Source organism: Priestia sp. YIM B13552, from assembly GCF_042787775.1.
Lineage (GTDB): Bacteria > Bacillota > Bacilli > Bacillales > Bacillaceae_H > Priestia > Priestia megaterium_E.
This window is the reverse complement of record NZ_JBHZOU010000006.1, coordinates 57,672-173,014: the sequence shown is the minus strand read 5'-3', so window position 1 is coordinate 173,014 and position 115,343 is coordinate 57,672. Positions and strand designations below refer to the sequence as shown.

Sequence of the window (115,343 nt, the reverse complement as noted above, 5' to 3'; positions counted from 1 at the left end):
TGTTATTTTTGATGCTATTTTATCACCAGGCGGTAACGGGAACATCTTCATGAATACAACTTCTCGTTTAGTTTATGCTTGGTCTCGTAATGGAACATTATTTAAACGTTTCTCAAAAGTAGATAAGAAAACAGGAATTCCACGTGCGTCACTATGGCTATCATTTGGAATGTCCGTATTCTGGACACTGCCATTTCCTTCTTGGGAAGCGCTAGTAAACGTATGTTCAGTGGCACTTATTCTGTCTTATGCGATTGCGCCAATTTCAGCTGCTGCATTCAGAGTAAATGCAAAAGACCTTAAAAAACCTTTTAAATTAAAAGGCATGAGCGTTATTGCTCCTGTTTCATTTATTTTCTGTTCATACATCGTATATTGGTCAGGGTGGACGACAATTTCTTGGCTGCTAGGATCACAGCTTCTAATGGTTGTTATCTACGTAGCGTTTAAGAAATACGTACCAACTGACGTTGTAAAATTTGCACAGCAGCTTAAATCTGCTTGGTGGCTAGTTGCTTATTATATTATTATGCTTGTTATCTCTTATCTAGGTTCATTTGGTGGAGGACAAGGTGTGCTAAGCAACCCGCTTGACTTAATTTTAATTGCTCTTGTTTCACTCGGTATTTTCTACTGGGCGAAATACACAGGTTTACCAAAAGCAGTTATCGATACAGATGATTAATAAAAAACACGGCATGAATTCATGCCGTGTTTTTTATTTGTAGAGTACTTACTCTATTTATTTATCAAACAGCCATGTTTTTAAAATAGCAGCATACTCACGAAAGTAGGCTTGAAGTTTAATTGAATTTGGTGTTTTTGCACCTAAAGGATAAACGTCAAAGCCTTGACGTTTGGCAATAATAGAGGCGCGAAATAAATGAAAATCACTGCTAACAAGCACGACTTTTTTGTGTTGAATATCAACTTTCTGTTTAGTAAAAGTGAAATTCTCAAAAGTAGAAGTTGACTGATCTTCTTTTATAATTCGATTCTTTTTAATTCCTTCTTTTCGCAGAAAACGATAGGCTGCTTCTGCTTCAGAAATTTCTTCATCAGATCCTTTTCCGCCCGTTACGATAACTTTTGTCTGTTGATTTGCTTGTAAATAAGATAAAGCCGTCTTTACTCGTTCTTTTAAACTAGGAGACATTTGATCACCATCTACTTTAGAACCTAAAACGAGCACATAATCCGCGTTTTGTGGAACAGACTTGTGAGCAGTTTGATACATACAAAAAGATATGATTGCTATATAAAGAACAAACACGCTGATAAAGACATAAATGATTTTTTTCTTCAACTGTGAGCACCTTCCTAGCTATTCCATAAGATGTTTGGAAAATAATCGTTATTATAGCATACGAGACCCAAATAAGTATAAACACAGTAATATATAATAATAGAAGAAAATCGTTATTGTGAATGGTTATAAAATTCGTTACAATAAAGAATAAATGATTTTAAAAGTGCCTCTAAGGAGGATAATAGGGAAATCGGTGTAAATCCGGTGCAGCCCCCGCTACTGTAAATGTGGATGAACCTGCAAAGACCCACTAGTCAAACTAGGAAGGGTGCAGAAGTAAAATGAAGCATAAGCCAGGAGACCTGCTTTTAAAAACCCCTTATTTTTCGGTGGGAGAAATAAGTCAAGACAATGTGTTAATGAGCGCATGACCAAACCTTGACTTTTACAGTTAAGGTTTTTTTATGTGGTAGGGAGTGGAAAAAGTGAAAAAAGGAAAACCGCTTATGATTCAAGGAACGCACTCAGACGCTGGAAAAAGCATGATTGCTACAGCATTTTGCCGTATTTTTAAAGAAGACGGCTATCAAACTGCACCGTTTAAATCGCAAAATATGGCGCTTAATTCATACATTACAATGGATGGAAAAGAAATTGGCAGAGCGCAAGGAATTCAAGCAGAAGCGGCTGGAGTAGAAGCAACAACCAATATGAATCCTATTTTAATTAAACCAACTCGTGATCATGAATCTCAAATTGTTGTTCACGGAAAACCGCTACGTAATATGTTTGCTTTTCAGTATCGGCAAGAATTTTTTAATGAAGGTTTGAACGTTATCACGGAAGCTTATAAAGAGCTTGCCAATCATTATGATCGAATTGTGATTGAAGGCGCTGGAAGTCCTGCCGAAGTCAATTTGAACGATCGGGAACTCGTAAATATGCGTGTTGCAAAAATAGCAGAAGCGCCCGTTGTGTTAGTAGGAGATATTGATAAAGGAGGAGTTTTCGCGAGCCTAGTGGGTACTCTTCAATTGCTTCCAGATGAACACAAGTCTAGAGTTATCGGGGTGTTAATTAATAAATTCCGAGGAGATTTAGAACTTTTAAAACCAGGGTTGAAGTGGTTTGAAGAATACACGGGTGTTCCGGTGCTAGGAGTTATTCCTTATATGAACAACGTGGAAATTGATGCGGAAGATTCGTTATCACTTAGAAATTACTCAACGCTTGTGAATCCGTTAAAAGAAATTGATATTGCGGTCATCTCGTACCCGCGCATCTCAAATTTTACAGACATCGATCCTTTAAGCTTAGAAGAAGACTGTCACGTGAGGCTTGTAACCAAGCCGTCGCAATTAGGTACGCCTGATTTAATTGTTTTGCCAGGAAGCAAAAATACGATTGAAGATGCTCAGTTTTTACAAGAAAGCGGCCTGGCTCTAGCCATTAATCAAGTCTTGAACACAACGAACGTTCACGTCATTGGCATCTGCGGAGGATATCAAATGCTAGGGGAGACAATTACAGACCCTGATGCAGTAGAATCTCGGATTGAATCCATTAAAGGGCTGGGCTTGCTTCCAGTGGAAACCGTTATGACAACCAGCAAAAAAACAGAAAGAGTTTCTGGGTATGTCCAGTTAGAAAATGAAAGAGTTTTGATTGAAGGCTACGAAATTCATATGGGAAAGACAGTTTCTAAGAGCACCACGAAAGCTTTTGCAGTGGTAGAGCATGAAAAAGAAGGAACGGTTAAAGACAACGTTATTGGCACGTATGTTCATGATGTGTTTCATAACGATTCTTTGCGCAGAGCTTTGCTTAATCAAATTCGCAAACATAAAAAATTGCCGCCTATTACGGACACATTCAACAGTCGCCTGCAAAAAGAGGAGTCTTTTTCAAAAGCAGCAGCATATGTGAGAGAAGCCGTAGATATGGAAAAGCTATATGAGTTAATAGACAACTATAAAAGCCCGGAGCAAACACAAAAAGTATAGCTTGTAGAGGCTTTCGCTTGTTTTTTTACCGAGAACTTTAGTACGCTATTCTACGTTGCCTAAGTTCAACAGTCTAGCACTCGTAACAAAGAAAAGATGATTGTTTCCAACTTAATGCATGGTGGAAGCATGGTTTATGGACAGGAAAATGAATGGTTAATGTAATGTAAAACATCACGCCTCGTTTCCTAGAGGAGCTGAACGTATTGATTTTTAAACGTATTTTTTTAAACAAAGCATCTATTTTATACATAGTCAGTTTATTTATTGTATGTACTTCGGTAATTATGGCCGTATTTATTGGTACAGTTTCGTTAACCGTAGGAGATACAATCAAAATTATTCTTGGTCACCTTACCGGGCTATCCTTATATCACGGTCCGGAAAACATGGATTTAATCATTTGGCAAATTCGTTTTCCAAGAGTACTGGTGGCATTTTTAGTAGGAGCTTCGCTTTCAATAGCAGGGGCTGCCTTTCAAGGGCTATTAAGAAACTCGCTTGCTGATCCTTATACGATCGGGGTTTCCTCAGGTGCAACCCTTGGCTCTGTCATGGCAATTTATTTTCATTGGAGTATTTTTGGTTTGTCTATCTTCACGCTGCCTGTAGTCGGCATTGTATCTGGTTTTATTACTCTTCTTTTAGTTTTTGGTATTACGAAACTCGCAAGCGGCAATTTGGCCAATGAAACCATCATCTTAGCGGGGATTATTTTATCATCCTTTATGAGCGCACTTATTTCATTAATTGTGGCTCTTTCTCCCGAAGAAGATGTAAGGCAGGTTTTATATTGGCTAATGGGAAGCGTATCAATGAGAGGATGGTCTCATATTCAAATTTTAGGGCCGTTCTTTTTGATCGGTACAATTATGCTGTTGTTACATGTAAAAGAGCTGAACGGCTTAGCATTTGGCGATCAATCCGCTCAGTTTATGGGAATAGACGTAAAGAAGAAAAAAAGAATGATTTTAATAGGTGCATCCGTATTAACAGGAGCTGCGGTATCAGTATCTGGGGCAATTGGATTTGTTGGCTTAGTTATCCCCCACGTAGTGCGTCTCGTAACGGGAGCTAATCATAAGCATGTACTGCCGCTTTCTATTTTAATTGGAGGAAGTTATTTGGTTTTAGCAGATTTATTGGCACGAACGATATTAGAACCTCGTGAACTGCCTATTGGAGTCGTAACCGCCTTAATTGGTTCGCCGATTTTTACCCTGCTCCTTGTAAAAGAACGTATGCGGAAGAGAGGAATATCATGATTGAACTATATAATGTGACAGGAGGATACGATAAGCAGCAGCCGACCGTTCGTGACATCACGTTCACCGTAGACAAAGGTTCTTTTGTCGCTTTACTAGGACCAAATGGAAGCGGGAAAACAACGCTTATTCGCTTAATTATGAATGTATTAACCATTCAATCAGGAGAAGTGAAGGTGGAAGGAAAGTCAGTGAAGGCTTATTCACCAAAACAACTGGCGCAAAAAGTTGCAGTCATGACGCAAGAAAATCAAATTGGGCTAGAATTTACGGTTCAAGAAATTGTTTCACTTGGACGTTACCCTTATCAGGCAAAAGGATTGTTTAGCACTGTATCAGCACAGGATGAAGAAGTGGTGGAAAGTGTGATGGAATTAACAAACGTCTGGCACTATAGAAATCATACTTTTCAATCGTTAAGCGGTGGAGAAAAACAGCGGGTTTTACTGGCTAAAGCACTAGCGCAAGAACCTGACTACTTACTTCTTGATGAACCAACGAATCACTTAGATGTAAAACATACAATGGAACTGCTTCAGCTGTTAAAAACTTTACAGCAGGAAATGAGCTTAACGGTCCTGGCCATCTTGCATGATCTCAACATCGCCTCGCTGTTTGCAGATAATGCCGTGTTACTGAAAGATGGAAGAGTAGAAGAAACCGGGATGGATGCCATTTTTCAGGATGCAGCTACGTTAAAAAGAGTATATGGCGTTGATTTGCACGTATTTCACCATCCCGCTGTGAATAAGCAACAAATTGCTTTTGTGCCGCCGTATCAATATCCAGAGACGGACTTCGATGAGTTGTATCAGTTGCAAAAGGAACCGGGCAAGCTATGTTTATCCTTTATTCGTCCTTTGAGAACTCTTTCACTGGGTTCCAATGAAACAGGTCTAGACTGGTGTCAAGAAATTGTTCAACAGCAAAGCAGCGCTAACGCGGCGTGGAAATCTGCGTCTTTATCTAGTCATGAAGTTCGCTTAAAAGACGATAAAGGTTACTCGTGGCTGGCTGTGCTGACACATGGACAAAAAGAAAACGAAGTAAATATTGTTCTGCTAACAAATGCGCCGCTTTCGGACGGGAACTTACTTCATGCTGCGATGAAGGTAATTGAGTACCGGGCTTTCTTAGGAAAAACAGGACGTATTGTTGTAGCATCATCTCATCATAAAGAAGAAAATCAAGAAGAAATTTCAGAGTTCTTGATGGGCCGCCTCCAGAAAGAATTACAACTATTTATGGAAACAAAAATGACCGACAATTGCTTTAAATAAGCAGTAGCGGTCATTTTTTATTCCTCGGAGTGATCAGGCTTTTCTGTTTCACCTCCTGAACTCATCGTTGTCTCAGTTGTATGTTCATCAATCTTTTTTTCTTTTAGCTTAACAGAAAACAAGTCTTTGACTTCTTCATCCACTTGATCAGAGTCAGCGCTGTAAGTGGTACCGATGTTTAGGTGACCGGTCAGATCTTTAATACCTAGCTGCCCAAAATTATTACTAAGGTCAATTTTGTCTAACAATACTTTTTCGACCATGATTTTTTCAACAACAATGGACTGCTTTGGCTGAGTTACTTCATCAATCTTTTTGTCAAGAGTTTTCACCATCTCATATAAGGCTGTATTGGACGATTCTTCCTTTAACGCAGAGAGCTGATTTTGAATAGCTTCGAAATTAGGAGCTGACTGCATAGCCGAGAGTAAATGAGCTGTTTGCTCGTGCAGTTGAGACAGTGATTGAATAAGGTGAGCTGATTCATTTAATTGCTGATGCAGCTCTTCTATTTTAGCGATCGCGTCGGTTAAACGCGTCACTTGATCAATAATTCCCTGCAGGTTCAGCGCTGAATCTGACGAAAGAGCAGGTTTTGTGAATTCAGCTTCATCAGAGGTCTTAGGCTCCATATGGCTAGGCAACTTCTTTGGCTGTTGAGGGGGTTTTTTTAGACTGGACTGTTTTTTAGCTTTCATCTTTTCGGGTAATTCTTTTCGCTTTTGATTAGAACGTTGGTCTATGGGACTTGCTTTTTTTTGAGTTGGAAGGGAAGACGGATTTATTTTACGGACTGTTTCAATTTTAGGCGATTGTTTAAACCACTTAGAAAACATGAAATTCCCTGCCTTTCATGCTACGTATAGTTCTGCACAATAAATTACAAATCAAATTTCACATGCAAAAGACCATCTTTAAATGATGCGTGACACGGCGCTTCCCCTACACCAGGCGGAAGGATGATTGATCGTTGAAACGTTCCTTCACGTCTTTCTTTGTGAAGAACATTTGCATCTTTCACGGTTAAAAGAGATGAACCGGATATGTGTAAAGTATTTTCGTGCATGGTCAATTCGACATCTGTTCGTTTAGCACCAGGTATTTCAATTACAACTAACAGCTGATTTGCCCATTCATATACATCAATTAAAGGATAATCTCGATACTCATTTACAATTTGAGGAGAAGCATCTGCTTCCGTATCATTCTTTTCTTCATGATCATCGTCAAAAATCTTTTCCCAAAATTTCGTATGGTTTTCTTCTTGTAACGTTTCTGCCCACTTTTTAAATTTTCCGTGATTCATATTTGTCACCTTCTTAAAAAAAAATAAAACAAGGCCTTTTGCAGCTTTCTATTTTATATGTATGCATGAAAATAGAAAAAAACGTCCACTTTAATCTAAATCGTGGACGTCTATTTGAGACATAGGAATATTAACATGTTTAGGCATCCGGATTTCCAACACTCCGGAACGATAGATGGCGCGTGTGCCTTTTTTACGAACCGAACAAGGAAGCTGAATTTCTTCTTTGAAGGATTCTTCTCCATCTACTCCTTCGATCGTACACACATATGGCGTATGATAGACTTTAATGCTTGATACAATATCGCGGTTAGGGATTTTTAGCTGCACAATGCATTCATCTAATGTATTGATGACGTTTGAATCAAATCTTCTTGGCTTTTGTCCATGACCTTCAGTTCCCATATCCTGCTGTTCTTTCATCATGTCTTGGGCTTGCTTAAAGAATTCATTTCCTTGCATAAAATCCGGAAAAGAATGGGACATCGTAGAAGAAATCATTTGCTGAATATACTTATTCATGTCTTTAGATGCCATTCCTTTTGGGATATTTTCCATCATTCCTTTAAAAGGAGACTTTCCAAATGGAAACATATTTACACACCTCCTTGTAATGTGCCAAGTAAAATAACAAAATTGTTAAAGCTAAATTTGATTTCCAATTGGAGCTGAAGGGTTCGCAATTTGATCTTGATCGCTTACATCAGGATCTAACACGCCCGTATTCATTTGAGAGCAAGTAGGAGAGAAGTTACCTAAAGAGAAATTTGCGCCGTTAAACTTTGAGTTCGCCGTGTGACTGTTTTGAATGGTGGAACCAAAATCAATATTTGCGTTTTGCGTGACACCGTTTGTTACGATATTAAAAACGTTAATTTGAAGAGGCATAAAGAGACTCCTTACTGTTTTTATTCATTCTACTCCAACGGTCTATTGCGTTCAGAGAGAATGTATTCACCGTTTGTCGTCATGCTGTTGACAAGCATTGCCCTATATCACTGCTGATAACCATTGACATGATCAACGTTTGCAATATCTGTTTGGTCATTTGTATCAGGATCGATATAAATGTTTCGCATTTTCGAGGAAGCAGGTGAGACATCGCCATAAGAAGAGTTCGTACCAGTGGATTTTGAATGAGCCGTGTGACTGTTATGGAGTGCTTCGCCAATGTTGACAGAACCGTTGCTTGAGATACTGTTGATCTTTAAATTATAAATGTTAATAACACTTGGCATACGCTCTCACCCTTTTCTATGGTTGATTAATGTATCCTATGATGATAAGTGCCTAAACGTTCACAATTCCTCATAACTAAAATCGCCTTTTCCGATTGAAGGAAAAAGCGATTGAGAGAGGATTACTTAATGATATGATGGGCTTATGAAATGGGTGCAATACGATAATTCTTTTTTTCTAAAATGTAAGAGATGCTTTGTTGGACAGTGGAAAATGTTCGCCAATTAAACTGAGAATCTACAAGCGAGAGAGCCATTTTTGAAGAAAGACCAACAATAAGGCAAGTGGTACCAATCAAACGCAAAGCATCGTGAAGCGTGTTAATATAATAACCGTGTTCTTCATCTAACGAATGAAGGGAAGATAAATCAATAAGCAAATAGCGCGCCTGTTCTTTTACAACTGCCTCCAATACCGTTTCAGTTAGCTTCTTTCCACGTTCTATATCCATCTTACCGGTAATGGGCACAGCTAAAACCTCGTCCCATATCTTTAATAAAGGCGTGGACAAATCCTCAATTAACCGTTCTTTTTCAAGCTCTGCTTCGGCTTGATCTGTAAAGTCTAATAGCATAAGCAAGTATCCATAACGCTCGCCGTCTTTTGTATCAATAGGGTGAATCACAGCTTCTGCTACGTATTGACTGCCAATCGTTATACGCGTTCTGTAAGTTGTATGAAGAGAGGTGAGTAATTTTTCCGCTTCTTCAGAATTGGAATGAAAGAAGTCCATATGCTTTCCAATTAACTCTTCGATATGAGATAACTGGTAGATTGGGAGTACTGGCTGGAGTGTTTCAATTGCTCTTGCATTCATCCACTGCACACGATAGTCTTTATCTGCAATGATCATGGTTTCTTGAATATTTTCTAAAATCAAATGGCCATTAAGCTTTTGTGGAAGTCGTCCAATTCCATTCATTCTCCATCTCTCCTTATGTGTGTATTAAGTTTATGTACATCTACTTTATATTTTACAGTGAAAAGAATAAAGAAGGCTATAAGAAATTTATTAACGTGTATAGGGATTATGGTATGTAAAAAAACGTTGGAGTAAGCACTCGCTTCAATTAAAAAACTCCCCTGTGCAAAAGGGGAGGCCACCTTACTCATATGATTTAATAAAATCAACGTTGTGTTTTTCAACGCTTGATAAGTAGGAATCTCTAAATGATGAATCAGGCGTATACCATGACTTTTCATAAAAATAGGCTTGAAGATCTTTCGATTTAAATACATACCCATGCCGCGCATAGATTTCATTTCGAGCTAGCCTTAGTTCACTCGAGCTCAAACTGCTAATATCACTATAGCTTAATTTGTAAGAATCCGAACCAGGAAGAATATAAGAGCTTGAAGTAGCATAAGAGCGCGGCCCAGGCACGATCACTTCTCGTTCTTTTATGACGGTTTTTTCCTTTTCGACGGGCGGCGTTTGTATATTTAACATAATATTTTCTTCACTTTGAATAGTGTAGGGACTGCTTTTGAACGTTGTGCCGTCTTTTTGCACTTCTGCATGAACAGTGACGCTTCCATCCGTGGCAACAGGCCCTATTTGTGATGAGCTATTCACCTGCAGTCCCGTGCTTTTTCCATTTACGAATAAAATAGCGTCATCTCTATTCGATGAGATTGTAACGTAAGCCCCTTTAAATACCACAGATATATTCTCTTCTTTTTGTCGGTGAAAATTTACAGTGGTTTGGTCTGTAAGTTTTCCATAAGAGCTTTCATAAGAAGCCGTAAGCGGGTAATTTCCAATCATAAAAGGCCCTATTTTTTGCGTTTGATTCTTGGATATCGATTGTTTTGTATCATTTACTGTAACCGTTGCATCCTCTGGCATGGTGAGGGAGATATAATATGATGACGGCACAACCACGTACTGTTTTTTGGAAAGTAGTGAATGTTTCTGTTCTTTTATTGTAAAGTAGATACTCGATTTATTTTTTAAATCATTTTCGACGTCTCGTAAAATAGAACCATCGGAAGTTGCGTCTAACAGAGCTTGAATAGATGTGTCATTAATAACTATAGTAGACTGCGAAGAGTCTAATAACTCTCTTAACACAGCTGTATCTTTCGATTCTAATGCCTCAATAAAGCGGTCAGCCGTCTTTTCTTCTGAGCCAGAGAAAAAGAAATAAAATACAAAAGTTAAAAGAAGTATAAGCGCAATACCCCCGCCAATATACCAGCTCTTTTTATGCTTGGCTGCAGCTGGCGACACGGTGAAAGAAAAGCCGCAGTTATTGCAAAATAATTGGTCTGTGCTTGCACTGGCCCCGCATTTTGGACATTGATTCATTCACACCATTCCTTTCTTTTTATTCCATTAAATGTATGGAATGTGTAGGTAAAACAGACCATTAAATTGGAAAAAGAATAGATTCAACAAGAAAGATAAACACACCAAACATGCACAGAAAAGGTGAGGTATGCTATGATAAGAACTATATATTAATCCGATAGGGACACTCTGTCATATAAAAAGGAGATGAAGCAAATGAGTGTTTCATTTGTAAATAAAAATCAAGAGTCTACGTATGAAAAATTGCTGCCTCTAGTCGAAAAATTTAAGAAACGAGCTTTTAAAATAGATGAAGAAGGTACGTTTCCCTTTGAAAATATTCAAGAGTTAAAAGAAGCGGGCTATACACGTCTTTCTCTCGAAAGCAAATATGGCGGACATGAATTACGCCTTTATGATTTTTTATTATTTCAAGAATTAATTGCTCAAGGAGATGCTTCTACGGCTCTTAGTATTGGATGGCATATGGGGATTACAATGGACTTGCGTGAAAAACAGCCTTGGAATCAGCAAATGCTCGATTTTATTTTTAAAGAAATAGAAAAAGGTGCACTTATTAACACCGCTGCTACTGAACCGAAGACAGGAAGTCCTACTCGAGGAGGAAAACCGGAAACGATAGCCGTAAAAACAAAAGAAGGCTGGCGAATCAATGGCCGAAAAACATTCACGACGATGTCTCCAGTGTTAAATTACTTTTTGGTAAAAGCAAGCATTGAAGGTGAAGAAGAGATCGGCTTATTTTTAATTCCTCGTGAAACAAGCGGACTTTCAATAGAAGAAACATGGGATATGATTGCAATGCGCGGAACAGGAAGTCACGACCTTGTGCTAGAAAACGTCGATATTAAACACGACTTTCTTGTTGAACGCCTCGGTGGTTTTAAAAAGAATGAGCCAAGCGGCTGGCTGCTTCATATACCAGCTTGCTACATGGGTACAGCCATCGCAGCAAGAGATTATGCTGTCGCATTTGCTACAGAATATTCGCCTAATAGTATTGAAGGAACGATTAGCGAGTTGCCAAATGTGCAGCGTTTAGTAGGAGAGATGGAACTTGAACTTATGCAGGCGCGTCACTTTATGTACAGCGTGGCAAGTAAATGGGATGAAACCAGCGACCGAGCAGCATTAGCGGGAGAGTTAGCAGCTGTCAAACACGTAGTGACCAATAGTGCCTGTACGGTTGTCGACAAAGCCATGCGCATAGTAGGAGCACGTAGCTTGCAGCGCAGTAATCCGCTGCAGCGCTATTATAGAGACGTGCGTGCTGGCCTTCACAACCCTCCAATGGATGATATGACAATTGTTAATTTAGCGAAGCAGGCGTTTACTAGATAAAACTTAATAACATGTTAAATGATGAAAAACTGCTTATTATAGGCTATTCTATAATAAGCAGTTTTTTCGTTGCAAGAGGAGGAATTGAAGATGAAGTCCATGAGAGAAATTCAGCTGACACCCTATAATATCGCGTGGGAAAAGGAATTTTCAAAAGAAGCTGCCACCTTAACAACTATAATGTCAGCTCAAGTTTTAGATGTTCATCATATCGGAAGCACTGCTGTTCCCGGCTTAAGCGCAAAACCGATTATTGATTTACTTATTGAAGTGAAAGATATAAAAAAAGTAGATACGTATAATCAGAGAATGGAACAGCTTGGTTACGAAGCGAAAGGTGAAAACGGCTTAAAAGGAAGACGATACTTCCAAAAAGGCGGGAATGAAAGAACGCATCATGTTCATATTTATGAAAAAGGCCACCCAGAAATTAATCGGCATATATGGTTTCGAGATTATCTGCGTACTCACCCTGATGCAGCAAAAGAATACGAAACGTTGAAAATAGAACTAGCGCATCGCTATCGCTTTGAACCAGAAAAATATGTAGAAAATAAAAAGAATTTTATTCATAAAATAGATGGGCTAGCTTTAAAATGGAGAAAGGGAAGCAGCAATAAGAATAGGAAAGATGATCTTAGATAAAAAGGAGGAACGAGCTTGACTCCAGTTCTAAATCGACAGACAACTACAGGAAAAAAGAAAAAAACAATATGGATCAGCCTGATATCCTTTGTTATTCTTTGTTTTGTACTTTGTACGGCAATTTCTCTTTATGTAGGCATAAGCCTGACAAAACTAGATAAAAATCCTGCTGTGAAAAATCCTAGCGATTACGGCATGCACTATAGCAATCAAGTATTTTTGAGCAAAGACGGGATAACCCATTTAAAAGGATGGATGATTGAACCAACGGAACAGCCAAGAGCGACCATTATTATGTCACATGGATACGGAAATAACCGTGAAGCACAAGGAGCTGGCTTTTTGCCGCTGAGTAAAGAATTTGTAAAAGCGGGATATCGAGTAGTCATGTTTGACTTTAGAGATTCAGGAGACTCAGAAGGAAATCAAACGACGATTGGTGTAAAAGAACAGCTCGATTTATTAGGCGTTATTCAGAAAATGAAAGAAACAACAAAAGAGCCAATTGTGCTCTACGGCATTTCAATGGGAGCAGCCACTTCTTTATTAGCAGCCTCTCAAGATGACGACGTAAAAGCAGTGGTAGCCGATAGTCCTTTTAGTGATTTAAGCTCTTATTTAAAAGAAAATCTATCTGTATGGTCTCATTTACCAAACTTTCCGTTTACATCGCTAACAATTGCTATTCTTCCTGTTATTGCAGATGTAAATCCTGCTGAAGCTAGTCCTATTAAAGCAGTCGAGCATATTTACCCTCGACCAATTTTATTTATACACAGCACAGGAGATACAAAAATTCCTTACACTGAAAGTGAAAAAATGGCTAAAACGCATCCAGATGCTTTTCACTTCTGGAAAACTAAGAAAGCAGAACACGTTCAAAATTATCACGTATACAAAAAAGAATATGTAAAGCGCGTATTATCTTTTATTGAGCAATCGCTGTAAAAGAAGAGGCTGGGACAAAAATATTTTAGACGAAATGAAAAACGAACCATTGATCAAGACTTTTGATTAGTGGTTCGTTTTTTTTGTTAGGACAAACGTAGATTTCATTTGTGTAAATCTTTAGATGGAATTCATTTCGTTATGTCTCAACCCCTTTTAGCCGTTGATTTTACTTTGTTCTATAAGCTCAGCATATAAATTACGAAGAATATAGGTTTTGTAACTTTCTAGCTTTCTTCCATCGATTTTAGAGATATTGGCCGCTTTTAACTGTTGAACAAACCAGCCCTTGGAATAGATATAAGCCATCGTTAACCACTCCTTTAAAAAAGATGCACGCTAAATAATTAACTATATTCATAAAAGGAACTTAAAAGAAGTAAACAAAGCAAATGAATTGACGTTCATTTTTTACAGCGTTATACTGCTCTACAGCTACTTATAAAGGAGGAAATGAACAATGAGTAAACAGTATATAAACGTAAATGGGGTTAATTTGCACTACATAAGCAAGGGACAAGGAGATCTTATGCTATTTCTTCATGGGTTTCCTGACTTTTCGCATATTTGGCGACACCAGATAGATGAATTTTCTAATAATTTCCACACAGTTGCTTTGGATTTAAGAGGATATAATCTATCTGAAAAGCCAAGCGGACTAGAATCATACGAAATTGATGTATTAGTAGAAGATATCCGCCAAGTGATTGAAGGTTTAGGATATAGCTCCTGCACGCTAGTTGTACACGATTGGGGAGCAGGAATCGGCTGGACATTCGCTTATCGCTACCCGGAATATGTACAAAAATTAATTGCTTTTAACGGTCCGCACCCTTATACATTTATGCGTGAGCTTAGAACAAATAAAAATCAGCAAAAAGCAAGTGAGTATATGAAATGGTTTCAAAAACAAGAAGCACAGGACTATATGGAACGAGACAACTTCTCAGGTTTGCGTAAGCTTGTGATCGACCCAGGTGTAAAAAAAGGATACCTAACAGCTGATGATGTTCAAGCATACATGAACTCTTGGGAAAATGGCTCTGTGCTGTCTATGCTAAGTTATTACCGCAATTTAAAGATTTTTACAGAAGAAGACCTTCAAAGAAAATCTTTGTTTCCGTTAGAAGAAAAAGTGTTAAACATCCCGGTACAAATGATTTGGGGAAATCAAGATCCTACTTTTATGCCTGAAAACTTAGATGGTATTGAAGAATATGTGCCAAACATATCTGTTCACCGATTAGCTGAAGCATCTCATGCCCCTCAGCATGAAAAGCCTCAAGAAGTAAACGATGTGATGTGGAATTTTTTAAATAAGTAAAGATAAAAAAAGGCTCAGACAAAAGTAGTTTAGTTAAAAGAAGATCCGAACGATGAATTGAGATTCTTAATGGAGAATCCAACTCGTTTGGATTTTTTTATTGCGCAGGTTTCATATATATAGTGGTTTCTAGCCGTTGATGGCGAAGACTCCTGCGAGAAAGACCCTGCAGGGCGCAAACGACGAGAAGGCTTAGCGGCTGCCTGCAGAAAGCGAAGTCTTGAAAGGAAATCAACAGCGGTGTTAAAAGTGATTCATACTAACTCATTTATCCCATTTGTTCGTCTTTAAATTGAATTTATCTTGTTATGTCTCAATTTCTTTTTCTGTTAAATTTAAAATATTTATTCAAAAAGTGATCCAAATGAATAAGGTGTTCGTTAGGTAAGTAGAAAAGGAAGTACTTCTTAAGAAAAGGCGGTTAAAAACTTTTTTAAAAAAAGTGATCTAACTGAAGAAGGCGTTCGTTAGATAAGTAGAGAGGGAAGGAATTCTTCACGAAGATGACATTTAAAAAAATTTTAAAAAAGAGTGATCCAACATCACTCAGCAATCGTTTAGTAAATAGAAAGAGAATACTTCCTAAAAAGGATCATTAAATGTGAGGGAACATGAAAGGTTAATATATAGAATATTCAAAATGTTCAATCTATTTAATGGTTTAAGATGTAGTAAGAATGAAAAAAGTGGCGTACATCAACTAAAAATGAGGAGAGTGGAAAATGATGAAATTAAGTAAAAAATTAATGATCCCTGTACTAGGAGCTTCACTATTGATGCCGACTATTGCAAATGCAGAGGAAGCAAAACCAACGGCAGTAACAAAAGCTTCAGATCTACGAGCGAACTTAGACTACCTATTATCTGAACACTTTACGCTTGCCGTTGCTGCTATGACAACAGCCTATGACGGTTCTAAAGATGCTGACGCTGCGTTCAAAGCATTGGATCAAAATGCCGTCGACATGGAGCCAGCTATTGCTTCTATCTATGGTGATAAAGGAGCAGCTGAATTTGAACGAATTTTCAGAGAACACAACAATTACACAGATGATTTTGTAAAAGCAACAAAAGAAAACGACAAAGAAGCCATGGCGGAAGTAGATAAAGAAGTAGATCAATTCGTGAATGAATTTGCTAAGTTCTTAAGCACTGCTACGGAAGGTAAACTACCTGAAGATGCAGCAAAAGAAGCGCTTCGCGTGCACGAAGATCAAGTAAAAGAAACGTTTGAAGATTATGTAGAAGGTGACTATGAAGCGGCCGCTAAAACATACCGCGAAGGATATCAGCAAATGTTCGCAATTAGTAAAGCGTTATCAAATGCAATCGTAACGCAAATGCCCGATAAATTCGACAATACCAAAGTAGATACACCAGCAGCAGATTTACGTTCTTCATTAAACAGCTTAGCAGCAGAACATTTTGCTTTAGCAACAATGGGAATGGAAAAAGGGTTTAACGGTTCAAAAGATTACGACTATGTTAGCTGGTTAGAAAATGCTAACACAGCAGATTTTAAAGCTGCAATCGGTTCAGTATATGGCGATGAAGGGGCTGCGCAATTCGAAAAAATTTGGCAAGGAGATCACATCAATGCCCAAGCTGAACTAGTAAGTGCACAAGTAAAAGGCGATGAAGCAGGAGAAAAAGCTGCTAAAGACAAGCTCCGTAAATTCGCGCAAGAATTTGGTACATTCTTAGGAACAGCAACAGATGGAAACCTTCCAACTGCAGACGCACAGGCAGCTATAAAAGCACATGAAGATACGGTTATTAAAACATTTGAGCAATATGCATCCGGCGACTACGCTGGAAGTTATGATACGTACCGTGAAGGGTATAAATTAATGTTTGGTGTCGGTCAAGCTTTAGGTGAAGCGATTGTAAAACAAAATCCCGATAAATTTGCTGAGACAGCTATGCCAACAGATATGCCGAAAACAGGTATGGGCGGGGCGTCTGAATCAACGATGAACCCACTAACAGCGATCTATATTGCACTAGGTTCGTTAGCTGTATTAACAGCTGGAGTTATTTTACGCAAGAAACCAGTAAGCAAATAATATTTTTTCTCCTTTTCCTTATGAATTACAAGTCAAGAGTCCTAAAAAAAGAAGAGAGGTTGTTCTCTCTTCTTTTTTATAAACAGCTGTGAAACGAGGTGACGATGTGAAAAAAGCGATTGTTCTCGCCTACTGTATATTAAGTTTAGTCCTGCTTGTTAGCGGCGGACTATATTTTAAAGAACAAATGGTAGAAGCAAAAGAAATGAAGCAACAGAATGCAGCTAAGCAAAAAGAAAAAGAAACACAATCAAAGGATTTAAAAAGCCGGGTAACGCTTGAAGAAGAATTTGCTGTATTAAAAAAGCATAAAACAGAAGCCAAACAGTTAAACAAAGAATTCAAAGGAATCCTTCCTGCAAAAGTGTCCATTCCAGCTATTCATGTGGAGACTTCAATTGAACAAGTAGGGTTATTAGACAGCGGTGAAATGGCAGCGCCATCTACAGAAAATGGAGTTGCTTGGTTTGAACCAGGAGCAAAACCTGGCGTAAAAGGAAATGCTGTATTAGCAGGACACGTAGACAGTAAAACTGGTCCTGCCGTCTTTTACAATCTCAAAAACTTAAAAAAAGACGATGAAATTACCATAAGAGATGCACAGGGGACCACGCTTACCTTTGTTGTTAAACGTACAAAAAGCTATCCGCGAGATAAGGCACCTTTAAACGAAATTTTTGGGTACAGCAACAAACGTAATTTAAATTTAATTACGTGTACAGGCACGTTTGACCGTGCGGAAGGAACCCATCAAGAGAGGTTAGTTGTCTATACAGAACTAAAAGCTGACCAAGCAAAAGAATTGGAGCGTGAAGCAACTGCACCAAAACCTCCTACACATGTAAAAATGAGCGGTAATTTGCTTACGTGGTACGCGGTACGAGAAGGCAATATTATCGGTTACCGAATTTACAAAAAGAATCCAGGCGGAACATTTGTCCATATTGGCAGCGTTTCGGAATTTGAGCGAAAAAGCTTTGCCGACTCCGACGCATCTCAGTCTCGTTATTATGTAACAGCTGTTAACGAGTCAGGAAAAGAGTCTGCTCCATCTAGTATAGCGAAATAACAAAAAGCTCTCTTCACACGGAGAGCTTTTTGTTATTTTTGATGGTCGATTAAAAAGATATCTTCTGGCTTTCTATTTATCTAAATGCTATTAGTTTTAATAGATAAATAAAAATTCCTTAAAAATAATACTTGAATAATATAAATATTCAGATTATTATGTACTAATAGTCTTTTTGGTAATTAAAAGAAAAAAAACCAAAAAGAATCTAAAAGAAAAAGGAGAGAAAGTATGGCACAACCTAATTTGCAAACAGAGCAAAAATCACATCCAACAACCTTTCTAAACAAACTATTAGGAAGAGTAGAAGCATTCGGAAACAAACTACCTGATCCTTTTATTTTGTTTGTATGCTTAGCGGTTATTATCGTATTAGCGTCTGTTGCTATTAATAGTATGGGAGTAACGGTGGTCCATCCTGGTACTAATAAGACTCTTCCAATTAAAAGTTTGTTGTCGCATGAAGGCATTCAGTATATCTTAACATCGATGCTGACCAATTTCACTGAATTTAAGCCCCTAGGACTTGTACTTGCTATGATGCTTGGAGTCGGACTTGCAGAAAAAGTAGGTCTGCTTGAAGTGGCCATAAAGAAAACGATTTTAAATGCTCCAAAAGCTCTTATTACATACGCCATCATTTTTACAGGAATTATGGCCAACTTAGCCGCAGATGCTGCTTTTGTCATCGTGCCTCCGCTTGCCGCAATGATATTTTATACAGTAGGAAGACACCCGCTTGCTGGATTAGCAGCAGGGTTTGCTGGGGTGGGATCAGGCTTTACAGCGAATCTTATTATATCCGGAACCGACGGATTGTTATCAGGCATTTCTACTGAAGCTGCTAAAACAATTGACCCAAGCGCTGCTGTCAGTCCTGCAGCGAACTGGTACTTCATGGCGGCTTCTGTATTTGTTTTGACCGTTATAGGGGCGATCGTTACCGAAAAGATTGTAGAACCTAGGCTGGGCAATTATAAAGGAAAAAAACGCAATGATTTTGGTGAAATTAGTGAGGCAGAAGCAAGAGGATTAAAAAATAGTATCGTTGCTACATGTATTTATGTCGCTGTACTAGCTGTTTTCTTATTTTGGCCCAACTCTCCTCTACGAAATGAAGACGGTGGAATTGTTCCCTCTCCTTTTTTAGATGGTATCATTCCAATCACGCTGCTGTTTTTTGTGGTAGTTGGCTCTGTTTACGGAATAACAGTAGGGAAAATCAAAAGTTCTAGAGATGTACCTGCTTATATGACTGATTCGATGAAAGATATGGCTAGTTATATTGTCCTTATTTTTGCGGCTGCTCAATTTATCGCTTACTTTAATTGGACTAATATTGGAACGTGGATTGCAGTAGAAGGAGCGGATGCATTAAAAGCACTAAATCTAACTGGACTTCCAGTTGTGGTTGGTTTTGTATTTTTAACTGTTGTTCTAAGCCTTCTTATTTTTAGTGGCTCCGCTCAATGGGCACTAGAAGCACCTATTTTTATTCCATTGTTCATGCTGTTAGGATACAACCCTGGATTTATTCAAGCAGCATACCGAATAGCAGATTCTTCCACGAATGTAATCACTCCTTTAAATCCATACATGATTGTTATTTTAGCCTTTATGAAAGAATACGAGCCCAAGGCAGGACTTGGCACAATTATTTCACTTATGCTTCCTTATACTCTAGCTTTTTTAGGGATTTGGATTGTTATGTTGCTTATTTTTGCAGTATTCGGTATTCCTCTAGGGCCTGGTGTATATATGTATTTGTAAAGAAAAATCCTCTTCTACTCCAAGAAGAGGATTTTTTATGTCAGAAACTCTAACACGAACAAAAAATAGTTCAGCTTATGTGTACATAGGAGAATACATAAGAAAAAGAAAACAGGATAAAAAAACAAAAGTTTTCTGAATAAATTTGCAAAAAGTAGTTGCTAAATACATATAAATCAAATATGATAGTAAACATAACAATAGATGTTATATAATCTAACATTAAATTTAGGGGTTATTTATTCGTACTTAAGGGGGAAATCATCATGCAAATGGGCGATTCAGTATTTATGTTTTTTTCAGCATTATTGGTTTGGATTATGACACCAGCTATTGCATTGTTTTACGGGGGCATGGTTCGAAGTAAAAACATGTTAAGTACCGCGATGTATAGCGTAGGTTCCTTAGCTGTTATATCCGTTCTTTGGATAGTAGCAGGCTATTCGTTAGCTTTTTCGACCGGTGGCAATGCTTTTATTGGTAACTTGGACTGGGTAGGATTAAAAGGAGTCGGATTCACTCCAAACGGGGACTACAGTGCTACGATCCCGCATAATATGTTTATGATGTTTCAGCTGACATTTGCTGTACTAACAGTAGCTATTATCTCTGGGGCTTTTGCAGAGCGCATGAAGTTTTCAGCATTTATCTTATTTGCTATCCTATGGTCATTATTTGTATATGCACCAGTTGCACACTGGGTTTGGGGAGTTGGCGGATGGCTTCGTGAACTAGGAGCTATTGACTTTGCCGGAGGAAACGTCGTTCACATTTCGTCAGGTGTAGCAGGATTAATTCTAGCTCTTGTTGTTGGAAAACGAAAAAATGCCGATGCCGCAGCACCTCACAATTTACCGTTAACTCTTTTAGGCGGAATGCTGATTTGGTTCGGGTGGTTTGGTTTTAACGTTGGAAGTTCTTTAACTATTAACAGCGTTGCAATGACGGCTTTTATTAACACGAATACAGCGGCAGCAACAGGAATTATCGGCTGGCTTGTAGTAGAGTGGATTATCAATAAAAAACCTACGCTGCTTGGAGCCGTTTCGGGAGCGATTGCTGGACTTGTAGCTATTACACCAGCTTGTGGATTCGTTACACCGTTTGCCTCTATTGTAATAGGTTTTATCGGCGGTGCAGTTTGTTTCTGGGGTATCTTCTCACTTAAAAAGAAAATCGGTTACGACGATGCGTTAGATGCATTTGGTCTTCACGGTATTGGGGGGACGTGGGGAGGTATTGCAACAGGTTTATTTGCCACAACTTCTGTAAATGACGCTGGTGCGAATGGTTTATTCTACGGAGATCCAAGTCTACTTTGGAAACAGCTGGTTGCTATCGTAGCAACATACCTATTTGTCGGTATTGCTACCTTCATTATCGTTAAAGTGGTTGGATTAATCGTATCTCTGCGTGCGACACAAGAAGAAGAAACGCTTGGGCTTGATATTACGCTGCACGGTGAAAGAGCGTATCACGAATCGAATATGTAAAAGGGGTGGGCACAGTGAGTGATGTTTTAACAAAAATTGAAATTATTACACGCCCTTCAAAGTTTGAAGAGCTTAAGCAAGAACTGGCGAAAATCGGCGTTAGCGGTATTACAGTTACGGATGCACTGGGGTGCGGGTTGCAAAAAGGCATTACGGAGCTTTATAGAGGCGTTAAAAAACAAGACAATATGCACGCACGAATTAAAGTAGAAATTGTAGTGTGCGAAGTTCCGGTAGCTGACGTTGTTGATAAAGCAAGAAAAGTACTAAATACAGGTCAGCCTGGAGATGGGAAAATATTTATCTATGAATTAAAAAATGCGATTAAGATCCGAACGGGGGAAGAGGGATCACAGGCATTACGAAATAATAGTTAAACTTAGGGAGAAAGAGAAAACAAAGGGTCATATAAAAGGTGCATACTCTGCACCTTTTTTTAGATTGAATAGTTACACGGCATGTTTCCTTACGGTGACATGCTTTTTTGTTATATATATAGCCAAAAAGTATATCGCAAAAAATAAGTGAATATAATTAAAATTATTTTTATAAAATTAAGAAAATTATAAAAATATGTGTCATTATTACTGACAAGTTTGGTGAAATACTGCTGTTTATCCTTTTATAATAGTAAAAAATAACTATATTTTTACTATTTTTAGTTTCTCTTTATATATGAGAGCGAATCTATTATGAAAGGATGTGAAAAAAGATGTACATAAACAGCAAGCTGTTTCACCGTTTTCAGAAATGACATTTGTTGCAAAGATAAAAAGCGTTCTAGACGCGAACAAAGGGAGGGAAAATCGTTATAAAAGACTAGCCGCTATTAAGCGTTTTATAACGATTACTACATGCTAAGTAAAAAAATGTTATCTATTTTAGCAACAATGGTCTTATCGGTAGGGTTTGTAGCTGGCTGTGAGAGCAACAGTACATCGGGAGAAGATAAAGGCAGCAATGTTATTAAAATTGCTACGCAAAGCCCTTTGTCAGGAGGTAGTGCGACATTAGGTGAAGCAATCAAACTGGGAGCTCAGTTAGCTCTTGATGAAGAAAAAGACACGTTTAAAAAATTAGGATATAAACTTCAGCTTGTACCTTATGACGACCAAGGCGACCCGAAAAAAGGCGTAGCGAACGCTCAGTTAATCGGATCCGATAAAGCCGTCTATGGAGTGATAGGACATTTAAACTCAGGGGTTACCATTCCTTCATCTGAAACGTATGAGAAATATTCAATTCCAATGATTTCTCCTGCAAGTACAGCAACGGACGTAACAGACCGAAAGTTAAAAACGGTTAACCGCATTGTAGCGCGCGATGACTTCCAAGGGCCTGCAGGAGCTGAATATGCTGTTAAAGAGTTGAAAGCAAAAAATATTTTTGTCATTCAAGATAAAACAGCTTACGGACAGGGGCTTGCAGGCGCTTTTAAAACAGCAGCTGAAAAAGAAGGAGCAAAAATTGTTGGATTTGAAGGAATTACGGTTGGAGAAAAAGATTTTAACGGTGTGTTAAATCAAGTCTCTAAAGAAAAGCCGGATCTCGTTTATTTTGGTGGTCTTTATGCAGAAGGCGGACTTTTAATTAAACAAGCTCGTGACAAAGGAATTACCGCTAAGTTTATGGGAGGGGATGGCTTAGACTCATCAACTTTAGTTGATATTGCCGGAGATGCTGTAAAAGATACGTATCTTACGTCAGTAGCAGGCGATGCTTCCAAGACGCAATTCGCTAAAGATTATGAGAAGAAATTCAATAAAAAAGTAGAGTCATATTCTGTATACGGGTATGATTCCATGAAAGTTATGCTTCAAGGTATTCAAAAAGCAATTGAAGACAATGATAAAAAGCTTCCTTCTCATGAAGCAGTACGTGACGCCGTACGCGGTATTACAGAATATAAAGGAGAACTTACGCAGGTAGGATTTGATGAGAAAGGAGACAATAAATACGCTAAAATCTTTATCTATAAGTTTGACGCTCCTTCATACCCAGCTAAATTAGAAGGAGAAATCTCACAGTAAACCTTAGAAAAGAAAGGTATGGATGTTCCGTACCTTTCTTTTCTTAAAATCGATTTTATAGGACGAAAGGGACGAGGTTATATGTTTGCTCATATTATACAAACGCTGCCGCAAGTGTTAATTGACGGACTAACATTAGGAGCTGTATATGCAATTATTGCCCTAGGTTATACGATGGTATATGGCATTTTAGAACTCATCAATTTTGCACACGGCGAAATTTTTATGTCAGGTGCCTTTATCGGAACCGCTATTTTAATAGGGTTAACAGGCGTAGGTTGGATTGCAGCTTTTCCGGCTGTTGTGACGTTAATTTTAGTTCTTCTTATTACGAGTGTTGCAACTGGGTTTCTTGGTATGGGAATTGAAAGAGTGGCTTACCGCCCTCTGCGCAAGTCTTCTAAACTGATCACACTTATTACAGCTATCGGAATGTCATTTCTATTACAGGACTTTGTGCGCTTCATTACGGAACTTAAGAATGGTAACTATATTGTTAATACCCCAGCTTTATTTTCAGGCAAAGTATCGGTTAGCGCCTCTTCTCTTTCATCATCATTTGATGATGCTACATTTAAAGTAACGTTTATCGTAGTGTTAATTGTTGCTCTTTGCTTAATGATCGGACTTGAAATTTTTGTCAATCGGACCAAATGGGGAATGGCAATGAGGGCTGTAGCCCAAGATCCCGATACAGCTTCACTCATGTCCATTAATGTAAACAAAGTTATTTCTCTTACTTTCTTTATTGGTTCGGCTCTAGGAGGCGCAACCGGTGTGTTATTTGCGCTTCATTACGGAACAATCGATCCTTACATTGGGTTCATATTAGGATTAAAGGCTTTTACAGCAGCTGTTTTAGGGGGAATAGGCAATATACGAGGCGCAATGTTTGGAGGGCTAATGCTTGGCATCCTTGAAATGTTTGCAGCTGCGAATTTATCAACAATCACCGGCAATATTTTAGGAGCAGAGTATAAAGATGTATTTGCATTTGCCATTTTGATTTTGGTGTTAATTTTTAAACCAGAAGGCTTATTTGGAAAAGCCGTTACAGAAAAAGTGTAGGTGATGAAGATGAAAAAATTAATGAGTAGGCTTGAAGGAAACAAAAAGGCGCAAATTATTCTATTTTTTATATATGTAATTGCAACAAGCGGTAGTTTAATGCTAGCCCAGAAGTCCGTTGTCGCATTTTTACTTCTTTTATTTTCATTATTACTTCTGTATTTTATGTCTCTTTCTACTAAATTAAAATGGCTAATAGCAGGGGTCATTTTAATTGTGCTGCTTCCTTTTTCAGCTAGCCAAGGCCCTGCTTATGAATCCTATATGGAAGTATCTACACTAGTAGGCATCTATATTGCTATGGCACTTGGGTTGAACATCGTAGTGGGATTAGCCGGATTATTGGATTTGGGATTTGTTGCTTTCTTTGCAGTTGGGGCTTACACGTATGGAATTTTCGCGACCAATCAAGCTGCTAATTTTATGCCTTTTGGTACGTATCCATTATCAGGAGAAAGCTTTTGGTTTTTTATTATTGCGGGATGCCTAATAGCCGCTTTATTTGGAGTTCTGCTTGGTATACCTGTGCTGCGCGTAAAAGGAGACTACCTTGCTATCGTTACGCTTGGATTTGGGGAAATTATTCGAATTGTATTTAACAATTTGGATAAACCAATCAATATTACAAACGGGGCAATGGGGCTGTCCTCCGTGACGCCGCCTTCTATTTTTGGGATTAACTTAGTATATCCAAGTCAGTTCTATTATGTAGTATTAGTCATCTTAGCTGCAGTTATTTTTATTGTACGGCGATTTGAATATTCTAAAGTAGGACGATCGTGGAAAGCGGTTCGTGAAAATGAAATTGCAGCTCAGGCGATGGGAATTCACCTTGTCAGAACAAAGCTGCTTGCGTTTGCTATCGGTGCCTCTTTTTCAGGCATGATGGGAGTGGTCTTTGCCGCTAAGCAAACCTTTGTTGATCCAACCAGCTTTACGCTGTTAGAATCTATCACGATTTTAGTTATGGTTATTTTAGGAGGAATGGGGAGCGTTCCAGGCGTCATACTTGGAGCGGCGGTTGTAACCATTCTTAATCTTCAAGTATTAACGGAGCTCACCGATTGGTTTAATCAACTGAGTTTAAACGGGGTTATCTCTATACCGGATGCACTTTCGCCAGCTAAAATGCAGCGATTTATTTTTGGCGGACTTCTTATTCTATTTGCTCTATACAGGTCTCAGGGGTTGCTTCCTGCTAAACAGCCTACGTTCGATTTGAAAGAGCTGAAAGAAGAAGCTGAAAAAGAAGAAATACAGTCCGTGATTTCAACGGCTGAGAAAAACGTCAATCTATAGAGGTGAAAGAAATTGTCTATTTTAGAAGTGAAAAATGTAACCAAGACCTTTGGCGGTTTAGTTGCCAATCAAGACGTAACAATGGATATTCAAAAAAATTCAATAACGGCTGTAATAGGACCAAACGGCGCTGGGAAGACTACATTTTTTAATATGGTGACAGGTGTTTATCAGCCAACCTCAGGTGATATTATGTTAAATGGTCAATCTATAACAGGGCTAAAACCTCACAGCGTATCAAAACAAGGGATTTCTCGGACATTTCAAAACATCAGGTTATTTAGTAATATAACGGTGTTAGAAAATGTGTTAGTTGGGATGCACAACCATTTGAAAGCAACCACTTTTGAAACGCTGTTGAATTTACCTCGAGCAAAAAGAGCGGAAAAAGCAGCTAAAAAAGAAGCGTATAAGCTGTTAGAATACGTTGGGCTAGAAGCTTTATATAACGAAGTAGCCACTAACTTATCATATGGAGCGCAGCGCCGACTCGAAATTGCCAGAGCGTTAGCTACTAGACCCTCACTGTTATTATTAGACGAACCGGCTGCTGGTATGAATCCGCGTGAAACAAAAGAGCTGACGGATCTTATTCACACGATACGAAAAGACCGGGAAATAACCATTTTATTAATTGAGCATGACATGAAGCTCGTCATGGAAATTTCTGATCATATTATTGTATTAGATCATGGAATAAAAATTGCAGAAGGAAACGCTGAACATATTCGTACACACCCGAAAGTGATCGAAGCCTATTTAGGAAAAGGAGCGGCAGAGGAGATAGAAAGAAAGGAGAAAAGCACATGACTCTATTAAAGTTAACTGAAATTGATACCTTTTATGGAGGAATTCAAGCACTTAAAGGAATAACGATTGATGTAGAAGAAGGAGAAATTGTGACTCTTATCGGAAGCAATGGAGCCGGAAAATCTACCACATTAAAGTCCATTAGCGGTCAAGCTCCTGTCAAAGCAGGTAGTATCATGTATAAAGGCACCCACATCACGAAATTCCCTCCTCACCAAACGGCCCGTTTAGGAATAGCTCATGTACCAGAGGGAAGAAAGATCTTTCCTAAGATGACGGTAAAAGAAAATTTAACTATCGGAGCATTTTCACTTTCTAATAAAAAAGTAATAGAAGAAAACATGACTAGAGTACTCACCTATTTTCCAAGATTAAAAGAAAGATTGACTCAAAAAGGAGGAACGATGAGTGGCGGTGAACAGCAAATGCTAGCTATCGGGCGGGCACTTATGATGAACCCTTCTATGCTTATGCTAGATGAACCTTCTATGGGGCTTGCTCCTATCATTGTAGAACAAATATTTGAAATCATTATGGAATTAAATAAAAGCGGAATGACCATTTTACTCGTTGAACAAAACGCTTATCAAGCGCTGCAAATCGCGCACCGAGGCTATGTGATTCAAACGGGCGAAATTATTCTGCAAGGGAAAGGGACGGAATTAATTCATAATGAAAAAATAAAAGAAGCTTATTTAGCTTAAAAAACAAACCGCATCGCGTTTTAACGCTGCGGTTTGTTTTTGTTCACAACGGATGATTTGGATAAAGCAGGTAAGCATTGCTATTATCTGGTTTAGTTTCTTAATTAAGTAGGGAACGTTTAAAATAAGATTATTGAATAAGTGAATAATTAGGCAACTCCCTAGATGAAAGAAATGATTCAATTTAAAGCTTTTTTATAAAAAACAAAAAAAGTTGAAACTTTTTTCATTAAAAAACGTTTATAAAGTAATAGAAAAAAATGGGTACGGTTATTTACACTCAAAAAGGAAGTGAGAGCGTGGCGACGCTGAAAACTAATTATTTGACTGACTTATGCTTAATCTATAGAGAAAGTCAATTTTATGTACTGCAAATACCTAGTTTCTACAAAAAAATGGCTAGCAAATACTTTCAGTTTCAGCCTCAAGAAAAAATTATCGCGTATTTACACAGCTCTTTTATAGCAGGCCTAGATAAAAGGGGAATTTGCTTTACAAATAAGGGGATTTACTGGAAAAGCAGAGGGATGAAAAAAGGAAAAATATTATGGGAAGAGTTCGCTAACATTCAATCCATTACCATTCGAAAAGAAGAAATGATTTGTTTTAATGACGTGGAGAAATTTCAAGTCAATCAAAACGATTACTCAGCTAGAAAGCTAGTATCTCTATTAAAAAAAATCAAGAAATTTATTCGCACTCATTCCCATGAATATATGTGTCAAGACTATATATATCCGTGTGTATCCTCAAAAGAATTAACTTCTATTTGTTCATCTTTTCAAATTCATCAAACCCCTGATCCAAAAGATGTGTTGTCGGTAGAAGGACAGCTATGTGAAGAAGTTGAAAAAGAGATGCGAAACAGGCTCTATTTACCTGCTAAAGAAAAAATTGTAGCTCATTTAAATACATATCCTCTTCAAAAAACCGAGGGGATTACCGTTTGTTCTAAAGGAATTTATTTCTCAAAATCTTTTAAAACAGTTTACTACCCTTGGCACTTATTTCGCCACGTGAGTATTTCAGTGGAAACCGAGGAATTAAAAATTGCTAAAAAACATTCGTTATCTCTCAACTCAGCTGCCGTATCAAGCGGGGAAGTAATGCTGTTTCTCAAACAAATTAAACAGCATGTGCAGGCTTTGCATGAAAAAGAAGTCGATATTAAACAAGATAATAAGTTTGCATGGAAAATGTTAATTTAAAAAACAGGTTACGCGTAATCTGTTTTTTTATTTTGTAGTTCTTTAGAATTATTTATTTGGAATATTGAAAGACATCATACAAGTAAACAAGACTAGAATATTGGAAGTTAAGAAATTTTTTCCATGACTATAAGGTTAATTTTACCAAAATCTCTTTTCTGTTTGGATAATTATGCTAAAATAGAGCTCGAGTTTATTTTAAGGAGCTGACAACAAGATGGAACGTAATTATTCAATTGATTTTATTAAGTTTTTTGCTACAGTGTTTGTGGTTTGTATTCATGTTAATCCATCACATGACGATTTCTTTTTAGGGAACCAGGAAAATGTGCTAGATGTCATTGTTGACACATTTGCACGATTCGCGGTTCCTTTTTTCTTTATTGTATCAGGTTATTTGTTTATGAATAAAATTCAAAAGCATCCAAAGCCTTCTGCATACTTAAAAAAATACACGTGGAATATTTCCAAGCTTTATGCATGTTGGTTCATCTTTTATTTATTGTTTGGTGTAGTTCTGCGCTTATTTCAAAACCACGGAACATTAGCAGAACGAAAAGGTGCAGTAGCTGATTATTTAACATCATCCATCACATTCAAAGATATTTTTTATTATGGAAGTGACACAAGCGGATTTCAGCTTTGGTACTTGATTGCATTAATTTGGGCTGTTGTCATCGTTTTCTTATTTCAACGATGGAAAAAGATTGGCTTATTAATGTTTATCAGCACCGTATTATATGTAACTGGGTTATTTGGGCAGTCTTATTCTTTATTTTTTCCACTTTCTTTTCAAACGAGAGATGCCCTGTTCTTTGGTTTGTTCTATACAGTATTAGGAGCTATGTTTGCCCTTTATGGCAAGCAAATTCTGTCAGTATTAAACGTAAGGCCAATGATTTATTTAGCCAGCTTTTTTGTGTTTTCAGCGTTAGAGATCGTCGAGCGCTACTGGTTGGTTAATATCCAGCACAGCAAGCCCGGAGACTATTTTATTTCCACAATTTTTTTATCGGCATCATTGTTTTTATTCGTATTGAGCAGTCCAAGTCTTGGCAAAAACTCATTCTTTTCAAAGGTTGGGAAAAATTCAGTTGGCATTTATGTAGTGCATATATGTATATTAAATGAGACCTATCGATTGCTTCGTTCTATAGATTCTTCTTTCTTTACAAATAGTGTCGTTGCCTACGTACTTATCGTTCCAGTAGTTTTTTGGTGCTCGTACTATTTATATAGAGGGATTCAATGGACAAAGGGAAAATTACATGTGAAGCCGCACAAACATTCATTTACAAAGCTACAGCATAAATAAAAAGAGCTGGCTAACTAAGCCGGCTCTTTTTATGATGCAATAGCGTACAAAAGCTGCTTTTGCAGTTGAGGGGATAAAGAAATATTTTGATACAATTCGTAAATATGATGTTCGTTCCGGTGATAACAAATCCAATCCTTGTATGTTCCTTTTAAGAAGATGCGAAAAAACACGATTCGCTTATTCGTGCCGCCTGTTTTTAATTCAATTTTCAAATCATCTGTTTCTAATGTATACTGTACTGTAGAAGAGGAAAGAGCAAGTTTAGTTGTTTTTTTACTTGTTTTAATGAATTCGGCAAGTTCAATGATCTTCATTTTTTTACCTCACTCTATTGTAAATTAGGGGTATCTTATACGTATGATGTGTACAAGGAAAATAGAATCGTTTTTTTATAGCTTAGAAGAATGATCTTCAGCCCCTTCGTTAAGGGATTTGCATAAAAGGTTGACGTTTTCTTTGAATACAAATAAAATGCATATTAAGAAGTATTTCCCTCATTGTAACTACAGAAAAAGAAGAATTAAGGGGGCTCAATATGTTGACTGACTTAGTTGTAAGTCAAAAAGTAGTCAAGGTAAATGAATTTACTGTTGTAGGAGTGCCTATTCGAACAGATGAACCTGTGGAAGAAACGGGCACAGGTCTTATTCCTGAGCACTGGCAGACTTTTTATAAACAACAGTTAGCTAATAAAATCGCCAATAAAGTAAATGGCAATACATTTGCTCTTTATACAGAATTTGAATACAATCAAAAAATGGATTTTACATTTGCTCTCGGATATGAAGTTTTACCCGGCGGCGAACTGAAAGATGATATGAGAGAGTTCATCATCCCAGAAGGTGAATACATGGTGTTTACAACAGCTGTTGGGCCAGCTAGACAGGTAGTCGTAGAGGCTTGGGCTTATATTCGCGAGTGGGCTAAAAAAAATCATCGTGCCTATAAAATAGATTTTGAATTATATGATGAACGCTGTATTGATCCTGAATACAGTCAAGTCGATATTTATGTTTCAATTTAATAGCTAGTTTTGCTAAGTAGTTAAGATGCAGAGAAGCGTTTTTTGCTGCGTTCTTACTTTTGACGATAGGAATACAAAAGGGGTTTAGCGAGAGTGATCAGCAACGATTTATTACAAGCTTTAAAAGACGGATATAAACAGAGAATTAAATGGGTACTTATAAGTCAAATGGCACTGTTCATCACCGTAGCAGTCATACTTGTATCAAATTTTGTCACTAAATTTTCGTTTAACCAATTAAGCTTTATTTTTGTTATGGTTAGTATAAGTTCGCTGTTATCAGGGGTAGAGCACGTATTGTTAAAACGTGAGAAGTGGCAATGGATTTTTGATTTTATTTTAGCTGCTTTTTTTATTGGTTTATCTATTTTTTTACACCGTTAAAGCGCCTGATTCAGCGCTTTTTTATTTTGGGCAGCTCCGCACGCAATGTTCGGACCTTTCTAGTATAAACAAAACAAAAATACGTATTTATGACGAAAATAGTCAGAAAATTTAGTAAAAAAGTCTTGTATCTTGTCTTTATTTCGATTATGATAAGTTTACACCCTTCGTATTCACTTCTTTGGATGTCAGTACCTCTATTTTTACACTACAGAAAAGAGGTGAAGCCATTTCTTCAGTTTTCCTGCTAGCCTGCATACTAACCCTTTTAGCTATTTTATTTAGTAGCAACTACCCTCAAAATTAAAGGAGAGATCCGCGCTTATGTCAAAAGCTCCTGTAAAAAACGATATTGAACTTCAACTATCTGAAACGCATTTTTTCCAACTGCTTGATTTAATTTATTTAGGTAACTGGATGGTCACAGCATGTTCTGGAGTGGAAGATGAGCATGCACAAGAATATACGGATGTAGAAAAACAAATGTTTTCTCATGCAGAGCCTTTCCTTGAAAAAGGACCTTTTCACACGCTAAATAATGAGGTTATGTTTACAGAAGAACATGAAGATTCTCTTCAAGATATTATTGGAGAATACGATAACGAAGTGTTTTGGGAAGCGCTAGCCTATCGCATGGCTAAACGAGATGTGATAGAACAAATAGGACCCATTAAAGAAATAAAAAATGAAGTTTTTATGCAAATTTTTCATCGAGAAATGGAGTATATACGAGAGTTTGAGACAAATGGAATTAAACGAATAACCATACCGCCTTTGCAGTAAAGGAGACAAATCGGCTTTCAAACTTGAAGGCCGATTTGCTGTTAAGCTGAAGCTTTTCTATTCCGTCTGAGAGGCGGGAAAGATCGATATGTAAAGCTCCGCCATAACCATTCACACGGACCGTAATAGAAATAATAAAGCCACCACTTGTTACAAAAAAGCTGGAGTGTATATATAATGAGACAAATAATCGTGCTTTCTGTTAAGGTAAGAGTTCCGTATAAACCAAAGGATCGAACCATCCACAGGCAAATTAAAGTTTGGCTAAGGTAAGTTGTTAATGCCATTGTTCCACTATACTTAAAAAGACCCAGCATCGAAGCGTAAGGAGAAAATTGCAGGAATAACAGTAAGGTGGTAAGATAAAAAAAACATAGAAAAATGCCGCTCAAACTTGTAAAAAGGTGAATGGCCGCCTGCTGATAGAGTCCATATTTTAAAATTTCTAGTTTTAAGATAGCAAGAATCATAGTTAAAGTAAAACCCGCTGCGCCTGTTATTGACTGAATTTTCTTAACAAAAGAACGGTTTTGTTCGATATTATGTACTAATCCTTTTTTAGCGGTATATAAGCCAAATAAAAACATAGAAAATACGGGAAAGATAGAAAACGGTAGATTTAATAGCATAGGTACCACTTCAACCTTCAAACGATAAAACATCCAAGATAAATAGTCTGCTTGTCTGTAGGTGGATAAATATTGGACTAAGGCATGTTCATGTAAAACTTTATACTCCCGCTGAGCCTCCTGCAGGACGTGGGCTGGAGTGAAAAACTGGATGCAAGCCAAAAGATAAAAAAAGCATAGCAAGCCTATCGCCCACAGCAAAATTGTTTTGGTTTTTCGATTATAAAAAAACAACATTAAAAAACCGCCAATAGCATACACATGCAAAATGTCTCCATACCAGAAAAAGACAAGATGAAAAAGCCCGATTAATAACAAAGAAGCCATTCTTCTGGACCATAAAGCAGCGGCAAAGTAATGCTTTTCTTCAGCTCTATGCAAAAAGATTCCGCATCCAAGTCCAAATAAAAAAGAAAAAATCGTAAAAAACTTTCCTTGAACAAACAGCAGCAGGAATAAATCAATATAAGCATCGATTCCTTTATATTCATAAGGAATATCGTACAGCTGAAAAATAAATATCGGCGAAGCAAAAGCAGGGATATTTACTAAGAAAATGCCTAGCAAAGCAATGCCCCGAATAATATCAAGAACAACAAGGCGTTCGTTAAGGGGAAGTGGAAAAGGCTTCATCACTGGCGCTCCTTTTTGTTAGATATGTACATCTTAACACGACAGTGGCGAAAAAATAGGTGGGAATATAAAAAAATAAGCGGAAAGATTCATAGCTTTATGAACAAAAAAGTTGGATAATAATGGTATGGTTATCCATATCAAATACGAAAGGTGGAGAAAAGGATGAAAACAGCACTTGTGTTAGGTGGAACTCGTTTTTTTGGAAAAAATTTAGTCCAGACATTGCTCTCTAAAGGAGTTAAGGTTACGTTAGCAACGCGGGGTAAAACACCAGATGATTTCGGGAACCGAGTTGAACGGATTCTTCTTGATCGTGTAGAAAAAGATTCTGTAATCGAAACAACACGAGGAAGAAAATGGGATGTTATCTTCGATCAAATATGCTATTCTTCACACGGCGCAGCTGTGGCTGTTGAAGCTTTTCGTCATAGTACGAGTCACTATGTACTCACCTCGACTCTTTCAGTATACGGTTCTTTAGAAAAAACGTGTTATGAAGAAGATTTTGATCCATACAAGTATCCTATTTCATATACACGTCGTGAAAATATTTCCTACCAAGAAGGAAAACGCCAAGCTGAAGCGGTATTTTTTCAAAAAGCACCGTTTTCGGTAACGGCTGTCCGTTTTCCAATTGTAATGGGAAAAGATGATTATACGGATCGCTTACGTTTTCACGTAGAAAAAATTATGCATGAAGAAGAAATTGGTGTACCGGCTATTGAAGCAGAAATGAACTTCATTTCACAGGAAGAAGCCGGTGAATTTTTAGTCTGGTGTGCAGAACAGAAGCTAAAAGGACCGATTAACGCTTGTTCAAATGGTACTATTTCACTCAAAAATTTATTTTCATATATTGAACAAGCAGCGAATAAAACCGCAAAAACAACCTCTCGTTTAACAGATGAAAATAGTTCTCCTTACGGAGTAGATCATTCTTGGACGATGAGCAATGAAAAGGCTAGCTTTTGGGGATATTCATTTACAAACCTGCAGGACTGGCTGCCATCATTAATCAAAGCTTTCGTTGAAAGCGAAAAGAAAGTACCTTTAAGTTAAGAAAAAACAAAGACTGCGCCGTTTAGCAGTCTTTTTGCTGTGACAAGCAGAACATTTTTATTTTATACATAAAAAGGGTACGCTAGGTACACATCATTATATAGAAGAAAGAAGGATAAACTATGGCAAAACATCACTTTCATTTGCAAGCAAATTGGCCAGGAGGCCGAAATGAAGTAGGTACAATTGAATCAGGACAATTAAAAACAAACATTTCTATTCCACCAGAAATGGACGGGCCAGGGGTGGGAACAAATCCAGATGAAATGCTGCTAGGGGCAGCAGCCACTTGCTACATCATCACGCTTGCAGCGATGTTCGAAAGAAGTGGAATTCGTCAGGAGGGTTTAACGATGGAATCAGAAGCTATTGTGGACGTGACGAATGGTGTATTCACATACGAAAAAATTATTCATAAACCTCATGTTATCATCACATCTGAATTTGCGGCTCAAGAAGAAAAAATCAATCGACTTATAAAAAAAGCAGAAACATCCTGTATGATTTCAAGAGCCATTCAAGGAAATGTTGAGATTGAATTAGAGCCTCAGCTCACAGTAAAAGCGTAATGGACCCATTACGCTTTTCTTATGTTTATTTCTACAAAAAGCACATTTAAGATTGTAAAATACTCAAATTTGAATATAATAATTTAAGTAGCTATCATTTTTGTTCATCAAAAAGATGACGCGAAAGGAGGAACTGAAATGGTTTCATCAGAAAAAAATATTCGTTTTATCGTAGCAGGATTGCTGCTCGGTATTTTTATGTCAGCCATGGATAATACCATCGTAGCGACTGCTATGGGAAAAATCATTTCTGATCTAGGCGGGTTAGATAAGTTTGTTTGGGTGACGTCTGCCTATATGGTTGCCGTGATGGCGGGTATGCCGATATTTGGTAAACTATCCGATATGTACGGCCGTAAACGGTTTTTTATTTTTGGATTGACGGTATTTTTACTTGGCTCTGCATTGTGTGGCCTAGCGCAAAGCATTGTGCAGCTAAGTATTTACCGGGCGATTCAAGGAATTGGAGGAGGAGCGCTTCTTCCGATTGCTTTTACCATTGTATTTGATATTTTCCCTCCCGAGAAACGCGGGAAAATGACAGGATTATTAGGTGCCGTTTTTGGCTCAGCAAGCGTTTTTGGTCCGCTTCTTGGTGCATACATTACGGAATACATCAGCTGGCACTGGGTATTTTATGTAAACGTGCCGATTGGACTTTTATCGTTATTTTTTATTGTGCGCTTTTATAAAGAATCAAAAAGTCATAAAAAACAAAAAATTGACTGGGCTGGTGCAGCCACTCTTGTAATTTCAGTAGTTAGTTTAATGTTTGCTCTTGAACTTGGAGGGAAAGAGTACGATTGGTCTTCTCCGCAAATTTTATCTCTTTTTGCTATCTTTGCTGTGGCGCTATCACTCTTCTTTTTTGTGGAAAAACGCGCGCAAGAGCCGATTATTTCATTTTGGATGTTCAAGCGCCGTTTATTTGCAACATCACAAATTCTCGCTTTCTTATACGGAGCAACATTTATTATTTTAACGGTATTTATTCCTATTTTCGTTCAAGCTGTCTATGGAGGTTCTGCTACAAATGCAGGTTTAATTTTAACTCCGATGATGTTAGGCTCGGTAGCAGGAAGTGCTATCGGCGGGATTTTTCTAACAAAAACAAGCTTTCGAAACTTAATGATTATGTCCGTTTTTTCATTTGCAGTGGGAATGTTTTTATTAGGAACAATGGAACCTGATACACCTCGTTGGATGCTGACGGTATTCATGATTTTGACTGGGTTTGGCGTAGGATTTAGCTTTTCTCTTTTACCAACTTCGTCAACGCATAAGCTGGATCCACAGTTTAGAGGTTCTGCCAACTCAACGAACTCATTTGCGCGTTCTTTAGGAATGACGCTGGGAGTTACGATTTTTGGAACGATTCAAAGCAATACATTTACAAATGAGCTGCAGAGCAATTTTCAAGGTATGGGGAATGGATCACAAGGAGCATTTTCTCAAATAGGAGATCCGAGTGCAGTTTTTCAATCAAGTGCCCGAAACAGCATTCCGCCTCAAATATTAGATAAGATTGTTGATGCTATGTCTACATCGATCACGTATGCATTTATGCTTGCTCTTATTCCAATTGCAGTAGCTATCATTACTGTCTTTTTAATGGGAAATGAACGAGTGGAAGTTCCCCCTAAAAAGCGGGTAGAAGCAAAGGAACCTGCAGCTCAAAAATAGAAAAAGCGCGAAGATGTTCGTGCTTTTTTTACTAAATAAGATGCATGTCAAGAGGTGAAAGATGTTATGAGTGTTAAATTAGTCATACTGGGCTTATTAATGGAAGGAAATAAGCACCCTTATGAAATTCAGCAAACCATTAATGAAAGACAAATGAAGCACTATATTAAACTTGCAAGCGGTTCTTTATATTACGCTTTTGATACGCTCGAAAAAGATAAGTTGGTGAAAGTAGTCGATGTGATTCGAGAGACGAACAGACCTGAAAAGACCGTTTATTCTATCACGGATGCAGGAAAAGAAGAATTCGAGCGCCTTTATTTTGAACAGCTGTTAAAAAAAGAGCATATGCATAGACCAGTTTATGCTGCGCTTTCATTTACTTCTTACGTCGATCAAGAAAAAGTGGCTTCTGCTCTAGAAAAAAAGATTGAGGAAACGGCAGCTTATTTAGAAAAAATGCAAAATTTGTACCAAGTTAAAAAGGTGGATCATTCCATTGCAAATCTGTCGATCATTATGCGCACGATTATGCATTTGAAAGTAGAACTAACTTGGTTCACTCATTTACTCGAAGCGGCGAAAAGCAGCAAGCTTACAGAAGTAGATGATGGTTATTTTGAAGACGTTGAAAAAATCGTAGATGAGTTTTAAAAAAGAAGCAAAACGCTGCTTCTTTTTTTTAATAGTCATAAAATATATTTCAAGCAATTTAATTTTGCCAAAAGCTAGGTCAATAACAATTAATTAACACTTGATTCGACCTTTAATCAGCTTTACTTATAAAACGCTTTCAAAAAGTAGTAAGACTATTAAAAAAGTAAAAAAAATTAAAGAAATATAGCGATTTCATTTTGATTGACGAGTAAAAGAGTGGTAAAATATAAGCAGATATCAGATACACACGCAGTGAGATTTATCACTCGTTGTAAAGATGTCAGACGATAAGGTAATCGACATTCAAAATGGAAAGATTGTTGAGTACGACAATTATTATAACTCGTTGGGGGTTTTATCATGGGTAACGAAACGTCGAATAGAGGGGAGCCTTGGCAAGGATTTTTGGGTCCGAACTATGGCTATGTATTAGAACAGTATGAGTTATATGAAGAGCAGTCAGATCTAGTAGATCCAGAGTTAAAAGAATTATTTGATTATTGGGGTGCTCCTCCATTAAACGAAAGTGAGCAGGTTCAGCAAGCTGAATACGCACAGGCTGCACCTTCAGCTAACACATCTAAAATTGCATCGGCTATTAAGCTAGCGGAAAATATCCGTGCTTATGGTCATCTATACGCATCAATTAAGCCTCTTGAAAGCGAGAAGAAAGATCCTGTCTTGCTTCACTTGGAAGATTACAATTTAACGCAAGAAGATTTAAAATCAATTCCGGTTGATATTTTATGTACGAATGCGCCATCACACGTCAAAAATGGTTTAGATGCAATTAACTATTTAACAGATGTCTACACAAAAACCATTGCGTTTGAATTCCATCACGTACATAACATGGAAGAGAATAAGTGGCTGACTGATATGGTCGAGTCAGGTGCTATTTTCCAACCTCTTTCAAATGAGAAAAGAACTTCTGTATTAAAGCGTTTAACAGAAGTAGAAGGCTTTGAACAATTTTTACACCGTACATTTGTCGGACAAAAACGCTTTTCTATTGAAGGCGTAGATATGTTAATTCCACTTGTAGATGAACTGATTGCACGCTCAGTGGAAACAAGCCCAAAAACGGTTAATATCGGTATGGCTCACCGTGGACGCTTAAATGTATTAGCACACGTATTAGGCAAGCCTTATGAAATGATTTTTGCAGAATTCCAGCATGCACCTAACAAGGAATTAGTTCCTTCAGAAGGTTCAATCGGTATCAACTACGGCTGGACGGGAGACGTAAAATATCACCTGGGTGCCGACAAACAAATTAAAGCAGAGAACACAGTTCGAGCTCGTTTGACATTGGCTAGCAACCCTAGTCACTTGGAGTTTGTTAATCCGGTTGTGGAAGGGTTTACAAGAGCAGCTCAAGATGAGCGTGATGTGAATGGATACCCAACACAAGATGTAAAAAAATCGTTCGCGATTTTAATTCACGGAGATGCTGCGTTCCCTGGTGAAGGTATAGTACAAGAAACGCTGAACTTAAATCAATTGACTGGTTATCAAACAGGTGGAACAATCCACATTATTGCTAACAACATGATTGGATTTACAACAGAAAGCGTCGATTCTCGTTCAACGAAATATGCAAGTGATTTAGCAAAAGGATTTGAAATTCCAATTGTTCACGTAAATGCGGATGATCCGGAAGCCTGTCTAGCTGCTGCTTACTTTGCTTATGAGTATCGCAGACGTTTTAACAAAGATTTCTTGATTGATTTAATTGGATACCGTCGATTTGGCCACAATGAAATGGATGAACCGTCTGTAACGCAGCCGAAGATGTATGAAATTGTGACAAAACGTCCAACAGTTCGTGCTATGTATGCAAAGCAGCTTGAAGAACAAAACGTGATTCAAAGCGGCCAAGCAGATCAAATTAATGAAGAGTTACAAGCGAAGTTAAAAGCAGCTTATGAGAAAGTACCGCCAAAAGCTGAAAAGCAACATAGAATTATGGAAATGCCACAAGCAGTCTTCAAAGGAATTTCAGATATTGATACATCTGTTACAAAAGAAGAGCTGTTTGAAGTGAATCAAGAGCTAGTGAAATACCCTGAAGGATTTAACGTATTTCCAAAACTTGATCGCATCTTATCTAAACGTGCCAAAGCGTTTGAAGAAAATGAAAGCGTAGATTGGTCATTGGGTGAGGCATTTGCATTCGCTACGATTTTAAGAGACGGCACGCCAATTCGTATTACAGGCCAGGATTCTGAACGTGGTACGTTTGCACATAGACATCTTGTTCTTCATGATCATAAGACAGGGGATGTTTACTCACCACTACACGCAATGAAGAACGTAAGCGCTTCCTTTGATATTCGTAACAGTCCATTATCAGAAGGATCCGTTCTTGGATTTGAATACGGCTATAATGTATTTGCTCCTGAAACGCTTGTTCTTTGGGAAGCACAGTTCGGTGATTTTGCCAATGCAGGTCAAGTTATTATTGACCAGTTTATTGCCGCAGGCCGTGCTAAGTGGGGACAAAAATCTGGAATGGTCTTATTGCTGCCACACGGCCATGAAGGTCAAGGACCAGAACACTCAAGCGCTCGTCTAGAACGTTATTTACAGCTAGCTGGTGAAAACAACTGGACAATCGCAAACGTAACAAGCGCTGCACAATACTTCCACTTACTTCGACGACAAGCTGCCATTTTACAGCGCGAAGAAGTAAGACCGCTAGTAGTTATGACACCAAAAAGTTTGCTTCGTAATGCTTTTAGTGTGTCAAACCTTGAAGAGTTTACAAAAGGCTCTTTCCGCTTAGTAGTAGAACAGCCTGGATTAGGTAAAAAAGAAGATGCAGTTGAACGAATCGTTCTGTGCAGCGGAAAAATCAGCAGTGAATTAACGGAACGCTTAAACAAAGCAGAAGATGATAAAGATTGGCTACACGTCCTTCGTCTAGAACAAATTTATCCGTTCCCAAGACGCGTAATTGCTGAAATCTTTGCTCGCTATAAAAATTTAAAAGAGATTGTCTGGTTACAAGAAGAGCCGGAAAACATGGGCGCATGGAACTATGTAGAAGATCGACTGCGTGAAGTAGCACCAGAAGGAGCTACGGTTGACTACATCGGCCGCACAAGACGCTCAAGTCCAGCTGAAGGAGATCCAACAGTTCACAGACAAGAACAAGAACGTATTTTACAAGATGCATTAACTAAAAATGAAATTGCTAACGACGTTGTTACACGATAAGGAAGGGGAATGAACCATGGGAGAGATTAAAGTACCGGAATTAGCAGAATCAATTTCTGAAGGAACAGTTGCACAGTGGCTAAAACAAGTAGGAGATTTCGTTGAAAAAGGCGATTATATCGTTGAACTTGAAACAGATAAAGTTAACGTTGAAATTACAGCTGAAGACTCTGGTGTACTAACGGAACTTCTTGCTGGCGAAGGTGATACAGTGCAAGTTGGTGAAACAATTGCACGTCTTGAAGCGAAAGAAGGAGCTTCAGCACCAGCAGCACCAAAAGCTGAAGAAAAACCAGCAGAGGAAGCACCAAAGCAAGAAGCGGCTCCAGCTCAGCAAAAAACTGTTGAAGAAGTAGCGCCAGCAGCTGAAGCGCCTCAGCAAGGAAATCAAAAACAATGGCTAATTGCTTCTCCTGCAGCTCGCAAAGCAGCAAGAGAACGCGGAATTAAGCTAGATCAAGTGCCAACTACTGATCCTCTTGGCCGTGTGCGCAAACATGATATTGATTCGTATGCAGACCAAAAATCAAATGAGCAAAAGCAGCAGGCACAAGCAAGTAAGCCAGCTAACCCGGTATCTCCGTCTCCAGCGGCAAGTGAAAATAGCGATAAACCTGTTGAACGCGAACGTATGTCACGTCGTCGTCAAACAATTGCCAAACGTCTTGTTGAAGTTCAGCAAACAGCGGCTATGCTAACAACGTTTAACGAAGTAGACATGACTGCTGTTATGGCTCTTCGCAAACGACGCAAAGACAAATTCTTTGAACAGCACGACGTAAGACTTGGCTTTATGTCGTTCTTTACAAAAGCAGTAGTAGCAGCACTTAAAAAGTATCCATTATTAAATGCTGAAATTCAAGGAAACGAGTTATTAATTAAAAAATTCTATGATATCGGTATTGCTGTGTCAGCTCCAGACGGTCTTGTTGTTCCAGTTGTACGTGATGCTGACCGCAAAACATTCGCTGGTATCGAAGGATCTATCGTTGATTTAGCGAAAAAAGCGCGCGACAACAAATTAGCATTAAAAGATTTACAAGGTGGAACGTTCACAATTACAAACGGCGGCGTATTCGGTTCATTAATGTCTACACCAATTTTAAACGGGCCTCAAGTTGGTATTTTAGGAATGCATAAAGTTCAGCTTCGTCCGGTAGCAATTGATGAAGAGCGTATCGAAAATCGTCCGATGATGTACATTGCACTTTCTTACGATCACCGTATCGTTGACGGCAAAGAAGCCGTAAGCTTCCTAGCTACTGTTAAAGAACTATTAGAAGATCCAGAATCTTTATTACTAGAAGGTTGATAAAAAGAACCTGCTATTCTCTCGGAGAATAGCAGGTTCTTTTATGTTCGCTTAATGCCTGCGACATAAGCAGGACCCAAAAACGTCATGCTAGAGAGTGTCAGGGCCATTTCTCGCGGTGATTGCTTCATACCTTGTTCTAACCAGTGCTGAATAACTCCAAGATGTGCTGACGTTACGTAAGACATTAAATGTTCAAGTGGAACAAGCGGAGGCGTTTTATTATCAATGAGCTCTAATTTTTCCAGCATATTGGTTTTCATAACTTCTTTAATTTTAAGATGAAAGCCAGGGTTGCCTTTTGGACCAAGCATAACCTGCATAAAACGTGCATTTTCTTGAATATATTCAAAAAGTGTAATAATAAACGGCAAAGGCTGTTCTTTTAAATTAGCAGACACAATCTCATTGGGATTTGCCTTTTTGATAAATTCTTTTATCTCTTGAATGACTTCATTTTCGCTTTTTTCAAGCAAGTCGTATTTATCTTGGTAGTGTAAATAAAAAGTTCCGCGATTAATATCCGCTTTTTTCGTCAAATCCCTGACCGTTACGCCTTCAAACCCTTTCTCTTCCATTAATTCTGTCAAAGCATCTCGGATAAATCTTTTCGTTCGAATAATTCTGCGATCTGTTTTTGAATTCCCCACAGCTTTTAAAACACCTACTTTTTTCTTTAATAATGAACAGTTATATGCTTTGTGTTAAGTAATCGACATTCCCGCTATTATTGCATATTGAGAATACAGGTAAATTCATTATAATTTACATAGTGATCACTAATCAACACTATGTACATTATCTTTTCGTTAACGTGTATATCCTTAAAACAAAAAGGAGAGATCTATATGAAATTAGGGAATCAAAAGCTTATATATTTTTCACCAATTATAGTAGTAGCTGTTATTTTTATCTTTATTCTAACCTTAATTCCTTCGGCAAGCTCAGCACCTAAGAATTTGCCAATCGCATTCGTAAATGCTGACGAAGGAATGACAGTTCCAGCAAAGGGTAATGTAAATATAGGGAATCAAATCGAACAAAATACGAAAGGGGCAAGTACCGAACAGTCTTCGGTTAAATGGATCTTTGTCTCAAATACTAAAGAAGTTGAAAAAGGGTTAAATAATCAACGATACTACGGGGCGCTTATCATTCCAAAAGATTTCACAAAAAAACAGGCGACTCTTCAGACGGCTAAGCCTGATGCACCTGCTATTAGATTATTAGTGAATCAAGGAATGAATACAGCTGCTTCAACACTAGCAAGTCAGGTGCTAAACGGGACAGTCGATAAGATGAATGAAAATATGCGCTTGCAGCTAGTGAAAAGATTTGAACAAAACGGAACGCAACTAAGTGCAAGCCAAGCATTAGCACTCGCTGCACCGATTCAAAAGACAGTGATAAACGTAAACGAAACAGGGACTCATAGTGTCAACGGAAATGCCCCCGTTTCATTATTTCAGCCGCTGTGGATGGCAAGTATAGCCGGTGCTGCAATGGTCTTCCTCAGCATTCAAAAAGTCACGTTTTCTTCTCGTAAAGAGAAACTCGTTAACCAAGTAGGGTTCGTCATCATCGGGGCTATACTTGCTTTAGCTGCTGGTTTCGGGCTAGTGTGGCTGGCTGAAGTAGTTGGAATAAGCGTTCCTTCATTTTTGGATACGGCACTATTCTTAGCTATTGCTTACTTCAGCTTTTTCACCTTAATATCAGCCGTACTTTCATGGCTAGGACTAAAGGGACTTCCAATTTTCGTTATTATTCTATTTTTTGGCGCACCTTTGCTTTCAATGGCCCCAGAAATTATGCCTGATTTTTATAGAGAGTGGATTTATCCATGGCTGCCAATGAGATTTATGGTAGATGGCGTAAGAGAATTATTTTTCTTTGGAGAACATCTGACATGGAATCGTTCTGTATCTGCTCTAGCTCTTATCTCTTTAATAAGTTTGTGTGCTCTGTTTGCTTCTGCTTTACCTGCATCTTCTGTGAAAAAAGAGAAGTCTCGCTCCATATAAAAAATACTGTAACTGAATGAAAAGGAGAGATGATGATGAATCCACAAATCCTAATCGTTGGTGCCGGCCCTACTGGCCTCGTTATGGCCTACAATTTAGCCAGACATAACATTCCTTTTCGAATTATTGATAAAAGCGACGGGCCTGGGCAAGCCTCCCGGGCAATGGCTATTTTACCGCGAACGCTTGAATTTTATCAGCAGTTCGGTTTTGCAGATGAAGTCATAGACCGCGGGATTAAGATGAAAGATGTATACGTCCGAGTAAAGAATAAAATAAAAGCAAAAGTTCATCTAGGGTCTTTAGGAGAAGGATTAAGTCCTTTTCCTTTTGTTCTTACATTTCCACAGGACGACCACGAGCGCTTTCTGCTTGAAAAATTAAAAAATCTTGGAATTGAAGTAGAATGGAAGACGGAGTTACTATCTCTAGCTGAACACGGAGAAGGGGTAAAAACTTTATTAAAAGCCCAGCAAGAGGAAACCGCTTATTTTAAGTATATTTGTGGATGTGACGGAGCGCACAGTACAGTTCGCAAGCAAATGAATATAGAGTTTAAAGGAGAAAAATATAAACAGCATTTTTATGTGATGGATGTTTACGGCTCTGGTGAAGTGATGAAGGATCAAAAAATCAGTATTTCATTTAGCAATGAAGAATTTTTGATTTGTATGCCTGTTAGAAGTAAAGGAACGTATCGAATGATCGGCATTATTCCTTCAGCTTTTGGGGGTCAAAACGATGTAAAAGCTGAAAACATTCACGCTTTTATTCAACGAACATTTGGTACTCAGGTTGAGGGTATAAATTGGTTCTCGACATATCATATCCATCACAGAGTAGCAAGTCGTTTCCGACAGGGGCGTATTTTTCTAAGTGGAGACGCAGCCCATATTCATAGTCCTGCAGGCGGACAAGGAATGAACACAGGAATTGGAGATGCAATCAACCTTTCATGGAAATTAGCAGCTGTCCTTCAACGCAAAGCGGCACTTTCCATATTAGATACATACGAAGAAGAAAGGTTGCCTTTTGCAGAGCTGCTTGTAAATACAACTGATCGCGCTTTTAAGCGAATGGTGGCAAGAGATAAAACGAGTCAATTTTTTAGAAAGCATATCTTTCCGCCTGTACTATCCTTTTTATTTCGTTTCCCTTATCCCCGTCACAAAGCATTTACGATTTTATCTCAAATCCGCATTAAGTATCGAAATAGTGACCTAAGCAGCGGGCAAGGGACAAATGTGCAAAGTGGTGATAGATTACCTTATGTAGAAGGGAATTTTGAATCTTTACAGTCTTTAAACTGGCAAATACATGTCTATGGCACAGCAGAAGAGAAGCTAAAAAAGAGCATGCAAGAAAAGGATTTCTCCTTGCACGAGTTTTCTTGGAACCCTTACTTGAAGAAAGCAGGGCTTCAAAAAGATGCTCTATACGTTATTAGACCGGATGGATACATTGGTTTTATTAGCAGCGAGCAGCGTATAGATCTGCTTCATCAATATTTGAATACGAATAAAATCCTTCCTTTTACAAATGAAGATTCGATCTAAAAAACGCCATCTTATATGGTGTTTTTATTTTTGTTTACAATTTCGAAACAACTTGGAGATGTTTTTGGGAAAGCTGTTTGATAAGATAGACGAATAGAAATATCAAATGAAAGTACGTGATACATTGAATAAAAAGATTTTAGTAGTTGATGATGAAAAAAGTATTGCTACAGCGGTATCCTATGCTTTCAAGCGCGAAGGATATATTGTAGACACAGCATCTGACGGTGAAGAAGCACTTGAAAAAGTAAAAAGCTTTCGACCTGACGTGATGATATTAGATGTGATGATGCCAAAATTAACCGGCTATGAAGTATGCCGAAAACTTGAGAATCGAAGAGGAATGGGTATTATCTTGTTAACGGTTAAAAACGATATTGTCGATAAAGTTCTAGGCTTAGAGTTAGGCGCAGATGATTATATGACCAAGCCGTTTGACGTAAGAGAACTTGTAGCTAGAGCTAAAGCACTTGTTCGGCGAATAGAAAAAAATGAAGTTCCTGAAGCTGTGGGGGAAATCACGGTGGGAAAAGTGAAGGTGAACTTAATTCAGCGCACGTTACATGTTGCCAATGAGTTAGTTAAGCTTACACCAAAGGAGTTTGATCTTATTGCTTTATTACTTGCCAATTTAGAGAGAGTGTACACACGAGAAGATTTACTAGATCTTGTCTGGGGAATGGATTATGCAGGCGGTACACGTACAGTAGACATTCACATGCAGCGCCTTCGAAAAAAAGTAGGAGAAGCAGAACCTTATTTGCTTCAAACGGTATACGGGGTTGGATATAAAGCGACAGCAGGGATCAATGAATGAAAATCAGCCTAAAAGCTAAGATGGGGCTCGTTCTGGCTTTTTTAATTATTTTAACAGTAACCGTACTGAGCGTACTTGTGTTAAAAGGAATTGAGACAAATCAGCGTGATCAGCTAGAAAGTGAACTTATTCAAAAAAGCAAAGCAGCCGAGCAGACGATTCATCAAAGTTATGTAACCGGTGACCCGTCTCTGAATACAGATTCTTTTCTTCAGCAAAAAGGACAGCGCCTTGCATCTTCCATTGCATCACAAAGCGGAATGCAAACAGTCCTATATAATCAAAAAGGACAGGAAGCAGGAAGCTCTATTCCCATCGGCCAAAAAGATGTGGATGTTTCTGATACGCTTAGCTATGCTTTGAAAGGAAAAATAGCCTATCAAATTTCAGGTTCTTCCCTTATTTACTTCGCACCTGTGTCAATCGATAATCAATTTATTGGAGCCATTCGTTTTGACCATTCCCTAAAAAATAATCAGCAGTTTATAGCTGACATTAGGCACTTATTTCGTATGGGAGGAACGATTGCAGCAGCAGCAGCTTTTTTAATTGGCTACGCTTATTTTTACCGCATTGCTTCGCTCATCGCTACGCTTCAAAAAACTTCACAGCAGATTCGAAAAGGCCATTATTTAACTGATGTGCCGTTCAAACGACGCGATGAACTTGGAGAGCTTAGTCAAGGCTTGTTTTTTATGAGTACGTCGATTGAAAAAAATATCGATCAAATGAATGAAGAAAAAAGAAAGCTTGAGTTTGCTATTTCGAAACTGCAGTCTCTTGAACAGCAGCAAAAGCAGTTTATCGGTAACATCAGCCACGAATTTAAGACGCCTTTAACATCGATCAAAGCTTATGTTGACTTACTTGATATGTATCGAGATGATCCTCAGCTTATGGAAGACGGCGTGCAGAATATTCGTAAAGAAACGAATCGCCTTCATGAAATGGTAGATAAAATCTTAAAGCTGTCAGCACTTGAGAAATATGATTTCGAGCAGCGGCCAGAGCAAGTTGAATTGAAGCGGCTTCTAGAAGACATATGCGGTCGTATGAAAGGAAAAGCAGCTAAATTTGATTTGACTCTTCATACAAATATCAAAGAAGCAGTTGTTTGGGCTGATCGTGAAAGCTTAATACACATTTTTATCAATTTAATTGACAATGCTATTAAATATAATGAACCAGGCGGAAGAGTGGAAGTAGCGTCTTACACTTTAGAAAATTCTATTATTGTGGATGTAGCTAACACCGGAATAGGAATTCCACCCGAAGCAGAAGAGAAATTATTTCAACCATTTTTCACCGTAAATAAAGATCGGTCGCGTTTATCCGGAGGTACAGGTCTTGGCTTAGCATTAGCCAAAGATTTAACTGAAAAACAAAAAGGTGTTATCAAGCTGCATCATTCTGACTCTAAATGGACGATTTTCAAAGTTTCGTTTCCTTTAAAAAAAGAGAAATGAGTTAGCTAAAAGGAGTGAACCGTTATTGAAACGGTATAGATTAATGATATGTATAGCAAGCACTTTTCTTATTTTAACATCATGCGGACAAGAAGAAAGCCATAGAGAAACCGTTGAAAAACCCGACAAGAAAATTACTGTATTGGACCAAGTAGATAAAGATGGAAAAGTAGAAGTGAAAGACGTTCAGGATATTAACGGCGTAAGGGCGTTTCAATTTTTAAATGAAAACACAATGATTGTTAGTAAAGAAAATAAACAATTTCGTTCGCACGATTTCGGTCCCAAAGAGGTATATGCACAGAATTTAGCTACTTATAATCTAAAAAACAAGTCTACTTTTGTGTTGCATCCAAGCAATGAAATTCAACATGCGGCGAAGCTTTCTCCGAATGGTGAATATCTTTTTTATAAAGTAGCAAAAGGCGAAGATACATTTGGTTATATAATGAACCTTCAAACAAAAAAAACGGTTAAAATAAAGAATGTTCTTCTCTATCCATCAAGCGGAGAGTGGCTTAATAACTCAGAAGTAATGTTTATTACAATGGAAGGAAAGCTTTCTAAAGCAAATGTAAAAGGAGAAGCAAAACCTCTGTTGCACAGAGACGATCGAATCTTAGATGCAGTTAAAGGAATAGGTGGCATTTATTATATTGGTGTAAACAACCAGCTTTTTTTTCTTCATAACGAACAGACGGATCCTGAAAAAATCCGAGATAATGTGGTTTCTATTATCCCGTCTCCAAACGGAAAACAATTAGCGCTCGTGCAGCAAAAAGATGCCCAAACGAGAACACTGTCTATCACAGATTTAAAAGGATCAGAGGCCTTTCAGCTTGCTTTGTCCACTCAAATTTTTGGCGTAAGCTGGTCTCCCGACGGTTCGAAATTAGCCTATAACTTTATTTCTGAAAAAGAGGGAGATAAAGGGATATTCATAGCAGATGGATTAACAGGAGATGTTACACACTTAAACGTAAATTTGGACTATGCCGCTGATCAGCTTGCTTGGAGTCAATCAGGACATAAACTAGTTGCATCGAGCTTTACGCAAAATCAAGTTCATACGTATATTATCTTTTTGAAATAGACTGCTTAGGCAGTCTATTTCTATTTTTTTACACCTTCATTTTTTTTAGAGTGTTTACAAGTTTGAAACAACTGAATAACAGACAGAAACATTTATATTTTATCCTTTCTTTATAGGCTTTTGTAGTACATCAAAAGCCGTTTGAAAGGAGTAAGACATCATGAAATACTTTTTATTTATTTGTTCTTTAGCTTTTACGCTGATGATAGCAGGGTGCGGCACAAGCAATTCTTCATCAAAGCCTGCCAGAGAATTCACAAAAAATGGACAGCCTCAAAAACTAGAAAGCTCATCAGCTTCTTCATCTTTAACGAAATCTAATGTAGACGAAACAGTGGTAATAGCCAATCCAGAATCGGTTACGGCTTTAGTTAATAAAATACATCAGCTTCCTGAATCCTATCAGCCTTCTGATTTAGTCTATGCCGACGTTCCGTTTATCTTTAACGAAAAAATAGAAAAACGAATGCTTAGAAAACCTGCGGCACAAGTGCTTGAAGAACTTTTCCGAGATGCTGAAAAAGAGGGAATCAGCTTACTTGGTGTATCCGGTTATCGATCTCACGAGCGTCAAAAAGAGCTTTTTGCATTTTATGCAAAGCGAGACGGTGAAGAACAAGCACGCACATATAGCGCCTATCCTGGAACAAGTGAACACGAAACGGGACTAGCAATCGATGTCACGGGAGGAAGTGGAATGTGTGCTGCAGCAGACTGCTTCGCTGATACACCAGAGGCTCATTGGCTTTCAAAAAATGCCTATCAATACGGATTCATTATTCGATATCCTGAAGGTGAAGAGCAGGTTACCGGCTATAAATACGAACCATGGCACCTTAGATATGTAGGGAAAAAAGCAGCCGCATCCATCTTTAATCAATATGCAACGTTAGAAACCTATGCAAGTAAGAAAAAAGCTTAATCAAAAGTTCTATAACTGGAGAACAAAGGAAAGAAAAATGAAAAGTCAGGTTTATCACTCTCACATATGATACAAACTGATACTATAACATGCTTGCTATAGAGGAAGGGTATCAATGTATAAAGATATTGCGATTGAACTGATATGTGGATTTTTAGCGCTATTTATTATGCTGAAGCTTTTAGGTAAGACGCAGTTTGCTCAAATCACTCCGTTTGACTTTATTACCACGCTTGTCCTGGGAAATATTGTGGGGGATGCGGCTCTTGAAAAAGGAGTAGAGTTAACTGAAATTCTTTACAGCGTTTTGATTTGGGGGCTTCTGATCTATGCAGTGACGAAGCTATCTCAAACCTTTACAGGGTTTAGAGGAATTCTTGAAGGAAAGCCTTCAATGATTATTTATAAAGGGAAAATCCTTTATAAAGAGCTTAAGAAAAACAACTTGGACTTAAATCAGCTTCAGCATCTAATGAGACAGCAAGGGTATTTTTCACTGTATGAAGCAGAATATGTCATTTTAGAAACAAATGGAGAGGTGAGCGTCGCTCCTAAACACGAATTCGGCCCTCCGACGAAAAATGATTTAAACATCCCTTATTCTCAAACCAATTTACCTATTGCGTTAATCATGGATGGAAAAGTAGTGCCTGGTAATTTGAAAGAAGCAAACGTAGATGAAAAATGGTTAAAAAAACAGCTTGCAATCAAGAAAATTAAAAAATACAGCGAAGTTTTTTATGCTGAATGGCAGCAAGAGCGAGGACTAGAAATAACAAAATTCTAAAAACCCTTTCCTTTTAAGGAAAGGGTTTTTAGCTTTCTTTTAATAGCTTAGCAAAATCTTCAATCGTTGTAGAATAGGTGACGTACAGACGGGGAATAAGATAGTTTTCATCCTTTTGTCCGCTCTCAGTGAAAAATTTTGGAATTGTTGAAAGACCAAATGTATAATTCTTTTTTGTTTCTTCCACTACGCGGCTATTAACCTTGCCATAGGGGTAAGCAAGAGCAATAACGGGCTGGCTCGTAATGGCTTCAATTTTTCGTTTTGAATCAGCTAGCTCATAGGATAAATTTTTCGTCTTAGTTAAATCCGGATGAGTAGCGGTATGAGACTGAATAGAAAAAAATCCTGAATCAACAAATTTTTTTAAATCCGCTGGCGACAAACGGTTGGGACGGCCGATAAAATCTGAAATCACAAAAATTGTAGCCGCTGGATGAAATTGAGGGCTGGCTGCTCTTTGAAAAATAGGCAAGATAGTAAGATTATTTTTATAACCATCGTCAAATGTAATAAATATAGGTTTTTTCACACGCTTTACTTCCTGCCACTTTTCAAATGTTAGCGGCGTATATCCTTGCTTTTTAAGATAAAGAAGTTGTTTCTCAAAATTTTCAGGCGTCACATACAGTTCTTTTTCCCCGTGGCCTGTGTAGGCATCAATAGAATGGTAAATCAAGACAGGCACTTTCACTTGGCTAAAAGCGGGGGAAGGGAAAATAACAGTTAGCACTAAGATAACAAAAACCGAAATTTTTCTCATAACAATCCTTTCTGTTGCACAGTGGTAACGAGACTGTTTTAGTATGTCAAAACAAAAGGAATGTATAAGCAAAGCTTTCTTTTTTACAAATATAAGCCTTCTTTTTTAAATATTTTATGCAGAACCAAATGCTCGGCAGTGTTCACAACTGCAAACTGTTTCTTAGAAAGAGAATGGGGAGAAAAACGCATTAGCTTAGTAAAGTCTGATGGCAGCGTAGTAGATGAAACATCAGTAGAGAGTATAGGGGCAGACAAAGGTGTTTTCGAACCGATGTGAAAACCCCAATCTCCAAAAGAAGGAATAATGGTGTGGTAGCTCAACGTATAAAACTGAGAAGCTTTCATCGTCTTATTAATGCTCCAAAAAACGATAGGTGTGTCTCTGGGAGAATTTGACTGACACACGACCAAGCCGCTGTGCGATAGTGAACGTTGGAGAAGTGCGTAAAATTCTTTTGTATAAAGAGCACTTATTTTTTTGTTAGTAGGATCAGGAAAATCGATAATGATAATATCATAACACGCTGAATTCAAAGAGAGGTAGTCAACAGCATCTTGAATATGAACGGTGACACGAGAATCTTGAAATGAGCGTTGATTTAACTTCTTTAATTCTTCTACATTCATGGCAGCATTTACAACGTCAGCATCTATTTCTACAAGTTCTATTTCTTTAACTTCTTTATATTTAAGAACTTCTCGTAAAGCTAAACCATCTCCTCCTCCCAGAATAAGAATACGGCGAGGATTTAAGGAAGCTGCAAAGATAGGGTGTACAAGAGCTTCATGGTACGCATGTTCATCCAATGAACTAAATTGCAGCTGTTCATCCAAATACATTCGAATATCAGATGCTTTGATCAGCTGAATATCTTGAATACGATTTTTTTGATGAAACAAAATGTCATGCTGGCCTGATAAAATCTGCTGTAGACTAACGTGATCTGAGTCATCTCCACGATTGAGAAGACGAGTGCTTTCAGCATGCTGACAATTTTTTGTTGAAGTTTCGGCGTGTTGAATTCCGCGAGAAATCGAATACACAACAGCTTTTTTTGAAGCTAATTGCTTCAGCAACGCATAACCAATTTCAATTATTTCTTTGTCTCCGCACGTATAAAAATCTAATGAAGCGTAATTTTCCTCCGGCCACGTATGAATAGACAAGTGAGAGGTAGCTAATACGAGAATGCCTGTAATGCCTTGGGGCGTAAACTGGTGAAAATAACAGTGCAAAACTTCCATCTCTGCATCTAGTGCAGCTTTAACAAGAATTCTCCTTAAGAGTGAGGGGTCGTTTAATATCACTTCATCGCATTCGAACGCATCCATTAGCAAGTGTTTGCCTTTAATATCCACTACTTCAGCCTCCTTTTTGAGCATTATTTTCACTATCTTATGAAACTTTTTCAAAAAAGGAAACGTAAGCACGTTATTTTGTGGATATTTTCGGGAAATAACTAGTTATCTTCCTATAGAAAAGAAGCTGGGACAGACGTATTTTCGCTGAAGGAAGATTCGAACAGTCAATCGAGATTCTTAATAGAGAATTCAACTCGTTCGGATTTTTTCATTGTGATGGTGAACGTAGATTTACCGTATGTAATAACTGTTAATTAGAGGCAAAGCGAAGACTCCTGCGGGAAAAGCGGAACAGGTGAGACCCCCAGGAGCGTAAGCGAAGAGGAGGCTCACCAGCACCCCACGGAAAGCGAAGTCTTGCGCGGAAATTGACTGCACTAGCTCACTTATCCAATTTGTTCGTCTTTACATTTGATTGATTTCGTTATGTCTCAATCTTTCTACTCTTCATCAGTATTAAACCAGCCTTTTCGCTTGAACCATAGAATTAATCCAAGTGTTATCAGTCCCATGAAGCCAAGCACAAAGAAATAGCCATAGTGCCACTTTAGCTCAGGCATATTTTTAAAATTCATTCCGTATACGCCAACGATAAAGGTAAGGGGAATAAAGATAGATGAAATAACAGTCAGTGTCATCATGATTGAATTCATCCGGTTTGAATTAAGAGAAAGATAATTATCGCGCATATCAGACGTCATTTCCCGATTTGATTCAATCATATCGGCTAATTTTAATAAGTGGTCATAGACATCTTTAAAATACCTTTTTTGTTCAGGATGAACATCTAGGCGTTCAGAATTTATAACACGGTACAATAAGTCGCGCATAGGCAAAATGGTTCTTCTGATTTTTAGCAAATCACTTCGAAGTTTGAAGACATCTTCCATTAAAACAGAGATGGATTTTTTTGCATCTATGTTTTCTATATCATTCAGCTCATCTTCAATCTGATATACAGTGGGGAAATATTCATCTACCACTTTATCCATCACAGAATACGCAAGATAGCTTATCCCTTTTTCTTGAATCGAAGGTGTATGAAGCAACTTTTCCCATACTTTATCAATTGCAGCTGACGGGTGAAAATGAAAAGTAACGATATAATTTTCGCCGATAAAAAGGTCAACTTCTTCAGCTTCTAACGTTTGACGATTTAACGAATGAAGGACAAAAAAACTGTATCCTTCATAATAATCGAGTTTTGGACGCTGCAGAAAATGAAAGCAATCTTCAATCGCTAATGGATGAAAGTGAAAAGATGATTGAAGCAGCAGCGCTTCCTCTTCAGAAGGGCAGTTAAAGTCAATCCAATAGTACTGAATAGAGGGATCGTGAATCTGATCTAATTGTATATGTTTCACAAGTTTGTCATCGTTCGTAAGAGCTAACGTTCGTATCATTTGAAAACTCCTTTGTGTTTTTATAGCTATTTTCAATGTAGCATAAAATCATAAATTGCACGTATTTAAAAAAAAAATTTTCTTTTTTCTCTTTTTATAAAACTAGTAAGGGTGAAAAAGTTGAATTATAATGATAGTAATAGCTGGTATGGAAAGGGGAATCGTTTTGAATAAAAATGAAGCACTTCGAATGTTTTTTTTAAAACATGCAGATCAACTGACGGAAGAATGGTATGAAAGCATTGAAGACAATGACCCAGAATCGGTTTATGCATCTACTCATCCAGAAGTCATTTCAGTATTAAAAGGTCAAAATAATGAATTTCATTTATACATAGCCGATGTATTTATAAAAAGTGAAAAAGAATTTTTTGATTCATTTGAAACGTGGATTTTAAAGATTGCGGAAGACGGAGAACATGTAAGAACGCCTATTCATTATATTATTCGAGAATTTTTCCGAGTTAGAAAACAGTATTTAACGTATTTAAATCAATTTGTAGAAGAGTACGAGCAAGATATTACGCAAGAAGAACTAGACGACTGGAACGAATTGATTGTACGCGTGTTTGATATTACCGTTTATAAATTTGTAGAAGAGCACCATCAGCATTCAAAGCGGTTGCTTGAAGCACACAAAGAGCTGATCAATGAGCTGAGCTCGCCAGTTATCCCATTAAGCGATCATATTGCAATTCTTCCGCTTGTTGGGGATATCGACACAGCAAGAGCGCGCCGAATTTTAGAAAATACGTTAACTCGCTGCGCTGAACAGCAAGTGAATCACCTTTATATTGATATTTCAGGAGTGGTTATTGTTGATACGATGGTTGCTCATCAGATTTTCCAGCTGATTGATGCATTAAAATTAATAGGTGTAGAATCAACTATTTCTGGGGTGCGTCCTGAAATCGCGATTACCGCTTCTCATTTAGGTTTATCTTTTGAAAATATATCAACAAAATCAACCCTTGCTAACGCGATGGCTTCACGTATGAGGAAATAAAGCAAACAAGGATTACTTTTAATTCTTGTTTTTTTTATCTCAATTCATACTTGACATATAGGTTAAAGAGGTATTATGATTTTACTAATTTAATAAATAAAAAGAGTCGTATTACATACGCTAATATAAAAATGCATCTCTGTAATTAGCCGACAAGAATTGAACAAATAATATGAAAACGCTTTATATAGAATACGAGAATATTTAGGAGGAAATAGAAATGAACATCTTATGGTTTTTCCCTACAGCAGGCGACGGACATTATCTAGGCACAACCGAAGGAAGCAGAATAAGCGACATTCACTACTTAAAGCAAATCGCACATGGACTGGATTATCTAGGATATGACGGCGCTTTGTTGCCTACTGGTTCAAATTGTGAAGATTCATGGGTGATTGCGTCGGCACTTGCTTCCGTTACGAATCGACTGAAGTTTTTAATTGCACTTCGCCCGGGTGTAATGTCTCCAACACTTTCAGCACGGATGGCTTCTACATTCGATCAAATGTCAAACGGCCGACTTATGTTAAATATTGTGACGGGAGGAGATCCCGTAGAGCAAGCAACGTACGGTAACTATTTAAGCCACGATAAACGCTATGAGTTAACAGATGAATTTTTAACGATTTGGCGAGATGTAATGGAAGGAAAAAAAGTGGACTATAAAGGAGAACATGTTGATGTAACAGGCGCGTACATTCCATCGCCTCCTGTCCAAAAACCGTATCCTCCGCTGTACTTTGGCGGGTCTTCTCCAGCAGGAAAAGAAGTAGGAGCAAAGCATGCAGATGTATATTTGTTATGGGGAGAGCCGCCCGCAGTGATTAAAACAAAAATTGATGAGATGAAAGAAAAAGCTGCAAGCGAAGGCAGGGACATTCGCTTTGGTATTCGCCTGCACGTTATTGTAAGAGAATCAGAAGACGAAGCGTGGGAATCTGCAGATAAATTAATTAAACATGTTAATGATGATACGATCAAAGCGTTTCAAGATAAGTTTGCGTCATTTGACTCCACTGCCCAAAAAACACAGTCAAATTTGCACAGCGGCACAAAAGATCGAGGTGCACTAGAAATCGCTCCGAATCTATGGGCGGGAATTGGCTTAGCACGAGAAGGAGCCGGAACTGCTCTTGTGGGAAGTCCTGAAATTGTAGCGGATCGGTTAAAAGAGTACAAAGAGCTAGGAATTGATACGTTTATTTTATCAGGCTACCCGCATCTAGAAGAAGCATATACGTTTGCTGAGCTAGTATTTCCACATATTCAAAAAGAAAGAAGCAAGAGATAATTCTTGCTTCTTTCTTTTTGAATCGTAAAAAAATAAATAACCCAGTTGACTTATAGGAATTATAGGTGTATTATAAAGATAGTTCATTTAGTCAGAAAATTTGTGGTAAAGGGTGAAGAAAATGGAACGTTATGACGTAATTCAAGGCGCAGAATCTTTTTATTATAAAGGCAACGACATTGGTATACTTGTTTCTCATGGATTTATGGGGACTCCTCAAAGTATGGAATATATCGGAAAAGAATTAGCTGAAAAAGGTTTTACTGTGTACGGTTTGCGACTAACGGGACATGGTACTCACTACTATGATATTGAACAAACAACGTACCAGGAATGGAAGCAAGACTTTTTAAATGGGTATCAGCGTTTGAAGCAAGAATGCCGTCATGTATTTATCTTAGGTCAGTCCATGGGAGGCACTCTTACCTTTCATACAGCAAGCCAAGGACTAGATCTTGACGGAGTTATTGCCATCAATCCGGCTATGACTTCCATTCCTTCAATGGAGCCTTATCGCTCTCGTCATACGCCTCGTTATTTAAAAGAAGATCATCCTGATATTAAAGATCCAAACGTACATGAAATTACGTACGATAAAGTACCAGTGCGCTCTATGCGTGAACTGCTTTCTTTAATGGACGAAACAAAAGAACGCTTATCTTATGTAACGTGCCCGGCTTTAGTACTAACATCAACAGTTGATAACGTAGTACCGCCTGAGAATTCAGCTTATATCTTAAACCATATTCAATCAGCAGAAAAAAGACAGCACATGCTTCGAAACTCTTACCATGTTGCGTCGATGGATTTTGATAAAGACACAATTGTTGCACAAACGGCACAGTTTGTACAAGCAACAGTTGCCAAAAAAAAAGTGCATGAGCGAATTTTTTAATTTTTAAATTCGCTCCGTTTCTTTTTTACTTCAAGTAAGATAAAATGAATCTTGAATGAAAACAAAGGAGTGTACATACATGATTCATTTAGAATGGAACGATCGTCCAACAATTAAACAAGTAAAATGCATACATACAGATGCAAAAAAATTCGTGGTTGAAAATGTTTTAACAGCAGGAAAAACATATGATGTAAAAAACGAAACAGAAGAATTTTATTTTGTTGTTGATAACACTGGCCAAGTCGGCGGCTTTTATAAAGAATACTTTGAAGGCTAAACAAAAAAATCATCGTCTCGGCGATGATTTTTTTATTGCAATAATTATCTGGAGCTTTTCTTAATGAAAACGAATGAACATACTTTTAAAGAGAATTCCATATATCTCATCATTTCGAAAAAAAGCTTCATGATAAAAATAGGATGTAAGACCTAAATTCTTCCGTTTCTTGTTCTGATTAAAAGGGTAACTGACTATAAATACCCATGACAACAATTATTTTACAATGTAAAATGAAAGCGACGCTTAACAGAAAAAGGAAAAGAGGAGGTCATACGATGAAAAAGCGTAATACAGCAGCTTTTACATTTTTAGCATGGACAGCTTTTATTACAGCACTATTAGCTATGTTTATAGGAATTTATACCTTAGATGCATCACTACCGGTAAAAGGTTATTATGCCGTTGGAACTTTATACTTAACGATGTCTGCTTTTGTGCTTCAAAAAACCATTCGTGATAACGAAGAAGATACGGCGCACGAACGCAAATATGACAAAGCAGAAGAAGAATTGTAGAGCTGAAAAAAGCATTTTTCTAGCTCTTTGAAAAACATCTCCATTTTTGGGAGATGTTTTTTTATATAAAAAAACAGGGAACTTGTCACTCCGTGTCGTATTAATAAAGAAGGAGGCGATTGAATTGACACAACTAATGATTAATAACGTAAATTTTCACGTTGATATGTTTGAAGAAAAAATGATTACTGATGCGAATACAGGTGAAGAGTTGAAAAGGCTAAACTTTTCTTTTTCGGTTGTAGGCAAAGCAGCTTATGATAAATATGATGCATTTTTTGAGGATCCGTACTTTGAAGTAACAAATATGGAGACAAAAGAAACGCTAACACTAAAAAACATTTCGCACAGCACATTTTATCAGTCACCTGAAATTACCGATCATACAAATATTGTTTTCAGGGTGAAGCTGCAGCAAGAACCTGTTAAAGAAAAAGAACAAGTGAAAAATGAACGGCCAACAGAGAGCACGGTAAACGAAATGCTTTTATCTAGAATAAAGTTTAAGGCTCTTGTCGAAATACTGGAAGAAAAAGGACTTCTAACAGAGAATGAATTGTATACTAAAATTGAAGAAGTAGCAGAACGAGATTTTGATATTCTGCGAGATGAATTAAGTCATTCTAAAAAAGAGGTAAAAGCGTAAAAATACCCCACTCTGCAGGGGGATTTTTTATTTATATCCATTAATGTATAACCCTTTTGATAAATCGTTCATATATTACATCACGATGAAAATAAAAAGGGTGAGGATAATGCCGATTGTTATTAATCATGTAGTGATTCCAAACGTTACAGGAGGAGTCGTTACGTTTGGCGATACGTACTATGTTTCTCCAAAAAGTAACAGTAAAACTGCACAAGGTTCAGGGTCTTCAAATACAGGAATTTGTGTAAATACAAATTCAGGACTTTCTAATACAAATACGCTCGATCCCGATGGTTCTGATCAAAACGGCTTCGGAAACGGATAAGGAAAGAGATGTTTTACTCTTCTTTCTATACGCCTTTTCAGTATTCGTTCTATCCGTATTTTATGCCTTCGTTTGCACGTCCAATTGGATTTGTCGTTTCACCTGATGGAGCGATGGACAACTGGTGGGGCAAAAAACCATCTTGGTGGGGGAAAATCACGCCTTCAGCAGGCGTTTTCCCTCCCATTACCCAGTATTATACGGGCAGTTTAGTTCCTTATAGTTTAAGGAGCTATTATTAATATAAAAAAGAAGTTCAGATTAAGCCACCTTGTTAGCGTCTATTTCCTGAAAATAGGCGTTTTTTTCCGTTTTACTTGATTCAAAGTTATTTTTGCTGAATAATAAGGAAAAGAGAAATTTTAGAAGTAAGCTGTAAGTAAGGAGATGTTCTATCATGACAGATAAATGGAGAGTTCATAAAATAAAAAGTGATTGTGAACCTTGGCTGTTTTTAGAAGGCTGGGAAAAAGATATTATTGAGACCATTGAATTTGAAAAAAAAGAAGAAGCGCTTCGCTACTACGCGATGATGATTTATGAATTTCATCAAAAATACGCAAGCGTGCGAAGTGATGAACTAGCGCTCTTTAGCTTTTGGAACGAAGGCGAAAAGGAATTTTGTGAAGCCTGTGATGATGATCTTCAAATCTTCCATGGTGTTTTATTCGCTAAAAACGATGAAGTCTATTCATTAGAAGAAGATGAAGAAGGATTAAAAATGCTTCGTACTAAATAAAAACGTCCTGCGGGGCGTTTTTTTTATATAAAAAATGAACGATTTCAATCGCTCAAGCGTCATATAGGTGATGAAACAAAAAGGAGGGGTGACCGCTTTGGAACAAGATGATTTCATCCTTGTCCAAAAAGCATTACAAGGTGATGATGATGCCTTTTCATTATTATTTCAGCGCTATCATTCATTTTTATATAAATACCTTTTAAAGCTGACATTAGATGAGGACTTATGCAGTGAATTGTGTCAGGAAGCAATGATGAAATGTTACGTGAATCTTTCTTCATACAAAAATGAAGCAAAGTTTTCGACTTGGATGATATCCATTGCTTCAAGACTGTACATGGATTATTTGCGTAAGCAAAAACGTGAAAAAAGCAGTCTCCAGCGAATAAAGCAGTCTTTATCGCACCAGCTTCAGTGGAAGGCTAAATACAAAGGAGTGGAATGGAGCGAGATGTTTTACGATTTTAATGAACTCGATTCGCGCTTTCGAATTCCTGTCTTGCTTCGACATTATTACGGATATACATACGATGAGATTGCCCATATGCTGAATATGCGAGCAGGAACGGTCAAATCAAGAGTAAATAAAGGAGTAAACATACTGAGAAAGGAGTGGAAAGAATGAGAGAAGAAAATGACAATCAGTCCTTACATTCTTTAAAAAAAGATTGGGAGCAGCTAGAGAGTTTAGCAAGTCATGAACGTATTTCTCTTCATGCAATTCAAGAACAGCTTCTCATTCAAAAACAAAAGCAGAAAAAAGCTTTCCGGAAAGAGTTATGCTTATTTACATTAACAGCACTTGTTATTTTAACGATAATGGCAACTGCTATTTTACAAATACCTGCCTTATTTATCGCCATTGAAGTAATTGGGATCATTGTTGCTCCTATTTCTTTTATCGTTTTTCACTATAAACGAAAAAAGGAGATGTTTTTATAATGAATGAAAAATGGATTCTTGTGCTGTTTATTTCACCATTTCTCCTTCTCCAAAGCTTTCTACTTTTTATCAATGCAAAAAAACGCGGCGCTCATCCATGGTTTTGGGGAATATGGGGACTGATTCAAATTCCAATGCCAACGCTGTTTTATTGGTTTTTTATTATTTGGCTTCCAGCACGAAGAAAAAGGGGGATGTAAATGAAGGACATTAACTGGTTGTTAATTGCTCCAATTCTATTCTTACAATTGCTTTTAATGATCCCAGCGTTAATAAGCTGCATAAAGCAAGAAGAGACAAACGGACCAAAATGGTTGTGGGGACTCATCATTTTATGTGTAAGTACAGTTGGCCCCGTTTTATATTTTGTTTTAGGACGTAAAAAACAGTGAGGTGGAACGAAGATGTTTATGCAAGTAGAAAGACTGACAAAAGCATATCGTAATATAACCGTTGTGAATAACCTTTCATTTAATCTCGACAAAGGAAAATGTGCAGCGTTGTTAGGCCCTAATGGTGCAGGTAAGACGACTACTTTGCATATGATTGCAGGTCTTACTGCACCTAATAAAGGGAAAATTTCTTTTGAAGATAAACAACACCAAGACGTACGATCATTTATTGGCTTTCTGCCACAGCATCCGACGTTTTTTAATTGGATGACGCCTCAGCAGTATTTAACTTTTTTAGGCCTTTTATCTAACATTTCAAAAAATGTGCTTTCTCAACGAATAGATGAAGTACTTGAAACTGTAGGTTTAAAAGGAAAGGAAAAGCAGAAAATTGCTGGGTTTTCTGGAGGAATGAAACAACGTTTGGGATTGGCGCAAGCCTTGTTACATAAACCTGAACTGCTCATTCTAGATGAACCGGTTTCGGCTTTGGATCCTGAAGGCAGAAAAGATGTCCTAATGATTATCAAAACATTAAAAAAAGATACGACTATCCTTTTTTCAACTCACATTTTGCATGATGCAGAACAAATATGCGATAACATAATCATGATTAAAAACGGACGTATGAAATGGAATGGAACAAAGAGTTCGCTGCGCCAAGAGTTTACGTCTCCTGCTTTTACGATTGAAACAGAAGAAAGGCTCCCTGCATCACTTAGCAGTCTGCCAAGTGAACAGGTGCTGTTTCATTCTCCTTATAAAGCCACTGTAAGTGTAAAAGATACATCTCAGCAGCAGCAGCTGCTTCAACTGCTTGTTGATCAGCAAGCAAACCTTGTTTTATTTGAACGAAAACAGCATTCTCTCGAAGATGTGTATCTAGAGGTGATGAACAAATGAACACATTTGGAGTCTTATTTAAAAAGGAACTGCATGAATTATTTGCGAATGGCAAAGGAATTTGGCTGCCAATCTCTCTAATTTTACTAGGCATCACACAGCCTTTAACGAATTATTACATGCCACAAATCATTAATATGGCAGGGAATTTACCAAAAGGAGCAATTATTCAACTTCCTACGCCCACCGGTCAAGAAGTAATGCAAGGTGTCCTTTCACAATATAGCACAATAGGAACCTTACTGATTGTACTAGCAAGCATGAATATGATTGCAAATGAACGACAAAATCATGCTGCTGTACTTGTTATGATGAGACCGGTGAGCGTCATTCAATACATTATGAGTAAATGGGCTGCGCAAATCGTACTCGTCATTGGCTCAACGTTCATAAGCTATATAGCAGCATGGTATTATACAAATCTTTTATTTTCACATGTGGATTGGACTCATATGATAGTTAGCTTTCTTTTATACAGCCTGTGGCTGATTTTTATCTTGTCCGTTTTAGTGGCAGCTGGAACATTCCTTTTACAAAGCGGAGGGATTGCTGGAGTAAGCATTTTGATCATTGCGTTACTTTCATTTTTGAGTACTTTGTTTACGAATCAATTAAAGTGGAGTCCTGCAGCGCTGTCACAATACGCCGCTCGCCTGCTTGAACAATTGCACTGGCAACAAAGTGTCACCTATACCGTAGTTGTTACGTTAATGAGCAGCTTTTTTCTTTTAATCGCTGCTGTTCATAGATACAAAAAAGTGGAATATGTATAAAAAGACTTCTTTAACGAAGTCTTTTTTCTAAGGGATTAATTTGCACACCCATGCAATATAAAGAGCAGCGGGGACTAAGAGAATCTGGGCACAGACGGTCCCGCACAAACGAGAGATGACGAGTGTACCAACCATTTTGTTCATAGATTGCTTAGTGGATTCACCTTTCATTACCTTTTCAGTTAAAATGGCTACTTGCGGATCTACAAACACAGCAAGGGTAATCATGGCTAGTCCGTTAATAAGACCAGAAGACATCAGAATTGATTTAGAAAGAGTAGGCTCGAGCGTAGAAGCATAAAGAGTGGAAAGAACACCTACTGTATAAATGGTCGTAGCCATTAAATTTAAAAGAAGCAACCGCTTGGGCACTCCGCCTATTCGCAGCTGAGACAGCATAATCCACCTAGGACGCTTCACGTGTTTTTTTGCTTTCTCAAGCGTATGTATGGAAGTAATGTTTTTCATCATTTTGGGTACAGATCCCGCTACTTCTAAGTGTGAAATCATTCGGGAGAAGATTGATACAAAGCTAGGAATTAACAGAGCACCTGCGATTGTCCCAATAGAAGCCGCGAGCAAGATAGTTTGAAGCTGATGAAGCAGAACGGGCAAATCTTCTTTAGACTGAACCGCATCTCCTAATTTGCCGGTCAGCGGAGCTTGCACCATATTAGCTGTTCTTGACACAATGACAATAATATTAAAAAGAGATAGAGCCACGACTAGCTTCCGAGTTTTCAAGCCCGCAAGTCTCACAGAGTAGGCTAGTGTTTCAATCATGTGAATAATTCCTACAAATACACAAATAATAAGTAATTTTTCCATCATAATAAGCAAGTTCCTTTCTTTGATACACGCACTTCCTCATTATGTATAAATTTGGTTGATTTGTAAATAAAAAGCCGCTTGCTACTATTGGTAGCAAGCGGCTTTTTATTATCGATGCTGGTTAATATCGCGCAGTATATCTTTGCTAGCCTGATAATCTTTTTCTCGTTCTTTTTCCACCTGTAGACGTTTGTCTAGTTTACGGCTATATTCAGCATACCCCACGCCGTGAGAAAGCTGCATGGCCTTTTCCATTTCTGACGTGTACGTTAGGTGAAGTGCGATAATGAATCAATCCTTTCAGCATTTTTCACTTGTGGCACATATATCGCTGCTCAAGTGTTTGGATGTTTATGATTCTTGAAGTCTTTCTAGAAATCGTTTTCCCTGTCGCTCTGGATCTAAACATCAAATGATTAAAATTTCATAACATTCCAGGTAAAAGCCTTTTTTTCTTGCGTAGTATCCCATATAATAGCAGGAACAACGTTTTTAAAGGAGTTATATATGAACAATACAAAACGAGTATGGTTTGATTTACTTTTTTATATCGCTATTCCTTACCTAATATGGAACCAAGGAAAAGACATTATTGGTGATTACTATGCCATTTTGCTTTCAACAGCACCAGCGTTTGTGTATACCATTTATACATTTATTAAAGATCGCCAGTTTAACGTAACAGGATTGTTTATTGTCATTACGCTGCTGGCACGTACCATTATTGATTTAATTTCAGGAAACGCAGCAACGATGTTAAACAATCAAGTATATTTTATGATTGGACTGGCTGTAGTTGTTCTGTTTACCATTATGATAAAAAAGCCAATTGGTTTGTACTTTTTTGTAGATACGGCTTACTTAATGGGCTATAAGAGAGAAGACTCTCTAAAACTCTTCCACCAGCCCGATTTATTCAAAATGATGAACTGGCTTACAGTACTGTTCGCAGGTCGCTATGTATTTTTAGCAATTGTAAAATACGTATTGATTCAAAAGTACGGAGTAGAAGGGTACGGGAACATGATTGTATTCCGTCAGGCCGTTACGTGGGCATTCTCCATTTTAATTGCCGTCTACACGTATTTTATCTATAAAAAAATTCAAGATAAAACAGGGATGGATAATCCAATGAATCCAAATGTAAATGAATAAAAAAGAAGCGTGCGTTTAACTAACGTACGCTTTTTTGTTACAAAACAGTGAACAGTGCTCGAAACACTAACATCTCATTTAAAATTAATAGTAAAATAACGCTATTAAAACCGGGATGAAAGTAGGTCAAGAAATGAAACTATTATTAGCATGTCAAAAGCAGCCTTATCGGATTTTAGAAATGATTATGGTGTTTTTCACTTTAATTTTTGCTTTACTGTCGTTCTTCGATTACCGTCAGCTGTTTTTTCTTGTGTTTACCCTTGGAATTGTATTTGCTATTAGGGCGTTTGAAATGCAAGAAGGTGAGAAAAAGACTCAAGGAAACATCTGGCTGCTTGTCGGTATTGTAATGATTTTGCTAGACATAGTTTTATTTGTTGTATATGCCATTAATCAATCTTAACTAAAAGAAAAAAAGCTTCCGTTCAGAGGGGTACCTCTAGATACGGAAGCTTTTTTTTGATTAAGGAATCATCCACGATAATACATTAGATTGTAAAAATGTTAATACGCAGACAATCAGCAGTAAAAATAAGCTGTGCTTCACCGTGAAACGAAGCAAATCGGACTCTTTTCCAGCCAACCCAACCGCAGCACAGGCAACGGCGATGGACTGCGGTGAAATCATTTTACCGGTTACTCCACCAGAAGAGTTTGCTGCAAGCGCAAGAAGCGGATCCATTCCAATAGACGTAGCCGTGATTTTTTGCAAGTTACCAAACAATAAGTTGGCTGAAGTATCTGATCCTGTAATAAAAACACCGAGCCAGCCGAGTACAGGAGAGAAAAAGGGAAATAACGCGCCTGTTTTAGCTAACAGCAGTCCTAAGGTTGTACTCATTCCAGACGCATTTGTCACGTAAGCAAATGCCACAACGGACATAATGGTAAGCAGCGGCAACGCTAATTCTTTGCACGTCTCGTTAAACGTAATGAACCAGTCTTTCCAAGAGATGTTGACGATAAATTTTGTGACAACAGCAGACAACAGGATAGCTGTACCAGCAGCGCCTAGTAATTCTAACTTATACACTGCCGCAATCGGTTCTCCATTTCCATTTAAAATTAAATTATTTAACCAAGGTACTTCTGGCATAAACGTTAAATAATGTCCGATGGAATTGATAGCGCCCAAAAAAGCGTTAACTCCTTCATAATGTCCTGTCAAAGCGGTTTTAATTTGGGGAATTCCCCATATAGAAATAAAGATCGTTAAAATTAAAAAAGGTGACCACGCCTTTGCAATTTGAGCCCCCGTGAATGCCGGTTGATCTTGAGTTTCTCTTGGCTCAGCGGAAGCGGAAGCTACTTCATGTGCTGCTTTTTCAGATTGAAAGCGAAACGTTGTTTTCGGTTTCCAGAATTTTAAGAAAATAGCGAGCGCAAAAAGTGAAACGAGTGCCGATAAAATATCGGGAAGTTCCGGTCCTAAAAAGTTAGAGCTGACAAACTGGGTAAGGGCAAAAGAGATGCCGGATACTAAAATAGCAGGGAGTACTTCTACTGTTTTCTTAAATCCTGCCATTACAAAAACCAAATACAGGGGAATAAATACAGAAATAAAAGGAAGCTGGCGGCCTACCATTTTAGAGATTTCCATTGCCGCTACTCCAGTAGGACCTTCCATAGCCGTGATAGGAATACCGATTGCACCAAAAGCAACGGGTGCTGTATTTGCTAATAAACATAAGCCAGCGGCATACAGCGGATTAAATCCTAAACCTACCAGCAAAGCTGCTGAAATAGCAACAGGTGCGCCGAAACCAGCAGCCCCTTCAAGAAAAGCCCCAAACGAAAAAGCAACCAACAAAGCTTGAAGTCTGCGATCTTCTGTAATAGATACGACAGAGGTACGAATAATATCAAACTGACCGGTTTTTACGGTTAGTTTGTAAAGAAAAACGGACGTAATGATAATCCATCCAATCGGCAGTATACCGTATACGGCTCCTTGGCTGGCTGACATAATAGCCATGCTAGCCGGCATTTTATAAGCAAATATTGCAACGGCAAGTGCGACCAGTAAAGTTGTAACTCCAGCCATATAACCTTTCATTCGTTTAATAGCCAGAGCCCAAAAGAAGTAAAGAATAGGAATCAAAGCGATTAATGAAGACCAAATGACGCTGTTTCCTACAGGAGTGAACTGCTGTGTCCATGTCATAACTAACACCTCATTTTCAAATTAGTGAACTATAAATTTAGTAAAACGAAACCATTAAAACTACGATGATAAGGTCATCTGATGACTTATGTAAAAATGAATTCGCTTACATTATATTCTAATCCTTTTAGGATAGGCAAGTACTAAAAGAAACTTTTTTTCAAAAGAACGGACATTTTTTTGGTGATAAGAAGAAAATACTGGTTGAAAATCCCAAGAATAGGTGATTTAATGATTGTAAGCGCTTAAAATATATCTTTTCATCTATTCTACTAATTATCCTTCTTATTAATCTACTACTTTTAGTCGTATTATATATGGCACTTCTTTATGTTATTAGTGAAACGTTGTTTGCTATTACAAAACGAGAGGAGTCAATTTATTGAGTACGTTGAAGCTTCCAGGTCATTTAAAATCCATTTTATCTCATCCTTCCACACTTGAAGAACAGCATATGAATCACTTCCTTGGAAATAACGGGTCCCTGCATATTAAGCCAACTTCAGAACAAGAAATAGCAGCCGTTTTAAAGTATGCGACGGAACATGGAAAAAAAGTCGTCATTGAAGGGAACGGTACAAAAAAAGGGTTTGGGGGACTTATAGATACAGCAGACCTTTTGCTTTCGCTGACTGAATACAGCGGAATTGTTGAACATACAGTAGGTGATATGACGGTTACTGTAAAAGCTGGTACACCGTTTGGAGAGCTGCAAACGTATTTAAAAACGCACAATCAGCAAGTTTCACTTGATCCATCTCTAGGAGACTACGCTACAATCGGCGGAGTTATTGCAGCGAATGAAAGTGGTCCAAAGCGCTTATCTTATGGATCGGCTCGAGATGCAGTAATCGGTATGAGAGTCGTATATTCAGATGGAACCATTCTTCGTTCAGGGGGAAAAGTCGTCAAGAACGTGGCTGGCTATGATATGAATAAGCTGTTTATTGGTTCAATGGGAACGCTCGGCGTTATATCCGAAATAACGTTAAAGCTGCGTCCGCTGCCCAAGTATCAAAGCATTGTTTTTATTTCTTTTTCAACAGGCAATATCGAAGAAATTCATGCGTTTGTTAGCAAAGTCTTAGATTCCATGATAGAGCCTGTTGCTTTGGAGTTATTAAATCCTTCTCTAGCTGAAGATGTAATAGGGCAGCATCTGTTTACACTTGTAATCAGCTTTGAAGATGTGGAAAGTTCCGTTCATTATCAAGAGAATTACATCAAAAGTATTCAGCCGTCTGATACGATTTTAAAAGTGCTGCATGAAAAAGAATCCGAAGTATTTTGGAGGTTTTTTAGTAACATGAGTCCAAATGGTGCATGCTGTTCTTCCGAAGAGGAAACGGAAGCCGCGCTAAAAATTGGCGTACCAAATATGAATGTACTCGATGTAATAAACAAAAGTACTGCATTAAAAACGTCCCGTCCAATGCTGATAAAAGCACATGGAGGAGTTGGCCATGGTCTTTGTTCAGTCTACATAAAAGGCTCAGAAGATGCCATTCTTTCCGTTATTACTTCATTTACTGAAACTGCTAAAACGTACGGAGGATATGTGGTCGTTAACCATTTGCCTTTTATACTGCGCCAAAAAGTAAATGTATGGGGAGAAGAACCTTCTCATTTTCCGTTACTGGCAGGAATTAAAGCAAAGATGGACGCTAAAAACGTGCTTAACTATAAACGATTTATAGGAGGAATCTAAGTGAATTCAGCGAAAGCGGATATCAAAGATGCTCCATGTCAAAGCGTTAGCAATTATTTGTGGAAAGACGCGCCAGACGAAAAAAAATGGGCGGATTGTGTACACTGTGGAATGTGCTTGGAGTCTTGTCCTACTTATGAAATAACGGGGCAAGAACAGCATTCACCAAGAGGACGCGTGCACCTTATCAAATCGGTAGCAGAAGGAAAAATAAGCGTGAATGAGCAGTTTACAGACCCTGTGTTTGCCTGTTTGGATTGCCGGGCCTGTACAACTGCTTGCCCTGCAAATGTAGACGTTGGGGGACTCATTGAAGAAGCTCGCGGCCAAATTCGTCAGGCAATGCCTTTGACGGGATGGAAAGGCATGATCAGCAAGTTTTTTCTAAAAGAACTTTTTCCTCACTCTCATCGCTTAGAAGCCGCAGGAAGCTTATTGAAGCTGTATCAAAAAAGCGGAATGCAAAAAATGATGCGCACAACAGGCATGTTAAATATGATGCCGACACATCTAGCGGAAATGGAACATGTAATGCCTAAAATTACCCGTTCTGTTCGAAAAAAATATAAAAAGAAACGCGTTCTAAAAGCAAAAGCCGAAAGAAAAGCAGAAGTTGCTTTTTTAACCGGCTGCATCATGGACGTCATGTTCAGTGATATTAATGAAGCGACTCTTAATGTATTACGAAGAAATGGAAACGACGTCGTTATTCCTCCATCTCAAACGTGCTGTGGTGCTTTGCACGTTCATGCAGGAGACCGAGACATGGGAAGACAGCTTGCCAAAAAAAATATAGAGGCGTTTCAACATGCGGACACTGTTATTGTAAACGCTGCAGGATGCGGCTGCATGTTAAAAGAGTATCCCGAACTATTTAGAGAAGAAGATCAAGAGTGGCTTGAAAAAGCCGAAGTCTTTGCTGAAAAAGTCCAGGATATTTCAAAATACCTTCACGATACGGGATATCGCCCTCCGCAGACAACGCTGCATAAGCGCATTACGTATCACGACGCTTGCCATTTAGCTCATGGTCAAGGAGTTAGAGAAGAACCAAGAGATATTTTGCTTTCTATTCCGGGAGTGGAAATGGTTCATATGGCTAATGCGGACCGATGCTGTGGAAGTGCAGGAATTTATAATTTAACAAATCCTGATATGGCGGGGGCTGTGCTTCAAAGTAAAATGGAACATGTGCCTCATGACGTAGAAATGATTTCAATGGGAAACCCGGGATGTATGCTGCAGATGGCAGTAGGAGTGAAAAAATATGGACGAAGTCAGCAAATTGTTCACACGGTACAGCTTTTGGAGTGGGCCTATCAAAAAGAAGAGGAGGAAGCACATCGTGTTGAAGAAAAATAGAATAAAAGATCTTCACGTAAAAAATCTTTCTCAACTAGTAGATGCTCATTCTATTTTGCATCATAAAGAAGATTTGCTTGCGTACGACTGCGATGGCTTTACCATTCATAGACATTTGCCTAAAGCGGTGTTATTTCCTCAAAATACGAAAGAAGTTTCTAGCATTGTTAAATACTGCAATGAACATGATTTGCCTTTTCTTGCAAGAGGAGCAGGCACAGGACTGAGCGGGGGAGCGATTCCTCTTAATAACGAAGTGATTATTAGTTTAGTGAAAATGAAGCGCCTTCTTAGCGTCGACTATGAAAACAGGCGTGCCGTTGTAGAGCCGGGATTTATTAATCTTAAATTAACCAATTCAATCTCTGAAAAAGGATATTACTATGCACCAGATCCTTCGAGTCAATATTGCTGCACCATTGGTGGCAATGTAGCGGAAAACGCAGGAGGTGCACACTGTCTTAAATATGGAGTAACCACCAACCATATTTTAGGGCTAGAGGTGGTGCTTCCAAATGGAGATGTGATTGAGCTTGGCAAGCAAGGTATTCCAGATGAACCGGGATATGATTTATTAGGGCTTTTAACAGGATCAGAAGGGACGTTAGGAATCGTTACAAAAATTACAGTACGCATTTTGAAAAACCCCGAAGCAAAACAAACGGTTCTTGCGTATTTCGACCGCGTAGAAGACGGCAGCCAAGCGGTATCAGACATTATATCAGCCGGCATTGTGCCTGCTGCGCTTGAAATGATGGATAAAACCGCCATTGAAGGAGTGGAAGCTGCTGCGTTTCCAGTCGGACACCCTAGAGATATTGAAGCTCTTTTATTAATTGAAGTAGACGGCATTTCAGCCGGTATCGAAGAGCAAATCCTTCGTATTTTAGACGTATGTAAAAAACAAAACGTACGGGAAGTGAAAGTAGCTGAAAGTGAAGAAGAGCGCGCGAGGTGGTGGGCAAATCGTAAAACAGGATTTGGAGCGATGGGAGCCATATCCCCTGACTATCTCGTGCAAGACGGCGTTATTCCAAGAAGTAAACTGCCTCAAGTGCTGAAGCTAATTAACAAAATTAGCGAAGAATCTGGCCTTCGCATTGCCAATATTTTTCACGCCGGAGACGGAAACTTGCATCCGCTTGTATTATTTGATGCTAGAAAGCCCGGGGAAACGGAAAAAGCACTAGACGCCGGAAGCGCATGTTTGCAAGTATGTGCAGAAGTAGGAGGAACGATTACCGGCGAACATGGCGTGGGCATTGAAAAAAAAGAAGAAATGCGATTTGTTTTCAATGAAGATGAAATTCAAGCACAAACGAATATACGTGAAGTATTTAATCCTAAAAATCTATTAAATGCAGGAAAGCTGTTTCCAAGTCCGAGCCGCTGCGCTGAAGTCAAAAAAGAAATGAAAAAAACAGAATATTTTTAGAAAATTCTTGAAAATATATTCGCTCGATGATATGATTTTTTTAACAAAAATAAAACGCTGTTTCGTAATAAGAAACAGTGCCGCATATGTTCGTCTTAATCATTTTGTCGAAAAGAAATGAAAGCGCGTCCAAATTTAAAAATGTAAAAGAGTAAGAGGAGGAAACAGACGGTGACAAACTACAAACAAGTTGGAAATCTGAAAGTAGCTCCAGTTCTCTACCAATTTATCAATGAGGAAGCTCTTCCGGGCAGCGGCCTAAGTACAGAAAATTTTTGGTCTGATTTTGAAGCGTTAGTAACCGAGTTAACACCCGTAAATAAACGTTTGTTAGAAAAGCGTGATCAGCTGCAAGCTCAAATTAATGCGTGGCATCAAGAAAATCCTGACGGTGACTTTAGCGAATACAAATCGTTTTTAACGAGAATTGGCTATTTAGAAGACAAGACAGAAGATTTCCTTATTGGTACAGAAGGAGTAGACAGCGAAATTGCCTATCAGGCAGGACCGCAGCTTGTTGTACCAGTAAATAATGCCCGATATGCTATTAACGCTGCTAACGCACGTTGGGGAAGTCTCTATGATGCTCTTTACGGCACTGATGCAATCAGTGAAGAAAATGGAGCTTCGCGCACGAGTTCTTATAATCCAATTCGAGGAGAAAAAGTTATTGCGTTTGCGAAGAATTTTCTTGATGAAGTTGTTCCGCTCGTTCAGTCTTCTCATGCGGAAGTGGTTCAGTACAGCCTTGAAAATGAAAAGCTTGTCGCTCAATTAAACGATGGCAGTTTAACCGAATTACAGGAAGAAGAGAAATTTGTAGGGTATCAAGGAGAAGAAGAAAGCCCTGATGCTCTTTTATTCAAAAACAACGGCCTGCATTTTGAAGTTCAAATTGATCGTACGGATTCGATTGGTAAAACAGACGATGCGGGTGTAAAAGATATTTTAATGGAAGCGGCTCTTACGACGATTATGGACTGTGAAGATTCAGTAGCGGCAGTAGACGCAGAAGATAAAGTAGATGTTTACCGCAACTGGCTGGGATTAATGAAAGGTGATTTGACGTCTACTTTTAAAAAAGGAAGTCAAAACATGACAAGGCGTTTAAATCCAGACCGTACCTATATTTCTCCGGACAAGAAAAAGATTTCACTGTCTGGCCGTTCGCTTATGTTTGTTCGAAACGTTGGGCATTTAATGACAAACAGCGCTGTTTTAGATCGAAACGGCAACGAAATCTATGAAGGTATTTTAGACAGCGTGATTACTAGTTTAATTGCCAAACACACCTTGCTTAAAAACGGTACGTATCAAAATTCTAAAAAGAGCTCTATCTATATCGTTAAACCGAAAATGCACGGCTCCAAAGAAGTGGCTTTTGCCAATACATTATTTAATTCAATTGAAGATATGCTAGGGCTTGAGCGTCATACGATTAAAATTGGCGTAATGGACGAAGAGCGCCGCACGACGCTTAATTTAAAAGCGTGTATCAAAGAAGTAAAAGACCGAGTGGCTTTTATTAATACTGGATTCTTGGATCGAACAGGTGACGAAATTCATACCTCAATGGAAGCGGGCGCTGTTATCCGTAAAAACGATATGAAAGCGTCTAAATGGCTTCAAGGCTACGAGCAGTCTAATGTAAATGTAGGATTAGCAAGCGGATTCCAAGGCCGCGCTCAAATCGGAAAAGGAATGTGGGCAATGCCGGATATGATGGCGGAAATGCTTAAACAAAAAGTGGGGCATTTAAAAGCAGGAGCGAATACGGCATGGGTGCCTTCACCAACCGCAGCAACCCTTCATGCTCTTCACTATCATCAAATTGATGTAAGAGATGTTCAAAACGAATTGCTTACTCAGTCTACTGATTTACAAGATGACATTTTGCAAATTCCTGTGGCAGAAAAACCAAATTGGAGCAAAGATGAAATTCAGCAGGAGCTCGACAACAACGCTCAAGGAATACTTGGTTATGTAGTAAGGTGGGTCGACCAAGGAGTAGGGTGCTCAAAAGTACCGGATATTAATAATGTAGGGCTAATGGAAGACCGGGCAACGCTTCGTATTTCCAGTCAGCACGTGGCTAACTGGCTTCATCATGGAATTTGTACAAAGGAACAAGTAACGGAAACGCTAAAGCGAATGGCAAAAGTAGTGGATCAACAAAATGAAAATGATCCTCTGTATCAGCCAATGTCATCGAACTACAGCGCATCCATTGCTTTTCAGGCAGCCTGCGATTTAGTATTTCAAGGCTATGATCAGCCAAACGGCTATACGGAGCCCATTTTACACCGCCGCCGTATCGAAGCAAAGGCAAAAGCAGCTATAAAACAGTAAAAAAAACGGCCTGTCAGCATAGAGATGGCAGGCTGTACTTACATCTTAAGAACCTGACTACCTACGATCCTTATTAAAACAAAGCAAATGGGAAAAGGAGCTATGTCATGAAATTTGTAAGGTTCGCTGTACAAGATAGCCGTCATACAGGTGTACTAAAAAAAGATACGATCAGCGTTATTGAAGGAAATATATTTGAGAAATGGAACTATACAGGACAGACTTTTTCAGTAAATGAAGTAAAGCTTTTGGCTCCTTTAGAGCCGAATCAAATTATTGGAATAGGCGCAAATTATACAGCTGCAAAGTCGGAGCTTCCAAAGGAAATGCCTTCTATTCCTGTCTTCTTTTTTAAGCCCACATCTTCTGTGATTGGTCCAAACGAAGACATTGTTATTCCAACTGCTATTAAGCACGTTAAGTTTGAATCTGAGCTTGCGGTTGTTATTGGAAAAGAAGCAAAGAACATCGCAAAAGAAGACGTACTGGACTATATATTTGGGTATACAATTGGAAACGATGTAACGGCTCCGGATTATTTTCATGAAGACGGGCACTGGACCATTGGAAAATCCTTTGATTCATTTACGCCTCTTGGACCCGTAATCGAAACAGAGCTTGATGTTAAGTCAATTCACGTAAAAGCGTTTTTAAATGGCGTTGAAAAACAAAACAGCTCGACAGATTTAATGATTATTTCCGTTGAGCAAATGATTGCTTACCTATCTACTGTTATGACCCTTAAGCCGGGAGATGTGGTTTTAACAGGAAGTCCGGTCGGCGCGGAGCTGGTAAGCGCAAACGATGTTATTGAATGCACCATCCGAGAAATTGGAACTCTCCAAAATCCATTTGTTGCAGAGAAAGAACGTGTAAACGTATAAAAGTGATAAAAAAATGCCCGGCAGTAAAATGACACATAGAGGAGAGAGGAAAAATGGAGAGAGAAAATATGGTTAAGTCTGTAAGCCGGGCATTGGATATTGTCACAATTGTCAGCATGGAAAGAGAAGGGGTAGGAGTCACAGAAATTGCAAAGCAAATGGACATCAACAAAAGCTCCGTATACCGTATTCTAACTACTCTTGCTCAGTATGGCTATATTGAACAAGATCAAGAAAGCGGGCGGTACAAGCTTGGGTATAAGTTTTTAGAAGTAAGTTCAAAGCTTTTAGATTCGATTGATTTACGGACAGAAGCAAAGCCGTTTTTGCAAGAACTTGAAAGTGAAACAAATGAAGTTATTCATCTTGTTGTCTACGATCAAGGTGAAGTAGTGTACATTGAAAAATTAGAAGGAAATCAGACGCTGCGCATGCATTCAAAAGTGGGGAAAAGAGCACCAATGCATTGTACCTCCGTTGGTAAAGCTATTCTAGCTTTTTTACCGCTTAATACGGTAACGAGCATTCTTGAAAGAAAAGGCTTACCTGCTCATACCGATCACACCATTACAGATGAAGAAAGCTTTCTTCAAGAACTTTCAGAAGTGAAACAAAAGGGATATGCGCTGGATTTAGAAGAAAATGAATATGGAATTACCTGCATTGCAGCGCCTATTTTTGATCACCTTGGTCAAGTCGTTGCTGCAGTCAGCATTTCCGGTGCTACGATGCGTATGACAAATGAGCGCTTAACGTATCTTCAAGAACGCATGGTTGATATAGGCAAGAACATTTCGGAGCGGCTCGGCTACAAAACGGAATCTGTGAAAGACAAAAGTTTGTTCTGATTCTTCGAGAACAAACTTTTGCTGTATAATAATCTATAAAATAACGTAATTATATTATGTAAACTATAGGCTAGGATTTTTAATTGATGTTTTATTCATGATACAATAAAGTCGTTAGAATATATACGTAAAGGAGATAAATTATGGAACAGTTTGAGCACAATATTGAAAAGTACGCCGAGCTGGCTGTAAAAGTCGGTGTAAACATTCAAAAAGGGCAAGTATTAAACATTAATGCCGATATTTCTTCCGCTGATTTTGTTCGTGAAATTGCGAAAAAAGCGTACGAAGCCGGAGCAAAGTCTGTTGATGTAGACTGGCACGACGATCATTTAGTTCGTTTGAAATACGAAAAAGCGGATGAATCTGTATTTAATGAATTTCCTGCTTGGAAAGCTCAAGCAAGAGAAGAGCTTGTGAAAAACGGAGGCGCTGTTTTATCTGTAATTTCAAGCGGTCCTGACTTACTAAAAGGAGTAGACGGCAAACGTATTGCTGCATTCCAAAAAGTAAGCGGAAAAGCAATGAAAAAATTCCGTGAAGCAATCCAATCCGATAAAATCAGCTGGTCCATTGTAGCTGTTCCTTCAAAAGACTGGGCAGCTAAAGTATTTCCTGACGTTCCAGAAGAACAGCAGCAAGAAAAACTGTGGGAAGCTATTTTTAAATCCGTGCGCGTAGACCAAGAAGATCCAGTGGCCGCATGGGAAGAGCACAACGCTTCATTACATACAAAAGTAGATATTTTAAATGAAAAGAAATTTTCTAAGCTTCACTATAAAGCGCCAGGAACAGATTTAACAATTGAGCTTCCTGACAAACATATTTGGGTTGGGGCAGGCAGTGTGAATGAAGACGGCAACTCGTTCATGGCCAATATGCCAACAGAAGAAGTATTCACACTTCCGAAAAAAGACGGCGTAAATGGTCAAGTAACGAGCACAAAACCGCTTAGCTACGCAGGAAACTTAATTGAAAACTTCACGCTAACATTTGAAAACGGAAAAATTGTTGATGTAAAAGCAGAAGAAGGCGAAGAAACGTTAAAGCACTTAATTGAAACAGATGAAGGTGCCAAATACTTAGGCGAAGTAGCCTTAGTACCGCATCAATCGCCAATCTCTCAGTCAAACATCATTTTCTACAACACGCTGTTTGACGAAAATGCATCCAACCATTTAGCCATCGGCAGCTCGTATTCCTTCTGTTTAGAAGGCGGAAAAACGATGTCTAAAGAAGAGCTATCACAAAACGGAGCAAACGACAGCATCACCCACGTTGACTTCATGATTGGCTCAGCTGAAATGGACATCGACGGTATTAAAGCTGACGGTACAAGCGAGCCCGTGTTTAGAAAAGGGAACTGGGCGTTTTGAATTAACTAAATTAACAATGATAAAAGCTTCTGCGCTACATCCGCAGAAGCTTTTATTATGGCCACTAAATTTCTGTAAAACTGAGATTTATATATCTTACACGCGATTACGCTTTAAAATAAAACGATAGCAAGTTATTTTTAAGTTTGTACATCAGTTGTAGAATCAGGAGCAAAGTTAACAACTTCCAAAACTACAGGAGAACCTGTTAAAATGCTAGATCCTGCAGGAACAGTAATAGCTAAAGAACCGACACCCGTAGCTCCTGGCGTATATGTGGAAAGGCCAGCCATTTGTAAAACGCCGTTGATATACACATTGTAATAGCTGTTATCGGTAGCTAAAGCAGGGAGTGCAGTAGCCGCGCCACCTGTGTCACCAAAAAAGTCAGCCGCATCGATTGTTAAAGTAGCTGCACCCGTAGTTGTAGCAGTGGCTGCATAGAAAAAACGTGAGACGGTTGGGCTGGCTGTTACAGTAGTAGCAGCAGCTATAGCAAGTTTCATAATTTGAAGAGGCATAAATGTGTTACCTCCTTTCATGTTCTATCCTTCAATATATGCAGTTGTTCCTTCTGAGGGATAGGTTTAATGGCATAAATTTAATTCTTAAAGACTATAACTAAACTAAGTACATCTGTGAAGGAGAGTCTTTCTTGAAAAAAAAATCTTACGGCTGCGATCAGTATGCATCCTCTTGTTCAACACCTTTTATTAAGCTTCCCGTGTTGCCTCAGCAGGAATTTAGGTATATATTCCCGAAAAAAGTTCGCATCTTTGAATACTATGCGGTAGCCGGAGGCAGCAAGCGCATTTTTACAGATCAAGACGCGTTAAAAGAATACGGCACTCAGCATATATTGGATCCTGAGAGCTATTCATACAGTAATTTATTTATCAACGGTGTGTTACAGCCTTCCTCCAATTACAGCGTCCAAAAAGGACTTCTTATCATTAACACAGAGGATATTCCTTTAGAAAAGTCACCCGTCATTTTACAAATGATTAAAGTCATTTAGCTTTCAGCCTTCAAATGCCATGAGCACATGTCCACACATAAAAAAAACAAGGTGAACATTAGTCAGTTCCACCTTGCTGTGATTCTTCTTTTTTAACCGGAGCGTCACGCTTGAACATGTGATAGTAGGTAAACCCTAAGCATAGAGCGCCAGCGATTGAACAAAAATATTGCAAAAAACGGACGAAATCCATTGGAATGACCTCCCATTTTCAGTTTCGCTTCTAGTATGTACAGGGAAGTGAAATAATATGTGAAAAAGGGAGGTTTTCTCTTATAGTTCGTATGGTTCTTGGAGAGTAAGGTAAGGCTGCTGATCTTCAAGACCAAGACGCTTATTTAATTGTCTTTTCATTAAATCGTACTGGTAGATGAGGTGAAATTGATTTTTTTTCGGTGTTTCACAGCGAATGTAGGTTTCTTGCCCGTTCTTGTCTGTGAAATGAATAGTTAGTTCACCGAAATAGCGTTGAACAGGAGCTCCGTGAAGGCCTTTTTCATTTTTGACAACCTTTGAAAATTCTGCTCGTTGAATACGGTTAAATGGAATAATAGCTACTTGATTGATAACAAGACGCTGATCGTACATGTCAATTTTAGATATGGAAATTTGATTAATCCCTTCTGCAAATTTAACATGTCCGTTTACAGAAACAAGCGGTTTGCGATCCTCAGGATCAACAGCGCCTTGAGGCCGCTTAATGACGTAGAAGCTAGCTACGCCAAGTGCTACGATACCAACCACAACAATAAGTGCAAACATCATTTTGCATTCCACCTCCTGAGTATAGATGTGTAATCTGAATTTAACAGCAAGCTGTTTCAGTTGCCATATTGCCTCAACAATGAGGGTAGAGAAAAGCAGTTCGGCAGTTCATTATAAGTATATACATACGTTCGACAATATGGTGTGATATTCCTTCTTATTATGACTTTTTTACGACAAAATGGGCAAAACTCTTTTCGAAAATGAAGCAAATCAGTTACAATTTAAGGATAAGGTACCAAATTTCTTTTCTATCTCAAAAAAGTGCAGAAAAGCGTAAAAAATTCTAGGTATTTTCTCATATTTTTACTATTTTTATAGAATTTATCCCAATTTCTAATCCTTTATCGTGTATAATCTCTTGTGTGCAGCATGATATACATAAAGGTGTAAGGAGGCACAGTTCATTGTCTTTATCAGCAAAAAAGATATTATTATTAGTTTTAGTAGTTATATGTTTAGTTTTAGTTGTGATGCAATTCATAAATCGATCAGCAGAGCCGACTTCTGAACAGGCCCAAGAAACACTGAGTAAGCTTCCTGAACAAGAAACCGTTAAAGAAAAAGCAAAGGGTGACGAGGAAGCGCACAAATATCGAGTGTATTATATTACTATTGAAAAAATCGAAAATGGTACATACAGCGGAACAACAAAAGAAGGAACGGGCATTAAATTTTCCGATAAAAATTTAAATGAACCGATTCCAAGCAATTTGAAAAAAGGGGATATCGTTAAAGCATACTTTGATCTTGAATATAGCACGAAAGGTCTAGTCAAAGTAGAAAAGGTAGACGAGATACCAGATGATGACGAGAGCTCAAGTTAATTGAGCTCTTTTTTTGTATTTTACGAATGTGGTAAAATATTGAATATATATAGACGCGGTATAGGGGGAAGAAGATGATAGCAGCAATTATAGTAGGAGCGGTAATTCTTTTAGCTTTGATTATTAAAGGGACTGTAAAGTCTAGAAGCTTTCGCTTGTATAAAGAGGAGCTTCCAGATGAGCTTGGAATACATAAAGATAATGGTTTTGAAGATATTGTTCATTCACTAGAAGATTCTTTACCGGCAGCCTATGTTCAACAGGTGAAACAGCGTATGAAAGGGCGAAATACAAAAGCTGATGAAGTAGAATGGACGTTTTTTGAGATGAAGCGCTACTTTTTATTAAATGCAGTCATCAAAGACGTACCGATGTTTAGTGAAAAAGTGGATGAAGTGTGGCACGAAATGATTATGTTTACAGTAGATTATGAGCGTTTTACAGAACACTTTTTCAACCGCTTTTTGCATCACCAGCCAAATGTAGATACAGCTCCGTCTCCACAGCCGGATAAGCGAGCATTTTTCGATTGGATGTATGCTCATTTGTTTGACATAACGGGTAACAGCCGACTGCTTTGGGGGAAATTTTTTCAGCATCCGCTTGGTAAAAATACACTTCAAGATTTTCAAAGATTGTCAGAAGATGAATTACTAGATCGCTATTTTTTAAGAAACGGCAAATGGGAAAAACAGCAGAGAGCCCTGGTTCAAACGTTAAAAGAAGAAGTCACTGCTGCTCGAAAAAGAAAAAAAACGGGCGGATCAACTTATTTTAAAAAAGCGGCTAAAAAAGGAAATGTATCAAACGAACTTCTTCTTCAAGGCTTTGTTTTTTATTCTCTCTACAAAGCCACCAGCTTTTCAAGCCATATGAATGAGCTGCTGCTATATAAAAAGACGATGTATGCGGGAGATACAGCCTCTTACAGCGGGTATAGCTGTTCAAGCCCCTGGGAAGACAACCGCCACCATCACCACAACGATGGAGGTCATCACCATCATGACAGCGGCAGCAGCTGTTCGAGTTCAAACTGCAGCAGCTCTAGCTGTTCAAGCTCCAGCTGCGGGAGTGGGTGCAGCAGCAGCTGATAAAGTAAAAAAACTCGTTTTATACGAGTTTTTTTACTTTAAATGCAACAACGACAAAATGATTCACTGACAAGCAATGAAAAATTTGGTATAATCGTTACGTTTTTAAAAAAGGAGAGACAGTGAAAATGAATATTTTATGGGACTTTGATGGAACCATCTTTGATACCTATCCAACGATTGTAAAAGCATTCAAAGAATTACTAACAGATCAAACAATCTCAGAAGATGATATTTTGAAACAAATGAAGATATCTTCTGACGTAGCAATTAAGCACTTCGATATTGAAAAGTCTTTGTTTGATAAACACTTCCATGTGCTTGAACAGAAAATCAATCCTAAAGATAAGCCTGCTTTTCCTCACGTAGAAGACGTACTGAGCTTTGCGGATACAAATGTAATTGTTACGCATAAATCTAGACAGTCTACTCTTGATATTCTGGCATTTTTTAATATGGAGCACTATTTTACGGAGATTATTACAAAAGATGATGGCTACAAACGAAAGCCTGATAGCGGCGCTTATGCCTATCTTCACGATAAGTATCAGCTCGATTTAGTGATTGGAGACCGCGAGCTCGACTTAAAACCTGCCCGTGAACTGGGAATCAAAACATGTGCATTTCAAAATGACGACATCGAAGCAGATTATCACCTTACATCATACGATCAATTCTTTACAACTGTCGTAAATAAAAACTCGTGAAGCTATTCTTCACGAGTTTTTATTTGTTCAGGCTTATGTACTTCGGGAATTTCACCGAGCGTATAGTTCGCTACTTTTGTAATGTTACTATTAGCAAAAAAGTAAAACTCTCCGTCAACTCCGCGAATTTTTGTCGTGCGCAATCCAATTTCTTCAACAGTTCCTTTCGTATCATTTATGGATACGTGATCTCCTACTGAGAATTGATCTTCAAATAGAATAAAAAAACCGTTTAAAATATCTTTAATCAAATTTTGTGCACCTAAGCCTGTAATAAATCCTGCTACGCTAATACCAGCTAAAAGTGCTTTCATATTAATTCCGATTGCTTCTAAAGATGTGATAAGTACAATAAAATACACGACGTACATGACAATGCTCAGACAAAGCTTTTTCAGCGTTATTTCTTTACGTTCGTTGTACCTCAGCAGCTTGGTTTTAAATCTGAAATCAAAGATTTTATTAATTACACTACGAGCAAACCTGATAACGATTTGAGCAATAATAAAAATCAAGATAATCTTTATAATTACTTCGCTAATGTCAATCCACTTACCAGTATTAAATAAAGTTTGCTGTACCCACTGTATGTCTTTCATGATTAAGTCCCTTTCTTGCTTTATAAAATTTTCTCTACTGAATAGTATAATTTATTTTTAAAAATATACTACTAGAATTTATTAAGAGGCGTTTGAACTATTGGTTTATTTTAATTTATTTGTATTTGGTACATGTAATGAAAACTCCTTAATTTAGAAAAAGTGAAAATCTTCAGGTATAGATATTTTTAAAACATTTCTTTATACAAATATTAAATAAAACCTTATAGCAGAGATTAGTATAGATCTTATTAACAAACATTATATACAGATATTAAAGAAAGAAAAATCCTGTAAAAACCCAATGATATCAAGGGTTAGAGAGGGAATTACTTTTCAATAAATAACTGTGTGGAAAATAGACCTTTTTTGTGAACAGCATTCTTTAGCTAAAAGATGTTTTTTATAACAACAGATATGGAAACTATTTTATTCACTATGTTTTTTCTTCTATAATAGACGGATTTTAAAACTCACAGCATGAAGATTTCTATTAAAAGTATGAATTATTTCTACTGTGGATAAAAATCGTCGTGTTAAAGAGTAAATAATCTGGAAATCATCGTTAATAAAAAAATAAAAGGGATGTTTTTATTAACAAAGAGGATGATATAACAGTCATTGAATATGTTTTCTTTCTTTTGTGGATAAGTATGAAGGTATTTTTTTAGCCATATTCCGTAGTTATACACAAGAAATATCATTTGTTTGAACTCATTCCGTTTAGATAGATAGAATAATGGAATTGGATAGCTGCAAAAAGGGGTGTTTGTTTGCACTATTTGTATCAAAAAGAGAAGAGAAAGGAGAGAAAATAAAAAAAAGACATGCCAAAGAAGCCCCTTATGAAGCTGTAAGTTCGGCAGGGACTTGATCTTGAAGATTTTTTGAAAGCTCTTTTCGAATGAGCGTACGGATTTTTCCACCGTAATTTTCAACGACTTGAGCATCATGGCTGAAGAAGGCCTGTTCAATCAGAGAATAAAGGGCAGACTTCACTCGTTCGATACCATATTCAAAAGAAAGCTGAACCAAATCAGCGATGTCTTCGTTTTGGAATGAAGACATAACAATTCCAGTAGAATCTGTGCTGTGTCCAGATAATTTTACAAAAGTCTCTTCAATAGTACGTCGAATCGCCGCATCGTATTGATCTTTCTTTTCTTGTTTTGACATCTTGCCATTTTTAGCTCCGTCTTTTAAAACAAAGAAAATAGTAGATCCTTGGACAACAGTTTTAAATGCGCTCGTCTGTGTTTCAGCTATTTTTTGCATCATACCTTTGTAGTGAGTATATTTCGGCGTGAAAATTTTATAGTCATTAAAGCTAATTTTTGAAGTGTTTTCTCCAGGATTAAACTGACGCTTAATCGTATCGTTGTCATAAACCAATTCTTTGCGCAGCTCTAAGCGAAGGGCATTTACGTTTTCAATTAGAATAAGTTCTTCAAAGCGAGTATATTCTAATTCCATAAACCCAAAGCCGTGTTCTTCAAAATATTGAGGATAGGGAACAATACAAATATTGATTCCTTTGCCGCTGCGAGAATAAGAAATTAATTCTGTTTCCGCTAATACTATATTGTTGTTGCGAACTGTTCGAACTGTACAATCCAAAGCGGCTGCAATCTCTTTTTCAGAAACATCACAAATAATACCTCTTTCATCAACGTGAAGGAAGTGATAAAAAATTAATTGTGAAATTTGAGATTTAGATAAACGGTGATGCTCTGCCACTGTTTTGATTGTAGGGTTCCCATGAGCGTCTAGGTCCATGTGATCTTCAATATCTTTATATTTTTCTACGGTGCTAGACAATTGGCGAATAATTTGTTTTCCAATTTTCGCAAATTCTTTTTTTATCATGAGAATCCCTCCAATCTATTTCATATCAACAATAATTTATTAGGGTAAAATAACAAAGAATACCTTGTGAAAATTATATCAATAAGAAACAGAATCGCAAACGAACGAGTAGTACGCTAAAAACGGCAAAAGGTTCAAAGAATGCTGTCATATCAAGGGGTGCAGCGTATAGGTTTTTTAGTACGACAAAAACGGCAAAAGCAAGCAAGCGCCGGCAGAACAGTGTTTGTTACGATCAGTAAAAATCAAAAAAAACTTTATGCGTTTTAGTACGTAAAAAACGGCAAAAGGCTCAGTATAGTACGCCAAAAATAGCAAAAGTGAAGAGTAGTACGCTAAAAACAGCAAAAGTTATCTCGATTCACCTAAAAAAAGGTAAAAAAATCACTTCTCTGATCGTTGTAAATAACACAATGAATTTCATCAGTACGTCAAAAATGGCAAAAGCTATTTTTAGTACGTGAAAAACGTCAAAAACGACGTAGTAGTACGACAAAAACAGCAAAAGTTTTTGTTTAGTACGTCAAAAATGGCAAAAGCTTTATATATGCTGCGAAAAAAATAAAAAATGGGGTTTGAAAAGGCAATAACAAAGGGAAAAGCAACGTTTAGTACGCAGAAAACGGCAAAAGTAGTGAAGGAGTACATCAAAAACGGCAAAAGGTAGGATTGTTTTACGGAAAAAAGAGAATAATTAACAATTAATAAGGAATTAAGAGTAAATAAAATGAATGTAGTACGTCAAAAATGGCAAAAGAATCACAGTGGTACGTCAAAAACAGCAAAAGGTAGTAATTAGTACGCTAAAAACGGCAAAAGAAGCGAAGAGGTACGTAAAAAACGGCAAAAGCTTCTGGTTAGTACGTTAAAAATGACAAAACTTCCAAACCATGAAATAAAAGTAGAGGGATATTTTGTATTTATAAGCTGAAAGTGGCAAAATATCAAATAAAAAAGAAGGGAACAATTTACCCTTCCAATGTTTCTCTATGTTCTCCTCCAAAATAGTCTTGAATTTCATAATTTTGAAGAGGAATAAAAGAGATTTCAAATCCTTGAAGTTTTTGCTGATAACTTTGGATCAGTACTTGATTGCTAACAAACTCTGCTAGAGATTCATTAATTAATTTTAGATTGACATCAATTTTCTTTGAACGAAAACGAACTTTTGAAGCAAAATATTGATACGGGTAAAAATGGGTGTAAGACTTCTCTTGTAAATAACAATCTAATCGCTCTTTTTGAAATGCATACAGCAGCAAAGAAGACAGCGAGTTATCTTTAAACTTTTTAATAACATCACTGTAAATTTGTACAAACTGCTGATTTAAAAAGCCTTGATGCGTATCGTCGCTAAATACGATGGTTGCATATCGTCTGCCCGTTACTTCATCGGTTTCAATAACAGCCTTTTGGAAGAAGTTGATCGCAAATTTTGTATCTCTGGAATTTTTCTTCTTTGCTACACCTTCTACGTGATATCTGGCAATTTTCATAATGCGGGCTTCAACCGCTTCGTAGTTTTTTACACCTTTTGAATTATAAATTTCTTTCACGATATCCGCTAAATCAAGCGTCACCGTTTTTTCTTTATAAAACATCTCGTCGCGCTGTGAAAGGGCAAACTGGATAATTTGAGAATCTTTTGGATCTAATACCATATTTCGTTTGGAAAGAACCGTTTGATTATCATTCACAGGGATAATGGTGCGAATGAAATATTCTTCATCAACTTTATAGTCATTATATAAAACGACTTCTTGGGAGTTTGTTTTAACTTCCATATTGGTTTTAAGAGAATGACTTTCATTTGAGAAGATAGGGGCCTCTACCCACGAATTTAATCGTTTATCAATCCAGTTGCTTAAATTTCCATTGTATTTTTCTAATATGATTTCAGCAATTAAAAAAGTAAAGTCCGTGTGAAATGCTTTCTCTATTTGATAATTCATTTTTGAATCTAAATAAGGAAAATCGGTAATGTTTGTTTTTTTACTTTTAGCCCATGTCTCTACTTCTTTTAACTTTATCTTTAAAATATCTTCAGGTTTTTCTACGCCAAACAGCTTTTTTAAGTGTTCGGTATCCACTTTTTTATCCATCACCTTTTTGGCCAATTCAATGTCTTCAAAAATAGGATTAGGCTTTTCTGCTTTAATATCTTTTTTTAACGTTTGCAGCCAGTTTTTCTTATTTGATTGTCTTCTTTTGTAGGCTGGGTTTCGTATTTCCTTAGGATTTATTAATTTATTCTCTAAAACAAACGTATCTTGCAATATATTTAAAATGTAGTCTTCTATAAAATCTTTTTCATTCGAAAAAAACGAATGAGAATCATATAAAAAGTCTATGCACTTTGCTTTGATATTGTCATCGATCGCATCGCTGATTTGTTTAATAAGATAAGGAGAAAAATTAGATGGTTCGTTCATGTTGACCTCCTCTGTATGTATTTAATCTGTAACAATCTTATTATATCTTTTTTGAACGATACTCTAAAGGCTAAAAGGAAAATTCGTTTTTGTGAATGCTGTTTTATATTAAATTAGCCTAACTGGCTATTAGTACATATAAAGGCTTATTGCAAAGATAAAATGCTTTCTTTATAGAGCTTGTACAATATAAGTAGGTACTTTAGATGTAAGGAGAGTATTATAGTAGTTTTATAAAAGAGAAAAGCAAAGTACATTCATTGAGTTTGAAAATGGAAAAGTTTATACTTGCCAAGTACACTCTTTTTACAAATAGGGGGAATAAATATGTTGTTAAAACCTAAAGCAATTTTTTTAGATATGGACGGTACGATATTAAATCGCTCCAATAAAGTAAGTATTCAAACAAAAGAAATCATTGACGAATTACGAAAACAGGGAATTTTTGTTTTTATTGCTACGGGAAGAGCGTTTGATGAAATAGAAGAGTTAGTTCCTGAAGGCTTTCAAGTGGATGGATTTATCACGTCAAATGGTATGGCAGGGTACGTAGGAAAAGAATCAGTCTTTCAGCACTCGCTTTCGCTTCAATTGGTGGAAACTATTATTGAAAAAGCAAGAGCGAACAAGGTATACTACGAGCTTTTCCCGTATGGCACATCTCGCGTGACGTTAAAACAAGATCAGTCCTATGTGGAAAATGAAATTAGAGAGCCAAAGCCAGACAGTGTGGAAATTAACGAATGGCTTTCTCGTAAACAAGCGATTAAAGAAGAAATTGACTGGAAAGATTCCGTAGAAGGAAGCGAATTTTCAAAGTTCTATTTCTTTGCAAGAACGCACGAGCATATCGATAAATGGAAAGAGGAGCTTGAAGAACTTAAAAAAGAAATCGACTTTACAACTTCTACTTCATCTAAACACAATGTTGAAGTGATGGTGGCAAACGTAAATAAAGCAACGGGGATTCAGCAAATGCTAAAACATTTTAATTTGCCCGAGCAAGACATTCTAGCAATTGGCGACAGCAATAATGATTTACCAATGTTTCAGTTTGCCAGCTATGCCGTAGCGATGAAAAATGCGCCGGATCATATTAAAGAAATTGTCGATGACGTAACGGAATTTAACTGTGACGAAAACGGCGTATCCCATTATCTTTCTAAATTTTTATTGCAAAAATCTACTAGAAGTAATCCCGTTTTATAAAAATTAATCTATTTCACCACAATGCATTATAACCAGCCCTTCAAAACATCGTCTTTTAGGCGGTGTTTTTAGTATACATAAGATGAAAAGTAAACCGTTCATTATTTTTAGTTATAGCACTCTTAGCTAAAAAGAATAGCTAAGAATAAATCTTCTATAACTTAAAAATTATGTTATAAACAACATAATTATATAACTATCCTCGTAACTATCCCTGCAAAACACCTCTCAGCCCTGATGAGTCCCACCATGCCAAAGCATAAAACATTTTAAAATCTAAACTTTTTCTTTCTTTAAACTTTTTATAAAATGCGCAGAAAAGGGATTGTATCTCCGTATATTTAATGCTAATATAACATTTAATGAAAATAGTATAACATATTTAGTTTTATTTTATAATTAGTATGACATAAATGTTGAGTTCAATCGTTTTTTTTTGAAGTGTTTATAATCACAGTTTCCACAATATTAGTCCACTCATTACCAATAAAATATGTATCTTGCAAGCTACTAAATGATAGTTGAACAAAAAATGCTAGCGTTATTAAACTATTAAAATCAAAGAATAGGAAGGTTTAATGTGAATAAAAGAAAAATTGTCTATATAGTTTCCGACTCAGTAGGTGAAACGGCTGAGCTGATGGTAAAAGCAGTTTTAACTCAATTTAGTGGAGAAGATATTGAAATTCAAAATACTTCTTACGTAGAAGATGAGCGAAATATTGATAATATCATTGCTGAAGCAAGGTGTAACGAGGCCATCATTGCGTATACTATCGTCATCCCACCTTTAAAACAATATCTTGACCAAAAGGCACAAGAAGAAGGAATTGTAGCCATTGATTTAATGACCCCACTTATGAGTGCCTTTAGCCAAACCTTTAATAAAGAACCTAATCTCCAACCGAGATTAACGAGAAAATTAGACGATAACTATTTCCGAAGAGTAGAAGCAGTTGAATTCGCTGTTAAATATGATGATGGACAAGACTTCAGAGGCATCAAGCGAGCTGATCTAGTGTTGATTGGTGTTTCGAGAACATCTAAGACGCCACTTTCTATGTATTTAGCTCATAAAAGTCTTAAAGTAGCGAATATACCTTTAGTTCCAGAAGTGACTCCTCCTGATGAACTTTTTACTATTCCGAAAAATAAATGTATTGGTTTAGTTATTACACCGGATAAGCTCAATGAAATCCGAAAAGAACGATTAAAAAATTTAGGTTTAGCGTCTCAAGCCAATTATGCCAATGTAGATCGAATCCTTGAAGAGCTGGACTATGCTGAGAAAATTATGAAGCGCATTGGCTGTCCTATTGTTAATGTCTCAGGTAAAGCAGTTGAAGAAACCGCTGAAGTGATATTGAGCATGTTAAAAAAGGACAAGATGAAAGGGTATGTATAAAAATGCCCATTATGTAAGACAGATAACTTGTCAGACATACTTAATCTGTAGAGAGTCAGGTAGAACAGGCGTGTTGCTAAAAGGTGCTTTTTTAAAATATAAAAGATAAGGAAGATTTTGATGAGCAATGTATATAAAAAAACAGACGTTATCTTAATTGGGGCCGGAGTGATGAGCGCAACGTTGGGATCTTTACTAAAAGAGTTAGCGCCGGAATGGGAAATCAAAGTATTCGAGAAACTCGCAGATGCAGGAGAAGAAAGCTCGAATGAATGGAATAACGCAGGGACTGGCCATGCTGCACTGTGCGAGTTGAACTATACATCTGAACAAGCTGACGGATCTATAGATATTACGAAAGCAGTGCAGATTAATGAACAGTTTCAGCTTTCAAGACAGTTTTGGTCGTATCTTGTAAGCAGTAATTTAATTCATCATCCGCAAGAGTTTATTATGCCAATCCCTCATATGAGTTTCGTACAAGGAGAAAAGAACGTATCCTTTTTGAAAAAACGTTTTGAAGCGCTATCAAATAATCCGTTGTTTCAAGGGATGGAATATTCGGATCGTCCTGAAAAGCTAAAAGAATGGATGCCGCTTGTTATGAAAGGCCGTACATCGACTGAAGCAATTGCGGCAACCAAAATCGACTCAGGGACGGACGTGAACTTTGGGGCTTTAACTCGTATGTTGTTTACACATCTAAAGAATAAAAGCGTAGAAATTAACTATAACCACAGCGTTGAAAATCTAACACGTAACGCAGACGGCTTGTGGGAAGTGAAAGTACATGATATTCATAGCGGTAAACAGGAATACCACACGGCGAAATTTGTTTTTATCGGAGGAGGAGGCGGAAGTCTGTCTTTACTCCAAAAAACGGGTATTCCTGAGTCCAAACATATTGGAGGGTTTCCGGTAAGCGGATTATTTATGGTATGCAATAACTCCGAAGTTGTAGCGCAGCATCACGGGAAAGTGTACGGAAAAGCAAAGGTTGGCGCTCCGCCGATGTCGGTTCCGCACCTTGATACACGCTATATCGACCGCAAAAAAACACTGCTGTTTGGACCTTTTGCCGGATTTTCACCAAAGTTCTTAAAAACGGGTTCAAATTTGGATTTAATCAATTCTGTAAAACCGAATAATATTTTAACGATGTTAGCAGCAGGCGTCAAAGAGATGGGCTTAACGAAATACTTGATTCAGCAGGTGCTGTTATCTAATGAAAAGCGTATGGAAGAACTTCGCGAGTTTATTCCATACGCAAAAAGCGAAGACTGGGATATCGTCGTAGCGGGTCAGCGTGTACAAGTAATCAAAGATACGGAAGCCGGAGGTAAAGGAACTCTTCAATTTGGTACCGAAGTTGTGAGTTCAGCTGATGGTTCCGTTGCTGCATTGCTCGGTGCTTCGCCAGGTGCTTCGACTGCCGTTCATGTCATGCTTGAAGTGCTGGAAAAGTGTTTCCCGGAGCATATGAAGAAATGGGAATCAAAAATAAAAGAAATGATTCCTTCTTACGGCTTGTCACTGGTAGAAAATCCAGCGCTTTTTAACGAAATTCATGCTTCTACAGCACAAACGCTTGATTTAAGTAAAAAAGAACTTGTGTACCAATGATTTTAGGCAGCCTTTGATACGTATACTCTATATTAAAAGAGTTTTTTAGATAGTTAAAGCATTTAAACGACATGTGAAATCTATAAGAAAAAATGAGGGAAGTTCGTTATATAACGGACTTCTTTTTATTTATTTCCTTTACTAGCAGAATTTACTTCGTATTCATGATATAATTACTTATTAGTAAGCGTTTACATATAATGGAGTGGAAAATTGGAAAATAGCTATTTCGAGGAGCCGATAAAAGATGATTCTAACTAATACATCTTTACTAACGAAAGAACAAACGATTTTTAACCATACAGGGAATAAAATTAAATTAGAAGACAGAGAGATTGATATTGTTGCTCGATTTGAAGAGCCTCTTGTTCTAGTTTTAGGAAATGTCCTAAGTAACGAAGAATGTGACGAACTTATACAGCTATCCAAAGATAAAATGCAGCGATCAAAAATTGGTGCTGCACGTGAAGTAAACAGTATTCGAACGAGCAGCGGCATGTTTTTTGAAGAAAGCGAAAACGAGCTTGTACATCAAATCGAAAGACGACTTTCTAAAATCATGGGACCATCTATTGAATATGCTGAAGGTCTTCAAGTTTTAAAATACTTACCTGACCAAGAATACAAAGCACATCACGATTATTTCACTTCTGCAAGTAAAGCATCTAAAAACAACCGTATTAGTACATTGGTTATGTACTTAAACGATGTCGAAGAAGGAGGAGAAACTTATTTTCCTAAGCTGGGTCTTTCCGTATCTCCGACAAAAGGAATGGCCGTGTACTTTGAATATTTTTATAGTGATGCTGAACTTAATGATCGTACTCTCCACGGGGGAGCTCCTGTTATAAAAGGAGAAAAGTGGGTCGCTACCCAGTGGATGCGCAAACAAAAAATTCGATCGTAAAAACAAAGGTTTGAAGAGCCCTATTAGCTATTGTTAATGAGGGCTCTTATTTATGTTACAAAAAAATAGCAATCATGTTAGCCAGTTATTATATTGAAATATTCACACTTATTCTATTTGTGCGGCTATTCCTTATTCTTATAAGGCGGTAGACGATAAATGTATTTGTAGTGTAAAATATCCTCATGATTAAAAATCTGGATACAAAAAAATGAAAAATGTGTTCGAGAGATAAAAATAAAATAAATGCTATTTAAAATAATGACTTTAAAACAGGTAACCAATTTTTATAACAGTTGCACGAAAAAACTCGTGAAAGGTATTTTCACGAGTTTTTGTTTTTAGGTGATTTACACTATTTATAAAATCATTTTACTTTTATATAGTAGATAGGGAACGTGTTAAAGGAGGACCCGGGTTTTGAAAGAAATAAAAGCAATTATTTACGCGATGCTCGCGACGTTTATGCTGCTTCTTACTGGATGCAGCGATGAGCAGGCAAGTCATTCAAGCACATCTTCTGCCGATACAAAACAAGCAGTTCAAGTAGAAGATTCATCAGATCAAGAAGACGATCATAGTCCTTCTAAAGCAAATCGTGAAGATGTAGTAGGTGAGGCGGCTACGGTAGAAAGAGTAGTGGACGGTGATACGCTTAAAGTGAAAATGCTGAACGGAAAGACGGATCGAGTGCGACTACTTCTTGTTGATACCCCCGAAACAAAGCATCCCAAACTAGGCGTACAGCCCTTTGGTCCAGAAGCATCTGCTTACACCAAAAAAAGGCTAGAAGGACAGGAAATCACCCTTGAATTTGATGTGCAAGAGCGTGATCAATATGGACGTTTGCTTGCTTATGTATGGATAGACAATGAACTGTATAATGAAGAGCTGCTAGCAAAAGGGTTAGCCCGCGTAGCAGTATTTCCTCCTAATACAAAGTACGTAGATGAATTTAAGAAAATACAGGAGCAGGCTCGAAAAAGCGAAAAAGGCATCTGGAGTATTGAAAACTATGCACAAGAAAAAGGATACAATACGGATGCTGTAAAAAATCAGTCCTCTTCTAAACAAAAGGATACTCAGTCCGCCAAAAGCTGTGAAGGTAAAATAAAAGGAAATCAAAACTCTAAAATTTATCACGTGCCAACTGGGGCGCACTACAATCAAACCATGAACAACGTCATTTGGTTTTGTACCGAAAAAGATGCGCAAGAAGCAGGATACACAAAAGCAAAAAACTAATAAAGAAATTCAGTAACTGCTGAATTTCTTTTTTTTGAGTTAAGTAAGTATTTGTATAGGAGTGGCTAAATACCATCCAACAAAGAGCGACCAATCCGTATAAGAAGACGCAGTGGCCATATGAGCAGCTGAGGCACTTGTAAAAGAATTTCTGCTAAAACTTCCCATCCACTTACTGTAGTATCTTTCTGCTGACGGCGTTTTTTCATAGTCATCATCCATTCATTTGAAAATATACATTAATTATACAATGAAAGGAAGATTAGGAGTTAATTTTTTCTTTCTTTTCTTTTTCGTGTTAAAGTAGATAGGTAAGAAGGTTTGCTACAAATAACGCAAGCGAAGAGAATAAAGGGAGTTTGAAAATCGTGAAAATAAGGAAAGCAAGAAAAGAAGATGCTTCTGCTGTAACGGAATTACTTTATGACATGCTTGGCAGTATTGCGCGCTCTCACACAGCGGCTACAACGAATGAAGAAGCGCTTTTAAGGCTTAAAGCGTTTATTCTGTCTGAGAAGAATCGCTATAGCTATCATCATATTACAGTCGCAGAAGTCGACGAGAAAGTAGTTGGACTTATGCTTTGCTACGAAGGAAGTATGTTACAAACGCTTTATGAACCAGTTAAGCGTTTTGTACGTGCTAAACTTAATAATCCAGCGTGGGAAATTGATATAGAAACTGAACATGGAGATTATTATATTGACTCTCTATGTGTAGATGAAGCTTATCGTGGAAAAGGGATAGGAACGGCTCTTTTAAATGTAGCCAAGCAAGAAGCCAAAAAGCGTAAGATGTTTTTATCGTTAAACGTTGAATATAATAACGTAGAAGCCAAAAAATTATACCAGCGTATAGGCTTTCAAGAGCATAAAACCATTTTTATTGATAAAAAACCATTTTTTTATATGAAGACTGCTTGAGCATCTTTACGGTAGTATTTTTTGTGATAAAATGGATATATAAGTAAAATAATAAGAACCAACAGCTCAGCACTTTTGCTGAGCTTTCCTGTAAATCGCGTAAACGTATCAAAATGGAAAGAATCCTACATCCAATGGACCATAAGCAAGCGGTCATGAAAGTATGTTTGCTGATGTGCCACATGAAAGGAGCGTGCATGAACATCAGAGATCTTCCGTTTAATATGAGTTATCGATTTAATGAACAGCTTCGAGAAGTTCCGGTTAACCCACACCAAATGAAGCAGGGAATTATCTATTTAAAGAAACGAGCTCTTGAAGAAGAGGATGAGTGTGCCGCTGCTAAAACATATGGACATATTGGTGTATATGAGCGCATACTTGGGGAATTAACGAGCAGTGAAAGACATCTGCTGCTGGCCATTTATCTATATGACCGGCATGCTGATACAATAGGTGAATTTTTGAATACGATCCGGCTTGGACATACATATCACTGGCAAGAACAGTGGGATAAAGCGAATGAAACGTTTCAGCTACTCATTGAACAATTAAAAGCAGATGAAGACCTTCACATATATGAAGACTTTATCTATCAGCATTATGGAAAATGTTTACTTGATCAGCGGATTGTTTCCAGAGCACACCACTATTTTCAACGCGCGTTAGAAATTCGATTAAAAAAAGGCGATAAAGAATTAATTGAGTCAACTAATTCCTGCATCCGTCTTTGTTTAAATAAATTAAAACATTCCTAGTATACATAAAAGATAAATGACTCATCGCCTTGGTTACACATAATGCATAAACTTTCCGTTTGACAAACGTATGTGAACATATTATAGTCATACATGGCAATTTAAGAATACGTAATATAAAAACTAAACATAAGCGTCTCTTCTCTTTTGGAGAAGGGGCTTTTTTATGTGAATTTTTATGCCGAGGAGGGTTTAATCGATGGGTAAAACAGTAAAAGATGTCATCTTTTTATTAATAGGCTCGTTTGTATTTTCACTTGCAGTTAACATGTTTGTCATTCCAATAGGACTAGGTGAAGGCGGCGTTACGGGTATATCAATTATTTTATATTATACAACGCATCTTTCAACGGGCATCACTAACTTTATTTTAAACGGTATCTTGCTTATCGTAGGGTATAAATTTTTAGAGAAAAAAACCATCGTCTATACGATGATTACGATTATCGCTACATCTATTTTCCTTCACGTAACTGAAGGCTGGGGTCTTCATCTTCATGAAGAACTCATTGGCATGGTTTTTGCCGGTGTACTGCTAGGCGTTGGAATTGGGATGATTTTGCGAGTTGGTGGAACAACAGCAGGTTCAGCCATTATTGCTCGAATTCTAAATAAATTTTTAAACTGGAAAGTCAGTCATGCACTTTTAATTGTTGATTTACTAGTGGTATTGGCTTCTTATTTTATTATTGGAATCGAAAAGCTATTATTTACAATCCTCATGCTGTACATTACAACAAAAGTAATTGACTTCGTTATTGAAGGGTTCGATGCGAAAAAAGCCGTTACCGTTATTTCAAGCAACAAAAACGAAGTAGCGGATCAAATTAATGAACAGCTTGATCGCGGAGTAACGATTCTAAACGGTCGAGGGAACTATACAAAAGAATCAAAAGAAATCTTGTATGTGGTCATTAATAAACAAGAGCTTATTAAACTTAAAAAGCTGATTAAAAAAATTGATGATGAAGCATTTGTGATTGTACACGATGTACGAGATGTAATTGGAAAAGGATTTTTAAGCGCATAAAGCTGTGGTTCTTGGCAATTTTTTCTGACGTTGGTGTTCTCCGAAAAAGTATGATATAAGTGTGTCTAGAGACAATTCAATATACGAAAGGAAGAACCCATATGCGTAATAAAAGGCATGTAAAACGTCTTCTTCAACGTCGAATTCGTTCTTTACGATACGTTGTCTTGATTTTATTTACGATACTGATCTTAAAGTACGTTAGTGAAATTATGTAACTTTTTTGTATGAGTCTTATCGCTCATTTGGAGTGCTTTTTCTTTTAAATTAGTAAACCAATTTGTATAATAGGTTTTAAGAAGGAGGAGTTCCATGAGCATTCCCAAACCATTAGTTCAGCTTAATCAACTCTTTATTGTTATAACGGTTTTGATCGCTTTACTTGCGGCAAAGTGGCTTTTACTTTTGCCTTTTCTTGTTGGAGTAGTCACACTTGCAACAAAGCGTAATCCCGTAATTATGGCAGGGAAAACGCTTCTCAAAAAGCCTGCTTCTTCTTATCAAATGGAAGACCAGGATCAGCAGCTTTTTAACCAATGGATTGCAACGATATGTATGGGAGTTGCTTTCATTTCCTTTTTAATGGGTTATACGCTTGTCGGCTATGTATTTAGTATAATGGTGATTCTTGCTGCTGGTGTAGCACTGATGGGATATTGTATAGGCTGCACGATTCGTTATCGATATATGATGTGGAAATATAAAAGAAAAAAACACGCTGCATAAACAAAGCCTCGATAAGGCTTTGTTTTTTTTATGCTCATTTGTATGGGTTAATCATCATAACGGGTGAAAACAAGTGTTAGAGTGCCTATATCCTTTAAAAACCTTTGTTGACAAAGTAAGGTAAACAAATTAAACTTTTTATGATAATAATAATCGTTACGATTTAAAAGGGGGAAGTTATAGTTAGAAACCGTACATAAAAAAAGATAGTTTTGAATAAAGGAGGGGTTTATATGAGAAAAAGGATAAGTTTGCTATGCTTAACGCTTGCTGCGATAGGTCTGCTAGCGGCATGTTCGAGTAACTCTGCGAGTACCGAAGAAAAGAGTAAAAAGAAATCACTTACTTTTGTATCGAATTTTCCAAGTGATACGCTCGATCCACAGTTAAATTATACAACTGTACGAGCCGGTATTGCCGAAACGTTAGTAAAAGTTAATGAGCAATTACAGATTGAACCGTGGCTTTCAAAAAAATGGAAAACAGAAGATGATGGGACGACCTGGGTATTTGAGATTAGAGACGGGATTACGTTTCAAAATGGCAAGGATCTAAATGCTGAAGCCGTGAAACATTCGTTAGAAAGAACGATAAAAGAAAGCGAAGCAATGAAAAGTGCACTTAAAATTAAAGAAATGAAAGCCAGTGGCCAAATCTTAACCATTACAACAACAGAGCCGCTTGCCACGCTGCCTTCTGAACTTGTTCATCCAAACACAGCAATTATTGATGTAGATGCTCCAGATACAAAAAGTAAACCCGTGGGAACAGGGCCATTTAAAGTAGCTTCGTTTAAACCTGATAATGAAATGAAAGTAAAAAAATATAAAGAATACTGGGGCGGGGAACCAAAATTGGATGAAGTTGTGTTAACATTTAATGATGATGAAAATGCACGAACGTCCGCTTTGCAATCAGGTGAAGCCGATATTGTGTACCGTCCGGCTATTGAAAGCTTAAACACGTTAAAAAAAGATTCTTCAATTGTAGTAGATATACAGCCGAGCCTGAGAAATCAAATGCTTTTCTATAATTCAAGGCAAGAAGCGTTTAAAGATAAAAATGTGAGAAAAGCGTTTGATGTATTATTAAATCCAAAAGATGTTGTCGATACAGCGCTTGCAGGTCAAGGATCCCCTGCAAATGGTCCATTTTTAAAGAGTTTAGATTTTTCGAACGATCAAAAAACGAAAACCTATGGACCAAGTGAGGCTCAAAAATATTTAGAAAAAGCCGGTTATATACTCAAGGATGGAAAAGCAATAAAAAATGGAAAACAGCTTTCCTTTAAGCTTGTTACATACCCTTATCGTCCAGAACTGCCTTTAATGTCACAAATGCTTCAGTCAGAAGCAAAAAAAATTGGTGTGAAAATAGACATTCAACAAGTGGAAAATATGGACGAGTATATGACAACAAAAAATGATTGGGGAATCGTTACATACAGTCTAGTAACCGCGCCGCGAGGAGATGCAGGATATTTCTTTAATGCTCTTTACATGGAGGGAGGAGCATTTAATGTAGGTCATTTTCATGAACCAGCATTAACTTCCATTATTAATAAACTCAATAAAACCGTTGATCAAAAAAAGCGCAATAAGTTAGCAAGACAAGCCGGAGAAATAGCAGAAAAGGAAACGCTGCACTCTTCGATTGTTCATCCGAATAATTTTGTAGCCTATAGAAAAAATGTAGAAAATTGGGTTACAACTAAAAGTGAATACTATGTGATAACAAAGGATTTAGATGTGAAATAGATATGAAATTAATTGGTAAAAGAATAATAGAATTACTCATTTTTTTAGTTATCCTATCGTTTCTCAGCTTTGTTTTGATGAAGCTGGCTCCAGGAGACCCAGTTAAGCAAATGCTCCGCGTAGATGACGTGGCAGTTTCTGAGGAACAAATAAATAGTTTGCGAACAGAGCTAGGGTTTAATGAACCTGTATATATTCAATATGTAAAGTGGCTGAAGCGCTTTTTTCAGTTTGATTTAGGGTCTTCGTATATGACAAAAGAGCCTGTCATTGATGAATTAGCCGCGAAGTTTCCGGCTACGCTGCGCTTGACGGCTGCATCTTTGGTTGTGATGCTGCTAATAGCTGTGCCACTCGGAACGCTGTCAGCACTATACCAGAATAAGTGGATTGATTATCTCAGCAGAAGTGTGTCCTTAATTGGAGCATCTATTCCCAGCTTCTGGCTCGGTCTTTTGTTTATACAGCTGTTCTCCGTGCGTCTTCAATGGCTTCCTTCAATGGGGACAGGCACAGCAGCTCATCTTGTGCTGCCTTCTTTAACGCTTGGTTTTGCCATGTCCGCTGTGTATATGCGAATGGTTAGAGCTAGTCTGCTAGAAGGACTGAAACAAGATTTTGTACGATCCGCTCGAGCAAGAGGAATAAGTGAAAGCCGCATTTTTATTTTTCACGCGTTCCGGTATAGCTTAACGCCCATCCTTACCATTTTAGGGACGAGCTTAGGCAGTTTGCTTGGAGGAACGGTCATTATTGAAGTGCTTTTTGCTTATCCTGGCATTGGAAAATTAGTTATTGATGCGATTATGAATCGTGATTATCCTGTGATTCAAGGGTATATTTTGTGGATGGGCCTGTTTGTTGTGTTAATTAATTCACTTGTGGATTTGAGCTACAAATATGTAAATCCCCAGCTCTATGTAAAGGGAGGGGATAAAACGTGAAAAAGCCGCAGCTTCCTTTTGTAGTGATAAGCGTTTTTGGTATTGCGCTTATTTTATTTTGTCTGTTTGGAAGTCAGCTAACACCGATGGATCCCACACAAGTCAATATGCAAGACCGGCTTCAAAAATCCACCGGTGATCACTGGTTAGGAACTGATCACTTAGGCAGAGATCTCTTTTCACGAATCGTAGCTGGAGCTCAGACCACAATTGGGACTAGTTTTCTTGTCTTAGCTCTTTCTCTTTTGATTGGAGTACCTGTTGGCTTAGTTTCAGCGTATATTGGAGGAAAAATAGACCGCTTTTTAATGAGAATTGTAGACGCTTTTTTAGCTTTTCCTGACTATATTGCAGCCATCGTCTTAAGCGGACTGTTAGGGCCTGGATTATTGAACTTAATTGCTGCGATGGTTATTGTAAAGTGGGTTGGTTATGCAAGGGTAGTGCGCAGTATTGTGCTTCAAGAAAAGTCAAAAGAATATGTGCTGGTTGCTAAATTAAACGGAGTGGGAACACTACCTTTAATCCTGCGCCACTTTCTTCCTCATGTGGGAGGACATATTCTTGTTCTTGCTACGCTGGATATAGGGAAAATTATTTTAATGATGGCTTCACTATCCTATATTGGACTAGGGACTCAGCCGCCTACTCCGGAATGGGGAACGATGCTAAATGAAGGCAGGGCCTACTTTTACAATGCTCCGCAGTTAATGTTGATACCAGGCTTGGCCATTATTTTATTTGTGCTGGCGTTTACAGCTTTAGGTGAATATATTCGAGGGAAATATCAAGTTAGTCGGTAAAAGAGGTGATCGTCATCGTTTTAGAAATAAAACATCTAGTCATTCATAATAAAACAAAACAAATTGTAAAAGGCATTTCTCTTAAAATCGAGCAAGGACAGTGGATGGCGCTCATTGGAGAAAGCGGAAGCGGTAAAAGTATCACTGCTGCATCAATAGGAAGGCTGTTGCCGTCAGGTGTCACGCTTAAAGGAGGCTCTATTACTTTTAAGCAGGAAGGATATGTGCCTATCCTTGGCAAAGATATTTCGTATATCTTTCAAGATTATCGAAGCGCTTTTACGCCTTTTTTAACAATCGGAAAGCAGTTTGATGAAACGATTCGTACACATAGTAAACTGTCTAAAAAAGATAGGAAAGTTGCTATTTTTCAGGCTTTAAAAGCTGTGAATTTACCTAATGAACGCGTGTATAAAAGCTATGCTTCTCAGCTGAGCGGTGGACAGCTTCAGCGAGCAGCGATTGCTTTAGCACTGGTGATGAAGCCTGCCTTGATTATTGCAGATGAGCCAACCACTGCTTTAGATAGTGTGGCAGCAGCTGAAGTTCTTCAGCTGCTGCATAAGCTGAAAGAAGAAGCAGGCTGTGCCATTTTATTCATTACCCATGATTTGCGTCATGTGCGGAAATATGCAGACCGAGCAGTCATTATGTTAGCAGGAGAGATCGTGGAAGAAAACAGTATCGAATCTCTTTTTCACGCTCCGGATCACTTTTATACAAAAAAACTGTTTAACGCCATTCCTTCTTTACAGAAAACGCCTGATCGATTGTTAGATACGCAGAAAAAAGTGTTGATATAGGAGTAAGATATGAAAGAAAAAAGTATATTACGCGTCACGCAGCTGGTGAAACAGTATAAAGACGTTAAAGCGCTAAATAATGTTTCCCTGCATATCGATAAAGGGGAATGCTTAGGGGTTGTTGGAGAAAGTGGCAGCGGAAAAAGTACGCTTGTAAAAAGTGTGCTAAGGTTAACAGAGATTCAGCAGGGAGAGGTATGGTTTGCAGAGAAACCTCTTCACCGGTTAAAAGGAAAAAAACTGCAGCAAGCTCGTCTAGGTATGCAAGTTGTATTTCAAAACCCCGCGGCTTCTTTTAATCCAAAAGTAAAAATCATCGATTCTTTGCTCGAGCCTTTGCGGCAGCAGCGAACCGTTCCTTCATTTTTATCTCATGTGAGCAGAAACGAAAAAGAAATCGCTTTTTATTTGTTAGAAAAAGTCGGGATTAGCGCAGAATATGCGTTGAATTATCCTCATGAACTCAGCGGTGGACAGCTTCAGCGTGTAGCGATTGCGCGTGCCATTAGCGTAGGTCCGTCTCTGGTACTATTAGACGAGCCAACAGCGAGTCTTGATGTTACGGTACAAGCGAAAATTTTAAATTTATTAAAAGATTTGCAGGAGACGTTTCAGCTATCTTATTTGTTTATTTCGCATGATTTAGCAGCGGTAAATTTTATGAGTACCCGCATGATAGTTATGCAGCAAGGTGAGGTTATTGATCAGTTTGAACGTGCAAAGCTATTTGATAAAAACAGACATCCCTATACAAAAAAGCTTGTGCGTTTATTTGAATAGAGAGTAAAGCTCTTCGTTTAATATACTAAACGAAGAGTTTTTTTATAAATGAGAATGAGACAAAGTCAGGGACGCGGCGGTGGAGTATGCATATGTATAAAATGATAGCCTGCTTGGCAGAGCATGACAAAACTAATGCTGAGTACAAGGAGAGGAATTAGCTTGTTTTTTCCTCGTTCTTCATATAGTCCGGCTGCGCTTAAAAGGAAGCCAACAGTAGCTAATGGAGGAGAGACGCGAAAGAATAAATCTGCAGCGGTAAACGCTTGATTTGTATATTTATAATAAAAAAATAGACCTGTAATCAATAAAAATAGCCCAATCCAAAACAGCGTAAGTTTTCCAAAAAGGGTTTTAGGCACTGCAATTTCACTCCTTTTGTCAGTCAAGTACCATAAAATACTAGCATAAAATGTTCTGGTTTGCATTAGAGAAAAAGAACGTGAATTATACAATAAGTGTAAAAAAACAGGTTTGAAGTAGGAGGAGATGAAGTATTCAAAGCGCTTCATGTAAAAAAATACATATCGTTGGATCTGTTGGAAGTGGAAAAACAACTCTTGCCCGTTTATTATCCCATGAATTAAAAGTTCCTCACTACGAACTCGATAATATTATGTGGGAACGAACATATGAAGGAGATAAAAGAAGAAGTGAAGCGGATAGAAAAAAGTGTTTACATCATATTTCAGCTTCAAAAGAATGGATTATAGAAGGCGTACACTATACGTGGGTGAATGAAAGTTTTAATAGAGCTGACCTTATTATTTTTCTCGATATCCATTATCTAAAAAGAATATGGTTTATTATAAAAAGGTATGTTCTGCAAAAAGCTAAAATAGAAAAAGCAAATTATGCACCGACGTTTTCTATTTTCATTAAAATGTTTCAGTGGAATTCAGACTTCGAAAAGCAAAGTAAACCTGAAATTTTGCATATCCTTCGTACGTCATATAACGATAAACTTATAATAGTGAAAAAGAGAGAAGAGATAGAGCACTTTATATCGTAAGAAAACGCCGCTCAGTTGATGAGCGGCGTTTTTTAGTTTTTATTCTATCAACATAGAATCGCCTTTTTTTTCACAAGCTTTTGCAAGGTTTTTGAGCAACTGATTAAGAAACTCTTTGTCCATTTTAAGCCACTCTTGTTTTTGCAGCCCTTCTACGATATAGGAAGAAAAAACCCACACGTCGTTTTTGATGGCAGAGCGATTTGTTTCAGCGATTACGGTTAATGCCTTAATGACAGCAGAGATCACGGAAACATCTTCTTTCCCATAATGACGAATTTGATAGAACGCTTTGTACAAATAATCCATAAAAGAAGGTTTTTCTAGCATGACGCGAATGCATCCTTTTTCATCGTAATAATAAGGAGAAGAAGAATAGCTTTGCCCAAGTTTGATAAACACTTGCGTGAGCTGTTCAATGCAGTTAATAGCTGTTTCAGGATCATTAATAGCGGGTGAAATAGCTCTTAATGCAATTTCACTCAGCTTTTGAATCCCTAACTTCACATCTTGAATCGACTCTTGATCATTTGTAATAAACAAACAATGAAGAAATTTTTCGTGTTTTAATGATTGATCGTGATGAATTACGCTTAACAGAGGTGTGTCTTCTTCGACATACTCACCGGGTGCTTTTTCAAGTTTCACAATAACATTATATTTAGATGCTAGTGTAGTTAAATGCTTGAGTTCAATATAGTGAATATATCCTTGTTTGTTACTTTTAATTTGCAGCGTGTTTTCACTATCAAAATTAAGCTGTTCTTCATTTTTTGATTGAGGTGATTTTTGCTGTTCTAGCTGTCGTTCTTCAATGGTTAGCATCGTTTTTTTGGCAATGTTTGAAATTAAGTTGCCGACTTTAATCCAGTTAATAACATGATGAATTAAAAATACAAACATACCTAGACAAATGAAAGCTACCAAAATGGCTAGTGAAGGAACAATGAAAGTGTTGCTGACTTGATTGCTTCGAACTTGAATAAGCAGTACAAGCACGTACACATACCCACCGATAAAAGTGCCAAGCACACGCTGGGTTTTGGCATCTGTATTAAAATTTTGAATCGTTCTAGGAGAAAACTGGCCTACAAACGTAGTCAGTACCACTAACACAGAAGAAAACGTAATCGTCGTCATCGTTAATAAGGAGTTTGACACTGAACTCAAAATAGTATGAGCAAGCTCTTTATCCGTTAGAAATACAGAAGGAACCAACTTTAACCACTGTTTATGAGCTGTTAAAAATCGGTCTATAAACGTACTAATAGTGGCTAAAACAAAAGCAACGATTCCGTATATAGAAGGAGTAATCCAAAAATTAGCTTTGATTCGATTTTGCTGTAGCTTTATTGACATAATGAAATCTCCCGTATCATGATTTAATAAGTTCGGACTTCTTTTAGCATGGAGAAAAAAGTTAGTCATACTTATCCACCTATTATTACCCGCATCTGCATGTGAAAAACTTCTTTAAGAAAAGTTTTATTGTCCATTTGTAAAGGGTAGAGATCAAAAAGGAGGAGAGAGCCGTGGCATTTGATTATTCACTTGACTTTGAGCATATGGATTTTAGAAAACATCCTGAAAAGTATAGAGTAGGAAGAGGAGAACAAGGAGTTCTCCTTGTTGAGCCATATAAAAGTGAAATTCTTCCTCATTGGCGTTTTCGAACACCTGAAATTGCTGAGGAATCGGCGGACGCCATTTATCAGCTTTTTTTAACCTACAAAGAAAAAAGCGATTTTGTTGGAATGGACATGGCCCGGAAATTTCTCCAAATGGGATACACGCGATCCAGGCGCTACGCGAACTACAAAGGCGGAAAGAAATACAGCAAAGGCGGAGAGCGTAACGAACGGCAAATTGATGAACAAAAAGCAGAATCGGCGGCTATTTTTATGAAAAAATGGAAGGAGGTACGAGAGAATAAAGAGTACTTAAAATTTAAAAAAGAGCATCAAAAAAAGTACGGATAATCAGCTGTTATCCGTACTTTTTTCCTTTGTTATTTCGATTCGTTTAATATGGTGATGTTCAATATCAATGACTTTAAATGAAAAACTTTCGTTTGTGATGCTGTCCCCTTTAGCAAGATCAAACTTTTCGGTCAGCATCCAGCCGCCAATGGTATCAACGTCTTCTTGTTCAATATTTGTTCCGAGTAAGTCATTTACTTCTTCAATCAACACCTTCGCATCGAGTACGTAGTGATTTTCATTAATTTTGTGTACGTCCGGTATTTCATCATCATCAAATTCATCACGAATTTCACCAACAATTTCTTCTAAAATGTCTTCTACCGTTACAAGCCCTGTTGTTCCTCCGTACTCGTCTATTAAGATGGCCATGTGAATTCTGTCCTTTTGAATTTTAAGCAATAAGTCGTAAATGGCGATGGAATCAATGACTTGAATGATGGGTTTCATATACGTTTGCACGGTACGTGGTTTAATATCATCTTCTTTTATGTAATCCGCTAATATTTCTTTAATATTAACTAATCCCACCACTTGATCTTTGTTTCCATCTACAACTACTGGATAGCGAGTATATTGCTCTACTCTAGCCATTTTTAAGAATTCTTCTATCGTTTCTTCTGCTGATACGCTAACAATTTCTGTACGAGGCACCATGATTTCTTTAGCCGTACGATTATCAAATTCAAAAATATTATTCATGAACTTAAATTCCGATTGATTAATTTCACCGCTCTCATAGCTTTCAGATAAAATAATTCTAAGCTCTTCTTCACTATGAGCTACTTCATTTTCAGAAGCTGGCTTCAGGCCAAATAATCCGACAACGCCTCTTGCTGAGTGGTTTAAAAGCCAAATAAACGGATAAAGTAACTTAGAAAAAAGAATAAGAGGACGGGAAAATAACAGCGTCACTTGTTCGGCTTTTTGAATCGCCACTGTTTTGGGTGCAAGTTCCCCAGCTACCACATTTAAAAATGTGACAATCGAAAAAGCAAGAACAAAGGATATGACATGCGAAAGTGATGCAGCAAAAGGAAGCATGTCAATAAGCGGCTCTAATAAATGACCTACCGTAGGTTCACCTATCCAGCCTAGACCCAGTGCGGTAACCGTAATGCCCAGCTGTGTGGCTGAAAGATAACCATCTAAATTTGATACTACTTTTTTTGCTGCTAAAGCGTTTCGGTTTCCTTCTTCAATTAACTGGTCGATTCTAGTCGACCGTACCCTAATGACGGCAAATTCCGTTGCAACAAAAAAGGCTGTTAATATGATTAATACGATAAATAAAATGACATTTACTGTTTCCAAATTTATCTCCTTACCCCGTTGAAACGGATAAGGGAACACCTCCCTTACAAAAGTTTGATGAGCTGATTTATATGGTAAATAAAGAATATCATGTATACTGTTCCCTTAATGTCCGCAGAAATAAACTTACCGAAAAGAAAGAGCACTTTTTAATAACCCGCAACATTTTTTGGCAGAAAAAGCGTAAACTAAACACTATAAAATGAATGAAAAGAGATAACGTGATACCTTTAAAAGGATGTAAATAGAAGTAGGAGTCGATTGTTTTTATGGAATTTTTTCTGACGATATTAGTCTTATTGGCTTTGATTGGTCTATCTAATATCATTAATCATTTTGTACCATTTATTCCTGTTCCATTAGTTCAAATAGCTTTGGGAGCAGGGCTTGCTATCTTGCCATTTGGCGGAGATGTACATTTAGAGCCTGAGTTATTTTTTATTTTATTTATTGCCCCGCTATTATTTAATGATGGGAAAAACGTGTCAAGAGCTGCTCTTTGGAAGCTTCGTACACCTATTTTATTACTAGCGCTGGGACTGGTTTTTGTAACGGTGGCAGTAGGGGGATATCTAATCAATTGGCTCATTCCTTCCATTCCGTTACCGGCGGCATTTGCACTAGCCGCTATTTTGTCCCCAACAGATGTAGTGGCTGTAGGAGCTATGGCGAGCCGAGTAAAGCTGCCTAAGCGAATTATGCATTTGCTGGAAGGCGAAGGGCTGATGAATGATGCCTCTGGTCTTGTAGCGTTTCAAGTAGCAGTAGCTGCTACCGTAACGGGCGTCTTTTCAATAGTAGATGCTACATTTCAGTTCCTTTGGGTAGCGCTGGGCGGTTTGTTTGTAGGAGCATTTATCGCTTTTCTAATTATCAGACTGCGTGTACTTGTTCGACGTTTAGGAATGGAAGATATTACGATTCATATGTTAATACAAATTCTAACTCCATTTGTTGTCTTCTACATTGCTGAACATTTTCATTTATCAGGAATCTTGGCAGTTGTAGCAGGCGGCATTGTGCATGCGATTGAGCGCGACCGAGAGGAATCACCTAACCAGCAGCTAAAAGTAGTATCAAAAAGTACTTGGACGGTTATTTTATATTTGTTAAATGGCTTGGTGTTTGTACTGCTTGGTCTGCAAATACCTAAAGTGGCGAAAGCAATTATTCAAGATCCAAACTTTAATAATGGACAAGTGCTTCTTTATATTTTGATTATTACTGTCTTTTTGCTTGTACTACGATTTATTTGGGTGATGGTGTCATGGTCAGTAGGCTGGTATTACAAAAATAACAAGCATCTAAAACCTGAGCCTCGGTCTATTGGCATTATCACGGTTTCAGGTGTACGAGGAGCTGTTACGTTAGCCGGAGCGTTTTCGATTCCATATACGCTTGATAACGGCAGTGATTTTCCGGAACGCTCTCTGATTATTTTTCTAGCAGCAGGCGTTATATTGTTAACCTTAGTTGCAGCAAGTATTCTTTTACCTCTCATTGCGAAAACAGAAAAGGCGCCGAAGAAGCCTGAGCGCAACACAAAAGAGGTTAAAGCGCGCATTAAAGTGCACAAAGCTGCTATTCAGCGGTTAAAAAGAGAAATGACCGAGGAAAATCGTGGAGCAGCCCTTTCGTTAATTTCATCGTATAATACAACGATTAATAACATCATCGTTAAAACTCATCCTTTAGAAGCCTCTGAAAACAAACAGTATGAAGAAGAAATTCGATTGCTGGCTCTTCAGGCCAAGGGGAAATTGGTGGAAAAGCTATTAAAAGAAGAAAAAATAGACCGTGAGACAGCGTATATTTGTTTGGAACATACGCACAAGCTTGAAATGGCTGTAACCAATCGCGTAAGGTATAAATTATTGGTGAGCTGGATGAGGTTTAAAAAAGTTTTATTATTACTAGTCCGAATTTTTTCACCGAATAAGCAGGCGTTAAGAAAACAAAGCTTGCGAAGAAGAAGCAAAGTGAACAAAGTACGTATTCAAATGATTGAAGAAGCGATAAAGGTCATTAAAGAAAATATGAACGAAGAAAATCGAATGATTTCACTTGCTATTATTAGTGAATACCATAGATCCATGGCAAGACTTAGAAAAGAGAGTACGGAGTATAATTCACGGAAACGTAAAAAAGCAACGAGAGATTTATGTTATAAAGCGTTTCATACCGAGCGGGAAACGGTGCAAGAACTTTATGAAAAAGGAGAAATCACGCGTGAAATCGCTCATAATATCCGAAAAGATATCGCTTTGCGTGAAGCATTAACAATTGAAGAAAATGGTTATTAAAAAGTCGCAGAGAGTAGTCTCTGCGACTTTTTCTAGTAAGTTTCATTCTATTGCTTTTCAAAAAGATAAAGCTTTCCATTAACAGCAATATCAAACCGAGGCCCTTTAAAGCCGCGTTTTATAAGTTCTTTACGCATAAACTTCATAATTCCTCCGTGGCTGACAATCAGCAAATCGTCTTCTGACTCGGAAATAGCGCGATCTAGCACTGCTGCTACTTTTCTCTTAGTCTCAGCCATATCTTTACGAGCTTGTTTGTTGATGAGTCCGGACATGCGAAACAGTAAGACCCAGAGGATAAAAGGAAGTTTAAATTTTACTGGAATAATAGGCATAGGTATTTCTCTAAGTTCTGGAAGAAGCGTGATCTCTTGTTTATAAATATGCTTTGCCGTTTTGTGTGCTCGCGGCATATCGCTTGAAAAACAGCGTTTCCATTCGATATTATTCAAATCAGTCTCTCCATACGTAATATCTGATTCATCATATTCTTGAAACCAAGCCACTAGTTCATCAGTGGATAAGCGGTGGTTTTCTGGAAGACCTTTGTTTACTTTGTAATGACGTACTAATGCTACTTTCATTGTGAAATCTCCTTAAAATCTAAGCGCCAAAAACACTTATTCGGCGCAGCTTGATTTTCTTATTTAATGTTATTTTCATCATGCTGCACCTCCTTTCAAATATTTGTAAAATAAGTATAAAATGGATTAAGAAAATTGTAAATACGGAATAAAAGAAGATTTTGAGATAGAATAACTGGAAAATGAAACCTTTTTATAACATAAAACGTATTACTTATAGATAATTCAAACAAATTGAAATACATATAAAAGGGTGGATTACAATGATGGATACAGAGAGAAAAGTGAACATCAGAGAAGAGTTTGGAATTTTATTTGCAAAAGGGGATTTTAAGAAACTTTATGATTGTGTAAGCGAAGAATTTAAACGTCAAGTTTCGCTTCAGCAATTTTTGGAGCAGAGCAAATTGTTTAATCAAGGAGAACAGTTCTACAGACTAGAAACAAATCTCTATTTAACTCCTCAAATTGAGCAGTTTATTTGGTTAAATTCTACGCAGACAAAATTCATCAGCGTCATGTTTGATGAACATAACATTATACAAGCACTTGTGATTGCTCCTATAGAATCATTTTCAGAGAGAGAGCGATGGAGTACAAACAAATATACGATGCCGATTCAAAGTGAATGGTTTGTCTATTGGGGAGGAAAGCATGAGGTGTTGAACTATCACCATCCAGTCGAAAACCAAAGGTATGCGTATGATTTAGTCGTGCGAAAAGGAAATCAAAGCTATAAAAATGATGGAACGAAAAACGAAGATTACTATGCATATGGAAAAAAAGTTGTGGCGCCGCTTGAAGGAGTCGTTATCACAGCAGCTGATGGTCAAGAAGATAATGAAATTGGACACACGAATAAAAGAAATCCTTTAGGAAATCACGTTATCATTGAGCATGAAGGAAAAGAATACAGTGTGCTTGCACATTTGAAGAAAGGATCGGTTTCTGTGAAAAAAGGAGACGTGGTTCGTAAAGGAACACTGCTCGGAAGGTGTGGAAATTCCGGGAATTCATCCGAACCTCACATTCATTTTCACGTCATGGATGCCTCTGACATTGAAACGTCAAAAAGTTTGCGAATTCAGTTTCATGCGGCCGTTGAACCGATTCGCGGAGATACGGTTATCCCATTTTTTTATTGATTAAAAAGCCATAGCGTTTGCTGTGGCTTTTTATGCAGGGCTTTCCTCAAATATAAAGTCAAGCACCCGTTGAAACAAGTAAAGGATAATGGCTACGGTAGTCATGACAAGGAAAAGCCCAAAATGACTAATTTCATACAGATTATAAAGCCCGATTTTAGCGAGAAAAGGAACAATAACATAACCATGAATCAAATCCAAAATAATGTTAACAATTATGTACAAGATAAACCCCGGATACGTAAGGTAAAAGACAAAGATCGTAATCACAATATGAAGGCAATAAATCGTTGCTCCCATGCTAGTAAGAAAAAATACGTTTTCTTGAACCGTCCACCAGTGCATTTTTTCCGCTACTTGATAGGCGATTGTCATCATTAATGCTGCAAATAACCCTACAGTAAAAAAGCGTTTAACACGCTGTTTATCAAGCAGCAGCAGTAAAAACCATGGAATAACAAGAATCCCCCATAATATAATTTGATTCATTCATCTTCCCACCTTTTATTTATCAGTAGTTCTTAGTGTAAGAAAGAATTGTAAAAATATACATTCTATAAAGAAAACGTTTACAATCAGATTACTTCTCTATATACTAAATCTTGAATACTTGTATACAAGTTGGCTAAGGAAGTGATGACACATTAAAAGAGTAATATACCCGGAAAAATGGCTTCGCGGAGCCTCGCTGGGAGAGCAAGTTGTAAGCAAATTAAGAATTCAAATTATGAGCGGCGAGCTAAAGAAAGGAACCATTCTATCGGAAAATCAGCTCTCGGCAGAGTTTGGAACGAGTCGATCTCCTATAAGAGAAGCGCTGCGGACCCTTTCAAACGAAGGACTCATTGATTTACAGCGAATGGGAGCAGTTGTTATTGGTTTAACAGCTAGGGATTTAAACGAGCTGTACGATGTTCGTCTGCTTTTAGAACATTTTGTCTTAGAACGTCTATCTGAAGTCAACCATGATTCGCTTATTAAAAAGCTTGAGCAAAGTATTGATCAAATGAACATGGCAGCTAAATACGATGACTATGTAGAGTTTGCTTATCAAGATTTGCGGTTTCATGAGCTCGTGATTATCGAAGCAGACCACAAGCGGATATTAAAATTGTGGGAAAGCATCCGTGAAATTATTTTAGCTGCTCTTTTAATTACCACTGAAAAAAGATTTCGAGATGATAAAGCAGCTGTGCTCCCACTGATAAAGCAGCATCATGAAATGATTAAAGCATTAAAGTCTCAAAATACAGAACGTATTCAAGATGAAGTGAAGCGTCACTTTGAAGACACGAGAAATACGATAACAGCTTCACTTTTGAATGAAGCATAAAAAAGGGATAAAAGATTCGAAATGTTTTGGACCTTTTTATCTTCAAGTTGTCGACAAGTATACAAAGGGGATGGAGAAATGAAAGCAGGTGTCTACGTTTCAGAAACGAAAGCCGTTATGCAGCAAAAAACGAAACCGGTTATAAAAGAAGGGGAAGCGCTTGTAAAGGTATCCCATGCTGGAATTTGCGGAACGGATATGATGATTTATTTTGGAAAACATCCTAGAGCACAGGCGCCACTGACTATGGGACATGAATTTAGCGGAGTGATAGAAGAGATTCGGGGAGAGACGGAATTTTCTTTAGGTGACCGCGTAGCAGTTGAACCTACGCTTAGCTGCGGAACGTGCGAAGCCTGTGTAAGAGGACAGTTTCACGTTTGTAAACAGTTAAAACTAATCGGCATTGATCAAGATGGAGGGTTTGCGCAGTACGTGGCTGTTCCGGTGAACCGCCTTCACCTCTTGCCAGAGAAACTGTCTAGCGCGCATGCAGCTCTTGCAGAACCTGTAGCGGTTGCCGTACATACAGTACGACGCTCACGGTTGAAAGTAGGAGACCAAGCTGTCATTTTAGGAGCAGGACCTATTGGACTGCTGATCGGGATGATTGCGAAACGAGCAGGAGCAAAAAAAGTAATGATCTCAGATATTAGTTCTTATCGCTTAACTAAAGCGAAAGAACTGGGCTTTATACCAATTGATGCAATGAAAAAAGACGTCGTAAAAGAAGTGCGTTTGCTTACGAATTACGTCGGTGCAGATGTTGTATTTGAAGTAGCCGGAAATCAAATTACAGCAAAACAAATGGTTGAAACAAGCCGTATTCAGGGAGAGATTGTGGTGGTGAGCGTATACAAAAACGCTCCAGAAGTAGATTTAGCAGCGATGCACTTTAAAGAAATTTCATTAACTACAACGAGATGTTATACAAGGGAAGATTTTCAGACGGCTATTGATTTACTGGCAAGCGGTGAAATAGCAGCAGATTCTTTAATTTCTCATAAACTGCCGCTTGAAAATATTCAAGCGGGGTTTGAGTTTATGCAGCGGCCTGATGAATCACTTAAGGTTTTATTTGCACCAAATGGAGAGGAGAATGAACAATGACAGTAGATTTATTTTCTTTAGATGGTAAAGTAGCAGCGATTACGGGAGCAACAAGAGGAATTGGAAGATCAATGGCGATTGCTTTGGCAGAAGCAGGTTCGGATATCGCTCTTTTGCAGCGATCAAAGGAATTTCTTGGAGTAAAAGAAGAAATTGAACGTCTCGGAAGAAAATGCTTTATTGTTAATTGTGATCTGGAAAATGCTTCTGAAGTAAGCGAAGCGATCTCATCGGTTGCTGCTTATTTTGGCAAGCTCGATATTTTAGTGAACAACGCTGGCATTCAAAGACGTTCACCCGCTGTAGACTTTGCAGAGGAAGATTGGGATGCTGTTATGAATGTTAATTTAAAAACCGTATGGCTGTTATGTCAGCAGGCAGGCCGCCAAATGCTTAAACAAGGAAGCGGAAAAATCATTAATATGGCATCTTTGCTTTCTTACCAAGGCGGTATTACCGTTCCGGCCTATGCTGCAGCAAAAGGCGGAGTTGCTCAGCTTACAAAGGCTTTATCTAATGAATGGGCAGCAAAAGGCGTAAATGTTAATGGAATTGTACCAGGGTATATTGCTACTGATATGAATGAAGCACTTATTAACGATGAAACGCGCAGCAGACAAATTATTGAACGTATTCCCGCAGGCAGATGGGGGGAAGCAGATGATTTTAAAGGAGCGGTTGTCTTTTTAGCATCTGATGCATCTGCCTATATTCATGGGCACTTACTTGCTGTAGACGGAGGCTGGCTAGGAAGATAACGCATGAATGAACGAATTTTTTCATATCATGAACAAACTTAATTAAAAGGAGCGTTCGTGGTATGAAAAGGTGGATGTTAAATATGGGTATTTCTGTCACAGTGCTCATAACTGCTTGGGCGGTGTATACAAAGCCTGAAGAGAAAGAGATTTCGCTATTTTCTTACGATCAGCCTTCTATCATTGTTCAAAAAGAAAGCACAGACTTTGAAAAAGCGTTAAAAGCTTTTTTGACGCAGCATGGCTTTCAAGAAGTTAGGGTGCTGAATAACTATGCGGAAGCTCAAATTCTAGTTCTTCTGCCCCGCGAACACCTTTCTTCTCATAAGAAAAGAGAAATTCAGCAAATGGTAAATCAAGTTGCCAAACAGTATCACGTTCATCCTGATGTAGTTAATGTTCAGCTATATGAAAAAAAGTAAAAAGCCTTTTAGAAAGGGGAATCCCCCTCGATAAAAGGCTTTTTTTACTCTTTCTTCTTCTCTTGTTCAGCGAGCTCTTCTTGTCTTTTAAAATGTGATTTTCCTAACGCATACACAAAACTAAAAAACAAAGGAAGTAAAATAGTCAGCAGCACAAGGCGGGTAAGCATATCGCCCAAATCATTTCTTGTTAAGTAAATATTAATAGCTGCAATGACAATATAAACAAAAATACCGAGGTTTCGTAAAAATCTCTTTAGCATAGATGCATTCATTTTTTTCACCTTACTTTTATATACTCACATTTAAGGTAAAGGAAACGATTCATAAAAGCAACCTATTTACTACAAAGCAAGAAGGAATATAGGAATTTATAATGAATATTTATAGGTTGCCTGAAAATCATGGAAATAAAAATCCTAACATGAAGTCGTTTTATAAAGCAGCTCGCTCCGAGTACACTGAATGCGCCGAGTCAGCTATAAACAGCTGCCTTCTCTTCAATCAGCTTTATTTCTTAAAAAGGTAAGGTGATGAGATGAAAAGAGTACTGGTAATGGGCGTTTCTCCAGGAGTAGGAAAGTCTACATTTGCCAAGAAATTAGGGGAAAAGCTTGATCTAGAAGTATATCATTTAGACAGCCTGTATTGGCAGCCTGGCTGGACGGAAAGAGACAATGATAGCTTTAGAGAATTGCAGGAGCACATTGTAAAAAAAGACAGCTGGATTATCGACGGGAACTACAGCAATTCGTATGACGTGCGAGTGAAGCATGCAGATACCATTATTTATTTAGAGCTGCCGCTAATCGTTTGTGTGTACCGAGTAATAAAGCGGAGAATCGTATATGCAAGAAAAACGCGTGAAGATATGGCAAAAGGATGCCCTGAAAAAGTAGATTGGTCATTTTTTACGTTTATTCTTACTACGTATCGAGAACGGAAAAAAAAGATGAGAAACCAGTTTAAAAAGCTTAAAAAAGATGAGGATTACAAGGTTTTTATGCTGATGAACAGAAAGGACATCGAGAACTATATACACAACCTATAGGGGGAGTATGTGCTGAATTTTGAACAAAAATAGCCACGTAACAAGTTCGCTTGTTACGTGGCTTTATTAAAAAAACAATCATTCTTGCGTAATCTTCAACATTCCTTCTTCGTCGAGCGCAAGCGTTAGAGAATGATTAACCTTTACCATTAATGGATGAACTTCAGAGTCTCGGTTCGAAAAAAACCACCGTCTTTTAGGCGTCCCTACAAGAAAAAACGCACTGCCGCTTCCTAAAAAGTTAAAGGTCTCGTTTAATAGCCTGTTGTTGCGCACGGTGATACCGGAGTTAATAAGCTGTGTCCCTACAGAGTGGACATGAGGAGTTGTCAAGTTGATTTCTCCTATGCTTAAAAGCGACTTAGAAGAAAAGGGGTCCTTGGATGACGGGCAGTCCGAATGTCTTGAAATGTATTCAACAATATTATGAGCAGGGTCTTCAAAATAAAAGGAATGAGCATCAAATGCTTCAAAATAAATCTCATCTTTCTTCTCTTCCGTATTGAGGAAGACTCTCTGAGTAGCCCATTGCTTTGCTTCCATAAATCGGTTTGCTGGAACATTAAAAGCAAAATGGTAAAAGGGCTTTGTATGTAGAGAACTTTCTTTAAAGGTTAGCTCACTTTCACCAACCTTGATGGAAAAAGAACGCGGTGAAGCGGCGGTTAATGGGAAATCGAGAGAATTTACATAAAAATCCTTCATTGTGTCCAATAAGTGGGTGTACAGGACAGCTTGATTAATGATCATAAACCATTCCTCCTCGTTTAAGCGTTGTCTAAAATGGTATTACACAAATTTTTCGCTCTCTTTTTGATTACTGCTTTTCAAGTAAAGCTGAAAAGAGCCTTTATGCTCAGAGCCTACAAAATTAATACGATATCTCCTCGTTTTTTCGGGTGTTAAATAAAGAGAGTTATTAGTCATTTCAAAAAATCGTGTCTGTTTTGGATCTTCTACGTACAGGGACAGGTCTCCGCTTTTGGTATTTTTAGATAGCGTAAAAGCGTAGGTTACACCTTTTTTGAGTTTAATGCTCCGGGAGTAGCGGCCCGTAAAGCTGTCGTATTCGCCAAAGAAAACCTCACTTCGCTCCTTTTTTATTTTGCCTCCTACAATTTGATTTTCCTGGCCGTTAAAGTTAATAAGTAAAAAAGCGATAAGAACAATAAGAAAACTATATTTAAACATAAAAACCTCCATCTACTAAATTATAGATAGTTTTGGATTTCGTCAAATAGTGTTATAGTTTAAAAGGGAAAAATTAACAAAAAACGAATTATCTTTTTGCATGTTACGTCTAACAGAAAGGAGAAAAGAATTGACTCAGCGTTTTTATCTTTTAGCAGCAAGTCAAGTAACCGCAAATGTAGGTTTTGTT

120 protein-coding genes and 1 riboswitch (2 of these 121 cut by a window edge) are annotated in these 115,343 nt (G+C 37.8%); of the genes, 87 read left to right on the top strand and 33 right to left on the bottom strand.

The features are described 5' to 3' along the window. Positions 1-685, top strand: partial view of an APC family permease gene (locus ACFX40_RS22000; protein ID WP_025751241.1) — the end only. The gene continues 887 nt to the left of window position 1, outside the view; the window shows 685 of its 1,572 coding nt (coding positions 888-1,572); its start codon lies off the left edge, out of view; its stop codon occupies positions 683-685. 57 nt (positions 686-742) lie between these two features. Here ACFX40_RS22000 and ACFX40_RS21995 read toward each other — a convergent pair whose 3' ends face one another. Then, entirely contained in the window at positions 743-1,306 is a 564-nt protein-coding gene (locus ACFX40_RS21995; RefSeq protein WP_028409094.1) for a YdcF family protein, read from the bottom strand. Between the two features lie 147 nt (positions 1,307-1,453). Next, a riboswitch (cobalamin riboswitch) is annotated at positions 1,454-1,633 on the top strand. Positions 1,634-1,725: 92 nt separating this feature from the next. On the opposite strand from ACFX40_RS21995, the gene ACFX40_RS21990 reads away from it, so the two are divergent. From ACFX40_RS21990 to ACFX40_RS21980, 3 genes are all read left to right on the top strand, one after another. After that, positions 1,726-3,252, top strand: a complete 1,527-nt coding sequence (locus ACFX40_RS21990; RefSeq protein ID WP_081732037.1) for a cobyric acid synthase — start codon at positions 1,726-1,728, stop codon at positions 3,250-3,252. A gap of 206 nt (positions 3,253-3,458) precedes the next feature. Continuing rightward, complete coding sequence (locus tag ACFX40_RS21985; RefSeq protein WP_377256316.1) at positions 3,459-4,517, top strand: FecCD family ABC transporter permease; 1,059 nt, start codon at positions 3,459-3,461, stop codon at positions 4,515-4,517. Beyond that, positions 4,514-5,797, top strand: a complete 1,284-nt coding sequence (locus ACFX40_RS21980; RefSeq protein ID WP_377256313.1) for an ABC transporter ATP-binding protein — start codon at positions 4,514-4,516, stop codon at positions 5,795-5,797. The genes ACFX40_RS21985 and ACFX40_RS21980 overlap by 4 nt, the downstream gene beginning before the upstream one ends. Positions 5,798-5,814: 17 nt before the next feature. On the opposite strand, the gene ACFX40_RS21975 is transcribed toward ACFX40_RS21980, so the two are convergent. The 7 genes from ACFX40_RS21975 to ACFX40_RS21945 all read right to left on the bottom strand — a co-directional run bounded on the left by ACFX40_RS21975 (position 5,815) and on the right by ACFX40_RS21945 (position 10,653). Then, a complete protein-coding gene (locus ACFX40_RS21975; protein WP_028409090.1) occupies positions 5,815-6,633 on the bottom strand; it encodes a hypothetical protein in 819 nt (272 codons plus the stop codon). A gap of 44 nt (positions 6,634-6,677) precedes the next feature. Next, positions 6,678-7,103 (bottom strand): Hsp20/alpha crystallin family protein, encoded by a 426-nt coding sequence (locus ACFX40_RS21970; RefSeq protein WP_028409089.1) that lies wholly within the window; start codon positions 7,101-7,103, stop codon positions 6,678-6,680. Positions 7,104-7,193: 90 nt separating this feature from the next. Next, positions 7,194-7,697, bottom strand: coding sequence for an Hsp20/alpha crystallin family protein (locus ACFX40_RS21965; protein ID WP_028409088.1), 504 nt, complete (start codon positions 7,695-7,697; stop codon positions 7,194-7,196). Between the two features lie 51 nt (positions 7,698-7,748). After that, the gene (locus ACFX40_RS21960) at positions 7,749-7,991 is read right to left on the bottom strand and encodes a spore germination protein (RefSeq protein ID WP_013057626.1); all 243 of its coding nucleotides are present in this window, start codon (positions 7,989-7,991) and stop codon (positions 7,749-7,751) included. 107 nt (positions 7,992-8,098) lie between these two features. Then, positions 8,099-8,341, bottom strand: coding sequence for a spore germination protein (locus ACFX40_RS21955; protein ID WP_013057625.1), 243 nt, complete (start codon positions 8,339-8,341; stop codon positions 8,099-8,101). Positions 8,342-8,484: 143 nt separating this feature from the next. After that, the gene (locus ACFX40_RS21950) at positions 8,485-9,264 is read right to left on the bottom strand and encodes an STAS domain-containing protein (protein ID WP_013057624.1); all 780 of its coding nucleotides are present in this window, start codon (positions 9,262-9,264) and stop codon (positions 8,485-8,487) included. Between the two features lie 183 nt (positions 9,265-9,447). After that, on the bottom strand, positions 9,448-10,653 hold the full coding sequence (locus ACFX40_RS21945; protein ID WP_028409087.1) for a TcaA 3rd/4th domain-containing protein: 1,206 nt from the start codon (positions 10,651-10,653) through the stop codon (positions 9,448-9,450). Between the two features lie 198 nt (positions 10,654-10,851). Between ACFX40_RS21945 and ACFX40_RS21940 the strand changes: the two genes are divergently transcribed. From ACFX40_RS21940 to ACFX40_RS21930, 3 genes are all read left to right on the top strand, one after another. Beyond that, positions 10,852-11,997, top strand: coding sequence for an acyl-CoA dehydrogenase family protein (locus tag ACFX40_RS21940; protein WP_098334435.1), 1,146 nt, complete (start codon positions 10,852-10,854; stop codon positions 11,995-11,997). A 90-nt stretch (positions 11,998-12,087) separates the two neighbouring features. Next, a complete protein-coding gene (locus ACFX40_RS21935; protein ID WP_028409085.1) occupies positions 12,088-12,642 on the top strand; it encodes a GrpB family protein in 555 nt (184 codons plus the stop codon). Between the two features lie 15 nt (positions 12,643-12,657). Further along, positions 12,658-13,590 (top strand): alpha/beta hydrolase, encoded by a 933-nt coding sequence (locus ACFX40_RS21930; RefSeq protein ID WP_377256309.1) that lies wholly within the window; start codon positions 12,658-12,660, stop codon positions 13,588-13,590. Positions 13,591-13,746: 156 nt separating this feature from the next. Here the strand turns inward: ACFX40_RS21930 and ACFX40_RS21925 are convergent, their stop codons facing one another. Then, positions 13,747-13,899, bottom strand: coding sequence for a YflJ family protein (locus ACFX40_RS21925; protein ID WP_081085308.1), 153 nt, complete (start codon positions 13,897-13,899; stop codon positions 13,747-13,749). A gap of 151 nt (positions 13,900-14,050) precedes the next feature. Here ACFX40_RS21925 and ACFX40_RS21920 point away from each other — a divergent pair, with 151 nt between their 5' ends. From ACFX40_RS21920 to ACFX40_RS21860, 13 genes are all read left to right on the top strand, one after another. Further along, positions 14,051-14,914, top strand: coding sequence for an alpha/beta fold hydrolase (locus tag ACFX40_RS21920; RefSeq protein ID WP_377256306.1), 864 nt, complete (start codon positions 14,051-14,053; stop codon positions 14,912-14,914). Between the two features lie 722 nt (positions 14,915-15,636). Then, on the top strand, positions 15,637-16,980 hold the full coding sequence (locus ACFX40_RS21915; protein ID WP_377256303.1) for a copper amine oxidase: 1,344 nt from the start codon (positions 15,637-15,639) through the stop codon (positions 16,978-16,980). A 106-nt stretch (positions 16,981-17,086) separates the two neighbouring features. Continuing rightward, positions 17,087-18,049: a class F sortase gene (locus ACFX40_RS21910; protein ID WP_028409082.1), complete on the top strand. Its 963-nt coding sequence runs from the start codon at positions 17,087-17,089 to the stop codon at positions 18,047-18,049. Positions 18,050-18,280: 231 nt separating this feature from the next. Further along, the gene (locus tag ACFX40_RS21905; RefSeq protein WP_263034050.1) at positions 18,281-19,819 is read left to right on the top strand and encodes an AbgT family transporter; all 1,539 of its coding nucleotides are present in this window, start codon (positions 18,281-18,283) and stop codon (positions 19,817-19,819) included. Positions 19,820-20,085: 266 nt separating this feature from the next. After that, positions 20,086-21,312, top strand: coding sequence for an ammonium transporter (locus ACFX40_RS21900; RefSeq protein WP_013057612.1), 1,227 nt, complete (start codon positions 20,086-20,088; stop codon positions 21,310-21,312). Between the two features lie 14 nt (positions 21,313-21,326). Continuing rightward, complete coding sequence (locus ACFX40_RS21895; protein WP_028409080.1) at positions 21,327-21,689, top strand: P-II family nitrogen regulator; 363 nt, start codon at positions 21,327-21,329, stop codon at positions 21,687-21,689. Between the two features lie 477 nt (positions 21,690-22,166). Next, positions 22,167-23,342 carry a branched-chain amino acid ABC transporter substrate-binding protein gene (locus ACFX40_RS21890; protein WP_377256300.1) on the top strand — a complete coding sequence of 392 codons (1,176 nt, stop codon included), beginning with the start codon at positions 22,167-22,169 and terminating at the stop codon, positions 23,340-23,342. Positions 23,343-23,423: 81 nt separating this feature from the next. Continuing rightward, entirely contained in the window at positions 23,424-24,410 is a 987-nt protein-coding gene (locus ACFX40_RS21885; protein ID WP_026106630.1) for a branched-chain amino acid ABC transporter permease, read from the top strand. A 9-nt stretch (positions 24,411-24,419) separates the two neighbouring features. Continuing rightward, on the top strand, positions 24,420-25,709 hold the full coding sequence (locus tag ACFX40_RS21880) for a branched-chain amino acid ABC transporter permease (protein WP_098248179.1): 1,290 nt from the start codon (positions 24,420-24,422) through the stop codon (positions 25,707-25,709). Between the two features lie 12 nt (positions 25,710-25,721). Further along, on the top strand, positions 25,722-26,519 hold the full coding sequence (locus ACFX40_RS21875; protein ID WP_060746891.1) for an ABC transporter ATP-binding protein: 798 nt from the start codon (positions 25,722-25,724) through the stop codon (positions 26,517-26,519). Further along, positions 26,516-27,223 carry an ABC transporter ATP-binding protein gene (locus ACFX40_RS21870; RefSeq protein ID WP_098248181.1) on the top strand — a complete coding sequence of 236 codons (708 nt, stop codon included), beginning with the start codon at positions 26,516-26,518 and terminating at the stop codon, positions 27,221-27,223. The genes ACFX40_RS21875 and ACFX40_RS21870 overlap by 4 nt, the downstream gene beginning before the upstream one ends. A gap of 299 nt (positions 27,224-27,522) precedes the next feature. Then, positions 27,523-28,431: a hypothetical protein gene (locus tag ACFX40_RS21865; protein WP_028409075.1), complete on the top strand. Its 909-nt coding sequence runs from the start codon at positions 27,523-27,525 to the stop codon at positions 28,429-28,431. A 217-nt stretch (positions 28,432-28,648) separates the two neighbouring features. Further along, positions 28,649-29,746, top strand: a complete 1,098-nt coding sequence (locus ACFX40_RS21860) for an acyltransferase (protein ID WP_060746889.1) — start codon at positions 28,649-28,651, stop codon at positions 29,744-29,746. A 29-nt stretch (positions 29,747-29,775) separates the two neighbouring features. Here ACFX40_RS21860 and ACFX40_RS21855 read toward each other — a convergent pair whose 3' ends face one another. After that, positions 29,776-30,063 carry a hypothetical protein gene (locus ACFX40_RS21855; protein ID WP_028409073.1) on the bottom strand — a complete coding sequence of 96 codons (288 nt, stop codon included), beginning with the start codon at positions 30,061-30,063 and terminating at the stop codon, positions 29,776-29,778. 221 nt (positions 30,064-30,284) lie between these two features. Between ACFX40_RS21855 and ACFX40_RS21850 the strand changes: the two genes are divergently transcribed. From ACFX40_RS21850 to ACFX40_RS21840, 3 genes are all read left to right on the top strand, one after another. Further along, the gene (locus tag ACFX40_RS21850; protein ID WP_013057602.1) at positions 30,285-30,773 is read left to right on the top strand and encodes a GyrI-like domain-containing protein; all 489 of its coding nucleotides are present in this window, start codon (positions 30,285-30,287) and stop codon (positions 30,771-30,773) included. Between the two features lie 93 nt (positions 30,774-30,866). After that, positions 30,867-31,157, top strand: coding sequence for a hypothetical protein (locus tag ACFX40_RS21845; RefSeq protein WP_028409072.1), 291 nt, complete (start codon positions 30,867-30,869; stop codon positions 31,155-31,157). Between the two features lie 324 nt (positions 31,158-31,481). After that, on the top strand, positions 31,482-31,940 hold the full coding sequence (locus tag ACFX40_RS21840; RefSeq protein WP_028409071.1) for a hypothetical protein: 459 nt from the start codon (positions 31,482-31,484) through the stop codon (positions 31,938-31,940). A gap of 41 nt (positions 31,941-31,981) precedes the next feature. Here ACFX40_RS21840 and ACFX40_RS21835 read toward each other — a convergent pair whose 3' ends face one another. Beyond that, positions 31,982-33,202, bottom strand: a complete 1,221-nt coding sequence (locus ACFX40_RS21835; protein WP_028409070.1) for a DUF418 domain-containing protein — start codon at positions 33,200-33,202, stop codon at positions 31,982-31,984. Between the two features lie 165 nt (positions 33,203-33,367). Between ACFX40_RS21835 and ACFX40_RS21830 the strand changes: the two genes are divergently transcribed. The 6 genes from ACFX40_RS21830 to odhB all read left to right on the top strand — a co-directional run bounded on the left by ACFX40_RS21830 (position 33,368) and on the right by odhB (position 41,707). Beyond that, a complete protein-coding gene (locus ACFX40_RS21830; protein WP_028409069.1) occupies positions 33,368-34,264 on the top strand; it encodes an NAD-dependent epimerase/dehydratase family protein in 897 nt (298 codons plus the stop codon). Positions 34,265-34,386: 122 nt separating this feature from the next. Beyond that, entirely contained in the window at positions 34,387-34,833 is a 447-nt protein-coding gene (locus tag ACFX40_RS21825) for an OsmC family protein (protein WP_028409068.1), read from the top strand. 138 nt (positions 34,834-34,971) lie between these two features. Next, positions 34,972-36,516: an MDR family MFS transporter gene (locus ACFX40_RS21820; RefSeq protein ID WP_098248186.1), complete on the top strand. Its 1,545-nt coding sequence runs from the start codon at positions 34,972-34,974 to the stop codon at positions 36,514-36,516. A 66-nt stretch (positions 36,517-36,582) separates the two neighbouring features. Continuing rightward, positions 36,583-37,170, top strand: coding sequence for a PadR family transcriptional regulator (locus ACFX40_RS21815; protein ID WP_060746885.1), 588 nt, complete (start codon positions 36,583-36,585; stop codon positions 37,168-37,170). Positions 37,171-37,533: 363 nt separating this feature from the next. Then, positions 37,534-40,395 carry a 2-oxoglutarate dehydrogenase E1 component gene (gene sucA / locus ACFX40_RS21810; protein ID WP_060746884.1) on the top strand — a complete coding sequence of 954 codons (2,862 nt, stop codon included), beginning with the start codon at positions 37,534-37,536 and terminating at the stop codon, positions 40,393-40,395. Positions 40,396-40,411: 16 nt separating this feature from the next. After that, complete coding sequence (gene odhB / locus ACFX40_RS21805; protein WP_014459542.1) at positions 40,412-41,707, top strand: 2-oxoglutarate dehydrogenase complex dihydrolipoyllysine-residue succinyltransferase; 1,296 nt, start codon at positions 40,412-40,414, stop codon at positions 41,705-41,707. A gap of 41 nt (positions 41,708-41,748) precedes the next feature. Here the strand turns inward: odhB and ACFX40_RS21800 are convergent, their stop codons facing one another. Beyond that, positions 41,749-42,357, bottom strand: coding sequence for a TetR/AcrR family transcriptional regulator (locus ACFX40_RS21800; protein ID WP_060746882.1), 609 nt, complete (start codon positions 42,355-42,357; stop codon positions 41,749-41,751). A 198-nt stretch (positions 42,358-42,555) separates the two neighbouring features. Between ACFX40_RS21800 and ACFX40_RS21795 the strand changes: the two genes are divergently transcribed. From ACFX40_RS21795 to ACFX40_RS21765, 7 genes are all read left to right on the top strand, one after another. Continuing rightward, on the top strand, positions 42,556-43,731 hold the full coding sequence (locus ACFX40_RS21795; RefSeq protein WP_098334441.1) for a YhgE/Pip domain-containing protein: 1,176 nt from the start codon (positions 42,556-42,558) through the stop codon (positions 43,729-43,731). 35 nt (positions 43,732-43,766) lie between these two features. Next, positions 43,767-45,287, top strand: a complete 1,521-nt coding sequence (locus tag ACFX40_RS21790) for an FAD-dependent monooxygenase (protein ID WP_377256295.1) — start codon at positions 43,767-43,769, stop codon at positions 45,285-45,287. Positions 45,288-45,411: 124 nt separating this feature from the next. Continuing rightward, positions 45,412-46,104, top strand: coding sequence for a response regulator transcription factor (locus tag ACFX40_RS21785; RefSeq protein ID WP_060746916.1), 693 nt, complete (start codon positions 45,412-45,414; stop codon positions 46,102-46,104). After that, on the top strand, positions 46,101-47,570 hold the full coding sequence (locus ACFX40_RS21780; protein ID WP_098334443.1) for a sensor histidine kinase: 1,470 nt from the start codon (positions 46,101-46,103) through the stop codon (positions 47,568-47,570). The genes ACFX40_RS21785 and ACFX40_RS21780 overlap by 4 nt, the downstream gene beginning before the upstream one ends. Positions 47,571-47,595: 25 nt before the next feature. Continuing rightward, positions 47,596-48,663 (top strand): TolB family protein, encoded by a 1,068-nt coding sequence (locus tag ACFX40_RS21775; RefSeq protein ID WP_060746878.1) that lies wholly within the window; start codon positions 47,596-47,598, stop codon positions 48,661-48,663. 160 nt (positions 48,664-48,823) lie between these two features. Beyond that, positions 48,824-49,585 carry a M15 family metallopeptidase gene (locus tag ACFX40_RS21770; protein ID WP_377256292.1) on the top strand — a complete coding sequence of 254 codons (762 nt, stop codon included), beginning with the start codon at positions 48,824-48,826 and terminating at the stop codon, positions 49,583-49,585. Positions 49,586-49,700: 115 nt separating this feature from the next. Continuing rightward, positions 49,701-50,372, top strand: a complete 672-nt coding sequence (locus tag ACFX40_RS21765; RefSeq protein ID WP_013057585.1) for a DUF421 domain-containing protein — start codon at positions 49,701-49,703, stop codon at positions 50,370-50,372. Positions 50,373-50,400: 28 nt separating this feature from the next. Here ACFX40_RS21765 and ACFX40_RS21760 read toward each other — a convergent pair whose 3' ends face one another. The 3 genes from ACFX40_RS21760 to corA form a co-directional block, all read right to left on the bottom strand. Continuing rightward, entirely contained in the window at positions 50,401-51,135 is a 735-nt protein-coding gene (locus tag ACFX40_RS21760; protein WP_051421103.1) for a polysaccharide deacetylase family protein, read from the bottom strand. 83 nt (positions 51,136-51,218) lie between these two features. Then, on the bottom strand, positions 51,219-52,496 hold the full coding sequence (locus ACFX40_RS21755; RefSeq protein WP_098332853.1) for a polyamine aminopropyltransferase: 1,278 nt from the start codon (positions 52,494-52,496) through the stop codon (positions 51,219-51,221). Between the two features lie 443 nt (positions 52,497-52,939). Beyond that, on the bottom strand, positions 52,940-53,902 hold the full coding sequence (gene corA / locus ACFX40_RS21750) for a magnesium/cobalt transporter CorA (RefSeq protein ID WP_028409056.1): 963 nt from the start codon (positions 53,900-53,902) through the stop codon (positions 52,940-52,942). A 130-nt stretch (positions 53,903-54,032) separates the two neighbouring features. Here corA and ACFX40_RS21745 point away from each other — a divergent pair, with 130 nt between their 5' ends. From ACFX40_RS21745 to ACFX40_RS21675, 15 genes are all read left to right on the top strand, one after another. After that, a complete protein-coding gene (locus ACFX40_RS21745; RefSeq protein ID WP_051421101.1) occupies positions 54,033-54,908 on the top strand; it encodes an STAS domain-containing protein in 876 nt (291 codons plus the stop codon). Positions 54,909-55,128: 220 nt separating this feature from the next. Continuing rightward, entirely contained in the window at positions 55,129-56,199 is a 1,071-nt protein-coding gene (ssuD, locus tag ACFX40_RS21740) for an FMNH2-dependent alkanesulfonate monooxygenase (protein WP_263034056.1), read from the top strand. Positions 56,200-56,320: 121 nt separating this feature from the next. Continuing rightward, the gene (locus ACFX40_RS21735) at positions 56,321-57,094 is read left to right on the top strand and encodes an alpha/beta hydrolase (protein ID WP_028409054.1); all 774 of its coding nucleotides are present in this window, start codon (positions 56,321-56,323) and stop codon (positions 57,092-57,094) included. Positions 57,095-57,173: 79 nt separating this feature from the next. Beyond that, entirely contained in the window at positions 57,174-57,374 is a 201-nt protein-coding gene (locus ACFX40_RS21730; RefSeq protein ID WP_013057578.1) for a DUF6501 family protein, read from the top strand. Positions 57,375-57,652: 278 nt separating this feature from the next. Next, complete coding sequence (locus ACFX40_RS21725) at positions 57,653-57,892, top strand: YiaA/YiaB family inner membrane protein (protein WP_013057577.1); 240 nt, start codon at positions 57,653-57,655, stop codon at positions 57,890-57,892. Between the two features lie 124 nt (positions 57,893-58,016). Further along, on the top strand, positions 58,017-58,538 hold the full coding sequence (locus ACFX40_RS21720) for a hypothetical protein (protein WP_028412881.1): 522 nt from the start codon (positions 58,017-58,019) through the stop codon (positions 58,536-58,538). Between the two features lie 109 nt (positions 58,539-58,647). Beyond that, positions 58,648-58,866 carry a spore germination protein gene (locus ACFX40_RS21715; RefSeq protein ID WP_013083687.1) on the top strand — a complete coding sequence of 73 codons (219 nt, stop codon included), beginning with the start codon at positions 58,648-58,650 and terminating at the stop codon, positions 58,864-58,866. 8 nt (positions 58,867-58,874) lie between these two features. Continuing rightward, entirely contained in the window at positions 58,875-59,108 is a 234-nt protein-coding gene (locus tag ACFX40_RS21710) for a hypothetical protein (protein ID WP_050690561.1), read from the top strand. Between the two features lie 155 nt (positions 59,109-59,263). Further along, positions 59,264-59,605: a DUF1033 family protein gene (locus tag ACFX40_RS21705; protein WP_013057574.1), complete on the top strand. Its 342-nt coding sequence runs from the start codon at positions 59,264-59,266 to the stop codon at positions 59,603-59,605. 97 nt (positions 59,606-59,702) lie between these two features. Next, complete coding sequence (sigY, locus tag ACFX40_RS21700; protein WP_377256289.1) at positions 59,703-60,233, top strand: RNA polymerase sigma factor SigY; 531 nt, start codon at positions 59,703-59,705, stop codon at positions 60,231-60,233. After that, positions 60,230-60,550 carry a YxlC family protein gene (locus ACFX40_RS21695; RefSeq protein WP_028409037.1) on the top strand — a complete coding sequence of 107 codons (321 nt, stop codon included), beginning with the start codon at positions 60,230-60,232 and terminating at the stop codon, positions 60,548-60,550. The genes sigY and ACFX40_RS21695 overlap by 4 nt, the downstream gene beginning before the upstream one ends. Continuing rightward, complete coding sequence (locus ACFX40_RS21690) at positions 60,550-60,750, top strand: hypothetical protein (protein WP_013057570.1); 201 nt, start codon at positions 60,550-60,552, stop codon at positions 60,748-60,750. Before ACFX40_RS21695 ends, ACFX40_RS21690 begins: the two co-directional genes overlap by 1 nt. Next, positions 60,751-60,942 (top strand): PLD nuclease N-terminal domain-containing protein, encoded by a 192-nt coding sequence (locus ACFX40_RS21685; protein WP_013057569.1) that lies wholly within the window; start codon positions 60,751-60,753, stop codon positions 60,940-60,942. Between the two features lie 12 nt (positions 60,943-60,954). Continuing rightward, a complete protein-coding gene (locus ACFX40_RS21680) occupies positions 60,955-61,845 on the top strand; it encodes an ABC transporter ATP-binding protein (protein ID WP_263034058.1) in 891 nt (296 codons plus the stop codon). Further along, positions 61,842-62,618, top strand: coding sequence for an ABC transporter permease (locus tag ACFX40_RS21675; RefSeq protein ID WP_263034059.1), 777 nt, complete (start codon positions 61,842-61,844; stop codon positions 62,616-62,618). Before ACFX40_RS21680 ends, ACFX40_RS21675 begins: the two co-directional genes overlap by 4 nt. 27 nt (positions 62,619-62,645) lie before the next feature. Here ACFX40_RS21675 and ACFX40_RS21670 read toward each other — a convergent pair whose 3' ends face one another. Both ACFX40_RS21670 and ACFX40_RS21665 read right to left on the bottom strand, forming a co-directional pair. Beyond that, on the bottom strand, positions 62,646-63,449 hold the full coding sequence (locus tag ACFX40_RS21670; RefSeq protein WP_060746869.1) for a lipid II flippase Amj family protein: 804 nt from the start codon (positions 63,447-63,449) through the stop codon (positions 62,646-62,648). 108 nt (positions 63,450-63,557) lie between these two features. Next, positions 63,558-63,704, bottom strand: coding sequence for a YuzK family famiily protein (locus ACFX40_RS21665; protein ID WP_014459567.1), 147 nt, complete (start codon positions 63,702-63,704; stop codon positions 63,558-63,560). Between the two features lie 252 nt (positions 63,705-63,956). On the opposite strand from ACFX40_RS21665, the gene ACFX40_RS21660 reads away from it, so the two are divergent. Together ACFX40_RS21660 and ACFX40_RS21655 are read left to right on the top strand one after the other, a co-directional pair. Further along, complete coding sequence (locus ACFX40_RS21660; RefSeq protein ID WP_050690556.1) at positions 63,957-64,604, top strand: VC0807 family protein; 648 nt, start codon at positions 63,957-63,959, stop codon at positions 64,602-64,604. Positions 64,605-64,737: 133 nt separating this feature from the next. After that, on the top strand, positions 64,738-65,010 hold the full coding sequence (locus tag ACFX40_RS21655) for a hypothetical protein (protein ID WP_225049443.1): 273 nt from the start codon (positions 64,738-64,740) through the stop codon (positions 65,008-65,010). A gap of 60 nt (positions 65,011-65,070) precedes the next feature. Here the strand turns inward: ACFX40_RS21655 and ACFX40_RS21650 are convergent, their stop codons facing one another. After that, a complete protein-coding gene (locus ACFX40_RS21650; protein WP_377256285.1) occupies positions 65,071-66,771 on the bottom strand; it encodes an L-lactate permease in 1,701 nt (566 codons plus the stop codon). Positions 66,772-67,153: 382 nt separating this feature from the next. Here ACFX40_RS21650 and ACFX40_RS21645 point away from each other — a divergent pair, with 382 nt between their 5' ends. The 7 genes from ACFX40_RS21645 (at position 67,154) to ACFX40_RS21615 (ending at position 76,733) form a co-directional block, all read left to right on the top strand. Next, on the top strand, positions 67,154-68,479 hold the full coding sequence (locus ACFX40_RS21645; RefSeq protein WP_098334451.1) for an FAD-binding oxidoreductase: 1,326 nt from the start codon (positions 67,154-67,156) through the stop codon (positions 68,477-68,479). After that, complete coding sequence (locus ACFX40_RS21640; protein WP_098334503.1) at positions 68,480-69,841, top strand: (Fe-S)-binding protein; 1,362 nt, start codon at positions 68,480-68,482, stop codon at positions 69,839-69,841. Further along, positions 69,825-71,276 (top strand): FAD-linked oxidase C-terminal domain-containing protein, encoded by a 1,452-nt coding sequence (locus ACFX40_RS21635; RefSeq protein WP_028409028.1) that lies wholly within the window; start codon positions 69,825-69,827, stop codon positions 71,274-71,276. Before ACFX40_RS21640 ends, ACFX40_RS21635 begins: the two co-directional genes overlap by 17 nt. A 171-nt stretch (positions 71,277-71,447) precedes the next feature. Beyond that, a complete protein-coding gene (locus ACFX40_RS21630; protein WP_098579437.1) occupies positions 71,448-73,625 on the top strand; it encodes a malate synthase G in 2,178 nt (725 codons plus the stop codon). 107 nt (positions 73,626-73,732) lie between these two features. Next, positions 73,733-74,509: a fumarylacetoacetate hydrolase family protein gene (locus tag ACFX40_RS21625; protein WP_098524691.1), complete on the top strand. Its 777-nt coding sequence runs from the start codon at positions 73,733-73,735 to the stop codon at positions 74,507-74,509. Positions 74,510-74,562: 53 nt separating this feature from the next. Continuing rightward, the gene (locus ACFX40_RS21620; RefSeq protein ID WP_028409025.1) at positions 74,563-75,357 is read left to right on the top strand and encodes an IclR family transcriptional regulator; all 795 of its coding nucleotides are present in this window, start codon (positions 74,563-74,565) and stop codon (positions 75,355-75,357) included. Between the two features lie 143 nt (positions 75,358-75,500). Beyond that, entirely contained in the window at positions 75,501-76,733 is a 1,233-nt protein-coding gene (locus ACFX40_RS21615; RefSeq protein WP_098248206.1) for an aminopeptidase, read from the top strand. 140 nt (positions 76,734-76,873) lie between these two features. Here ACFX40_RS21615 and ACFX40_RS21610 read toward each other — a convergent pair whose 3' ends face one another. Then, the gene (locus ACFX40_RS21610; protein WP_098248207.1) at positions 76,874-77,254 is read right to left on the bottom strand and encodes a DUF4183 domain-containing protein; all 381 of its coding nucleotides are present in this window, start codon (positions 77,252-77,254) and stop codon (positions 76,874-76,876) included. 134 nt (positions 77,255-77,388) lie between these two features. Between ACFX40_RS21610 and ACFX40_RS21605 the strand changes: the two genes are divergently transcribed. After that, positions 77,389-77,751 carry a DUF4183 domain-containing protein gene (locus ACFX40_RS21605; RefSeq protein ID WP_255256563.1) on the top strand — a complete coding sequence of 121 codons (363 nt, stop codon included), beginning with the start codon at positions 77,389-77,391 and terminating at the stop codon, positions 77,749-77,751. A gap of 58 nt (positions 77,752-77,809) precedes the next feature. Here the strand turns inward: ACFX40_RS21605 and ACFX40_RS21600 are convergent, their stop codons facing one another. After that, entirely contained in the window at positions 77,810-77,944 is a 135-nt protein-coding gene (locus ACFX40_RS21600) for a hypothetical protein (RefSeq protein WP_013083673.1), read from the bottom strand. A gap of 80 nt (positions 77,945-78,024) precedes the next feature. Then, positions 78,025-78,516: a hypothetical protein gene (locus ACFX40_RS21595; protein WP_028409022.1), complete on the bottom strand. Its 492-nt coding sequence runs from the start codon at positions 78,514-78,516 to the stop codon at positions 78,025-78,027. A gap of 407 nt (positions 78,517-78,923) precedes the next feature. Between ACFX40_RS21595 and ACFX40_RS21590 the strand changes: the two genes are divergently transcribed. From ACFX40_RS21590 to ACFX40_RS21580, 3 genes are all read left to right on the top strand, one after another. Then, positions 78,924-79,343: a hypothetical protein gene (locus ACFX40_RS21590; RefSeq protein ID WP_014459592.1), complete on the top strand. Its 420-nt coding sequence runs from the start codon at positions 78,924-78,926 to the stop codon at positions 79,341-79,343. 74 nt (positions 79,344-79,417) lie between these two features. Beyond that, positions 79,418-80,434: a glycine-rich domain-containing protein gene (locus ACFX40_RS21585; RefSeq protein ID WP_098248209.1), complete on the top strand. Its 1,017-nt coding sequence runs from the start codon at positions 79,418-79,420 to the stop codon at positions 80,432-80,434. A 128-nt stretch (positions 80,435-80,562) separates the two neighbouring features. Continuing rightward, positions 80,563-81,141: an HAD-IA family hydrolase gene (locus ACFX40_RS21580; RefSeq protein WP_028409020.1), complete on the top strand. Its 579-nt coding sequence runs from the start codon at positions 80,563-80,565 to the stop codon at positions 81,139-81,141. Between the two features lie 2 nt (positions 81,142-81,143). On the opposite strand, the gene ACFX40_RS21575 is transcribed toward ACFX40_RS21580, so the two are convergent. From ACFX40_RS21575 to ACFX40_RS21565, 3 genes are all read right to left on the bottom strand, one after another. After that, on the bottom strand, positions 81,144-81,740 hold the full coding sequence (locus ACFX40_RS21575) for a mechanosensitive ion channel family protein (protein WP_025751311.1): 597 nt from the start codon (positions 81,738-81,740) through the stop codon (positions 81,144-81,146). Between the two features lie 843 nt (positions 81,741-82,583). Further along, complete coding sequence (locus ACFX40_RS21570) at positions 82,584-83,606, bottom strand: hypothetical protein (protein WP_098332883.1); 1,023 nt, start codon at positions 83,604-83,606, stop codon at positions 82,584-82,586. A gap of 968 nt (positions 83,607-84,574) precedes the next feature. After that, on the bottom strand, positions 84,575-86,038 hold the full coding sequence (locus ACFX40_RS21565; protein WP_028409018.1) for a hypothetical protein: 1,464 nt from the start codon (positions 86,036-86,038) through the stop codon (positions 84,575-84,577). 327 nt (positions 86,039-86,365) lie between these two features. On the opposite strand from ACFX40_RS21565, the gene ACFX40_RS21560 reads away from it, so the two are divergent. The 5 genes from ACFX40_RS21560 (at position 86,366) to ACFX40_RS21540 (ending at position 92,427) form a co-directional block, all read left to right on the top strand. After that, complete coding sequence (locus tag ACFX40_RS21560) at positions 86,366-87,247, top strand: HAD family hydrolase (RefSeq protein WP_060746856.1); 882 nt, start codon at positions 86,366-86,368, stop codon at positions 87,245-87,247. 580 nt (positions 87,248-87,827) lie between these two features. Beyond that, positions 87,828-88,652 carry a pyruvate, water dikinase regulatory protein gene (locus ACFX40_RS21555; protein ID WP_028409016.1) on the top strand — a complete coding sequence of 275 codons (825 nt, stop codon included), beginning with the start codon at positions 87,828-87,830 and terminating at the stop codon, positions 88,650-88,652. 120 nt (positions 88,653-88,772) lie between these two features. Beyond that, complete coding sequence (locus tag ACFX40_RS21550) at positions 88,773-90,275, top strand: malate:quinone oxidoreductase (RefSeq protein ID WP_098524688.1); 1,503 nt, start codon at positions 88,773-88,775, stop codon at positions 90,273-90,275. 247 nt (positions 90,276-90,522) lie between these two features. Beyond that, the gene (locus tag ACFX40_RS21545) at positions 90,523-91,182 is read left to right on the top strand and encodes a 2OG-Fe(II) oxygenase (protein ID WP_013057538.1); all 660 of its coding nucleotides are present in this window, start codon (positions 90,523-90,525) and stop codon (positions 91,180-91,182) included. Positions 91,183-91,602: 420 nt separating this feature from the next. Continuing rightward, positions 91,603-92,427 (top strand): thermonuclease family protein, encoded by an 825-nt coding sequence (locus ACFX40_RS21540; protein WP_132018563.1) that lies wholly within the window; start codon positions 91,603-91,605, stop codon positions 92,425-92,427. A 65-nt stretch (positions 92,428-92,492) separates the two neighbouring features. Here ACFX40_RS21540 and ACFX40_RS21535 read toward each other — a convergent pair whose 3' ends face one another. Continuing rightward, positions 92,493-92,636: a hypothetical protein gene (locus tag ACFX40_RS21535; protein WP_153254062.1), complete on the bottom strand. Its 144-nt coding sequence runs from the start codon at positions 92,634-92,636 to the stop codon at positions 92,493-92,495. A 159-nt stretch (positions 92,637-92,795) separates the two neighbouring features. On the opposite strand from ACFX40_RS21535, the gene ACFX40_RS21530 reads away from it, so the two are divergent. The 9 genes from ACFX40_RS21530 (at position 92,796) to ACFX40_RS21490 (ending at position 100,951) form a co-directional block, all read left to right on the top strand. Next, positions 92,796-93,350, top strand: coding sequence for a GNAT family N-acetyltransferase (locus ACFX40_RS21530; protein ID WP_013057535.1), 555 nt, complete (start codon positions 92,796-92,798; stop codon positions 93,348-93,350). Between the two features lie 197 nt (positions 93,351-93,547). Next, positions 93,548-94,108, top strand: a complete 561-nt coding sequence (locus ACFX40_RS21525; protein WP_377256280.1) for a hypothetical protein — start codon at positions 93,548-93,550, stop codon at positions 94,106-94,108. Between the two features lie 199 nt (positions 94,109-94,307). Further along, complete coding sequence (locus ACFX40_RS21520) at positions 94,308-95,138, top strand: YitT family protein (protein WP_377256277.1); 831 nt, start codon at positions 94,308-94,310, stop codon at positions 95,136-95,138. A 312-nt stretch (positions 95,139-95,450) separates the two neighbouring features. After that, entirely contained in the window at positions 95,451-95,864 is a 414-nt protein-coding gene (locus ACFX40_RS21515) for a DUF4395 domain-containing protein (protein ID WP_098433152.1), read from the top strand. 233 nt (positions 95,865-96,097) lie between these two features. Beyond that, positions 96,098-97,621 carry a nickel ABC transporter substrate-binding protein gene (nikA, locus tag ACFX40_RS21510; RefSeq protein ID WP_098332884.1) on the top strand — a complete coding sequence of 508 codons (1,524 nt, stop codon included), beginning with the start codon at positions 96,098-96,100 and terminating at the stop codon, positions 97,619-97,621. A gap of 2 nt (positions 97,622-97,623) precedes the next feature. Next, positions 97,624-98,565, top strand: a complete 942-nt coding sequence (nikB, locus tag ACFX40_RS21505) for a nickel ABC transporter permease (protein WP_028409011.1) — start codon at positions 97,624-97,626, stop codon at positions 98,563-98,565. Beyond that, positions 98,562-99,368 carry a nickel transporter permease gene (nikC, locus tag ACFX40_RS21500; protein ID WP_028409010.1) on the top strand — a complete coding sequence of 269 codons (807 nt, stop codon included), beginning with the start codon at positions 98,562-98,564 and terminating at the stop codon, positions 99,366-99,368. Before nikB ends, nikC begins: the two co-directional genes overlap by 4 nt. A 5-nt stretch (positions 99,369-99,373) precedes the next feature. Next, positions 99,374-100,171 carry an ABC transporter ATP-binding protein gene (locus tag ACFX40_RS21495; protein ID WP_060746847.1) on the top strand — a complete coding sequence of 266 codons (798 nt, stop codon included), beginning with the start codon at positions 99,374-99,376 and terminating at the stop codon, positions 100,169-100,171. Between the two features lie 9 nt (positions 100,172-100,180). Further along, positions 100,181-100,951, top strand: a complete 771-nt coding sequence (locus tag ACFX40_RS21490) for an ABC transporter ATP-binding protein (RefSeq protein WP_098248220.1) — start codon at positions 100,181-100,183, stop codon at positions 100,949-100,951. Between the two features lie 65 nt (positions 100,952-101,016). Here the strand turns inward: ACFX40_RS21490 and ACFX40_RS21485 are convergent, their stop codons facing one another. Both ACFX40_RS21485 and ACFX40_RS21480 read right to left on the bottom strand, forming a co-directional pair. Beyond that, positions 101,017-101,313, bottom strand: coding sequence for a hypothetical protein (locus tag ACFX40_RS21485; RefSeq protein WP_060746845.1), 297 nt, complete (start codon positions 101,311-101,313; stop codon positions 101,017-101,019). A 689-nt stretch (positions 101,314-102,002) separates the two neighbouring features. After that, a complete protein-coding gene (locus ACFX40_RS21480; protein WP_377256274.1) occupies positions 102,003-103,391 on the bottom strand; it encodes a DUF2254 domain-containing protein in 1,389 nt (462 codons plus the stop codon). 104 nt (positions 103,392-103,495) lie between these two features. Between ACFX40_RS21480 and ACFX40_RS21475 the strand changes: the two genes are divergently transcribed. Continuing rightward, on the top strand, positions 103,496-103,942 hold the full coding sequence (locus ACFX40_RS21475) for a DUF4385 domain-containing protein (RefSeq protein WP_028409004.1): 447 nt from the start codon (positions 103,496-103,498) through the stop codon (positions 103,940-103,942). On the opposite strand, the gene ACFX40_RS21470 is transcribed toward ACFX40_RS21475, so the two are convergent. Continuing rightward, a complete protein-coding gene (locus tag ACFX40_RS21470; RefSeq protein WP_060746842.1) occupies positions 103,943-105,256 on the bottom strand; it encodes a hemolysin family protein in 1,314 nt (437 codons plus the stop codon). Between the two features lie 269 nt (positions 105,257-105,525). Between ACFX40_RS21470 and ACFX40_RS21465 the strand changes: the two genes are divergently transcribed. Further along, positions 105,526-107,559, top strand: a complete 2,034-nt coding sequence (locus tag ACFX40_RS21465; protein WP_028409002.1) for a Na+/H+ antiporter — start codon at positions 105,526-105,528, stop codon at positions 107,557-107,559. A gap of 47 nt (positions 107,560-107,606) precedes the next feature. On the opposite strand, the gene ACFX40_RS21460 is transcribed toward ACFX40_RS21465, so the two are convergent. Beyond that, positions 107,607-108,143: a histidine phosphatase family protein gene (locus tag ACFX40_RS21460; RefSeq protein ID WP_060746841.1), complete on the bottom strand. Its 537-nt coding sequence runs from the start codon at positions 108,141-108,143 to the stop codon at positions 107,607-107,609. A 263-nt stretch (positions 108,144-108,406) separates the two neighbouring features. On the opposite strand from ACFX40_RS21460, the gene ACFX40_RS21455 reads away from it, so the two are divergent. Continuing rightward, entirely contained in the window at positions 108,407-109,288 is an 882-nt protein-coding gene (locus ACFX40_RS21455) for a M23 family metallopeptidase (RefSeq protein WP_098524683.1), read from the top strand. A gap of 30 nt (positions 109,289-109,318) precedes the next feature. On the opposite strand, the gene ACFX40_RS21450 is transcribed toward ACFX40_RS21455, so the two are convergent. Then, complete coding sequence (locus ACFX40_RS21450; RefSeq protein ID WP_028408998.1) at positions 109,319-109,777, bottom strand: hypothetical protein; 459 nt, start codon at positions 109,775-109,777, stop codon at positions 109,319-109,321. A 199-nt stretch (positions 109,778-109,976) separates the two neighbouring features. Between ACFX40_RS21450 and ACFX40_RS21445 the strand changes: the two genes are divergently transcribed. From ACFX40_RS21445 to ACFX40_RS21430, 4 genes are all read left to right on the top strand, one after another. Then, on the top strand, positions 109,977-110,621 hold the full coding sequence (locus ACFX40_RS21445) for a GntR family transcriptional regulator (protein ID WP_255257722.1): 645 nt from the start codon (positions 109,977-109,979) through the stop codon (positions 110,619-110,621). A 78-nt stretch (positions 110,622-110,699) separates the two neighbouring features. Continuing rightward, entirely contained in the window at positions 110,700-111,731 is a 1,032-nt protein-coding gene (locus ACFX40_RS21440; protein ID WP_098334469.1) for a zinc-dependent alcohol dehydrogenase, read from the top strand. Then, entirely contained in the window at positions 111,728-112,489 is a 762-nt protein-coding gene (locus tag ACFX40_RS21435) for a glucose 1-dehydrogenase (protein WP_028408995.1), read from the top strand. The genes ACFX40_RS21440 and ACFX40_RS21435 overlap by 4 nt, the downstream gene beginning before the upstream one ends. A gap of 62 nt (positions 112,490-112,551) precedes the next feature. Continuing rightward, positions 112,552-112,911, top strand: a complete 360-nt coding sequence (locus tag ACFX40_RS21430) for a hypothetical protein (RefSeq protein WP_098334470.1) — start codon at positions 112,552-112,554, stop codon at positions 112,909-112,911. Between the two features lie 44 nt (positions 112,912-112,955). Here ACFX40_RS21430 and ACFX40_RS21425 read toward each other — a convergent pair whose 3' ends face one another. Beyond that, positions 112,956-113,186: a hypothetical protein gene (locus ACFX40_RS21425; protein WP_043981603.1), complete on the bottom strand. Its 231-nt coding sequence runs from the start codon at positions 113,184-113,186 to the stop codon at positions 112,956-112,958. Between the two features lie 263 nt (positions 113,187-113,449). On the opposite strand from ACFX40_RS21425, the gene ACFX40_RS21420 reads away from it, so the two are divergent. Further along, a complete protein-coding gene (locus ACFX40_RS21420; RefSeq protein WP_377256271.1) occupies positions 113,450-113,962 on the top strand; it encodes a P-loop NTPase family protein in 513 nt (170 codons plus the stop codon). A 78-nt stretch (positions 113,963-114,040) separates the two neighbouring features. On the opposite strand, the gene ACFX40_RS21415 is transcribed toward ACFX40_RS21420, so the two are convergent. Both ACFX40_RS21415 and ACFX40_RS21410 read right to left on the bottom strand, forming a co-directional pair. Further along, the gene (locus ACFX40_RS21415; RefSeq protein ID WP_060746834.1) at positions 114,041-114,712 is read right to left on the bottom strand and encodes a hypothetical protein; all 672 of its coding nucleotides are present in this window, start codon (positions 114,710-114,712) and stop codon (positions 114,041-114,043) included. A gap of 39 nt (positions 114,713-114,751) precedes the next feature. Next, complete coding sequence (locus ACFX40_RS21410; protein ID WP_060746833.1) at positions 114,752-115,153, bottom strand: hypothetical protein; 402 nt, start codon at positions 115,151-115,153, stop codon at positions 114,752-114,754. A 130-nt stretch (positions 115,154-115,283) separates the two neighbouring features. On the opposite strand from ACFX40_RS21410, the gene ACFX40_RS21405 reads away from it, so the two are divergent. Then, positions 115,284-115,343, top strand: partial view of an MFS transporter gene (locus ACFX40_RS21405; RefSeq protein ID WP_377256268.1) — the start only. Its footprint extends 1,176 nt past the window's final position; only the first 60 of its 1,236 coding nucleotides appear in the window; it begins with the start codon at positions 115,284-115,286; its stop codon lies beyond the right edge, outside the window.

Coding starts and splice junctions, on each gene's coding strand:
- ACFX40_RS21980 (WP_377256313.1), top strand. CDS start 4,514: ATGATTGAACTATATAATGTGACAGGAGGATACGATAAGCAGCAGCCG.
- ACFX40_RS21975 (WP_028409090.1), bottom strand. CDS start 6,633: ATGTTTTCTAAGTGGTTTAAACAATCGCCTAAAATTGAAACAGTCCGT.
- ACFX40_RS21970 (WP_028409089.1), bottom strand. CDS start 7,103: ATGAATCACGGAAAATTTAAAAAGTGGGCAGAAACGTTACAAGAAGAA.
- ACFX40_RS21965 (WP_028409088.1), bottom strand. CDS start 7,697: ATGTTTCCATTTGGAAAGTCTCCTTTTAAAGGAATGATGGAAAATATC.
- ACFX40_RS21960 (WP_013057626.1), bottom strand. CDS start 7,991: ATGCCTCTTCAAATTAACGTTTTTAATATCGTAACAAACGGTGTCACG.
- ACFX40_RS21955 (WP_013057625.1), bottom strand. CDS start 8,341: ATGCCAAGTGTTATTAACATTTATAATTTAAAGATCAACAGTATCTCA.
- ACFX40_RS21950 (WP_013057624.1), bottom strand. CDS start 9,264: ATGAATGGAATTGGACGACTTCCACAAAAGCTTAATGGCCATTTGATT.
- ACFX40_RS21945 (WP_028409087.1), bottom strand. CDS start 10,653: ATGAATCAATGTCCAAAATGCGGGGCCAGTGCAAGCACAGACCAATTA.
- ACFX40_RS21940 (WP_098334435.1), top strand. CDS start 10,852: ATGAGTGTTTCATTTGTAAATAAAAATCAAGAGTCTACGTATGAAAAA.
- ACFX40_RS21935 (WP_028409085.1), top strand. CDS start 12,088: ATGAAGTCCATGAGAGAAATTCAGCTGACACCCTATAATATCGCGTGG.
- ACFX40_RS21925 (WP_081085308.1), bottom strand. CDS start 13,899: ATGGCTTATATCTATTCCAAGGGCTGGTTTGTTCAACAGTTAAAAGCG.
- ACFX40_RS21920 (WP_377256306.1), top strand. CDS start 14,051: ATGAGTAAACAGTATATAAACGTAAATGGGGTTAATTTGCACTACATA.
- ACFX40_RS21915 (WP_377256303.1), top strand. CDS start 15,637: ATGATGAAATTAAGTAAAAAATTAATGATCCCTGTACTAGGAGCTTCA.
- ACFX40_RS21905 (WP_263034050.1), top strand. CDS start 18,281: ATGGCACAACCTAATTTGCAAACAGAGCAAAAATCACATCCAACAACC.
- ACFX40_RS21900 (WP_013057612.1), top strand. CDS start 20,086: ATGCAAATGGGCGATTCAGTATTTATGTTTTTTTCAGCATTATTGGTT.
- ACFX40_RS21890 (WP_377256300.1), top strand. CDS start 22,167: ATGCTAAGTAAAAAAATGTTATCTATTTTAGCAACAATGGTCTTATCG.
- ACFX40_RS21885 (WP_026106630.1), top strand. CDS start 23,424: ATGTTTGCTCATATTATACAAACGCTGCCGCAAGTGTTAATTGACGGA.
- ACFX40_RS21880 (WP_098248179.1), top strand. CDS start 24,420: ATGAAAAAATTAATGAGTAGGCTTGAAGGAAACAAAAAGGCGCAAATT.
- ACFX40_RS21870 (WP_098248181.1), top strand. CDS start 26,516: ATGACTCTATTAAAGTTAACTGAAATTGATACCTTTTATGGAGGAATT.
- ACFX40_RS21860 (WP_060746889.1), top strand. CDS start 28,649: ATGGAACGTAATTATTCAATTGATTTTATTAAGTTTTTTGCTACAGTG.
- ACFX40_RS21855 (WP_028409073.1), bottom strand. CDS start 30,063: ATGAAGATCATTGAACTTGCCGAATTCATTAAAACAAGTAAAAAAACA.
- ACFX40_RS21850 (WP_013057602.1), top strand. CDS start 30,285: ATGTTGACTGACTTAGTTGTAAGTCAAAAAGTAGTCAAGGTAAATGAA.
- ACFX40_RS21840 (WP_028409071.1), top strand. CDS start 31,482: ATGTCAAAAGCTCCTGTAAAAAACGATATTGAACTTCAACTATCTGAA.
- ACFX40_RS21835 (WP_028409070.1), bottom strand. CDS start 33,202: ATGAAGCCTTTTCCACTTCCCCTTAACGAACGCCTTGTTGTTCTTGAT.
- ACFX40_RS21830 (WP_028409069.1), top strand. CDS start 33,368: ATGAAAACAGCACTTGTGTTAGGTGGAACTCGTTTTTTTGGAAAAAAT.
- ACFX40_RS21825 (WP_028409068.1), top strand. CDS start 34,387: ATGGCAAAACATCACTTTCATTTGCAAGCAAATTGGCCAGGAGGCCGA.
- ACFX40_RS21820 (WP_098248186.1), top strand. CDS start 34,972: ATGGTTTCATCAGAAAAAAATATTCGTTTTATCGTAGCAGGATTGCTG.
- ACFX40_RS21815 (WP_060746885.1), top strand. CDS start 36,583: ATGAGTGTTAAATTAGTCATACTGGGCTTATTAATGGAAGGAAATAAG.
- sucA (WP_060746884.1), top strand. CDS start 37,534: ATGGGTAACGAAACGTCGAATAGAGGGGAGCCTTGGCAAGGATTTTTG.
- odhB (WP_014459542.1), top strand. CDS start 40,412: ATGGGAGAGATTAAAGTACCGGAATTAGCAGAATCAATTTCTGAAGGA.
- ACFX40_RS21795 (WP_098334441.1), top strand. CDS start 42,556: ATGAAATTAGGGAATCAAAAGCTTATATATTTTTCACCAATTATAGTA.
- ACFX40_RS21790 (WP_377256295.1), top strand. CDS start 43,767: ATGAATCCACAAATCCTAATCGTTGGTGCCGGCCCTACTGGCCTCGTT.
- ACFX40_RS21780 (WP_098334443.1), top strand. CDS start 46,101: ATGAAAATCAGCCTAAAAGCTAAGATGGGGCTCGTTCTGGCTTTTTTA.
- ACFX40_RS21770 (WP_377256292.1), top strand. CDS start 48,824: ATGAAATACTTTTTATTTATTTGTTCTTTAGCTTTTACGCTGATGATA.
- ACFX40_RS21765 (WP_013057585.1), top strand. CDS start 49,701: ATGTATAAAGATATTGCGATTGAACTGATATGTGGATTTTTAGCGCTA.
- ACFX40_RS21760 (WP_051421103.1), bottom strand. CDS start 51,135: ATGAGAAAAATTTCGGTTTTTGTTATCTTAGTGCTAACTGTTATTTTC.
- corA (WP_028409056.1), bottom strand. CDS start 53,902: ATGATACGAACGTTAGCTCTTACGAACGATGACAAACTTGTGAAACAT.
- ACFX40_RS21745 (WP_051421101.1), top strand. CDS start 54,033: ATGATAGTAATAGCTGGTATGGAAAGGGGAATCGTTTTGAATAAAAAT.
- ssuD (WP_263034056.1), top strand. CDS start 55,129: ATGAACATCTTATGGTTTTTCCCTACAGCAGGCGACGGACATTATCTA.
- ACFX40_RS21735 (WP_028409054.1), top strand. CDS start 56,321: ATGGAACGTTATGACGTAATTCAAGGCGCAGAATCTTTTTATTATAAA.
- ACFX40_RS21730 (WP_013057578.1), top strand. CDS start 57,174: ATGATTCATTTAGAATGGAACGATCGTCCAACAATTAAACAAGTAAAA.
- ACFX40_RS21725 (WP_013057577.1), top strand. CDS start 57,653: ATGAAAAAGCGTAATACAGCAGCTTTTACATTTTTAGCATGGACAGCT.
- ACFX40_RS21715 (WP_013083687.1), top strand. CDS start 58,648: ATGCCGATTGTTATTAATCATGTAGTGATTCCAAACGTTACAGGAGGA.
- ACFX40_RS21710 (WP_050690561.1), top strand. CDS start 58,875: ATGTTTTACTCTTCTTTCTATACGCCTTTTCAGTATTCGTTCTATCCG.
- ACFX40_RS21705 (WP_013057574.1), top strand. CDS start 59,264: ATGACAGATAAATGGAGAGTTCATAAAATAAAAAGTGATTGTGAACCT.
- ACFX40_RS21695 (WP_028409037.1), top strand. CDS start 60,230: ATGAGAGAAGAAAATGACAATCAGTCCTTACATTCTTTAAAAAAAGAT.
- ACFX40_RS21690 (WP_013057570.1), top strand. CDS start 60,550: ATGAATGAAAAATGGATTCTTGTGCTGTTTATTTCACCATTTCTCCTT.
- ACFX40_RS21685 (WP_013057569.1), top strand. CDS start 60,751: ATGAAGGACATTAACTGGTTGTTAATTGCTCCAATTCTATTCTTACAA.
- ACFX40_RS21680 (WP_263034058.1), top strand. CDS start 60,955: ATGTTTATGCAAGTAGAAAGACTGACAAAAGCATATCGTAATATAACC.
- ACFX40_RS21675 (WP_263034059.1), top strand. CDS start 61,842: ATGAACACATTTGGAGTCTTATTTAAAAAGGAACTGCATGAATTATTT.
- ACFX40_RS21670 (WP_060746869.1), bottom strand. CDS start 63,449: ATGATGGAAAAATTACTTATTATTTGTGTATTTGTAGGAATTATTCAC.
- ACFX40_RS21665 (WP_014459567.1), bottom strand. CDS start 63,704: ATGGAAAAGGCCATGCAGCTTTCTCACGGCGTGGGGTATGCTGAATAT.
- ACFX40_RS21660 (WP_050690556.1), top strand. CDS start 63,957: ATGAACAATACAAAACGAGTATGGTTTGATTTACTTTTTTATATCGCT.
- ACFX40_RS21655 (WP_225049443.1), top strand. CDS start 64,738: ATGAAACTATTATTAGCATGTCAAAAGCAGCCTTATCGGATTTTAGAA.
- ACFX40_RS21650 (WP_377256285.1), bottom strand. CDS start 66,771: ATGACATGGACACAGCAGTTCACTCCTGTAGGAAACAGCGTCATTTGG.
- ACFX40_RS21625 (WP_098524691.1), top strand. CDS start 73,733: ATGAAATTTGTAAGGTTCGCTGTACAAGATAGCCGTCATACAGGTGTA.
- ACFX40_RS21620 (WP_028409025.1), top strand. CDS start 74,563: ATGGAGAGAGAAAATATGGTTAAGTCTGTAAGCCGGGCATTGGATATT.
- ACFX40_RS21615 (WP_098248206.1), top strand. CDS start 75,501: ATGGAACAGTTTGAGCACAATATTGAAAAGTACGCCGAGCTGGCTGTA.
- ACFX40_RS21610 (WP_098248207.1), bottom strand. CDS start 77,254: ATGCCTCTTCAAATTATGAAACTTGCTATAGCTGCTGCTACTACTGTA.
- ACFX40_RS21600 (WP_013083673.1), bottom strand. CDS start 77,944: ATGGATTTCGTCCGTTTTTTGCAATATTTTTGTTCAATCGCTGGCGCT.
- ACFX40_RS21595 (WP_028409022.1), bottom strand. CDS start 78,516: ATGATGTTTGCACTTATTGTTGTGGTTGGTATCGTAGCACTTGGCGTA.
- ACFX40_RS21585 (WP_098248209.1), top strand. CDS start 79,418: ATGATAGCAGCAATTATAGTAGGAGCGGTAATTCTTTTAGCTTTGATT.
- ACFX40_RS21580 (WP_028409020.1), top strand. CDS start 80,563: ATGAATATTTTATGGGACTTTGATGGAACCATCTTTGATACCTATCCA.
- ACFX40_RS21575 (WP_025751311.1), bottom strand. CDS start 81,740: ATGAAAGACATACAGTGGGTACAGCAAACTTTATTTAATACTGGTAAG.
- ACFX40_RS21570 (WP_098332883.1), bottom strand. CDS start 83,606: ATGATAAAAAAAGAATTTGCGAAAATTGGAAAACAAATTATTCGCCAA.
- ACFX40_RS21565 (WP_028409018.1), bottom strand. CDS start 86,038: ATGAACGAACCATCTAATTTTTCTCCTTATCTTATTAAACAAATCAGC.
- ACFX40_RS21560 (WP_060746856.1), top strand. CDS start 86,366: ATGTTGTTAAAACCTAAAGCAATTTTTTTAGATATGGACGGTACGATA.
- ACFX40_RS21550 (WP_098524688.1), top strand. CDS start 88,773: ATGAGCAATGTATATAAAAAAACAGACGTTATCTTAATTGGGGCCGGA.
- ACFX40_RS21545 (WP_013057538.1), top strand. CDS start 90,523: ATGATTCTAACTAATACATCTTTACTAACGAAAGAACAAACGATTTTT.
- ACFX40_RS21535 (WP_153254062.1), bottom strand. CDS start 92,636: ATGAAAAAACGCCGTCAGCAGAAAGATACTACAGTAAGTGGATGGGAA.
- ACFX40_RS21525 (WP_377256280.1), top strand. CDS start 93,548: ATGAACATCAGAGATCTTCCGTTTAATATGAGTTATCGATTTAATGAA.
- ACFX40_RS21520 (WP_377256277.1), top strand. CDS start 94,308: ATGGGTAAAACAGTAAAAGATGTCATCTTTTTATTAATAGGCTCGTTT.
- ACFX40_RS21515 (WP_098433152.1), top strand. CDS start 95,451: ATGAGCATTCCCAAACCATTAGTTCAGCTTAATCAACTCTTTATTGTT.
- nikA (WP_098332884.1), top strand. CDS start 96,098: ATGAGAAAAAGGATAAGTTTGCTATGCTTAACGCTTGCTGCGATAGGT.
- nikB (WP_028409011.1), top strand. CDS start 97,624: ATGAAATTAATTGGTAAAAGAATAATAGAATTACTCATTTTTTTAGTT.
- ACFX40_RS21490 (WP_098248220.1), top strand. CDS start 100,181: ATGAAAGAAAAAAGTATATTACGCGTCACGCAGCTGGTGAAACAGTAT.
- ACFX40_RS21480 (WP_377256274.1), bottom strand. CDS start 103,391: ATGACTAACTTTTTTCTCCATGCTAAAAGAAGTCCGAACTTATTAAAT.
- ACFX40_RS21465 (WP_028409002.1), top strand. CDS start 105,526: ATGGAATTTTTTCTGACGATATTAGTCTTATTGGCTTTGATTGGTCTA.
- ACFX40_RS21460 (WP_060746841.1), bottom strand. CDS start 108,143: ATGAAAGTAGCATTAGTACGTCATTACAAAGTAAACAAAGGTCTTCCA.
- ACFX40_RS21455 (WP_098524683.1), top strand. CDS start 108,407: ATGATGGATACAGAGAGAAAAGTGAACATCAGAGAAGAGTTTGGAATT.
- ACFX40_RS21450 (WP_028408998.1), bottom strand. CDS start 109,777: ATGAATCAAATTATATTATGGGGGATTCTTGTTATTCCATGGTTTTTA.
- ACFX40_RS21440 (WP_098334469.1), top strand. CDS start 110,700: ATGAAAGCAGGTGTCTACGTTTCAGAAACGAAAGCCGTTATGCAGCAA.
- ACFX40_RS21435 (WP_028408995.1), top strand. CDS start 111,728: ATGACAGTAGATTTATTTTCTTTAGATGGTAAAGTAGCAGCGATTACG.
- ACFX40_RS21430 (WP_098334470.1), top strand. CDS start 112,552: ATGAAAAGGTGGATGTTAAATATGGGTATTTCTGTCACAGTGCTCATA.
- ACFX40_RS21425 (WP_043981603.1), bottom strand. CDS start 113,186: ATGAATGCATCTATGCTAAAGAGATTTTTACGAAACCTCGGTATTTTT.
- ACFX40_RS21420 (WP_377256271.1), top strand. CDS start 113,450: ATGAAAAGAGTACTGGTAATGGGCGTTTCTCCAGGAGTAGGAAAGTCT.
- ACFX40_RS21415 (WP_060746834.1), bottom strand. CDS start 114,712: ATGATCATTAATCAAGCTGTCCTGTACACCCACTTATTGGACACAATG.
- ACFX40_RS21410 (WP_060746833.1), bottom strand. CDS start 115,153: ATGTTTAAATATAGTTTTCTTATTGTTCTTATCGCTTTTTTACTTATT.